The sequence below is a fragment of the Herbiconiux sp. VKM Ac-2851 genome, assembly GCF_013205105.1.
Taxonomy (GTDB): domain Bacteria; phylum Actinomycetota; class Actinomycetes; order Actinomycetales; family Microbacteriaceae; genus Herbiconiux; species Herbiconiux flava.
The window spans coordinates 170,665-281,661 of sequence record NZ_JABMLJ010000004.1; the positions used below are offsets into that span (position 1 = coordinate 170,665).

A 110,997-nucleotide genomic window follows, 5' to 3' on the forward strand; every position below is an offset into this window, starting at 1 on the left:
CACCCGGATGGCGCTCACCGCGGCAGCTCCACCGTGAAGCGCGAGCCGTCGACCGCGATGCGGCCGCCGAGGCGCGCGACCGACTGCCGCACCAGGGCGAGTCCGATGCCGCGGCCGGTGGGGCGGGCATCCGTCGCCGTCTTCGTCGTGGCGCCGAACTCGAACAGGCCGTCGGCCGCCGCCGGATCGGGGCCGGCGCCGCTGTCGGAGACCTCGATCAGGAGCAGCGCGGGATCGTCGCCGTCGATGTCGACCGAGACCACGGGATCGGGGGTGCCGGCGACGGCGTCGAAGGCGTTGTCGATCAGGTTGCCGACGATGGTGATCAGCTCCTGCGGGGGGAAGGACCCGCCGCCGATGCGGGACGGGATGCCGACCTCGAAGCCGATGCCCCGCTCGGCGGCCTGCGCCGACTTGCCGAGCAGGAGGGCGAGCAGGACGGGCTCCTCGACGGCGGTCAGCAGCCGGTCGGCGAGCTGCTGGCTGATCGCCAGCTCGCCCGTGGCCAGCTCGGCCGCCTCAGCCGGCCGGTCGAGCTCGATCAGCGCGATGATCGTGTGCAGCCTGTTGGCGAACTCGTGCGCCTGCGAGCGCAGCGCGTCGGAGAGGGTCGTCATGGTCGCCAGCTCACCGGTGAGCTCCTGCAGGCGGGTGTGGTCGCGCAGGGTCGTGACGGTGCCGATGAAGCGGGCGGATGCTCCGCCGTCCGGCCCCGACACGATGCGGTCGCGGTCGACCACGAGCACGTGCGTCGGCGTGATCACGATCTCGTCGACCGCCACGTCGTCGGCCGCCAGCACCGCCCGCATCGGCTCGGGAAGGGTGAGGCGGGCGAGCGGCTGCGGCCGCGCATCCGGAGCCTGGCGGCGGGGGAGCGTCGGCAGGCCTAGCAGCTCGGCCGCGCGGTCGTTGTAGAGCACCACGTCGCGGTTCGCGTTCTGCAGCACCAGTCCCTCGCCGATGGAGTGCAGCACGCCCTCGTAGTAGGCGAACATGCGGCTCATCTCCTCGGCGCCGCGGCCCCAGGTGACGCGGCGGAGGTAGCGGCTGAGCGCCCAGGATGCCAGGGCGCCGATCACGAGCGCCGCCCCGGCGGCCAGCAGCACGGTCGCGATGCGGGTGCCGAGCACGACCTGGGTGGCCGAGACCGTGATGCCGGCCGAGACGAGCGCGACGACCTCGCCGGTGTCGTCCTCGCCCGCATCGCCGTCGCTCATGATGGGCACGACGGCGCGCACCGAGGGGCCGAGGGTGCCCGTGTAGGTCTCGGTGAACGCCTCGCCGGCGAGCGCCCGGTCGATGTTGCCGAGGAACGGCTTGCCGATCTCGGCGGGGTCGCGGTGGGTGAAGCGGATTCGGTCGGGCCCCATGATGGTGACGAAGTCGATGCCGGCCGCCCGCATGACGTCGACGGCGTAGGGCTGCAGGGCGGCGGTGGGGTCGGCGCTCTGCACCCCGTCCTGCACGAACGGGTCCTGCGCCAGGGTCTCGGCGACGGCGAGCGAGCGGGCGGCGGCGTCGCGCTCGACGTCGGCGCGCGCATCCGCCCAGCTGAGCAGCACGGCTGCGGCGGTGAGCGCGAGGATGACGACGAGCTGCAGGGCGAACAGCTTCGCCGCGATGCTCCATCGTCGGGTCATGTCGCCCTCGCCTCGCCTCTCTGCCCGGCCGGTCCTGGCCCGTCTGCGTGACCAGTATGAACACAATGCCAGGCGGGGGCGGCCTCGCGCGCATCCTGGGTCGACCGGGCACCCGACGTGACCCGGACGGATCTCGAGGAAGAGGAAGCAATGGCGCTCCATACCGGCACCGCACCGCGCACCAAGCGGCGGCGCATCGACTCGTCGCACTACCTGTACATCGCCGTCATCGTCGCCGTGATCGCCGGCGCCACGCTCGGCCTGCTCGCCCCGGAGTTCGCGGTCGGCCTGAAGCCGATCGGCGAGGCCTTCGTGGGGCTGATCAAGATGATGATCGCGCCGATCATCTTCTGCACGATCGTGCTCGGGGTCGGCTCGATCGCCAAGGCCGCCACGGTGGGCAAGGTCGGCGGGCTCGCGCTCGGCTACTTCATCGTGATGTCGACCTTCGCGCTCGGCATCGGCCTCCTGGTGGGCAACATCATCCACCCGGGTGAGGGCCTGATGATCGGCGCGACGACGTACGAGGCGCCCGCCTCGGCCGAGTCGAGCGACCCGACAGCGTTCGTGCTGGGGATCATCCCGACCTCGCTGCTGTCGTCGTTGACGGCGGGCAACATCCTGCAGGTGCTGTTCGTGGCGCTGCTCGTCGGGTTCGCGCTGCAGAAGATGGGGGCGAAGGGCGCTCCGATCCTCGGGGCGATCCGGCAGATCCAGGCGCTGGTGTTCCGCATCCTCGGCATGATCATGTGGGTCGCACCGGTCGGGGCCTTCGGCGCCATCGCGGCGGTCGTCGGCGCCACCGGGTTCCAGGCCATCATCAGCCTCGGCACCCTGATGATCGCGTTCTACATCACCTGCGCGCTGTTTATCGTGGTCGTGCTCGGCTCGCTGCTCTGGGCGGTCGCCCGGGTGAACATCTTCAAGCTGATGAAGTACCTCGGCCGGGAGTACCTGCTGATCGTCTCGACCTCCTCGAGCGAGGTCGTGCTGCCCCGCCTGATCGCCAAGATGGAGCACGTCGGTGTCTCGAAGCCCGTCGCCGGCATCACGGTGCCGACCGGCTACTCGTTCAACCTCGACGGCACGGCGATCTACCTGACGATGGCGTCGTTGTTCATCGCCAGCGCGATGGGCACCCCGCTGGCGCTCGGCGAGCAGATCTCGCTGCTGCTGTTCATGATGCTGGCCTCCAAGGGCGCGGCGGGCGTCACCGGAGCCGGGCTCGCCACCCTCGCCGGCGGCCTGCAGGCGCACCGGCCCGACCTGGTCGACGGCGTCGGCGTGATCGTCGGCATCGACCGATTCATGTCGGAGGCCCGCGCGCTGACGAACTTCACCGGCAACGCCGTCGCCACCCTGCTCGTCGGCACCTGGACGAAGGAGCTCGACCGCGAGCAGCTCACCGCCGTGCTGGCCGGCGAGCGCCCCTTCGACGAGACGACGATGAGCGCCGATGACCACCTCGGCGCCGACGAGCAGGCCGAGGTCGCCCGCGAGCACGCCGCCCCGGCCGCGGCCGCCGCCGCTCGCGACGAGCGCCCCTCGACGGCCTCGATCGCGGCCATCGTCGGCCCCCTCGAGGAGCCCACCGCCCCCACCCGCCGCTAGCGGTTCACTCGATCGCGATGGCCCGGTGCTCGTTCGGCACCGGGCCATCCGGCGTCAGCTGGCCCGGTGATTGGCGATGTACTCCTCCAGGGCCTGACGGGCGATCGCCGAGACCCGGCGACCTTCGCGTCGGGCGACCTCCTCGGCCTCGGCCCGCAGTTCGGCGGTGAGACGGAACGCCACGCTGGGGGACGATCCTCCGCTGTCACCGAGCGATGGGCGCCCGGCGCCTCGGCGCTGGGCGGTGTACTGCTCGGTGGCGTCCTCGGTGAGACGCTCACCGTCGGGGCCGCGGTAGTCGTGGGCCTCGAGGTCGGCCTCCTCGTCGTGGAACACCGTCGATTCGGTCACGACGAAGTTCTTCGGGTCAGTCATCGGTCACTCCTGTCTGGAACGTGGTGGGCATCACATAAATGATGAGGACGAGATCCTCGGCCTCGATCGGGACTCCGACGATCTCCAGTTCTCGGTCGCGCTCGTCAGTGCCGACCCATTTCAGTTTGCCGTCGTCCAGGAGTTCCGGGGTGCCCGCCGCCACCAGCGCGGCCTTCGCCGACCCGCGACCAATGCGGTGCTTGCGGGATGAACGGGTGAACTGGAACTCCATGGCCGGAGTTTAGTTCGACAGAATTGTTTCGTCAAACAGAATTCAGCGGTAGCGGAGGCTGCGGCGGAGGGAGCCGTGGGCCAGGGAGAGGACGTCGCGGAAGTAGTCCTGGTGCACGCGCCAGGGGCCGCGACGTCCTCGGCGTGGGAGGAGATGGGTGCCGCGGCGGAAGTAGCCGGAGGCGAAGCCGAGCATGGGCTCGGCCTCGGCCGGCACGGGGGCGGGCGCGCCTTCGGGGGTGGCGCTCGCGGGGGCGCGCGCCTCCGGGGGCGGTTGCGGGGTGACGGAGGCGGCGCCGGTGCGGGCGAGGCGGGTGAGCAGGCGCGTGACGTAGCGGGCGACGAGGTCGGTCTTCAGGGTCCACGAAGCGTTGACGTAGCCGATGGTGAAAGCCAGGTTCGGCACCCCAGACAGCATCATGCCGCGATAGGCATATCTCGTCGAGACGTCCACGGGGTCGCCGTCGACGGTGAGGCGGATGCCGCCGAGCGGCTGCAGCACGAGCCCCGTCGCGGTCACCAGCACGTCGGCCCCGAGCATCCGCCCCGAGGCCAGCTCGACCCCGTCGGGCACCACCCGCACGATGCGGTCGGTGACCACCTCGGCCCGCCCGCCCGAGAGTGCGGTGAAGAGGTCGCCGTCGGGCACGGCGCACAGGCGCTCGTCCCACGGGTCGTAGCGCGGGCTGAAGTGCCCGAGGTCGAATCCGGCGGGCAGCGCCGCAGCCGCCCGCCGCAGCAGGATCGACCGCATCGAGGCCGGGCGCAGCCGCGCGAAGCGGTAGATCGCGGTCGAGACGGCCACGTTCTTCGCCCGAACGATGCGGTGCGCGGCGGGCGGCGGGAGCATCCGCCCCACCCGCCGGGCGAAGGCGTCGCGCGACGGCACGGCGCTCACGTAGCTCGGTGAGCGCTGCAGCATCGTCACCCGGGCACCCGCCTCGGCGAGCGCCGGCACCAGGGTGACCGCCGTGGCCCCGCTGCCGACCACGACGACCTGCCGGCCCGAGACGTCGAGGCCCTCGGGCCAGTGCTGCGGATGCACGACGCGGCCCGCGAAGTCGTCGAGCCCCGGGAGCTCGGGCGTGTACCCGGCCTCGTACCGGTAGTACCCCGTGCACAGCACGAGGAAGCGGCACTCGAGGGGTTCGCCGCCGGAGACCTCGACCCGCCACCGTCCGGCAGTGCTGCTCCAGGCGGCTCCCGTCACGCGCTGCCCGAATCGCACGAGCGGCAGCACACCCTCCTCCTCGGCGGTGTCCCGCACGTAGTCGCGGATGACCCCCGCCGGCGCGATCGAGCGCTCGTCCGTCCACGGCCGGAACGGGTAGCCGAGCGTGTGCATGTCCGAGTCGGAGCGCACGCCCGGGTACCGGAACAGGTCCCACGTGCCGCCGATGGCCGAGCGCCCCTCCAGCACGACGAGATCGAGCTCCGGATGCGCACGCCGCAGCCGCGCGGCCATCCCGACGCCCGCGAGCCCGGCGCCGACCACCACCACGTCCACGGTGCGCACGACGGCCTCCTCCTGCACGGCGCACGCCCACCCTGGACGCCGCTTGTCAACGCCCCGGGGATTCCCCCGATCGCGCCACCATCACGCTACGGTGACCGCATCCAGACAGAAAGGCCGCACCATGCCCGTCTTCGAATCGGTCACCGTGCTCGGTGCCGGCGTGCTCGGCGCGCAGATCGCGTTCCAGACCGCCAACCACGGCGTCCCCGTCGTCAGCTATGACGTGAGCGACGACGCGATCCAGGCGGCGCGGCGTCGCCTCGACGCCATCGTCGACCAGTACGTGGCCGACAGCGGGCGCGAGAAGCGGGCGGGGGCCGAGGAGGCGCTGACGCGCATCCGCTTCTCGACCGACCTCGCCGACGCCGTCTCGCACGCCGGCCTGGTCATCGAGGCCGTGCCCGAGAACGTCGAGCTGAAGCGCTCGGTGTACGCGCAGATCGCCGCCGCGGCGCCCGAGTCGACGGTGTTCGCGACGAACTCCTCGACGCTGCTGCCGAGCGCGATCGCCGACGCGACGGGCCGGGCCGACCGCTTCCTCGCCCTGCACTTCGCCAACCACATCTGGCGCCAGAACACCGCCGAGATCATGGGCACGCCCCAGACCGACCCGGCCGTCTACCAGCGGGTCGTCGCGTTCGCGGTCGAGATCGGCATGGTGCCGATCCAGCTGCACAAGGAGCAGCCGGGCTACGTGCTCAACTCGCTGCTCGTGCCCCTGCTGAACGCCGGCGCCGAGCTCGTGCTGAAGGGCGTGGCCGAGCCCGAGACGGTCGACGCGACCTGGCGCATCGGTACGGGCGCCCCGCTCGGGCCGTTCCAGATCTTCGACGTCGTCGGCCTCCGCACCGCCTACGCGATCGCCTCGGCGAGGCCCGACGCGGGCTCCCAGGCCTGGGCCGCGTACCTCAAGGAGCACTACCTCGACCAGGGCAAGCTCGGCGTCGAGTCGGGTGAGGGGTTCTACCGGTACCGCTGAGCCCGGGCTGCGGCGCCTACCATTCCGGTATGGCTCTTCCCTCCCTCGACACCCTGATCGGCTACCCCGACGGCGAGACCCGCGGCACGGGCACGGTTCTGCACCGTGAACTGCTTCCGGATGGCCGTGCCGCCGTGCTGCTCGACGCCACCCCGTTCCATCCGCTCGACCCCACCTGGCCTGACCAGGGCCCCGACCTCGGCGTGCTCGTCACCGGGGCTGGGGCTGGGGCTGAGGCAGGGCCCATAGCGGTGCTCGACTGCCGCATCGCGGCGAGCGACGGGGCCGAGCTGCACCTGGGGGAGAAGCTGCCCGTGCGGCTCGGCACCGAGGGCTGGGCCTTCGTCGTCGCCCACCTCGTCGACGCCGACGCCCCGATCGCCGAGGGCGACACGGTGACCGCCGAGGTCGACGAGGAGCACCGCCGCGCCCTCTCGCTCGGCCACACCTCCTGCCACCTCGCCTCGCTGGCACTGAACCGGGCGCTCGCCGGCTTCTGGAGCAAGGAGGTCGCGCCCGACGCGCTCGGCAGCCCCGACTTCGACCAGACGGCGATCGCGAGCTCGCGCATCCGCCCGCACGGCTCGGTCGACGAGTACCGCCTGGGCAAGTCGCTGCGGAAGCGCGGCTTCGACTCGGCGCGCCTCGCGGCCGAGCTCGACGCCGTCGCTGCGGCGGTGAACGGCACGCTGGCCGAGTGGGTGACGGGTGACGCGGCGGTGCGCATCCGCCGGGACGACCGCTCGCTCTCGACCCGCCGGTTCTGGGAGTGCGAGCTGCCCGACGGCCTCGCCTCGATCGCCTGCGGCGGCACCCACGCGACGCATCTCGGGGAGCTCGGCACTCTGACGGTGACGCTCGAGCTCGACGACGACGGAGCCGCTATGCGAATGATCACCATGCAGAGTGCCTAGAAGGACTAACTACTAGGCGTACTGAATTCTTTCGTGCCAAGCTGTCGGTGCAGCCGGTCATACCCGCCGGCTGCAGACGCTCGGCCGCCCGGCCGGCGCGCCGGGAACTTTTCTGCGAACCGGCGTGACGATCTGCGAGTTCGACCCGTCTTAGTCATGAAGCGAACAGGCCCGACCCACGGGCCCCACGACAAGGAGCAGAACATGGCCACCACCACGCCGGCCGGAATCCCCGCCACCACCGCCACCTCGACCGACACCGGTCTCGGCAAGACCGTCATCAACGACAACGTCGTGTCGAAGGTCGCCGGGATCGCCGCTCGTGAGTCCCGCGGCGTGCACGCCCTCGGTGGCGGCGCCGCCCGGGCCTTCGGTGCCATCCGAGACGCCATCTCGAACACCGACCTCGGTCAGGGCATCGCCGTCGAGGTCGGCGAGAAGCAGGTCGCCGTCGACGTGACCATCGTCGCCGAGTACCCGGCGCCCCTCCAGGACGTCGCCGACGGCGTGCGCCAGAACATCATCCAGGCCGTCGAGTCGATCGTCGGGCTGCAGGTCACCGAGGTCAACGTGACCGTCAACGACGTGCACCTGCCCTCCGACGACGCCGCCGACGACGCAGCCGAGGCGCGAGTCCTGTGACCGCGACCCGTACCGGCATCCTCGTCGGGGCGGTGCTCGCCCTGACCTGGGTCGTCATCGGCTTCTGGGCCTTCTTCTTCGTCGCGATCGCCATGGCGGTCGGGGCGGCGGTCGGCCGGGTCGTCTCGGGTGACCTCGACGTCTCGCGCGTCGTCGACGCGTTCCGCGGAAAGCGCACCTCGTCATGACGATCACCGCTGAACGTCCGGCCGCGCCGGCCGGCTCGGCGGCGCCCCTCCCCGCGACGACCGGTGCCGCCCGCCTCGGACGAAACCGCATCGCGTCGAAGGCCCTGAACCGGGTCGTCGCCGCGGTGACGGCGGAGGCCCTCGGGGTCTCCGCGTCCACGGTGGGCGTCGACCTGGCCGACAGCCGGGGTCTTCTCGCCCTCACCGTGTCCACGCCCATCCGGGTCGTGGCGCTCGGCAGGGTCGAGCGTGAGCCGTCGTCGGTCATCCGGTCAGGGGGCCCGATCCTCGACCGGGTGGCCGCGGCGCAGGAGACCATCCGCACCCGCGTCCAGCAGCTGACCGGGTCGTCCATCGCCCGCGTGACCGTTAGGGTCACGGGAATCGACATCCGCAGCGAGGAGAGGGTCGCATGAGCGCCGAGTCCGTGCGCCGCCGCATCACGCGGCGTGAGCTGCACTCGCCCCGGTCGACGGCGGCCATCGTCGTCGCCGTACTGATCGTCGTCGCCCTCGCCTGGGTCGGCACCGAGATCGTGATCGCGCTGCTCGGCCTCCCGGCCCTGCTCGTGGCGCCCGCCGACATGTTCGCCTCCGCGGTGTCCCTGCCCGAGGCGCCCGCCGCGATCGTCGTCGCCGCCGGAGTCGTCGCCGTCGTGATCGGCCTCGTGCTGATCGTGCTGGCGCTCGCCCCCGGCCGCCGGCCGCGGCACGTGCTCGAGACCGAGCGCGCCGCCACGATCGTCGACAGCGAGGTGGTGGCCTCGGCCCTCGCCCGCCACGCCTCGCTCGCCGCCGACGTCGACCCCGACCACACCACGGTCTCGGTCTCCCGTCGTCAGGCCGTCGTCGACCTGGTGCCCACCTCGGGCATCCCGGTCGACCGGTCCTCCGTCTCCGCGGCCGTCGACCGCGAACTGGCCGGCTACGGCCTCCGCCGGTCGGTGTCGAGCCGCGTGAGAGTGCGCGAGAACGGGAAGGTCGGAGCATGAACAGCACCAACCGCGCCCTGAACCGCCTGCTCCTGTTCGTCGTCGGGCTGCTCGTCGTCGCCGTCGGAGCCGCCGCGGCCACCGCCGTGCTTCTCCCTTCGGTGCGGGACGGCTGGAAGGCCTCGGCCGACCCGATCCGCGACCAGGTCGGCACCTGGCTGCAGTCCACCCCGCTCGGCGACACCGGCGTCAGCTGGATCATGCCGGCCGTGCTGGTCGTCATCGTGCTGGCGGTCGTGCTGCTCGTGGTGTTCGCACTGCGGCAGGGTCACGGCCGCACGGGCACCGTCGTCGACGAGACCGTGGGCGAGCACGGGCAGACCGTGGTCTCGTCCAAGGTCGCCGAAGAGGCGATCCAGGATGCCCTGTCCGCCCGCCCCGAGTTCGTCACCTCCCACGTGTCGACCTACCGGGTCAAGCGCACCCCCACGCTGAAGGTCTCCGTGACCTGCCGCCGCGGGGTGTCGCCCGCCGACGCCTCCGCGATCGTGGAGTCGACCCTCCGGGCGCTCGACCAGCTGCTCGGTCGGGAGCTGCCCGCTCTCGTGCAGATCAGCGGCGGCTTCCGGGCCCGGGTCAGCGGCTCGACCCGGCTGCAGTAGCCGCACCCGTCCCCGCCGGCCATCGGCAGGCGCCCCTCGGGGCAGGAAGGAACAGACATGTCGAAGCCGATCCACTGGGTCATCGTCGTCGCCGTGGGCATCACCGCCTACATCGCGGGCACCAGGGCCGAAGCCGCCAAGCACGCGGCCAAGAAGCTGACCCGCCGCTAGCCACACCCCCACCGGGCCGGGCATCCGCCTGGCCCCACATCACCGAACAGAAGGAGAACCCATCATGAGCGCAGCAGACAAGATCAAGAACGCCGCCGAGGACCTGGCCGGCAAGGCCAAGGAGGCCGTCGGCAAGGTCACCAACAACGACGAACTCGTCGCCGAGGGCAAGGCCGACCAGACCAAGTCCGACGTCAAGCAGGCCGGCGAGAACGTCAAGGACGCCTTCAAGAACTAGTCGTCCCGTCGCGAACGCGCCGTTCCCTCCTCGGAGGGGCGGCGCGTTCGTGCGTTCGGGGCAGGTGGTGCTTCTGCTACTTCTTCTTCGCCTTCTTCAGCGGGTCGTGGCCCCAGTTCATCAGCGACCAGCGCCACGGGGTGTCGGTGACGTCGCCGTCGGGGCGCTGGGCGAGGTGGCGGTGCACGTAGCCGACGACCTTCTTCATGTGGGCGACGTCGTCGTCGCCGAGGTCGGCCTTCTTCGTGTGCAGGATCTCGATGACGCGGCGGCCGGAGTGGTGGCCGACGGACTCGCCGCCGCCGTCCTTCCCCTGGCCCCCTTCCTTCTGGCCCACCGACTTCGACTCGTCGGTGTCCAGCCATTTCTCGAGCTCGCCCGCGGTCATCGTGACCGCCTCGTCGAACTCCTTCCGCACGTCGTCGCGTTCGGTCTCGTCGTTCTCAGCCATGCTCCACTCTCCCTCCGTCGCGCGCATCCGGCATCCCCGGGCCAGGATTGGGGGATGAGCACCGCACCCAGCACCGCGTCCACCTCGAAGCCCGACGCGCGGGAGGTGCTCGTGGTCGGAGCCGGCATCTCGGGGCTCGCCTGCGCCCGGGCGCTGCATGAGGCGGGCGTGCCGGTGCGGGTCGTCGACCGCGGGCGGGTGCCCGGTGGACGCCTCGCCACCAAGCGGGTCGAGGGCCGGCCGGCCGACATCGGCGCCCGGTACTTCACCGTGCCAGAGGGGTCGTCGTTCGAGGCGCTCGTGACGTCGTGGCGCCGCCGGGGCCTCGTGCGCGAGTGGACCGACACGTTCTCGGCGCTCACCGTCGACGACTCCGGCGCGGTGACCGCCCGCGAGCTCAAGTCGGGCCCGATGCGCTACGCGGCCACCGCCGGCCTGCGCTCGCTCGCGGCCGACCTGGCCGCCGCGCTCGAGTCCGACGGCGTCGCGATCGAGCAGTCGCACGAGGTGGGTGCGGTCGAGGTGGCCGAGGCGGCTGACTCGACTGGTGCGACCGATGCGACTGCCGCGGTCGGAAAGGCCGGTGCGGCCGAGGCGGCCGGCCGCGGGGTCGTGGTCGACGGGGCGGGGTTCGTGGCCGTCGTGCTCGCCATGCCCGATCCGCAGGCCGGGCGGATGCTCGCGCCGGGGTCGCCCGCGCGCGAGGAGCTCTCGGGTGCCGACGCGTGGGAGCCCACGCTGTCCGTGGTGCTGAGCTACGACGAGCGGCGCTGGCCGTCGGATCTCCACGGTGCCTTCGTCGACGGCTCGCCCGTGCTGGCGTTCGTCGCCGACGACGGCGATCGGCAGGGCGACGGGGCGCCGGTGCTCGTGGCGCACACGACGGGGGACTTCGCGCGGGAGCACCTCGCGCATCCGGAGACCGCCGCCGGCGCCGTGACCGAGGCCGTGCGCGCGCTGCTGGAGCTGGACGTCCCGCCCGTGTCGGCCGTCGTGCACCGGTGGACGTTCGCGAACCCCACCCGCCAGCACGACGAGCCGTTCGGGCTGTCCGTGGCGGTCGGCGTGTGCGGGGACGCCTGGGGCGAGCGCTCCTCGGTGTCGACCGCGTGGGCCTCGGGCGATGCGCTCGGGCGGGAGCTCGCCCGCCGCCTCGGAGCCGGTGGCGGGCGGCCCGGTTCGGCGTAGGTTGCTCGGCATGGACACCGATGAGCAGAACACTCGTATCACCGACTCCGGCGACGGGCACCATGAGGAGTTGCCCTCCACCGAGGAGCTGAGCAGCGCGGGCATCGCCCCCGGCGTCGGTCAGGGCGGGTCGCCGGAGCTCCCCGACGAGCAGGGCTACAGCATCCACGACCAGGATCCAGGGGAGCTCTCCGAGCCCCGCTCGCCGCAGCAGGTCGCGGACGAGCTCGCGGGCGACGGGCCGGAGGAGGTCGTCGCGCCGGGCGCCGACGCGTCCGAACGCCAGGCCGGCACCCGCAGCGCTGCCGGTGGAGACGACGCGGTCGCGGGCGACACCGTCTGACGGGACCGCCGGCGGGATCGCCGACGGGATCGACGCGCCCGCGTGCCGCACGGGAGGATGAAGCATGCGTGCAGTCGAGAACGGTGACCCCGGGGCGTGGATCGTGCTGCGGCTCGGCGGCTGGGGCAGCGTCGGCGGTGTCGCCGGGCGGGGGTTCGAGGCGTACGCGCGGGTGCTGCATCCGGTGCAGGTCGACGACGGCGCCCACGCCATGAGGCCGGGAAGCTGGGCGGAGGTCGCGGCGCGCACGGGGCGGGTCGTGCATCCGCTCGCTCAGTGGCACCGGGTCGCGGGGGTCGACGAGCTGCGCGGTGACGTCGAGGTCGACGGGCGGCGTGTGACCGCACCGCCAACCGGGTGGCTCGACCCCCGGCTGCTGGCCGCGCTGGTGCCGGCGCTCGCCGCGGCCACGACCACGGATGCCGTCACGCTCGCGGTGTGGGAGGGCTGGGGCACCGGTGTCGTCTTCGCGGGTCCCCGGTTCGAGCTGCCCGGGCGCGCGTACGGGCTGTTCGAGGGGCGGATCGGGGAGCTGGCCGACCCGGAGTGGCCGTGGGATGCGGAGATCGGGTGGAGGCCGCCGTTCGAGGGTCCGATGCCGCAGTTGATCTGGCCGGGGGACCACGCGTGGGTGCTGGCCTCGGAGATCGACTGGGACTCCACGATCGTGGCCGGCAGCCGCGCCCTGGTCGACGACGTGCTCGCGGTCGAGGCGGTGGAGGCGTTCGCCGTGAACGCGCACGACAGCCTGATGAGCCACGCCGACCTGATCAACCCGGCCTGACGAACCCGGCCTGACCGCCCCGACCCGGCTGGCCCGACCGACCCGATCAGACCTGCCCGCGCTGCGGCTGCTCGGTGTCGACCCGCGCGTCAGCCCTGGCGGAGCGGCCCGCGCACGATCGAGTCGCCCGAGTGGGCCGGGTCGCCGTTGTCGGGCTCGGCCGAGACGTCGACCTGCGAGTAGACCGCGAGATCGAGGCCGTCCGGCACCGCGAAGCGTCCTGAGGTGCCGTCGAGGAAGCCGATGCTGACGAGTCCCGAGGCGTCTCCGGCGATCAGCCAGACCTCGCGCAACGGGTCGGCGTCGGACACCGTCGTCACCGCCCGATCCACGTCGACCACGACCTGGCGGCTGCCGTCGGGCAGCTCCTCGACCACGGCGCTGCCCCGCGCATCCGGCCACCCGGGGAAGGGGTCGAGCACCGCACGCGCGATCACCGCGCCCGAGGGGGTCGACGTCGTGCCGAGCCAGGCGCCGATGCCGAGGCCGCCGACGAGCCCCACGATGGCCGCCGCGGCGACCACGGGCAGCCAGCGCCGCCCGCCCCGCCGCCGCCCGCGCTCGGCGTGCAGCTCGACCGGCTCGCGCAGCTCCACGGGCTCCCGCAGCTCGGCCGGCAGCGACGACTCGGCCGCCGGTGCAGCAACGAGGGGAGCACCCGCCCGCACGACCGGGGCGGAGGGAACGGTGTCGTTCGCCTCGGCCCCGCCGTCGAGCCCGAGCTCGGCCCGGATCCGCTGCCACAGCTCGGGCGACGGCGCCACCGACGACATCCCCGCCGAGGCGCGCCCCACCGACGCCGTGCGGGCGAGCGAGGCGAGCTCAGAGGCGCACTCGTCGCACTCCATCAGGTGCCGGCGCTCGGCCGGGTTCGGCTGCAGCTCCGACATCGCCAGCAGTGCCAGCGTGTCAGGATCGATATGGCTCATCACTCACCTCCAAACGTGTTCGTAGCCGAACCAGGGAACGACGGATGTGGCTCTTCACCGTTCCGAGCGGCAGACCGAGGGTATCGGCGATCTGCGTGTGCGTGAGGTCGTCGAAGAAGGCCAGTCGCATCACCCGCTGCGGCACCGGCTCGAGGCGCTCGAGCTCCTCGGCGATCATCAGCCGCTCGGCGACCGCCGCCGTCTCGTCGTCGCGCTCGCGCACGAGTGCGGTGAGCACGGCTCCGCCGACGAGGGCCTCCTCGGTGCGCAGCCGACGCGAGCGGGCCTCGTGGGCGTCGGCGATGCAGTGCCGGGTGATGCCGACGAGCCACGCGGCGAGCCCCGAGCGCCCGGCATCGAAGCCCGAGCGACCGCGCCAGGCGGCGACGAAGACCTTCTGGGCGACGTCCTCGGCCTCGGCGTGGTCGCCGAGCGAGCGCAGCGCGAGGGTGAAGACGAGCCGCGACCAGCGCGTGTAGACCTCGGCCAGGGCATCCTCGTCGCCACCGGCGAAGCGCTCGGCCAACCGGTCGTCGTCGGTGGGGGCATCCGGATGCTCGGCAGCACCTGAAGGAACGACCCCACCCGTGGGCACCGCCCCGCCCGTGGGCACCACCCCACCGATCGGCACTGCCCCACCGATCGGCACTGCCCCACCCGACGGCGCCGCCCCGCCCGAGGGCACCGCGGAGAGCCGGGCGGGTGCCCGGCCGTCGGGGTGCTTCTCACTCACGTCAGAGGATCGCCTTCGTCGTCGCGGTGCCTCGTCGCGCCGCTCGGGTACGGCCAGGGTCTGCCCGTGCGGTGGGGGCACGGGGAGCGCGACGGCCGTCGTGTGTCCGAGCATAGTGTCGCCGCTCCCTCACGTGACCGGTGCCGCCGTGACGATGACGTTGCTGAGGTAGTGACCGGTGCTGTAGTCGAACTCGCCACCGCAGGTGATCAGGGTCAGCCGGGGTGCTCCGGTGCGCTCGAACACGGTGGCCCAGGGCACGCCGGTCTTGTCGGCCGTCTCGACCGAGACCACGGCGAAGGTGCTGGTCGAGCCGTCGGCGGCGCTCACCACGACCTCGGTGCCCGGTGCCGCACCGGCCAGCGAGGCGAAGTCGCCGAGCCCGTACTCGAGCGAGTCGACGTGCGCCGCGATCACCGCTGATCCTGCGTCGCCGAACGGCGACGGACCGTAGCGGTACCACGACGCCAGCCCCGGGTCCTCGGGCAGGGCCAGGGCCCCGGCGTCGTCGATGCCTTCGGGCAGCACCGACACGTCGATGCCGAGCGCCTGCACCTCGACCCGCGCCGGTTCGGGTACGGCGGGGATCGAGGCAGGGAGGGCGGCGTCGGTGCGGGGCACCTCGGGCACGGCCGGAGCCGCGGCGGCGGTCGAGGGGGCCGGTGAGGGGGTGGCGGCCGGTGCGACCGTTGCCGCGGAGCCGTCGGGGGAGGTCGCCGGGGCGGTGACGGCTGTGGACGCCGGTGCAGAGCATCCGGTCACCACCCCGGCGACGAGGGCCGCGGCGAGGGCGAGGGGTGCACCCGCCCGCGCCACGGCCCGTCGGGTGCTCGACCGCGTCAGCGCGCTGCCTTCGCGACGCTGCGGCGGCGGAGCGCGACACCCGCGCCGGCGGCGAGCACCAGCAGAGCGGATGCGCCGATCACCAGCCCGGTCGGGTCGGCCGGGCGGTTGCTGGCCACGAGACCGGCCGATCCGGCGGGCACGCCGCTCGGGTCGGAGTGCAGGCCGTCGATGGTCTGCACCGCGAGGGCGAGGTTGCCGTCGTCGAGGCTGCCCCAGGCGTAGACGATCGTGTTGACGCCCTCGGCGACGTTCACGTCGGCCGGGCCGATCACGGGCGTGGTGGTGCCGGTCGCGGCGACCGAGGCCGAGACGGTGCCGGCGGGGAGGTTCAGCACCTTCTCGTCGGGGTTCGACAGGTTGCTCACCACGGCGGCTCCGCCCGCGAGCACGTCGACCGCGGGGGCCGCGGCGTCGTGCCTCACGGTCAGCCGGCCCTCGCCGGCGGCCAGTGTGGAGGTGTCGTTGGTGTACAGCGTCGCCGTCGGCTCGCCGGCCGGGGTGAGGTGCGCGACGGCGGTGTAGTTGCCGTTCGCCGCGAGCTGCAGGTCGATCGGGCCGATGGCGGGGGCGGAGGCGTCGGCCGCGTCCGCCGCCGTGATGGCCACCGAGTAGGTTCCGGCCGGCAGGTCGAGGGGGCCGGCGAGGCTGCCCGGGGTGAAGTCGTCGAGCGTCAGCGCGTTGTTGACGTAGACGTCGACGGTGAGGCCGGGAACCGCGTGCAGCACCGAGAGCTTCGCGTCTCCGTCGGCGGCCGAGGCCGGCAGGGCGCCGGCGACCGATCCGCCGAGGGCGATGAGAGCGCCGGCGGCGATGGCGGCGGGGATCTTCTTCTTGTGCATGAGTACCTCCTGGTCGAGCCCCGGGGGGCCGAGAGAAAACTGCTTACGGAAGGCTCTTCCCGCGGTCGCCGCGATTCGGATGCACCCGCCGGTGATTTTTCTGAGACCGCACCCGCGCTGCCCGCTCCGGCCCTCGCAATAGGCTGGGCGGATGGACGAGAACCGCCGCCGGCGACGCATCGCCGAACCCGTCGACCGCTTCGCCACCGGCGAGGAGTTCCCGGAGTACCGGGTCGATCTCGAGCGCATCCGCTTCTCGCCCTACTTCGCCCGGTTGTCGGCCGTGACCCAGGTGATCTCGCCGTCGGGCGTCGGCCAGGTCGTGCACAACCGGCTCACCCACTCGATCAAGGTCACCGCGGTCGCCCGCGCCATCGCGATGCAGCTGACCACGACGGATGCCGCCCAGCGGGAGCTCGTCGACCGGCTCGGCGGCTGCGACCCGGTCGTTGTGCAGGCTGCCGCCAGCGCCCACGACCTCGGCCACCCGCCGTTCGGGCACCTCGGCGAGCAGGTGCTCGACCGCCTCGCCCGCGACCGACTGGGCCTCGCCGAGGGCTTCGAGGGCAACGCGCAGTCGTTCCGCATCCTCTCGGTGCTCGACGTCTGCGAGACCGTCGAGGAGGGGCTGAACCTCACCGCCGCCTCCCGCGCCGCCGTGCTGAAGTACCCGTGGGGCCGCACCCTCTGCCGCCCCGAGATCGACTCCGACGACCCCACCCGCCTGCCGCGCGGCTCCACCGCCAGCCGCTGGGAGACCGCCCCGCCGAAGTTCTCGGCCTACAGCCTCGACCTCGCCGACCTGCTCGACGCCCGCCGCGGCTTCGACGCGATCGCCCCCTGGCAGCAGACGGTCGAGTGCTCGGTGATGGACGTCGCGGACGACATCGCCTACTCCCTGCACGACCTCGACGACTTCTACCGCGCGGGCGTGCTGCAGCAGGCCGCGGTGGCGGTGGAGTTCCGCACCTTCCTGCGCGAGCAGACGGCGCTCGCCGCGCTCGACGCCGACGAGCTGTGGAACCGGATGCCCGGGCACTCCCTCGAGCTCCTGCGCCGCCGCATCGTCTCCCGCGACCCGTGGATCGCCAGCGACGAGACCTTCCGCGCCTCGGTGCAGCGCGTCTCGACCGAGCTCGTGGAGGGCCTGCTCGCCGTGCCCTTCGACGGCTCGAGCCAGACCGAGCGGGCGATCGAGTCGTTCGTGTCGTCGTGGATCGGCCGCCTGCAGCGCTCGGTGCTCGTGCTCGCCGACCCGAACGTGCGCTCGGGCCACGTGTCGCTCCTGCCCGACGCCTGGCACGACGTGACCGTGCTGAAGTTCGTGCACACCCGCTTCGTGATCGACCGCCCCGACTTCGCCACCTACCAACGCGGCCAGGCCCGGGTGCTCGACACCCTCGTCACCGAGCTCGACTCCTGGCTCGACGACCCGCGGGACGGCGCCCGGGCGCCGCAGAAGCTGCTCGACTTCGTGGAGCTCGCGACCGACGGGTACTTCCGGCTGCGGGCTGATGCACCCGAGTGGCTGCCCGAGGACGCCGACGCCCCGGGCTCCGGCCGCCCGACCACCGACCCCGTCGCCCTGGCGCGCTTCGGCCGGGCCCGCGGCATCCTGGACTACGTCGCCTCGCTCACCGACGAGCAGGCGACCGCCCTCGCCTCGCGCCTCCGCGGCGACCGCGAACCCTGGGCCTTCGGCAGCTGACGGTGCCCTGTTCACCGATCGTCTCCTGCTGTTCACCTGAGGTCGCCACCATGGGCGCATGACCACCGCGCAGCCCACGCTCGACCGGAGCGCGCTGGCCGCTCCGGCCCGCACGCTCGTCGACATCCTGCGGGAGACCGTCGCCGCGCATCCGGAGGCCTCGGCCCTCGACGACGGCGACGGCGCCCTGAGCTACCGCGAGCTGATGGCGCGGGTGATCGCCGTCGCGGCCGAGCTGCACGCCGCGGGTGTGCGCCGGGGCGACCGGGTGGGCGTGCGGATGGCGTCGGGCCACCGCGAGCTGTACGTCGGCATCCTCGCGGTGCTCGCGGCGGGGGCGGCCTACGTGCCGGTCGACGTCGACGACCCCGAGGAGCGCGCCGAGCTCGTCTTCGGCGAGGCCGACGTCGTGGGAGTGCTGACCGGCTCGCTGCGCTACCGCGCCCGCACGACGCCCGCCGCCGAGGTCGCGCTCGTCGACGCGGATGCCCGTGATCCCCACCCGAGCACGGCGGCGCTGCCCGTCGTCTCGCCGCCCCGCCCCGAGGACGACGCCTGGATCATCTTCACCTCGGGATCGACCGGCACCCCGAAGGGCGTCGCCGTCAGCCACCGCTCGGCCGCGGCCTTCGTCGACGCCGAGTCGCGGCTGTTCGTCGTCGACGAGCCGCTCGGCCCGGGCGACCGGGTGCTGGCCGGGCTCTCCGTGGCCTTCGACGCCTCGTGCGAGGAGATGTGGCTCGCCTGGGCGCACGGGGCCTGCCTCGTGCCCGCCCCGCGCTCGCTCGTACGCAGCGGCATGGACCTGGGGCCCTGGCTCACCGCCCGCGGCATCTCCGTCGTCTCGACCGTGCCGACGCTCGCCGCGCTCTGGCCGGCGGAGTCGCTCGAGAACGTGCGCCTGCTGATCTTCGGCGGCGAGGCGGTGCCGGCCGAGCTCGGCCAGCGGCTCGCCACCCCGGGCCGCGAGGTCTGGAACACCTACGGCCCGACCGAGGCCACCGTCGTCGCCTGCGCCGCCCCGCTCGGCGGCGACGGCCCCGTGCGCATCGGGCTGCCGCTGGACGGCTGGGAGCTGGCGGTGGTCGACGAGAACGGCGAGCCGGTCGCGCCCGGAGCATCCGGAGAGCTGATCATCGGGGGAGTGGGGCTCGCCCGCTACCTCGACCCCGCGAAGGACGCCGAGAAGTACGCGCCGATGCCGTCGCTCGGCTGGGAGCGCGCCTACCGCTCGGGCGACCTCGTGCGCTACGACCCCGAGGGGCTGGTGTTCCAGGGCCGCGCCGACGACCAGGTGAAGGTCGGAGGCCGGCGGATCGAGCTCGGCGAGATCGAGGCCGCGCTGCAGGCGCTGCCGGGGGTTGCGGGCGCCGCCGTCACCGTGCAGCAGACCGCGGCCGGCACCGCGATGCTCGTCGGCTACGTCGTGGCGCCCGGATTCGACCGCGAGGCCGCCGTCGCGCGCCTGCGTGAAGAGCTGCCCGCCGCGCTCGTGCCGCTGATCGCCGTGCTCGACGAGCTGCCCGTGCGGGTGTCGGGCAAGGTCGACAAGAAGGCGCTGCCGTGGCCCCTCCCGGGCGCGGCGCCCATCGGCGAGGGCGACGCCCCCGCGATCGACGACCCCTTCACCGCGCGCCTCGCCGCCCTCTGGACGGGGGTGCTCGGGGCCTCCGTCACCGACGACCGCTCGAACTTCTTCGACCTCGGCGGCGGCTCGCTGGCGGCGGCCCAGCTGGTCGCCGGCGTGCGCGAGATCGATCCCGAGTTCACCGTCGCCGACGTCTACGCGCACCCGCGGCTCGGCGCGATGGCCGACGAGCTGCGCTCCCGCTCCGATGAGGCGGATGCCGCGGGCACCCCGGCCGGGCCGGGTCGCGAGCCGGTCGCGCCCACCCCGCGACGCATGCAGGTGCTGCAGACGGTGCTCGGCATCCCGCTGTTCGTGCTCGCCGGGCTGCGCTGGCTGGTCTACCTCTTCACCGCCTCCGCGATCCTCGTGCCGTTCGGCGGCTTCGACTGGCTGCCGACCGTGCCGCTCTGGGCGTTGATCGTCGGGCTCGTGCTGTTCGCCACCCCGTTCGGGCGGATGGGCATCTCGGTCGTGGCGTCACGGCTGCTGCTGCGCGGGCTGCAGCCGGGCGATCATCCTCGCGGCGGCTCGTGGCACCTGCGGCTCTGGCTCGCCGAGCAGATCGCGCACCAGGTGGGGGCCGTCAGTCTCGCCGGAGCACCGTGGATCGCCCTCTACGCCCGCGCGCTCGGCGCCCGCATCGCCGACGACGTCGACCTGCACGCGCTGCCGCCCGTCACCGGATTCCTCACGATCGGGCGCGGCGCCGCCGTCGAGCCGGAGGTCGACCTCTCGGGGTACTGGGTCGACGGCGACGTGCTGAGGGTCGGCGCGGTGCGCATCGGGGCGGGATCCAGCATCGGTGCCCGCAGCACGCTGCTGCCCGGCACCCGCATCGGCAAGCGGGCCGAGATCGACCCGGGCTCCTCGGTGTTCGGCCGGGTGCCGTCGGGTCAGCGCTGGGCCGGCTCGCCCGCCGCCCGGGTCGGGAAGGCCCGCGGCTGGTGGCCCGAGGAGCGGCCGGCCCGCCGGCCCGCCTGGCTGATCGCCTACGGCGTCTCGTCGCTGGTGCTCGCGCTGGTGCCCGTCGTCGCCTTCGCGGCCGGGGCCCTCGTGGTGCTGGCGGCCGCTCGGGGAGCCGGTGATCTCGGCGACGCGGCCATCCGGAGCCTCGCCGCGGTGGTGCCCGGCACCCTCGTCGCCGGCGTCGTGCTGGCCGTGCTCGTCGTCGTGATCACACGGCTGCTCGGGCTCGGCGTGAGCGAGGGCGTTCACGCGGTGCGGGGGCGGGTGGGCTGGCAGATCTGGTCGACCGAGCGGCTGCTCGACCAGGCCCGCACACTGCTCTTCCCGCTGTACTCCGGGCTGTTCACGCCCGTCTGGCTGCGGCTGCTCGGTGCCCGCATCGGGCGCGACGTCGAGGCCTCGACGGTGCTGCTGATCCCGGCCATGACGACGGTGCGCGACGGGGCCTTCCTCGCCGACGACACCCTCGTGGCCTCCTACGAGCTCGGCGGGGGCTGGATGCACGTGGCCCGCGCCGAGATCGGCGAACGCGCCTTCCTCGGCAACTCCGGCATGGCCGCGCCCGGGCACCGGGTGCCCCGCGACGGCCTCGTCGCCGTGCTCTCGTCGGCGCCCCGGAAGGCCAAGAACGGCTCGTCGTGGCTCGGCTCGCCGCCGGTGCGCCTGCGCCGCACGGCCGCCGAGGGCGACCTCAGCCGCACGTTCGCGCCGCCCGCGCGGCTGCGGGTCGCGCGCATCCTGTGGGAGCTGCTGCGCGTGGTTCCCGTGATCGTCACCTGCGCGATCGGGCTGGCGGTCGTGTTCGCGCTCGCGGCGCTCGCCTCCGTGGGGCTGTGGCTCGCGGTGGTGCTGAGCGGGGTCGTGCTGCTTATCGCCGGAGCGGTGGCCGCGGGGGTCAGCACGGCGGCGAAATGGGTGCTGATCGGGCGGATCCGGCGGGCCGAGCATCCGCTCTGGTCGAGCTTCGTCTGGCGGAGCGAGGTCGCCGACACCTTCACCGAGATGGTCGCGGCGCCCTGGTTCGCGCAGGCCGCGACGGGCACCCCGGCGCTCATCTGGTGGCTGCGGAGCCTCGGCGCGAAGATCGGGACGGGCGTCTGGTGCGAGACCTACTGGCTGCCCGAGGCCGACCTCGTGACCCTCGCCGACGCGTCGACCGTGAACCGGGGATGTGTGGTTCAGACGCATCTGTTCCATGATCGGATCATGAGCCTCGACACCGTTGACCTCGACCGGGGGGCGACCCTCGGCCCGCACAGCGTCATCCTGCCGGCGGCGCGGATCGCCGCCGACGGCACCGTGGGGCCGGCGTCGCTCGTGATGCGGGGCGACACGGTGCCCGCGGGGAGCCGCTGGAGCGGGAACCCGATCGGGCCGTGGCGCGAGGTCCGGACGGCCGAGTACCGGTGGGCGGCGCTGGCGGGGCGGGGTGCCGGCGCGGCGTCTGACGCGTCGGCTGCGCCTGGGCCTGGTGCGCCTGATGCCTTGGCTGAGCAGGGCGGCTCGTGACCGGGCGCGGCGTCGCCTTCTCGGGAGACCCCTACACGCCGGGCGTCGGCACCTGGTCGTACCGGGTCGAGCACTACGACCTCGACCTCGACTACCGGGTCGAGACGAACCGGCTCGACGGGGTCGCCGTGATCACGGCGGTGGCGGTGGTCGACCTCGACCGCATCGACCTCGGTCTCTCGAAGCTCAAGGCCTCGAAGGTGAAGGTCGACGGCGCCCGGCCGGCGCGCGTCTCGCAGGCCTCGCACGTGCTCTCGGTGCGGCCGTCCGCGGTCATCCCGGCCGGGCAGCGCTTCACGGTGCGGGTCGAGTACGGCGGGCGGCCGGGTCCCCGGCGCAGCACCTGGGGGCCGCTCGGCTGGGAGGAACTCGCCGACGGCGTGCTCACGGCGTCGCAGCCGATCGGCTCGTCGACGTGGTTCCCGTGCAACGACCGGCCCGAGGACAAGGCGGCCTACCGCATCCGGGTCGCCGTCGAAGAGGGCTACACCGTGGCCGCGAGCGGGCGGCTCATCGAGCGCACGAGCCGCAGCGGGCGCAGCAGCTGGCTCTACGAACAGGATGCTCCGACCTCGGCGTATCTCGCGACCGTGCAGATCGGGCACTACACGGTGCGGTCGAGCCGAGGCCCCGTGCCCGTCGACCGCTACCACCCGGCGGAGCTCAGGGCGCGAGTCGACGAGGACTTCGCCCGGCTCCCCGACATGATCGCCTTCTTCGAGCGGGTGTTCGGGCCGTACCCGTTCTCGCGCTACGCCGTGGTCGTCACCGAGGACGAGCTCGAGATCCCGCTCGAGGCGCAGGCGATGGCGATCTTCGGGGCGAACCACGTCGACGGCCGGCACGGCAGCGACCGGCTGATCGCCCACGAGCTCGCGCACCAGTGGTTCGGCAACAGCGTCGGCGTGAAGGCCTGGCGCGACATCTGGCTGAACGAGGGCTTCGCCTGCTATGCCGAGTGGTTGTGGTCCCAGGAGCGGGGCGGGCCATCGGCGGATGCGCTGGCCCGCGAGCACCACCGGATGCTCGCCGCCGCCCCGCAGGACCTCGTGGTCGCCGACCCCGGACCGGTGGCGATGTTCGACGACCGCGTCTACAAGCGCGGGGCGCTGACGCTGCACGCGCTGCGCCTGACGATCGGCGACGCGGCGTTCTTCGAGGTGCTGCGCTCCTGGACGGCGGCGCACCGCCACGGCAGCGCCGACACCGCGGCGTTCACGGCGCACGCGGCCGCGGTCGCGGGGCGCCCCCTGGCGCCGCTCTTCGCGGCGTGGCTGCACGCCACGCCCCTCCCGCCCCTGCCTTCCTCGCCCTGACGCCCGGCGAGCGCCGCTGAGTCGCGGCAGAGTGTCGCGAATCGGCTTGAGTCGCGGCACAAGGTCGCACTTCGCCGCGACTCACCCGACGGGGCACGCGGGATAGGCGGGTCAGGCGGGGAGGGGGGCCGCGAGCGGCAGCGGGCGCCAGGTGACCACGGGCACCGTGGGCTTGGCCGACGGCTTGCGGGGGAGGATGGCGACGGAGGCCCGTACCGCGTCGTCCAGGCGCAGGTCGGCCACGGCGTAGACCGGCGCGGCCTCGCCGTCGGGGCGCGGAGGGTCTCCGGCGACGGTGGCCGTGAGGGCGCCCGCGTCGCGGCGGAGCAGCACGGCCGAGGGGTCGACGCGGAGGGCGCGGCCGTCGGCCTTGAGCACCGCCTCGATGCGCGTCCAGTGCTGCACCGGGTCCCAGGAGCGGCCCGAGGGTCGGGCGGCCGGCGGCACGAGCGCCGCGATCGCAGCCATCGCCTCGACCGGCGAATCGGCGAGCTCGACGTCGATGCCGACGGCGCCTGACCAGCTCGCCGCGACCGCCACACCCGCCGCGCAGTGGGCGATGCTGATGCTGAGCGGGCGGCCCTTGGGCTTCCGCACGTCGACGTGGGGGCGTCCGTGCGGTCCGCCGCAGTCGGGGCAGAGCGCCCAGACGGTCACCTCGTCCGGCGTCGGCGCCTCGGCACCCGGGGCGGGGCGCGCGAGCTCGGCCGCGAGGTGCCGCACGGCGACGCGCCCGAGCACGAATCGCGCCGCGACGTCGGGGTCGTGGGTGGTGGCGGCGCGCATCCGCTCTTCGTCGCTGAGCAGGGGCAGCAGGGCGGCCACGTCGGGCACCTCGGCATCGGATGCCGGCAGCGGCACCCAGCGCACGTGCACCTGCGGGGTCACCACGACGGCCCGCCGGGAGTCGCAGTCGCCCCGTCGCCCGGCGGCGCCGCCTCGTTCTCACCGCGCTCGTACACGTCGGCCGCCGAACCCACGATCAGCGGATCGGGCAGCCCGACGATCGACTCGTCCTTGCCGTCGTAGTCGTACAGGCTCAGCACGTGCCGCATCGCCTCGAGCCTGGCCCGCTTCTTGTCGTTGCTCTTGACCACGGTCCAGGGCGCGTCGGCGGTGTCGGTGGCGGCGAACATCGCCTCCTTGGCGGCGGTGTAGCGCTGCCACTTGTCGAGCGACTCGAGGTCCATCGGCGAGAGCTTCCACTGCCGAACCGGGTCGACCATGCGGATGGCGAAGCGGGTGCGCTGCTCATCGGCCGAGACCGAGAACCAGAGCTTCACGAGGTCGATGCCGTCACCCGTGAGCATGCTCTCGAACAGCGGGGCCTGCCGCATGAACTCGTCGTACTGCTCGTCGGTGCAGAAGCCCATCACACGCTCGACGCCCGCCCGGTTGTACCAGGAGCGGTCGAACAGCACCATCTCGCCCGCAGCCGGCAGATGCTGCACGTAGCGCTGGAAGTACCACTGCGACGACTCGCGCTCGGTCGGCTTCTCCAGCGCCACCACCCGGGCGCCGCGCGGGTTCAGGTGCTCGGTGAAGCGCTTGATCGTGCCGCCCTTGCCGGCGGCGTCGCGGCCCTCGAACACGATCACGAGGCGGCGTCCGTGCAGCTTGATCCAGTTCTGCAGCTTCAGCAGCTCGATCTGCAGCAGGCGCTTGCCCGCCTCGTAGTCGGCGCGGTCGAGGCGCTCGTCGTAGGGGTAGCCCTCGCGCCAGGTGTCGACGGGGGCGCCGTCGGTGCCGAGGAGCACCGGGTCGTCGTCATCGTCGTCGAGCACCGAGTGCTTGAGCAGGTCGTCGAGGTCGGCGGGAACGGCCCAGCCGTTGAACAGCGTCACGTCGGCACCGTAGCGGGCGTCGGCGAACAGCGGATGAACGGCGGGGGTCGTGGCCGCTACGACCCGTCGCGCAGCTCGCCGAGCGTCCCGGGCACGAACGCGATCTCGTCGAAGACCGCCGTGCAGCTGTCGCCCATCGGCGCCTGGGCCATGAAGCCGACGTGCACCGGCGCGTCGCTCGCCAGCCGGAACACCCGGACGAAGCGCCACAGGACCCCGTCGGCCGAGGAGTGGAACGCCCACGCCGGACCCACGCGCGACACCCGGAGGAACACGGCGTCGCCGTCGACGTCGGTGGAGTTCACGTCGTCGGAGAACTCGTTCGTGACGACGCTGACGACCATTGCGGTGCCCTGGGGGGACCACTCGAAGCAGACCTTGGCCCAGTGCGTCTCGTCGACCCAGATCGCGAGCACGCCGGCGTCGAAGGTGGTGCGCTCGCCCTCGACGCGCACGCGGGCCGAGAGCCGGAAGTCGCCCTCGGGCACGAAGCCGAGGCTCGTCGAGCGGTGCTGGGGCTCGGCGCCGCCGGCGTCGTTGGTCCAGTCGGTGCCGGCCGCGGCGGTCAGCGTGAGGGCGCCGCCGTCGATCACCGCCTCCCCCTCTCCGCGGCTCCATTCGAGATCGGTCAGGGCTGGCATCGTCGTCGACATGCCCCCATCCAACCGCATCCCGCCGCCCGCGCGCCGTCGTGTGAGCGGCGCGTGAGGATACCCGGGCGCGGCGTCAGGATCGCGTGAGGAGCGCCGGCACGGGCATCCGCCCGGCGTAGACCTGTCGCATGACCCTCACGTCGATCCTCCCCACGCTCCGCCTCAGCATCCCCGACCCGCTCGCGATCGACCGGTGGCCCGAGTGGGCGGTGCCGACGGTGTGCGACGTCGTGGTGTCCGGCGTCTCGCTGCGCCGGCTCGTCGAGGTCTGCGGCAGCCCGTGCGTGCACGTGGCGGCCGCGGTGGTGCCGGGCACGCACGGACGTCCATCCGATCTGGCGCAGAGCTCGGTCGTGGTGGCCACCGTGCTGACGGTCGCGGGCGGGCGGCTCGAGCTCGACGCCGACCTCGAGCGGGTGCCGGCGGTGCTGGCTGAGGCACGCCTGGTCGGCCGGGCCTCGGCGTGCCGCACCCGCGACCTCGCGCTGCCTGACGGCGCCGTGCTGGCGCTCCCCACCGACCTCGCGGCGGGCGACCTCGTCGCCGTCCCCTGCCCGGGTGCCCTCGCCCGTCGCGACGTGCTACCGGTCTGAGCTACCGCTCGCGGGTCCACACTCCGTCGGCGAGCTCCGTCCAGCCCTCGTCGTCGGGCATCCTCCGCGAGAGCGCGTATTCGGCGCCTCCGGGAACACCCATCGTCAGCGGCATTCCCCCTGAGCAGCCGGCGACCGGGTCGTCGCTTGCCACGACGAGACAGGCGGACGTGCCGCTCATCGGTTCGGCCTCGTTGGCCGCGGACGCGGCGTAGAGGGTGACGCGGTCATCCTCGAACAGCAGCCGGGTGGACTCGGGATCGATCGAGTCGGCGAAGAGGGTCACCAGATCATCGGGCAGCGCGTCGGCATCGACACGGTCACGCTGGTAGGCCTCGAGCGCGGCCAGCGAGTTCGCTGCCGGCGTGCATCCGGCCAGCGTCACCGCCGCGACGGCCAGGGCGAGCCCGAGGAGCAGGCGGCGGGGCAGGGTCGGCACGGGCGCCTCCTTCGGTCGTGCGGCCATCTTCGCACAGGTGTCGAATTGTGGGGCGGATGCTCGTGTCGGGGGTTCGCGCTAGCCTCCCTCCATGGTCATCACCTCTCGCGCCGACGTGCTCGATGCCTGTGCCGCGCTGCCCGCGACCACCGACGAGCGTCCGTTCGGGCCCGAGACCGCGGTCGCGAAGGTCGTGGGCAAGGTGTTCGCGCTCACCGACCTCGACTCCGAGGTCGAGACCGTCACGCTCAAGGCGGCCCCGGCGCACGCCGAGGCGCTCGTGCGCGACCACCCGTACATCCGGCCGGGGTACCACATGAACAAGCGCCACTGGGTGACGGTCACGCTCGGCCCCGAGACCGACGGCGAGCTCGTGTTCGACCTGATCGTGAACTCCTACGATCTCGTGGTGGCGGGCCTCCCGCGCGCGCAGCGTCCCTGAGGGCGCCCGGGTCGCGCAGAAGTCCCTCGGGCGCGCCACGAAGGGCCATCGCCGCTACCCGGAAGGGGGGGCGGGTCAGACGCGCCAGTGGCGGAGGGCACCCGGCACCGCGCCCGCGGCGGCGAGGCGGCCGTGCGCGAAGTCGCCCCACACCCGCCGCACCTCGCGGCCGGCCGCGGCCAGAGAGGCCGGCGTCGCGCCCGCCACGAGAGCCGCCCGCGACCACGTGTCCCCGGTGCCGAAGAGCAGCGGGAGGTCGATCGTGTGGCAGGCGCCGTACGGGTTTCCGGGGGCCGCCCACGAGATCACGTAGCGGTGGGCGACGCCGCCCGCCCGTGCGTGCCGCCGCGCGAACACCGCCGCCGGGCGACCGTAGACGATGCGGGTGACGAGGGCGACGAGCATCCGCTGCACGGCCCCGCCCACCACCGGCAGGGAGGCCAACCGCTTCACCGCCGGAACCCGTGCCACGAACAGCCGCGCCTCCTCGGCGGTGTTGCCGACGAGCACCTCGATCGACGGCGCCACCGCCCGCCATGCCGCCTCGACCAGCGGCTCGGGCGGCAGCGGATCGTGCCCGTACTGCGTGCCGAACGGCATCCCGGCGAGCAGCCCGTAGCGCTTGGCGGGGGCGGCGACCCGCTCCTGCAGGGCGACCACGTCGTCGGCGTCCATCGTGGGCGTGACCGCGGACGCCACCTGCCCCATCGCCTCGCTCATCCGCGCCCGGCCGCGCGCGATGCCGAGCGGGGCGCTCTGGATGATGGCCCGCGCGAAGAGCCGGGGCGCCTCCGGGAGCGTCATCAGGTGCGCGACCGCGTCGCCGCCCGCCGACTCACCGAAGGCCGTCACCCGGCGCGGGTCGCCCCCGAAGGCGGCGATGTTGCGCTGCACCCAGCGGAACGCCTCGAGCTGGTCAAGGAGGCCGAGGTTCGCCGGACGGTCGCCGGAGGCGAGGTAGCCGAAGAGGCCGAGGCGGTAGGTCACGGCCACCACGATCACGCGCTGCTCGCGCACGAGCGGCGCCGGATCCATGATCGCCAGGTCGCCGGCGCCCGAGGTGTACGAGCCGCCGTGGATCCAGACCATCACCGGCACCCGCTCACCCTCGGCGAGGTCGCCGGGCAGCGTGATCGTCAGCCGCTGGCAGTGCTCGTCGGCCGCCAGCTCGCCCCAGCGGGTGCCGAGCACCTCGTCGAGGAACGCGTTCGGCGGCTGCGGGCAGGCGGGCGCGGGCTCGACGGCGACCCGCACATCCGTCCATGCCTCCACCGGCATAGGCCGCTCGAACCTCTCGGCGTGCGCGTACGGCACACCCTGCACCCGCACGACGTCGCCGTCACGCCGCCCCTCGAGGGGCCCGCACGGCGGGTGGAAGACGCTCACCTCTCCATGATCCCGGATGCGCGCTGAGAGCATCCCGCACGCCGCACCCCCCCCGGCCACCCCAGACCTCGCGCGCCCGCCCACCCCAGCCTGCGCGCGCCCGCGCTGCCCCCCCCCACCCCCGTCTGGGCGGTTTTCCAGCCGCCCCCGCTACGCTGGAGCGCATGGACGACCCTCCCCATCACAGACCCGTGCCCCTTGCCGACCAGAACCACGGCGCTCACCCGTTAGGTGCAGCCCGCGCGCTCACTCGCAGGGGGCCCACCCTTGTCTGAGCTGATCATGCTCGCGATCGGCCTCGTGCTGACCGTCGGCACCGGGCTCTTCGTCGCCAGCGAGTTCGCCCTCGTCAACCTCGACCGTCACGACCTCGAGCAGCGCCAGGCGCGCGGCGAGAAGCGGCTCGGCTCCACCATCTCCGCCCTGCGCATCACCTCGACCCACCTCTCGGGCGCGCAGCTCGGCATCACCCTCACCACCCTCCTCACGGGCTACACCTTCGAGCCGGCCATCTCCTCGCTCCTCCGCGAGCCGCTGATCGGCGTCGGCATCCCCGAGACGGTGGTCCCCGGCATCGGGGCGGTGCTGGGCATCCTGATCGCCACCCTGTTCTCGATGGTCATCGGCGAGCTCGTGCCGAAGAACTTCGCGCTGGCGCTGCCCCGGCAGACCGCGAAGATCGTGGTGCCGTTCCAGGTGCTCTTCACGACGATCTTCAAGCCGGTCATCCTGCTGTTCAACAACACGGCCAATGCGCTCATCCGCGCGATGGGCATCGAGCCGAAGGAGGAGCTCTCGGGCGCCCGCTCGGCCGAGGAGCTCGGCTCGCTCGTGCGCCGCTCCGCCCTCGAGGGCATGCTCGACACCGACCACGCGACGCTGCTCGGCCGCACCCTCACCTTCTCCGAGCGCGAGACCGCCGACGTCATGACGCCCCGCGTGCGCATGGCGAGCGTCACCCCCGCCGACACCGCGGCCGACGTCGTGGCACTCGCGCAGCGCACCGGTTTCTCGCGCTTCCCGGTCACGGGCACGAGCGTCGACGACATCGTCGGCGTCGTGCACGTCAAGCAGGGCTTCGGCATCGATCCGGATGCCCGGCCGGCCGTCACCGTCGCCGAGCTCATGGTCGACCCGCTCTTCGTGCCCGAATCGATGGGCATCGACACGCTGCTCGGCCTCCTCCGCCGCAACGGCTTCCAGATCGCGATCGCGACCGACGAGCACGGCGGAACGGCCGGCATCGTCACCCTGGAGGACCTGGTGGAGGAGCTCGTCGGCGAGCTCGAGGACGAGCACGACCGCCTCCGTGCGGGCATAGTGCGCACGGGACGCTCGATCACGTTCGACGCGAGCCTCCGGCCCGACGAGCTGCAGGCCCGCACGGGCATCCGCGTGCCCACCGAGGACGACCACGAGACAGTCGCCGGCTACGTGATCGACGAGCTCGACCGCCTGCCCGAGCTCGGCGACGAGATCGGCATCGACGGCGGCGTGCTGCGGGTCGAGCGGGTCGACGGGCTGCGGCTCGACCGGCTGCGCTTCATCCCCGAGGAGCTGCCCGCCGACGCCGCGACCGCGAGCCCGGCCGACGGCACGCCGGCCGACGGCACGCCCGCCGATGGCACCCCCGCCGAAGGCACCCCTGCCACCCTTCTCGACGCCCGACTGGAGGAGCAGCGATGAACGACATCGTTCCCGGAATCGTGTGGCTCGTCGTGCTGCTCGTCGTCAACGCCTTCTTCGTCGGCGCCGAGTTCGCCGTGATCTCGGCCCGCCGCTCGCAGATCGAGCCGCGCGCCGAGGCCGGCAGCAAGGCCGCGAAGACGACGCTCTGGGCCATGGAGCACGCCACGCTCATGCTGGCCACCAGCCAGCTCGGCATCACCGTGTGCTCGCTGGTCATCCTGAACGTCTCGGAGCCGGCCATCCACCACCTGCTCGAGTACCCGCTCGCGCTCACCCCGCTCAGCCCCGAGCTGATCGGCGGGGTCGCGTTCGTGATCGCGCTCGTGCTGGTGACATTCCTGCACGTGGTCTTCGGCGAGATGGTGCCGAAGAACCTCAGCTTCTCGGTGCCCGACCGCGCCGCGCTCATCCTCGCGCCGCCATTGGTCTTCGTGTCGAAGGTCGTGCGCCCGGTGATCTGGACGCTGAACGGGCTGGCGAACCTCATCCTGCGCGCCTTCACGGTGACGCCGAAAGACGAGGCGACCAGCTCGTACACCCTCGACGAGGTCGCGTCGATCGTCGAGCAGTCGACCCGCGAGGGGGTGCTGACGGATGCGTCGGGCACCCTCACCGCCGCGTTCGAGTTCACGACGAAGAAGGTGCGCGACGTCGAGGTGCCGATCGCCGAGATGGTGCTGCTGCCCGCCGGGGCGACCCCGCGGGACATCCAGCGGGCGGTCGCGTCGCACGGCTTCTCGCGCTACATCCTCACGGACGCGGCGGGGGAGCCCGAGGGGTACCTGCACCTGAAGGACGTGATGGATCTGGCGGGCGACGCCTTCGACGCGCCCGTGCCCGGGAAGCGCATCCGTCGCCTGACCTCGGTGGCGCGTGACGCCGATCTCGAGGACGCCCTCGAGGGCATGCGCCGCCGTGGATCGCACGTGGCCCGCTCGCTGACGGCCGAGGGCGAGGTCACGGGCGTGCTCTTCCTCGAGGACATCATCGAGGAGCTCGTCGGCGAGGTCTCCGACGCGACGAGCGCCTGACGCAGAAATCGACTTGGCCCTAGCCGTTCGAAAACCCGAGGGTTGACGACGGCTAGGGCCAAGTCGATCGGATGCCCGTGCGGGCCCGAGGGTCAGTGCACGGGCAGCGCGGCCGACGAGGGGTCGGCGGCCTGGGGGAGCAGCTCGTCCTTCGAGCCGCGGATGAGCGTCGCCGCGATGATCGACGCCAGCACGAGGCCGACGGCCGAGGCGAGGAACGCCGCCGAGTAGCCGCTCGTGAAGGCCTGCAGCTGCGCGACCCCGGCCGCGGTGCCCGCGGCGGGGTCGAACCCGGATACGGCCGAGGCGTAGATCGCGGTGAAGACCGACAGACCGATCGACCCGCCGATCTGCATCGCCGAGTTCGCGGTGGCCGAGGCGGCGCCCGCGTCGTGCGGGGCGACACCCGAGAGCGCGAGGTTCTGCAGCGGCACGAAGACCATCGCCATGCCGACGCCGATCACGATCAGCGCGGGCAGCACCTGCACGAGATACGAGCCGTCCGCCGTGATGAAGCTGAGGTACACCAGGCCGGCGGCGGCGATCAGCGGCCCGCCGATCATCAGCGGGCGCGGTCCGATCGCGGGCAGCAGCTTCGTGGCGATGGGCGCGACGACCATGATCACCGCGGTCATCGGCAGGCTGGCGAGCCCGGCGGGCAGCGGGTCGAGCCCGAGCACGATCTGCAGGTGGAACGCCAGATACAGCATCGCGCCGATCATCACGCTGCCGACGAGCGCCTGCACGAGGAAGGCGCCGCCGCGCACGCGGTTGGTGACGATCCGGAGCGGCAGCAGGGGCTGCGCCACGCGGCGCTCGATCACGACGAAGAGCACGAGGAGGCCGACGCCCAGCGCGAGGAAGCCGATCGTGTCGAGTTCGCCCCAGCCGCCCTCGGCCAGGCTGAAGCCGTAGACCAGCGAGCCGAGCCCGAGGGTGACCGTGATGGCGCCGAGCACGTCGTAGCGGTTGTCGCCCTCGGCCTTGGACTCCTTGACCAGCAGCATTCCGCCGATCAGCCCGATGATCACGAAGAAGACGTTGACGAGCAGGCACCAGCGCCAGTCGGCGAACTCGGTGAGCACGCCGCCCAGCACGAGGCCGACGGCGGCACCCGCACCCGCGACCGTGCCGAACACGGCGAAGGCGGTGTTGCGCTCGCGGCCGCCGGGGAAGGTGACGGTCAGCAGCGCCAGGGCGGCGGGGGCGAGCAGGGCGGCGAAGACGCCCTGCAGCCCGCGGGCGAGGATCAGCTCGGTGCCGTTCTGCGCCAGGCCGCCGAAGGCGGAGGCGACGCCGAAGCCGAGCATGCCGACGAGGTAGGTGCGCTTACGGCCCCAGTAGTCGGCGATGCGCCCGCCGAGCAGCAGCAGCGCGCCGAAGGCGAGCGCGTAGGCGGTGACGACCCACTGGCGCTCGATGTCGCTCAGGCCGAGCTGCTCCTGCGCCTGGGGCAGGGCGATGTTGACGATGGTGCCGTCGAGCACGACCACGAGCTGGGTGAGCGCGAGCACGACGAGGGCCCACCACCGGTTCGGGGTGCGGCGGGCGGATGAGACGGCTTGAGACATAGAGATGACCTCCGGGCTTCGATGCGGATGCGGGGATGCCGGAGGTTTTCAGCCTCGGATCGGCCACGCCCTGCCGCGCACCTGGCGCGGGGCCCGCGGGCGCTGAAGGCAGCCCGGGGGCACGAGGGAAGGGGACCGACCACACCAACGGGGGTTGGTCAGACCGACAGCCTACCCCGCCGGAGACCAGGCTCGTAAGTAGGCCTCCCGGATCGCGGGCTCGAGCGACTCCTGCAGCCGCCGCCACGTCGGCAGCTGCGCCTCGAGATACGCCGACGCTTCCGCACGGAACTCCGCCAGCAGGGCGTCCTCGTCGACCAGCGTGCTGCGGCCGTCCCGCAGCACGCACCGTCCGTCGACCCAGACCTCGGCGATCGAGGCACCGTTCTCGGCGAACACGAGCTGCTGCGCGGCGTCGTTCAGCGGCGTGAAGGCGGTGGTCGCCGCGAGGTCGTAGACCACGAGGTCGGCGGCGAGCCCCGGGGTGAGCGATCCGGTGCGGTCGCCCCAGCCGCCGGCGCGGGCGCCGGCGACCGTTCCGGCGTGCAGCACCTCGGAGACGAGCGGCCACCGCCGGTAGTCGGGTTCGCCCAGGGTGTGGGCGAGCGCGGTCTGCTTCAGCACGTCGAGCATCCGCATCGTGTCGTTGCTCGAGGCCCCGTCGGAGCCGAGCGCCACCCGCACGCCCGCGTCGTGCATCGCCCGCCAGGGCAGCGTGCCCGAGCCGAGCTTGAGGTTCGAGATCGGGTTGTGGGCCACGGTCGCGCCCGAGGCCGCCAGCAGCTCGAGGTCGTGCGGGGTGAGCCAGATGCCGTGCGCGGCGGTGAGGTTCGGCCCGAGCACGCCGAGTGCGTCGAGGTGCTCGACGATGGTGCGGCCGGGATAGCGGCTGAGTGCCAGGGTCTGCTGCAGCTTCGTCTCGAGCAGGTGCGTGTGCAGCACCTCGCCGTGCTCGCGGGCCTGGTCCGCCGCCCGCACCAGGAACTCGTCGGTGACGCGCTGCGGGGCGCTCGGCGAGAGGGCGTAGCGGATGCGGGGGTACTGCCGGGCGAGCATCCGCGCCTCGGCCGAGAACGCGAAGAACGCCTCCTGCACCACGGCGCTCGGCGGCATCGAATCGCGGCTCGCGGCCAGCACCTCGGCGGGCAGCACCTCGTCGGCGAAGGGCAGGCGGTCGACGATGGGCACGTCGATGCCGGTTCCGGTGCAGGTGGCGCGGATGCCCGTGGTGTCGTACGCCCGGAAGACCTCCGCGATGCCGGCCGGAGTCTGGCCGGGCAGCTCGCCGGTGTCGTCGAGCAGCGTGGTGGCACCGCCCCGCAGCGACTCGAGCGCGGCGACCACCGTGCGGAGGTGGGCCAGTCGGTCGGGCACAGGCGCGACCCCGGTGGGCGGGTAGCTGAGCAGCGTCCACACCTCGAGCGGCAGCGGCGCGCTCGTGCCCCGCAGCAGGATCTCCCACGAGTGCGTGTGCGCGTTCACCAGCCCGGGCGTCAGCAGCAGCCCGCTCGCGTCGATCACGGTGGTGCCGGGCGAGGGCTCCGGTCGGCCGGGCAGCGACACGTCGGCGACCGCCCGGATGTCGGTGCCCTCGACGAGCACGTCGGCCCGGAAGGGGGTCGCGCCGTGCGCCTCGTCGAGGGCGATCACGAGGGCGTTCTGCCACAGCGTCCGCGGGGGTGGGGGTGTGCGCATGGGTTCGACCGTAGCCCGCGCCACTACGGCAGCCGCGCGATCCGGGCGGTGAGCTCGGCGTAGAACGGCTCGGCGTCGACGTCGCGGGCGTAGAACACGTTCGCCGGGAGGTCGGTGACGCCCCACCAGTCGGCGACGAGCATCCCCATCGTCAGCTCGCTGCCCGTCTCGACCCGCGCGTTGATCGAACGCCCGTGGAAGATCTCGGGCCGCAGCAGGTACAGCGGCACGACCGGGCCGTGCAGCGGGGCGCCGTCCCAGCCGTACTTCTCGAGGTCGAACGCCTCCGAGAACGTCAGCAGCGCGTCGACCGCCCTCCCGCAGCGGGTGCCGAGGGCCGAGAACGCGTCGAGGCGATCGCGGGTGTTCCGCAGCTGGTGGGTGACGTCGAGCGGCAGCATGACCAGACGGATGCCCGACCCGAGCACGATGGCCGCGGCGTGCGGGTCGACGAAGATGTTGAACTCCGCGGCGGGGGTGATGTTGCCCACCTCGAAGTAGGCGCCCGCCATCATCACGACCTCGGCGATGTGCTCCGCGATGTCGGGCGCCTCCGTCAGGGCGACGGCGAGCGTCGTCATGCTGCAGAACTGCGCGATCGTGATGCCGCCCGGGGGAGCGGCGCGGCAGAGGCGGATGATCGCGGCGACGCCCGGCTCCTCCGACGCCCGGCCCTCGACGGGCGGGAAGTCGTAGCCGTCGAGTCCGGTCTCGCCGTGCACGTGCGCCGCCGTGACGAGGGGGCGGAGGAGCGGCCGGGCGACGCCGCGGTGCACGGGGATCTGCGGTGCATCCGTCGACGGCCCCGCCAGCTCGAGCACCTTGAACACGTTCTCGACGGTGTTCTCGAGGGTCGTGTTGCCCGCGCCGGCGACGATCGCCTGCACGTGGAAGTCCTCGGGCGAGGCGAGGATCGCGAGCAGCGCCACGGCCTGCTCCTGCCCCGGGTCGGTGATGCAGATCAACTCGCGCACGAGCATCCTCCTGGCTGATTGCACTCCTCCTCCCTCGCGAGTGGTCACTTCTGGCGAGAAACACGCGGTCTTGGCGCCGAAAGTGACCACTCGCGAAGGGGTGGGAGGGGTGGGTGAGGGTGTGGGGTCGGGTTACGGGGCCGAGGGGGTGTCGATGGGGATGTCGCCCGCGACGATGCCCGCCTCGATGGTGTCGAGCTCGCCCTGCAGGGTCGGCGCGACCTTCGACTCGAAGTCGTGGAACGGGCTCATCAGCACGCCACCGTTCTCGAGCGTGCCCACGTACGGCTCGTTCGAGAAGTCACCGGTCGCCGACGCCTGGATGACCTCGGAGATCGACTTCGGCATGTCCCGGGCGATCGACGAGAACCAGATGTCGTCGTACTCGGGGTCGCTGAGGTACATGTCGGTGTCGACGCCCACGAGCGCCACCGGCGTCGTCGACTCGCGGATGGCCTGCGCCGCCCCCTGGTAGATCGGCCCGCCGACCGGCACGATCACGTCGACACCCTGCTCGAGGATGCCCTGCGAGAGCACCTTCGCCGCGTTGATGTCGCTGAAGTTGCCGGTGAACTGGCCCTCCTGGGTGTCGGGGTTCCAGCCGACGACCTGCACGTCGGTGCCCTTCTGGGCGTTGTGGTACTCGACGCCGCGCGCGAAGCCGTCCATGTAGAGCGTCACGGGCGGGATCTGCGCCCCGCCGTAGGTGCCGACCTTGCCGGTCGTCGTGTAGTCGGCCGCGGCGTAGCCGACGAGGAAGCCGGCCTGCGAGGTGTCCCACACCACGCCCTTGACGTTGTCGGCAGTGATGGTGTTGTCGTCGACCATGATGAAGTGCACGTCGGGGTTGGCCGTCGCGGCCTCCTCGGTCGCCGCCGCGAGCAGGTAGCCCATCGTGACGATCGTGGTGCAGCCCTGGTCGACGAGGCTGGCGATGTTCGGCGCGTAGTCGCTCTCGGTCTCCGACTGGACGTCGATGTGCTCGGTGCCGAGCGCCTCGGCCGCCATGGTGACGCCCTCCAGGCCCAGCTGGTTGAACGACTGGTCGTCGAAGCCGCCCTGGTCACTGACGATGCAGGGCAGGGCTTCGGTCTCGCCCGACGAGGCGGTTCCGGATGCGCTGCCCGCGTCGCTCGGAGCAGAGGCGCAGCCCGCCAGAACGAGGGCGGCCGAGGCGGTGAGGGCGCCGAGGGCGCCGAGCCGGGCAAAAGGGAATGGGGTGGAACGGATCATGGAAGTGCTCCTTGGGTGTGGTGGTGCAAGAAGGACGTGCGGTGGTGCGGGGAATCAGCGCGGGGTCTCGACCCAGGCGTAGATCTCCCAGATGTACCCGTCGGGGTCGACGAAGTACGTCGACCGGGCGCCCCACTCGTAGACGGCAGGGGGCCCGGAGGCGGCGAGGCCGCGCGCGATGAGCGATTCGTAGAGGGCGTCGACCTGCTCGCCGGTGTCCAGCTCGACGGCGAGCATCACGTGCCCGCCGTTCTGCGCGAACTCCGCGAGCCGGAGAGATCCGGCGAGCGAGGTGGCCGCGGCGAGCGAGGCGGCCGCGACGAGGGCGATGACGGTGCCGTCGCCTCCGTCATAGCGCAGCGGGTCACCGGATGCCCGGGAGAACCCGAGGGTCTCGAGGAACTCGCCGGTCACCGCCGGATCCGAGACCGCGAGCTCCACCTCGGCGAGACGGCTGCTGCTGCCCGAACCGGAGGGCGCGAGCGTCAGCACGAACCCGTCGGGGTCGGCGACCGGGCCGGGCCGAGCATCCGGGACCTCGAGGACCACGCGGAACGGCAGCCCCGCCCGCGACGGATAGGCCGGGCCCACCGTCTCGGCGATGCTCGGCCGCAGCCACATGGCCAGCCGCGGCCCGCTGTCGAACACGAAGTCGGCGAAGCGCACGTTGCGCATCCGCCGCTTCAGGCCGAGCGTGTCGCGGTAGAAGTCGTCGGAGGCGGTCACATCGCTGTTCACGATGCAGACGTCGTCGAGTCGCATGGGTGTACCCCGTCTGGAGGAATCGTTCACTGGGCGCGCGAATGCCCGCGGAGGATCAGCCGCCCGATGGGCGGACCGGTGCCTCGACGCGGGGCGCGGTCAGGAATTGAACGAGTAGACAGCGGTGTTGTGGTGACCGCTCTGCCGGCGCAGGCAGAACCACTGGCAGAACCCCAGTGACTCGTGCGACGACCTCATGGCTCGAATCTAGGGCGCGTGTGTGACGGCCGTGTTTCGGCGCCCGAACGAGTGCGTTACGGCAGCCGGTGGGCCGGCACGAGCGCTCGGCCGAGCAGGGCAGGCGCTAGTTGTACCAGACCCGCACGCGCCCGATCACGGCGTACAGCGCCGAGAACAGGGCCAGCAGGGGCACCAGGATGCGCAGCGTGTAGCTGATCACGAGGATCTCGCCGAGGTCGCCCAGCGCGAACAGCGCGATGGCTGCGACGCCCGCGATGAGCGTGTTGCGGAGCGGCGTGGAGTACGTCAGCGTCGGAGCGGCGAAGCCGACCGAGGCCAGCACGATGCCGATGTCGATGAGGAACGCGCCCCAGCGCGGGTCGGTCATGTTCGGGGCGATGACCCAGAGGGCGATCGCGATGACCCAGAGCACCACGGCGACGATGCCCTTCACAGGGGCGGCCAGCAGCGTTCGCGGCTTCGGCGGCAGGACCACGGTCGTCACGTTCGATCTCCTCATTCCGATCGCGGCGTCCGACGGCCGCGTTCCCCCTCGACTCTACCGGGTCGACCGACCCGGCCGGGCCGATCGACACCGCCGGCCGGTCAGCCCAACGAGATCGCCGTCCACGACACGGGGGGCAGGGTGACCGTGAGGCCGCCGTCCCGCACCTCGATGCCCTCGGTCACCGACAGGCCGACGCGCTCCGGGTCACCCAGCACGTTCTTCGCCGAGGTGTCGGCATCGCTGAGCGTCTGCGCCTCGCGTACCGTCACCGCACCGAGGGCGGCGGTGTCGATCGTCACGGTCGCCTCCTCGCTCTGGCTGCGGTTCACCAGGAACACCGAGGTCGTGCCGGTCGCTGCGTCGTGCGTCGCCACGGCGTCGACGAGCGGCACGGTGCCGTACACCTCGGTGTCGTAGCTGTCGGCCTCGAGCTTGACGTCGAGCGCGTCGCCCGTGGCGAGGCGCGAGGTGAGGGCGAACGGGAAGTAGGTGGTCTGCTTCCAGGCGGGCCCGCCCGGCTCGGTCATGATCGGGGCGATCACGTTCACGAGCTGCGCGAGCGATGCGCTCGTGACCCGGTCGGCGTGGCGCAGCAGCGAGATCAGCAGGTTGCCGAACACGACCGCGTCGGCCACCGAGTAGGCGTCCTCCAGCAGGCGCGGGGCGACCGGCCAGTTGTCGAGGCCCTCGATCTTGTCGACGTTCTCGTAGCGGTCGAGGTACCAGACGTTCCACTCGTCGAAGGAGATGTTCACGGTCTTCGCCGAGCCGAGCACGGCCTTGACGTGGTCGGCGGTGGCGACGACCGAGTCGATGAAGTGGTCCATGTCGACCGCCGAGGCGAGGAAGCTACCGAGGTCGCCGTTCTTCTCCTGGTAGTAGGCGTGGCAGGAGATGTAATCGACGTCGTCGTAGGTGTGGGTCAGGACGACCCGCTCCCACTCTCCGAACGTCGGCATGTGGGCGCTCGAGGAACCGCAGGCCACGAGCTCGACCGAGGGGTCGAGCTGCCGCATCGCCTTCGCGGTCTGCGAGGCGAGCTTGCCGTAGTCCTCCGCCGAGCGGTGGCCGAGCTGCCACGGGCCGTCCATCTCGTTGCCGAGGCACCACATCGTCACGCCGAACGCGTCGGTGCGCCCGTTGTCGATGCGCTGCTGGCTGAGGGCGGTGCCGCCCGGGATGTTGGAGTACTCGAGCAGGTCGAGCGCCTCGAGCGTGCCGCGGGTGCCGAGGTTGACGGCCAGCATCAGCTCGCTGCCGACCTTGTCGAGCCAGCTCGAGAACTCGTGCAGGCCCACCTCGTTGGTCTCGGTCGAGTGCCAGGCGAGGTCGAGGCGGCGCGGGCGCTCCTCGACCGGTCCGACGCTGTCCTCCCAGCGGAAGCCGGAGACGAAGTTGCCGCCCGGGTACCGGATGGTCGAGACGCCGAGCTCCTTGACGAGCTCGATCACGTCCTGGCGGAAGCCCTCCGCGTCGGCCGTGGGGTGACCGGGCTCGTAGAGGCCTTCGTACACGCAGCGCCCGAGGTGCTCGACGAACGAGCCGAAGAGGCGGCGGTTGATGGGGCCGACGGTGAAGTGGGGGTCGATGGTGAGGCGTGCGGTGACCATGGCTGTCCTTCGGAAGACGGGGTGGAGAGGTGGAGAAGAGGGTGGGTGCTACTTCAGTGCGCCGAGCGAGAGCCCGCCCTGCCAGTACTTCTGCAGTGACAGGAACGCGATGATCAGCGGGATGATCGACACCAGCGAGCCCACCACGATCAGCGTGTAGAGCGAGGTGCCGCCGCCGTTGTTCGAGGCGGCGAGGGCCTGCCAGCCGCCGAGGCCGACGGTGACCGGGTAGAGGTTCTGATCGCTCAGCACCGCGAGGGGCAGGAAGTAGTTGTTCCAGGTGCCGACCACCGAGAGCAGCAGCACGGTCACGACGGCCGGCCGCATCAGCGGCAGCGCCACCCGGAGGAACGTGCGGAACTCGCCCGACCCGTCGACGCGCGCGGCGTCGAGCAGCTCGTCGGGGATCGCGTCGGCCGCGTAGACCCGCATCAGGTAGACGCCGAACGGGCTGAGCAGCGAGGGCAGGATGACCGCCCAGATCGTGTTCGTCAGGTGCAGCTGCGACATCAGCATGAAGGTCGGGATGACGAGCGCCGTCAGCGGCACCATCACCGAGCCGAGCAGGATGGCGAACGAGAGGTCGCGCCCCTTGAAGCGGTACTTCGCGAAGCCGTAGCCGGCGAGAACGGCCAGCACCGTGGCACCGACCCCGCCGACGAGCGAGTAGAGCGCCGAGTTGCCGAGCCACTTCAGGTAGATGCCGCCCTTGTAGGTGAACAGCTCCTGCAGGTTGGCGATCAGGTTGAAGTTCTTGTCGAACCAGAGCGCGCCGCCGGTGCCGGTGAACAGCCCCTGCGGGTCCTTGGTGCTCGCCACCACCAGCCACCACAGCGGCAGCAGGAAGTAGACGATGAGCGCCACCAGGAAGATGTGCGCGGTGATGTTGCGACGGGCCTTCGGCCGGCGCATCGTGCGGGCCGGGATCGATGCTGCGGCGGTCATGACGAGAACCCTCCCCGGCGCTTGCGGGTGCTGAACAGGAAGATGTACACCGCGATGAAGACGACGATGCCGAGCGCGAACGAGATGGTCGACGCGTAGTTGAACTGCGAGAACTGGAACGCCAGGTTGTACGCGTAGATGTTCGGCGTGAAGCTCGCGGTGATGGCGCCGTTGGCGATCGGCTTCAGCACCTGCGGCTCGGTGAAGAACTGCAGCGTGCCGATCAGGGCGAACACCAGGATGAGCACCATGGCGCTCGAGATCATCGGGATCTTCACGCGGAACGCGATCTGCCGCGGGGTGGCGCCGTCGATACGGGCCGCCTCGTAGATGCTCGGATCGATGCCCTGGAGGGCCGCGTAGATGATGATCATGTAGTACCCGGCCCACTGCCACACCACGACGTTCAGCAGCCCGCCGAAGATGTTGTCGGCGCTCAGGATGTCGGGCGCCGACTGGTTGATGGCCCCGAAGATGCCGGTCAGCGGCCCGAACACGGGGCTGTAGAGGAAGCCCCACATCAGAGTGCCGATGACCGCCGGGATGGCGTACGGCACGAAGATCGCCAGTCTCGAGAAGCGCGAGAGCCGCGTGGTGAGCGAGTCGAGCACCAGCGCTGCCGCGAGTGACACCGCCATCTGCAGCGGGATGAGCACCACGGCGAAGCGGAGCACGAACCAGAGACCGCTGAGGAACTCCGGATCGGTGAACGCCTTGACGTAGTTGCCCGCCCCGCTGAAGACGGTGCCGGTGGCCAGCCCCTTGGAGAAGAGGCTGAGGTAGAACGCGTAGGCCAGGGGCGCGACGAGGAACACCAGGAAGACGATGCCAAAGGGGGCGACGAACAGCCACCCGATCCAGCCTCTCCTGATCGATCGCCGGCGACGGGGCCTCGCGGCAGCGGAGACGCTCATCACTCGACCGTGAAGCCCTGCGCCTTGGCGTAGTCGGTCATGGTGCCCTGCAGGTCGTCCAGGGCCTGCTCGCCGGTCTTGCTGCCGTCGATCATGGTCACCATGGCCTTGGTCAGCTCGGAGTAGTAGTACGTGGTGAACGGGCTGTAGGTGTAGCCCGGGTACTCGTTCTCGGCCGGGATGTAGACCTCTCCGTTGGCCTTCTGACCGTTGAAGAACTCGATCGGGGCGTCGGCGAAGGCCTGGGAGGCGAGCACCTGCTGGTTCAGCGGGAAGATCGTCTGCGTGTCGATGCCGTCCTGCAGCTCCTCGGGCGAGGCGTAGAGCTCCTTGGCCACGGTGGCGGCGAGGTCCTTGTCGGAGGCCTGGGTGGTGACCGCGAAGGTCGAGCCGCCCCAGTTCACCGAGACGGGGTTCGAGGCGTCCCACTGGGGGAGCGGGGCGACCTGCCACTCGGCACCGTCACCGGTCGCGGCGCCGCCGGCGCCGGTCAGGTAGCCGGGAGCCCAGGCGGCCGAGACGTAGGTGGCGTAGGAGCCGTTCGCGAGGCCGGCCACGTAGTCGGTCGTGAACTGGTCCTGCGTGTCGACGAGGCCCTTGGAGACGAGCTCCTGCCAGTAGGTGGCGACCTGCTTGCTGCCGTCGTCGTTCAGGTCGATGCCGATCGACTGGGGGCTGGCCGAGTCGTAGTCCCAGGCGGTCTGGCCGTTCTGGGTCATCAGCGCGGTGAACCAGGCCGGCACGTTGCTGCCGAAGTCGCCCATGAACGGGCCGCCCGCATCCTTCAGCTTCTGGGCGGCGGCGGCGTACTCGTCCCAGGTGGTGGGGATCGCGATGCCGTACTTCTCGAAGATGTCGGAGCGGTAGATCATGGCCATCGGGCCGCCGTCGACCGGGATGGCGTAGACGGAGGACCCGCTCGAGACGTCCTTCCAGGCGCCCTCGCTGAAGTTCGCCTTGACGTCGTCGGCGCCGTGCTCGGAGAGGTCGACGAGCGCGTCCTGGATGATGAAGCCGGGCAGCACCTCGGCCTCCAGCATGATGACGTCGGGGGCGCCGGTGCCGGCCGCGATCGCGGTGGAGAACTTGGCGTACTCGTCGCCGCCCTGTCCGGCGTTCGACCAGCACACCTGCACGTCGTCGTGGGTCTTGTTGAACATGTCGACGACGGTGTTGATGTTCGGGTACCAGGCCCAGACCGAGACCTGAGGTGCATCGGGGTTCACGATCTCGTTGCTGCAGGAGCCGGCGTCGCCGCCCGCCGCATCGGTGCTGCCGGCGCCGCCGCCGACGTCGGGGGTGCAGGCTGCCAGGCCGAGCAGCAGGACCCCGGCACTCGTCGCGGCCAGCAGGTGTGACATTCTCGGAGCCATCCGAATCCTCCTTGATTCATGGTCTTTACAACGTTGTACGGTAAACGTTGTAGAGACATGATGCGGGAGCCCCTCGGCCGAAGTCAAGACCCGTTATCGAAGCGTCATCGCTCCGGCGCTCTGCGGCCTAGGCGAGCGTGGTCGACTCGCGCGGCACCAGCCGGATCGCGGTCTCGTGCTCCCGGGGCGCGATGCTCCCGCGGGGTGCCCCGATGCGCTCGAGCAGCCAGCCGACCGCGATCTCGGCGATCTCCTCGCGGCTCGGATCGATGGTCGACAGCGTCGGCAGCGAGTACCGCGTCTCGTCGATGTCGTCGAAGCCGATGAAGGCGACGTCGTCGGGCACCCGCAGCCCGGCCTCCTGCACGACCCGCATCGCACCGAGCGCCAGCGAGTCGTTGAAGGCCACCACGCCGTCGAAGCGGATGCCCGACGCGATCACCGCGCGCATGGCCTCCGCTCCGTCGAACCGGTGCCAGTTCTGCACGTTGACGACGAGCTCGGGGTCGAACGGGATGCCGGCCGCCTCCAGGGCGTCCTGGTAGCCGCGGAGCCGCAGCCCCGCCGAGCCGATGATCTCGTCCTCGTGCGCACCGAGCGCGAGCAGGCGGCGCCGGCCGAGGCCGATCAGGTGCTCGGTCGCGACCCGCGAGCCCTCGACGTTAGGCATGGTCACGTGGTCGGTGGGCCCGTTGTAGATGCGGTCGCCGAGCAGCACCAGCGGGGTCGGGATGTCGAGCAGCGCGGCGTCCTCCTGCCCGAGGGTGAGCACGCTGTACAGGATGCCGTCGACCATCTGCATGCGCGGCCCGCGCAGGATGGCGAGCTCGGACTCCTTGTCGTAGCCGCCCATCTGCTCGATCAGCACGTACAGCCCGCGCTTGTGCGCCGCGGTCATCACGGCGTCGGCCAGCTCGGCGAAGTAGGCGTTGCGGAGGTCGGGGATGATCAGGCCGATGGCCCCCGTGCGCCCCGAGCGCAGCCCCCGCGCCGAGAGGTTCGGCCGGTAGTCGAGCTCCTCGATCGCCGCGAGCACCCGCGAGCGGGTGTCGGGGCGGATGTGGGGGTAGTCGTTGATCACGTTCGACACCGTCTTGATCGACACCCCGGCGAGGCGGGCGACGTCGTGCAGCGTGATCGACATCGTCGAAGACTACAACCCCGGTGCGCGGTTTATAACGTTGCAGACCGCTGCAGGCGACGGATGCGCGACAGCGCGGCCTCCTCCGACGACGATTCGCTGCCCATCACCCGCCGCACCACCGCGAGCACGCGGCCGGTGGCCCAGACCACCGGCAGGGGCGAGCGGCGGAGGCCGAGCATCCGCCGGTACTCCTTGGGCAGCGACGCCACGGCGCCGGCGAACATGATGCGGTAGGCGGGCAGGAAGCCCTTCGCGAGCGGCGGACGGCGGATGAACCGCACCGCCTCGCGCACCCGCTCGTCGCTCTTCAGCACCCCGGACGCCCGGAACGCCTCGAGCTGGGCGCGGAGCTCGCCCTCGCTCCGCGGAGCATCCTGAACAGCGATCAGCTCGCCCGCCTTCGACCACTCGCGCACGTACTGGTCGGCACCGCCGGGGATCGGGGCGTCCCAGAGGGTGTGGCTGGCGAGGAAGGCGTCGGTGAAGACCACGTGCACCCACGACAGCAGTTCGGGGTCGCCCGCCGTGTAGGGCACCGTCACGCCGTGGTTGTCGACGTACTCGCCGCGCACCCGCTCGTGAAAGTGGGCGACCCGGCCCGACTCGCGGTCGGCCACGACCGAGTCGGCGAAGGTCACGGTGACGAGCCAGCGGATGGTGCCGGTGAGGCGGCCGAGCGGGTCCTCCTTGTAGCGCGACCAGTCGTGCACCCCGGCCATCGCGCCCGGGTGCAGCGTCTGCATGAGCAGGGCCCGGATGCCCGCCACCATCGTCGCCATGCCGCCGTGCACCGCCCAGGAGGCGGATCCGGGGCCGAAGTAGCCGATGTCGTCACCCTCGGCGATGGCCTGCACCCAGGCCGGCCGGCCGTCGCTCTGGCCCGAGAGGGTGGAGAGCAGGTGCGAGCGCCAGCGGTCCCGGCGGTCGGAGCGGCGCGGTGCTGACATCTTCCGAGCGTATGCCGCCTCTGGGCGTGGGCATTTGTCGCAGCCTGCGAGTTCGGCCAGAGTTGAGCTACCAACACGACATCGGGGGGATGCCTTGTCCGATCCATCAGCACCGGCGCTGCAGCTGAACAACCTCAGCAAGCGCTTCGGCGACAAGCTCGCCGTCGACGATCTGAGCCTCACGGTCCCGACCGGCTCGTTCTACGGCCTCGTCGGCCCGAACGGCGCCGGCAAGACCACGACGCTCTCGATGGCCACGGGCCTCCTCCGGCCGGATGCGGGGCAGTCGCTCGTGCACGGCGTCGACCTGTGGCGCGAACCGCTGAAGGCCAAGGCCCTGATCGGCAACCTCAGCGATGGCGTCAAGCTCTTCGACCGGCTCACCGGCGAGCAGCTCGTCACCTACAACGGACTGCTCTTCGGCCTCGAGCGCGCCGAGGTGGCGGAGCGCGTCGCCGACCTGCTGAAGCTGCTCGACCTCGAGCAGGCGGCCGGCACCCTCGTGGTCGACTACTCGGCCGGCATGACGAAGAAGATCGCGCTCGCCTGCGCGCTCGTGCACGCCCCGCGCCTGCTGGTGCTCGACGAGCCGTTCGAGTCGGTCGACCCGGTGTCGGCGGCGAACATCCGCGACATCCTGGCCGGCTACGTGCAGAACGGCGGCACGGTCATCGTCTCCAGCCACGTGATGGACCTCGTGCAGCGCATGTGCGACCACGTCGCCGTCGTAGCGAACGGCAGGGTGCTCGTCGCGGGCACCGTCGACGAGGTGCGCGGCGACTCGACCCTGGAGGACCGGTTCGTCGAGCTCGTCGGCGGCCGCACGCACGCGGAGGGCCCGGAATGGTTGCGACGCTCGTAAGACTGCGGCTGCTCGTCCTCCGCAACTCGCTGAAGCGCAGCCCCTGGCAGCTCGTCGCCGTGATCATCGGCGGCCTCTACGGGCTCGGGCTGCTGCTCGGTGTGATCGCCGGGCTGATCGCGCTCGCCTTCGCCCCGGTGGAGCTCACCTCGACCGTGCTCGTGCTGGTCGGCGCCGTCGTCGTGCTCGGCTGGATCGTCGTCCCGCTGTTCGCGTTCGGCATCGACCAGACCCTCGACCCGGCGCGGCTCTCGGTGTTCCCGGTGCCGCTGAACACCCTGCTGGCGGGGCTCACACTCTCCGGGGTGCTGGGCGTGCCCGGCATCGTGACCGCCATCGCCGCGGTCGCGACGGCCGCGAGCTGGATCCGCTCCCCGCTCGCCGCGGTCGCTGCCGTGATCGGCGGCCTGATCGCGGTGCTGATCTGCGTGGTCGGCTCGAGGGCCGTGGCCGCGCTGTCGACGACGCTGCAGTCCAAGCGGCGGTTCCGCGAGCTCGGCGGCGTGCTGGTGTTCATCCCGATCATCCTGCTCGGGCCCATCATCATCGGACTCGGCCGCACCCTCGCCGTCTCGGCCGAGCAGCTGCCCGAGATCGCCCGCGTGGTCGGCTGGACGCCGTTCGGCGCCCCCTGGGCGATCGCTGCCGACGTCGCGATCGGCGACTGGGGGCCCGCCCTGGTGAAGCTCGTGATCGCCGTGGCGACCCTGGCCGTGCTGCTCGTCGTCTGGAGGGCCGCGCTCGCCGCGGCCCTCGTGACCCCGCCCGCGTCCGCGGCCAAGCGCGTCGCCAAGGGGAAGACCGGGATGTTCGGTCTGCTCCCCGCGACGCCGGCCGGTGCCGTGGCGGCCCGCGCCCTCACCTACTGGCGCCGCGACCCCCGGTACGCCCGGCAGCTCATCACCGTGCCGCTCGTGCCGGTGCTGCTCTGGTTCTACTCGGCGAACGGCTCGGGGGAGTGGGTCTTCACCCTCACCGGCCCGATCATCGCCTTCTTCCTCGGCATCGCCCTCTACGCGGACATCTCCTTCGACGGCACGGCCTTCGCCACCCACGTCGCCGACGGCGTGCGCGGCATCGACGACCGGCTCGGCCGGATCGGAGCGCTCGCGATCATCTCGGTGCCGCTGGTACTGCTCGGCACGATCGTGCCCGTCGCCGTGATCGATGCCTGGGACCGGCTGCCGATGCTGCTGGGGCTCTCGGCCGCCGCGCTGCTCAGCGGTTTCGCCGTCGTCAGTGTCTCCTCGGCGCGCATCGTGATCCCGGTACCGCAGGCGGGGGACAACCCCTTCAAGTCGGCACCGGGAGCGGGCTTCACGACCGCCCTCTCGGGCTTCGCGACCTGGGGGATCGTGATGCTGCTGACGATCCCCGCGGTCGTGCTGGCGGTGCTCAGCCTCGCGATGGACTCGGCCCTGTTCGGCTGGCTCACGCTCGCGGTGGGCCTCGGCCTCGGCGGCGGGATGCTCGTGCTGGGGCTGCGACTCGGTGGGGCGCTGCTCGACCGCTCGGCTCCCGAGGTGCTCGCGCGGCTCAAGTCGCTGCGGTCGGCGGCGTAGCCCACGCCTCCTGGCCGAGGCCGCGCATCCGTCAGAGCTTCGCGAGCCTCGCCCGGGCGATCAGGAACAGGCCGTAGGCGAGGAAGCCGACGCCGACCGCGACGAGCAGCACGACGCCGAACGGCAGCTCGGCCAGCACCTTGAGCGCTCCGTCGAGACCCGAGGCGGCGGCCGAGTCGGAGCTGACCGCCGCGACCACGAAGAGCACCCCGACCACCACGAGGGCGACGCCCTGCGAGGCGTAGCCGGCGACGCCGAGGCCGAGCACCACCCGCCCGGCCGCGCCGCCTGGCACGACGATCAGCTTGCGGAAGCCGCGGCGCACGGCGATCGCCACGAAGCCGATGCCGAAGCCGCCCACCGTGAGACCCACGGCGACGAGGAGGAAGACCCCGCCCGGGGTCGCGATCAGCCGGGCGCTGAGGGTCTGGCTGGTGTCGGAGCCGCTGGTCGAGCCGCCCAGCGCGAAGATCAGCGCCGTGGCGCCCAGCACGAAGTAGACGACCGACTTGGCGGCCTCGTTGAACCGGCGGCCCCAGGTCTTGGCGGTGCCTCCTGCGCGCACGAGCGGCAGCGACACGATCTGGAACAGCCCCAGGGTGAACAGCGCGACGACCGACGCCCAGAGCACGAAGAGCCCACCGGGGGTCTCGGCCAGCTGGCGGAGCGCCCCCGACTGGTCGGCCTCGCCGCCTCCCACACCGGGCAGCGCGACGCCGATCGCGATCAGCCCGATCAGGATGTGCAGCATGCCGTTCACGGCGAAGCCGCTTCGCGCCACCACGCGGAACACCGGGTTGCGGCTGACGTCGCGGGCGGCGCTCTTCGCGGTGGGGGACATCCCTCCAGCCTGCCACCCTCCCGCCCGCCACGATCCCGGGCGCGTGGCCACCCCCCCCGCCCGGCCACAGCGGCCACACCGGCCACCGCGGCTGTCGGGCCGCCCCGATAGAATCGGCGGGTCATGAGCGCATCGTCACCAGCACAGTCGTCCGAGCATCCGTTCTCCACCGCCACGGGCGCCGACGTGCGCGTGCGGTTCTGCCCGAGCCCCACCGGCACGCCCCACGTGGGCCTCGTGCGCACCGCCCTGTTCAACTGGGCCTACGCGCGCCACACAGGCGGGAAGATGATCTTCCGCATCGAGGACACCGACGCCAACCGCGACTCGGAGGAGAGCTACGAGCAGCTCATCGACGCCCTCACCTGGCTCGGCCTGAACTGGGACGAGGGGCCCGGCATCGGCGGGCCGCACGCCCCCTACCGCCAGTCGGAGCGCTACGACATCTACCGCGACGTCATCGCGCGGCTGCTCGAGTCGGGCCACGTCTACGAGAGCTACTCGAACGCCGAGGAGATCGACGCCCGCAACGAGGCCGCCGGCCGCGCGAAGCAGCTCGGCTACGACAACTTCGACCGCACGCTCAGCGACGAGCAGAAGGCGGCCTTCCGGGCCGAGGGCCGCGAGCCGGCGCTGCGCCTGCGGGTGCCCGACACCGAGCTGTCGTTCGACGACCTCGTGCGCGGCGAGATCACGTTCCCGGCGGGATCGTTCACCGACTTCGTGATCGTGCGGCCCAACGGGCATCCGCTCTACACGCTCGTGAACCCGCTCGACGACGCTCTGATGGGCGTCACCCACGTGCTGCGCGGCGAGGACCTGCTCTCCTCGACGCCCCGCCAGATCGCGCTGTACCACGCGCTGATCGACATCGGCGTCACCACCTTCGTGCCGCGCTTCGGCCACCTGCCCTACGTGATGGGCGACGGCAACAAGAAGCTCTCCAAGCGCGACCCCGAGTCGAACCTGTTCCTGCACCGCGAGCGCGGCTTCATCCCCGAGGGCCTCGTGAACTACCTGGCGCTGCTCGGCTGGTCGCTCGCGCCCGACCGCGACGTCTTCTCGCTCGAGGAGATGGTGGCGGCGTTCGACGTGGTCGACGTGCTGCCGAATCCGGCCCGCTTCGACCTGAAGAAGGCCGAGTCGATCGACGGCGACCACATCCGGCTGCTGGCCGCCGACGACTTCGCGGCGCGTCTCGTGCCCTATCTCGAGGCGGCCGACATCGTGTCGGTTCCGTTGACGGATGCGCAGCAGCACGTCCTCGACCAGGTCGCCCCGCTCGTGCAGACGCGCATGCAGCTGCTCGGCGAGGCGCCCGCGCTGATGGCGTCGTTCTTCGTGCCGGCGGCGTCGCTCTCCTACGACCAGGATGCGCGCAAGTCGCTGCCCGAGAACGCCGGGCTCGTGCTGAACGCGGCCATCGCCGGGCTGCTCGACGTGCCGGAGTCGGAGTGGGAGCACGAGGCCATCCAGTCCGCGCTAGCCGCGGCGCTGATCGACGGGCTGGGGCTCAAGCCCCGCGTGGCCTACGGGCCGCTGCGGGTGGCGCTGTCTGGGCGGCGCATCTCGCCGCCGCTGTTCGAGTCGATGCAGATCTTCGGCAAGGCCGAGACGATCGCGCGGCTCGAGGCGCTGGTGGCGGCGCTGTGACCAGGGCGCCTGCGGCCGGCGCGGCCGGTGCGCCTGCGGGTGTGTCGTCCGTGACGGCGTCGGGTGCGGGTGTGTCGTCCGCCACCGCGGCCGCCGCGGGACCGGCCGAGGCCGTGCGCGGCTTCGACGGCGACCGCTACGAGGTCATCGTGATCGGCGGCGGCCCCGCCGGCCTGTCCGTCGGCCTCAACCTCGTCCGCGCCCGGCGCCGCGTGCTGATCCTCGACAGCAACCGGCCCCGCCACTCGGCCACCCTCATCTCGCACGGCTTCATCACCCGTGACGGTGTCTCGCCGCTCGAGCTGCGGGCGCTCGGCCGCGAGGAGTTCGCGGCGTATCCGACGGCCGAGTTCCACCAGGGCCTCGTCGGCACGATCACGCCGGGGGAGGGTGAGTTCACCGTCACGTCCCGAGGAGTGCGCGGCTCGGCCGACCGGGTCGTCACAGCGCCGGTCGTGGTGCTGACCCACGGGCTGGCCGAGACGCTTCCGGCCCTGCCGAGCATCCGGGCCTACTACGGCACCGCCCTGCACAGCTGCCTCGCCTGCGACCTGTTCGAGAAGAGCGACCAGCCGCTGGCCCTGATCGGCACCGCGTCCGACCTCGCCGAGCGCGCGCTGATCGTCTCGCAGGTCACCGACGACCTGATCGTCTTCACCAACGACGCCCCCGACGCCGTCACCGACGCCGAGGAGACGGCCCTCGCGGCCCGCGGCATCGCCGTGGAGCGCCGCCCGATCGACGACCTCGAGGGCGACCGCTCGGGCCTCACCGGGGTGCGCCTCGCCGACGGCACGGTCATCCCGCGCACCGGCGGCTTCGTGCGCCCCACCTGGACCGTCCCCGACGCGCACCTCACCGAGCTCACCGGCCTCGAGCGCGACCCCGACGGACACCTCGTGGTCGACGCCCTGGGCGCCACCTCGGTGCCGGGCCTCTACGCGGCCGGCGACCTCACACCCCCAGGCCCGCAGCAGCTCATCGTCGCCGCCGGAGCCGGCGCCCGCACGGCCGCGGCAGTCGCCCGCCACCTCCTCGGCCCCCTCTAGGCCCGCAGCCCCTCCCGCCACGTCGGCACGGGAGGAGAATCGGCCCGACGGCGCCGTGGACGGCCCGACGGCCGCATTCTCCTCCCGTACCGACCCGAGCCGAGTCAGGTCGGGTCGGGCCGAGCCGGGCCGAGCCGAGCCGAAACTGCTCTAGGCGCCGCCGAGCATCCGACGCATCAGGAAGCGGTCGAGCGTGATCGCCCCGCGCGCGACCGTCTCTCGATGCACCACCTCGAAGCCCGCACGCTCGAACACCGGCCGCGCCACGAGGCTCGCGTGCGTCGTCAGCTCGCCCAGCCCGTCGGCGACGCCGATCGCCACGACCGCGTCCAGCAGCCGACCCGCGACACCGCGGCGGGCGAACGAGGGATGCACGAACAGCCGATCCACGTAGCCACCGACCCCCAGGTCACTGAACCCCGCGACCGCGCCGTCGATCTCGTCCACCACCGTGCGCGTCGCGAGGCGCTCGACGTTCCACGCGGCGAGCTCGCGCGGGCCGCCTGCCCACGCCCGAACCTGCTCCTCGCTGTACTCCGAGCGGGCCGTCTCCAGGATTGCCCGCTCGAACACCTCGAGCGTCGCCGCCGCGTCGCGCTCGTCGTACCCCCTGATCACGCGACGAGCCTAGCGAGCCGGCCCGCGCATCCGCTCGCCACCGAGGCCCGTCGGCGAGGCGCCACGCGCTGGCTGCGGACAGCCGGAGTGCAGACGCCCGGGACAGCCGCAGGGCGGCCGCGCGGGAGCCGCTAGGGTCGAGCCATGCTGGTCAGAGACATCTTCGGGTTCCAGGACGCGATCGAAGGCGCCGGGCTGTGGGGCCTGCTGCTGGTGTGCGTGATCGTGTTCGCCGAGACCGGGCTGCTGATCGGCTTCTTCCTGCCGGGCGACACCCTGCTGTTCTTCGCCGGGCTGCTGACCTTCACGGGTACGATCCCGCTGCCCCTCCCCGTCGTCATCCTCGCGGTCTTCGCGGCGGCCTTCCTCGGCGACCAGCTCGGCTACACCATCGGCAAGCGCGCCGGCCCCGGCATCTTCGAGCGGCGCGACTCGGGCTTCTTCAGCCGCAAGAACGTCGACCGCACCCAGGCCTTCTTCGACCGCTTCGGCGGCTGGGCCGTCACGATCGCCCGGTTCATCGGGGTCGTGCGCACCTTCGCGCCGGTCGCCGCCGGGGTCGGCCGGATGAAGCGCTCGCACTTCTCGGCCTACAACGCGCTCGGCGCCCTGATCTGGTCGTCCGCGATCATCGGGCTCGGCTACGCGCTCGGCGGCATCCCCGAGGTGGCCGAGGTCGTGCAGCAGTACATGGAGTGGGTGCTGATCGGCATCGTCGTGCTCACCGTCGGCTCGGCGCTGATCGCCTACCTCCGCCAGCGCCGCGCGGCGCGCGCAGCGGCGACGGGCCCGGCGAGCGGACCGGCGGGGGAGTAGGTTCGAGCGCGAGGAGGTCCGTCGTGCACATCGTCACCCGCTCCCTCGCCTGGGTACCGGCAGCCAGGCCGGGCTTCGAGGGACTCACCCTCACCCTGACCCCCACGGGTGCCACCGCGGTCGGCCACATCACCGCCGAACCCTCCGAGAGCGACCCCCGAGGCTTCGACGTGTTCTACCGCGTCGAGTGCGACGAGGCCTGGCGCACGCGCTACGTCACGGTCGCGGACACCGCGACGAGCCGCTCGCTCGAACTGTGGTCGACGGGCGACGGTCACTGGCAGGGCGACGACGGGCGGATGCTCGTGCAGCTCGTCGACGCCGTCGACGTCGATCTGAGCGCCACCCCCTTCAGCAACACCCTGCCGATCCGCCGGCTCGGGCTGGCCCTCGGCCAGAGCGCCGAGATCACCACGGCGTACATCGACATCCCGGCGCTGCACGTCTCGGCCGACCGCCAGCGCTACACGCGCATCGCTCCCTCGACCTACCGCTACGAGTCCCTCGACGGCAGCTTCGTGCGCGACGTCGAGGTCGACGACGAGGGCTTCGTCACCGACTACCCGGGCCTCTTCACGCGCGTCGGTCGGTGAGCCCGGCGGCCCGCCGCGCCCGCTCCTTGATGGCGACGATGACCTCCGTCTTCGCGTCGGAGTAGGCGTTCATGTCGGCCCAGCTCCGCGCCATCAGAGCGCGCTTGGTGCTCTCGTAGAGGGCGCGGTCGGCGGCGTCGGCGCGCAGGTGGTCGCGGAGGAGCAGGTACTCCGCGATCGCGGGGTCGCCGCGCCGGTAGAGGTGCACGTGCACATCGCGCTCGGGCGTGCGCACGAGGCGGTGGCCCGGCTCCCGCACGCGGAGCACGTAGCCGGCCGCGAGGAGCGCGTCGAGATAGTCCTCCTCGTCGGTGATGTCGTCGACCGCGACCACGATGTCGACGATCTGCTTCGCCGCGAGCCCCGGCACCGAGGTCGAGCCGATGTGCTCGATGCCGATGTGCTCGATCACGACGGGCTCACTGCCGGCGCGGGCGTCGGCGAGAGCATCCTGAATTCGACGCCGGTGGGTCTCGAAGACGGTCGCCCACGCGGGGTCGTACTCGTGCAGCCCCACCGTCAGCCGCTCGGGCCCGCCCACGAGCTCGACCGCCGTCACGTCGGGCCGCCGGGGCGCCTCGCTCTGCTGCACCCGTCCATTCTCGCAGACTGAGGTGCGCCCGAACGCAGAAGAGGTGCACCCCGGGCGAACCGTGGGTGCACCTCTTCGAAGGGCCGAGCTGCTACGACTTGATGAAGGCGAGCAGGTCGGGGTTGATCACGTCGGCGTGGGTCGTCAGCATGCCGTGCGGGTAGCCCTCGTAGATCTTCAGGGTCGAGTTCTGCAGGAGCTCGTGCTGCTTCAGAGAGGCGTCCTTGTAGGGCACGACCTGGTCGTCGTCGCCCTGGGTGACGAGCACGGGCACCGAGATGGCCTTGAGGTCGTCGGTCTGGTCGGTCTCGGAGAAGGCCTTGATGCCCTCGTAGTGGGCGATCGCGCTCCCCGTCATTCCCTGGCGCCACCAGTTGGCGACGACGGGCTCGGACAGGGTCGCGCCCGGCCGGTTGAAGCCGTAGAACGGGCCGGAGGCGACGGCCTGGTAGAACTCGGCGCGGTTCGCGGCCAGAGCGCTGCGGAACCCGTCGAAGACCGAGATCGGGGTGCCCTCGGGGTTGGCGTCGGTCTGCACCATCAGCGGCGGAACCGAGGAGACGAGGACGGCCTTCGCCACGCGGCCCTGAGGCTCGCCGTACTTCGCGACGTAGCGCGCGACCTGGCCGCCACCGGTCGAGTGACCGATGTGGATGGCGTTCCGCAGGTCGAGGTGCTCGACGACGGCCGAGGCGTCGCTGGCGTAGTGGTCCATGTCGTGGCCGGTGCCGATCTGGCTGCTCCGGCCGTGGCCGCGGCGGTCGCTCGCGATCACGCGGTAGCCCTGGGCCAGGAAGAAGAGCATCTGGGCGTCCCAGTCGTCCGACGACAGGGGCCAGCCGTGGTGGAACATGATGGGCTGGGCGTCGGGGTCGCCCCAGTCCTTGTAGTAGATTTCTGCGCCATCGTCCGTGGTCACAAACGGCATGATCGACCTCCGCGTTCAGTGTTCCCGCTCTTCGGGGGGTGAAGAGTGGCTCCACCATAACGCCGCGAAATGGCCGCTGAGAGCGCGATCCCGGATGTTTCGACAGCTGTTCAGTCGAGCGGTCGCCGCTTACGACGCCCGTCGCATCCGGGCAGCCCGAGCGCGCCCGCACGGTCGCCGAGCGGGGCCCGATACGCGAGCTGGTGGGGCCGGATGCTCGGCCGGGCTCACCCGGATCGGGTGACGTCCGCCGGTGCGACCCCGCCTAGCGTGGAACTGTTGCAGTCCGGCCGCCGCGGCTCGGGCGGGAGAGGACGATCGCGATGACGTCGACCGACGAGCAGGACTTCGCGTACGGGCCCGTCGAGCTCTGCCTCGTCGGATTCGCGGGCGAGCGACCGGGGAGCGCGATCGTGGAGGCCATCCTCGACCTCGTCCGGAGCGACACCGTGCGACTGCTCGACCTGCTGTTCGTGTCGCGGTCACTCGACGGAGAGCTGACCGTACTCGAGGTGGAGGAGGTCGCCGAGGCCTACGGTCTGCCCGACTTCGAGCTCGTCGAGCTCGGTCTCACCGGCGACGAGGACATCGCCGAGCTGGCGGAGGCCGTCGGGCCGGGCTCGTCGGCGGCCGCCCTGGTGATCGAGCACCGCTGGGCGCGCACTTTCGCGCGGGCGCTGTTCGAGGCGGACGGCGCGGTGCTCCGCACCGAGCGCATCCCGGCCACGGTCGTCAACGATCTCGTCAGCGCCGTCGACGCCGCCGGCTGAGGCGGCGCGGCGAGGCGAAGCACGGCTAGGCGCGGCCAGGCGCGAGCGACAGGACACGGCCCGAGAACACGACGAGAAGGAGACGACCATGCTGGGACGACGGATCGGACGCGGGGGACTGCTCGGAGCGGCTGCCAGGACGGCGGTGATCGCCGGGACGGCGACCGCCGTGTCGGGAGGGATGCGGTCGAGGGGTGCCGCGCGCGATCAGCAGGCCGCCGAGGCGGCCGCGTACGAGCAGCAGCAACAGCAGGCGCAGATCGACTTCGCGGCGCAGCAGGCGGCGGCGCAGCAGGCGGCACAGCAGCAGGCCGCAACTCAGCAGGCCGCGCAGCAGCAGGCGCCCGCGCCCACCGCGGCGCCCGGCCCGGGTGGCGACCTCATGGCCCAGCTGCAGCAGCTGGCGCAGCTGCACGCGCAGGGCATCCTCTCCGACGACGAGTTCACCGCCGCCAAGTCGAAGCTCCTCGCGTAGCGTCACTCCTCGGGGAACACCGCGCCCCAGTCCGCGCCCACGCTGACCACCGTGAATCCGGATGCGGCGGCCGACGACAGGGCGAGTTCCGCCCCCTTGTCGTACGGCAGATCGCCCCTGTCGGCGTGGTCGTCGTGGTGCACGAGCAGGCTGAGCGACCGCGGATGCCCCTGCACGAAGCGCAGCATCGGGATGTCCCCGTTCGAGTTGCCGGCCGCCAGGATGGGGCGGCGCCCGATGCGGCTCCAGATGCGGATCGGCTTCTCGGGCCCGTCGTCGAAGAACGAGAGCTCCGCGGCGTAGGTCACCTCGTTGCTCCCGGCGTCGTAACGGAGCCCGACGGCCGAGCCGATCACCCGTTCCGGCGAGATGCCGTAGTAGTCCTCGGAGATCGGCCGCATGAAGTCCCGGTCGCCGCCCGAGACGATGTAGCAGCTGAAGCCGTGCTCCTCGAGGTAGCGCAGGAGCTCGATCATCGGCTGGTAGACCGTCGTCGAGTAGGCGCGACCGAGGGTGAGGTGCTTCGCGACCCGGTAGAACTCCGTGACCGCGCTCTGGTAGTCCTCGACGCTCATCCCGACGGTCGTCTCCAGCAGGGCTGCGATGATGACCTGCAGCTCGGAGTCGTCGCCCGCGTAGTGCTTGTCGAACGCGCCGCCGATCCAGGCGAAGTCGCCGGTGGCCGCCGCACGATACGGCTGCCGATCGGCGAGCGCCGGATCGGCACGGGCCGCGGCGGCCCACTGCTGCACGATGTAGTGCAGCTGGGTCGGCATGGGCTTCTCGGTCCACAGCGTGCCGTCGTTGTCGAAGACGGCGATCCGCTCCGCCGGGGGCACGGCGTCCGCCCCCGTGGTCACGGCCTCGACGAAGCCGAGGATCGCGTCCCGGGTCGGGGTGCTCCGCCACGAGGGCAGCGGATCCCGTTCGGCGCTCATCGCACGACCCGGAAGCCGAGGTGGCTCATGCCGGTGTCGACCATCTGCGGCCGGCGGGCGGCGGGCCGGTAACGCCGGCAGTAGCTGTCCGCGCAGAGGAACGACCCGCCCTTGACCACGCGCCGGGGCACCTCGAAGGGCTGCGAGCGGTCGATGCTCGCCTCCCGATCGCCCCCGCGCGGGTTCTCCGGGGCGCAGCAGTGCGTCTCCGCGTCGTGCGCCCGGTACCAGTCCGAGGTCCACTCCCACACGTTGCCGGCCATGTCGTACAGCCCGAAGCCGTTCGGCGGGTACGAGCCGACCGGGGTGGTCGACCCCGAGCCGGGTGCGGCGCGCCACGGGAACTCGCCCCGCCAGTGGTTCGCGCGCGGCAGCTCGCTCTCCGCTTCGTCGCCCCAGGTGTACCGGGCTCCGTCGAGCCCGCCCCGGGCGGCGAACTCCCACTCGGCCTCCGTCGGCAGTCGGCCTCCCTCCCACTGCGCGTAGCTCTCCGCGTCCTCGTAGGCGATGTGAACGACCGGATGCTCGGGCAGCCGCCCGATCGTCGACCCGGGGCCGTGGGGGCGGCGCCAGTTCGCGCCCGGCGTCCAGGCCCACCACTGGCTGAGGTGCCGGAGGTCGACGGGGCCCGACGTTCCGGTGAAAACCATCGACCCCGGAGCGAGGTTCTCGGGCGGAGCATCCGGGAACTCGGCCGGATCGAGCGCCCGTTCGGCCACCGTCCGATAGCCGGTCGCCGTGGTGAAGCGGGCGAAGTCGCGGTTGGTCACCGGCGTGGCGCCGATCTCGAAGCCGTCGACGCGCACCCGGTGCGCCGGGGCCTCCTCGGGGTAGTGCGAGTCCGAGCCCATGGTGAACTCGCCGCCGTCGACGGGAACCAATTCGGTCACTGCGGTGGTCGCGAATGCCGGCGCGACCACGTCAGTCCCCTCCGGCCAGGAACATCTGCAGCTTCTCGACGGCCTGCCCGATGGTGAACGTGGCCGCGTGCTGGCGGGGTGGGAACTCCTTGAAGGTGGCCAGGAACTGCGCCACTAGCGCCTGCGACGCGAGCACCAGGTAGCTGTTCTGGAAGAGCCAGTCGTAGTAGATGTTCGAGGTGATGTCGGCGCGTTCGAACGGGTCGGTCCTGAGGTTGAACATCTTCGGCACCCGCAGCACGACGAACGGGTCGAACCAGACCTGGAGGGTCCCCGGCACGCGCTGCTCCATGAACACGACCTTCCAGTTGTCGTAGCGGAGCGCCAGGACGTCGCCGTCGTCGGAGAAGTAGACGAGGCCGGGCCGCGGACCCTTCTCGACCTCACCGGTGAGGTAGGGCAGGAAGTCGTAGCCGTCGATGTGCACCTTGTAGCTGGTGTCGCCGATCGTCTTCGACGTCTTCAGCTCCTCGACGGTGGTCGTGTCGCCCGCCGCGGCCAGGAAGGTCGGCAGCCAGTCGTGGTGCTGGATGATCTCGTTCGACACGACACCGGCCGCGATGTGCCCGGGCCAGCGGATCAGCTCCGGGATGCGGAACGCGCCCTCCCAGTTGGTGTTCTTCTCGCTGCGGAACGGGGTCATCCCGCCGTCGGGCCAGGTGTTCATGTGCGGGCCGTTGTCGGTCGAGTAGATGACGATGGTGTCGTCGGCGATGCCGAGCTCGTCGAGCTGGTCCAGCAGCGAGCCGACGACCCGGTCGTGATCGATCATGGTGTCGTGGTACTCCGACTGCCATCGGCCGGCCTGACCGATGCTCTCCGGCTTGGGGTGGGTGCGGAAGTGCATGTGCGTGGTGTTCATCCAGACGAAGAACGGAGTCTCGCTGTCGGCGGCGCGGCCGATGAAGTCCTGGGCGGCTTCGGCGAAGACCTCGTCGATGGTCTCCATCCGCTTCTTCGTCAGCGGGCCGGTGTCCTCGATGCGCTGCCGGCCGCGACGGCCGTACCGCTCGTCGACCGTGTCGTCGTCCTCCTCGCTCGCCCAGGAGTGGATGACCCCGCGCGGCCGGGCCCGCTCGTTGAAGGTCGGGAACTCCTCCGGCGACGGCCAGTTCGCCGACTCGGGCTCCTCCTCGGCGTTCAGGTGGTAGAGGTTCCCGTAGAACTCGTCGAAGCCGTGCACCGTGGGCAGGAACTCGTTCTTGTCGCCGAGGTGGTTCTTGCCGAACTGCCCGGTCGCATACCCGTGGGGCTTCAGCAGTTCGGCGATCGTCGGGTCCTCCGGCTGCAGCCCGATGTCGGCACCCGGCATGCCCACCTTGCTGAGGCCCGTGCGGAAGACGCTCTGTCCGGTGATGAACGAGGACCGTCCCGCCGTGCAGCTCTGCTCGCCGTAGGAGTCGGTGAAGCGCATCCCCTCGTCGGCGATGCGATCGATGTTCGGCGTGCGGTACCCCATCAGACCGTCGCTGTAGCAGCTCAGGTTCGTGATGCCGATATCGTCTCCCCAGATGACGAGGATGTTGGGTTTGCCACCAGGCATGGGAACTCTCCTTGCGCTCGGTCACTGCGTCGTGCGTGCCGCGTCGACGCGTGCATCGCCGCGGACATCGCCTCCGCGAGAAGCTTCGACCACCGCGGCCGCCGGTTCCTCACCCGGACCGGGTGAGTTTGCCGGCCGTCGTCACGCTGAGGTCGTCTCCGCCGTCACGCACCAGCCGCGGTGAAGGGGCGGTGGTGGTAGCCCGAGGCGTCGACCACCGCCACCGTCGACTCCGGCACCTCGAGGAACACCCCGGGGAGGTCGTTCAACGGTTCGGAGACGATGAGGTGCGCGTGCCGCCCGAACAGGGCCAGGCGCTCTGCGTCGGGGTACATCTCGCGCAGGATGTCGACATCGGCCGAGTGGAAGAGGGATCGCGTCCGGCCCTGGGACGAGTAGCGGAACGCCCACACCGTGACCCCGTCCGAGACGGCGACGGTGCCCTGCATCGCGAACGGCACGCCGTGCGCGCGGCCGACCTCCTCGACCAGGCGGATCGCCGCCCCGAGCGCGGCGATCGGGTCGTCCTCGAGACCGAGGGTGAGCGCCAGATGGAACAGCACCTCCGAATCGGTGGTGCCCAGGATCTCGGGGTAGAGCGAGGGGTCGACGGCGAAGGTGAGATCGCGCTTCATGGCGGCGAATCCGGCCAGGAAGCCGTTGTGCATGAACATCCACCGGCCATGACGGAACGGGTGGCAGTTGCTCTGCTGGATGGGCGGGCCCGCGGCCGCCCGCACGTGGCTGAAGAAGAGCCGGCTCCGGATGCTCTGCGTCAGCTCCCGCAGGTTCTGGTCGTTCCAGGCGGGTTCGATGCTGTGGAAGAACGCCGGCGCCGAACCCGGGTCGCCGTCCTCGGGGTACCAGCCGAAGCCGAAGCCGTCGCCGTTGACCGTCTCGGCCCCGAGCGGCGAGTTCAGCGACTGCGCCACCAGCGAGTGCTGTGCGTCGAGGATCACGGTGGAGGGTCGGAGTGCTTCGCCTGTGTAGGCCAGCCAACGGCACATGTCACGTCACCTTTCGCTACTCGAGGGCCGAGGTGAGGCGGGCCAGGCCGTCGAGCGCGGTCGAGGATCGCGGCTCCCGCGACCACTCCTCGCGGGTCAACTCGCTGCCGGCGGCGCGGTAGCCCTCCTCGACCTCGCGCATCCGGTTCACGAACTCACGGCCGCGGACGAGCAGCGACACCTCGAGGTCGAGGCTGAACGAGCGGATGTCCATGTTGCTCGACCCGATCACGGCGATGTCGTCGTCGATCGAGAGGTGCTTCGCGTGCAGGATGAACGGGGCCGGGTAGCGGAAGATCCGAACCCCCGCGTCGAGCAGGGCCGTGTAGTAGGAGCGCTGGGCGTGGAACACGGGCCCCTGGTCGCCGATCTCGGAGACGAACAGCTGCACCTCGAGGCCCCGCTGGCACGCCGAGGTGATGGCGTACATCATCGCCTCGTCCGGCACAAAGTAGGGGCTCGTGATGATCGCCCGCTTCTCGGCGGCGTAGAGCAGCGACAGGAACAGGCGCAGGTTGTTCTCGGTGTCGTAGCCGGGACCGCTCGGCACGACCTGGCACTCCAGCGCCGCGGGCGAGGAATCGAATCGCACCTCCGGCCCCGGGACGTTGACCGTCGGATCGGTGACGTCCAGGAACACACCCGTCTCCGCGAGCCAGTCGGAGAGGAACACCGTGTTGATGCTCGCCACGACCGGGCCCTCCACGCGGGTCATCAGCTCCTGCCACTGCAGGCCCCTGGCGATGTTCTTCGCGGAGTCGTAGCTGCGGTCGATCAGGTTCTGCGAGCCCATGAAGGCCACCCGCCCGTCGACCACCACGAGCTTGCGGTGATTGCGCAGATCGGGCCTCTGATAGCGGCCCTTGAGCGGTATCACCGGGAGCATCCAGCTCCAGGCCACGCCGATGCGGTCGAGCTCCGCGAACGTCTCCGTGCTGTGGGCGACCTTCTTCGAGGAGACGTGGTCGGCCAGGAGCCGCACCGTCACACCCCGCTTCACGGCCGCCTCCATCGCCTCGAAGAAGCCCCGCGTCGTCACGTCGAGCGACACGATGAAGAACTCGACGTGCACGAAGTGGCGGGCCGTGCCGATCTCGCGCGCCATGGCGTCGATCGAGCCCTGGTAGTCCCCGCAGAGGGTCGCGGTGTTTCCGCCCACGACGGGCAGGCCGCCGAGAAGCTGGTTCTGCCGGGTCACGTTCTCGAACCAGGTCGGCCAGGTCGCCCGGCCCGGAGCGAGATCGACGCGACCGGCCTGCTCGGCGATCAGCGCGGTGGTGCGCGCCTGCTCCTCCCGGCGTCGCCGGGGGAGCTTGGCCGTGCCGATGACGAGGTAGAGGACGACGCCGATGTAGGGGAGGAACACGATGGCGAGCAGCCAGGCCATCGCCGCGGTCGGCTTGCGCTGCTTCGGGACGACGATGAGCGCGGCGATGCAGATGGCGGCGTGCACGAGCACGGCGATGCCCCACGCCAAATTCGTGCCGAGTACGCGGTCCATCGGCATCCCTTCGAACGGCGCCCTCCGGCCGGGAGCGTTGCAGCGAAACTAGCGCCGCGCTCCCTCCGCGGCATCATCCACAACGGGTGACGCCACCGGCCACCTGCGCTTCGGCGCCTGCCTCTGCACGGGTTCAGCGGATGCGCAGCCAGCCCTCGAGCGCCGACGAGAGTCCCGGCTCCAGCACGCTCACCGCGGTGCCGGGCGGCACCGTGATCACCCCGCGGATGTCGGACAGCCACCGCACCAGCCCCGTCTCGTCGAACAGCCCCGTCTCGTCGACCATCACCGGCGGCGCGTTCCGCACCTCGGCCCGCGCGGTGTCGAAGTGCAGGACGAGCTGCACCGCCCCCGCCTTGTTCCGCACGTTCATCGTGATGCGGTCGATGCCGTCGTGCACGTAGCTGGGGGAGTTCCACTTGATGTGCTCGTCGAGCTCGACCGGCAGGGCCAGGATGACGCGGCGCAGCTCGACCACCTGCTCGCGCTGCCCGGGGTCGAGCGCGGCGATGAACTCCTCGATGGTCTTCACCGTGTCGCTCGGGCTGCGGCGACGAAGCGCTCGATCAGCGCGTGGTCCTTCACGCCGGGAGCCGACTCGACACCGCTCGAGACGTCTACCCCGCTCGGCGCGGCCTGCGCGATCGCCTGGCCCACGTTCGACGGGTCCAGCCCGCCCGCGAGCAGCCACGCCCCCTCGGGCCTCCGCACCTGAAGCGCGCCGAGGTCCCAGCGCTCACCCGATCCGGGTCGCGGCGAATCGATCAGCAGCAGCTCCTCGCCCCACGACCCCAGGTGGTCCGCGTCGAGCGACGACGTCGCCCGCCACACGCGGGGGAACAGAGCGGATGCCCGTTCCACCTCCCCGCGATCGAATCCGTGCACCTGCAGAACATCGACGCCCGCCGCGCGAGCCGCCGCCGCGGCGTCCTCCGGCGTCAGCCCCTTCGTCACCAGCACCGTGGTGACGCGCCCGCCGGTGTGCTCGACCAGCCGTCGCGCGGTGGCGGCATCGACGAACCGGGGGCTCCCAACGGCGACGACGAACCCCACCGCATCCGCCCCGGCGGCCACCGCGGCGTCGATCGCGGCCTCGGTGCGGAGCCCGCAGACCTTCACGAGCAGCGGCGCAGCATCCATGGCGCCGAGCCTACCGTCCGCACCACGACGGCGTCCGGTGCCGCAGAGCGACGATCGCCGGGTTCCCGGTCGATACGGATGCATCGAGTTCGGCGTCATGTCACAGTGGAGCGTGACCCCGCACCAGGTAGGCCTCCCGAGCATCCCGTCGCTGGATGGGCTGCTGGTGCGCACGGCGAGCGGGGACGCGGACGCATTCGCCGACCTCTACGATCGCGTTGCCCCGCGCCTGCTCGGATTCATCCGCCGGTTCGTCGCCGACCCGCAGGAGGCCGAGGACGTGGCCTTCGACGTCTTCCTCGACGTGTGGCGCCGGGCGGCACGGTTCGACCCGCGTCACGGGTCGGCGCTGGCCTGGATCCTGCAGAGCGCCCACGGCCGCGCTGTCAGCGGCGAGACCGGCACCGGCGCCGAGATCGCGCTCAGCGCCTAGCGCTCGGGACGGGCATCCACCGGGCTCAGAGGAGCTTGAGCTTCTTCACGATGCGATCGACGGTCGCACGCGGCCCCACGATGCTGAGCGCCAGTGACTGCAGCTGCTCGGGCGCGGTGCGCGCGAGCTCGGCGAGGTACTCGTCGTAGACGCGGGTCGTCTGCGCCGCGAGCGGCATGTCCGCGATCCAGACGGCATCGTCATCCGTCTCCGCCGCGGAGGCCGCCGCCACGGCCTTGGCCCGCACGGTCGCGAGCTGCTCGGCCCCGGCTCCGAGCACCGTGCAGCCGGCCCAGGCGAGTCCCGGATGCTCGGCCCCGCTCGCGTCAGGACCGCCCGGCCCCTGCAGCCCCCGCACCGCCTCCCCGGTGGCCGCGGCGACGCAGGCCACGGCGTTGGCGAGGCGTCCGGGTTCGAGGGCCGTGTCGACCACCACCACCCACTTCAGTCGCGCCGACCGGGTCGACTCGTGGGTGAGGATCTCCTCGGGGCGGTAGGCGGGGGTCGCGGGCATCCGTCGTTCTCTCCGTGCTCTCAGTGCTCGATGTGCGGCCGACCTGCGCGGCCGACTGCGGCGATAGTATTCACCTGCACGACGCTTGCGCAAACAAGCCGTACATCATACGGAGAAGGGGGCCGAATGGCTTCGCTGGACGCACTCGACACGGCCATCCTGCGCGAATTGCAGACGGATGCACGGCGCACCAATCGCGACCTCGCCGCCTCGGTCGGGGTGGCGCCGACCACCGCACTCGACCGTGTGCGGGCCCTGCGCGACCGCGGTGTCATCACCGGATCGACCGTCGCCGTCGACCTCGCCGCGCTCGGACGCGGGGTGCAGGCGATGATCGCGGTGCGCATCCGGCCGCCGTCCCGGAAGAACATCGAGGGGTTCCGGTCGTGGGTGAGCGCGCTGCCGGAGACGATCGGGGTGTTCGTGACCTCGGGCAGCGAGGACTTCCTGGTGCACGTGGCGGTGCCCGACAACGAGGCCCTCTACGGGTTCGTGATCGACCGGCTGACCGAGCGGCCGGAGGTGGCCGACGTGCGCACCTCGGTGGTCTACGAGCACGTGCGGAACGCGGTGATCGCGCCGCTCTGAGCCCGGTGCGCGGGGCACTCTGAGCGCGATGCGCGGGACGCTCGCGGTGCTTTTGGCACGGGGCCGCGGATAGGCTAGGGTAGACGACGGCCCGAACTCCGGTGAAGGCCATTGGGGTATGGTGTAATTGGCAACACGGCTGATTCTGGTTCAGTTGTTCTTGGTTCGAGTCCAGGTACCCCAGCAAGACACGGCCCCTCCCGAGGGGCCTTTTTTGCGCCCCGGCGGCATCCATCCGTCCGTCTGACCCCCTTCCCCCAGTACGGGGCACATTCGCGATTCGGCGCGGGAAGTGCCCGTCGCGCGGCTCGGCGGATGCCCTATGCTCGCCTCAGCGACAGCTGTCGCGGGGGCGACAGGGGTTGTGATGCGGGGGAGTGCCATGTCTGGCAGGCGGATTTCGATGGTGGCGGCAGCGACGGTCGTCGCGGTGATGGCGGTGCTCGGTGGAGCGCTTCCCGCGGGCGCCGAGGTGCAGCCCGACGGTGCCGGAAGCGGGCTCGGCGGGCACTCCGGTGCGGCCGGATCGTGGGCCACTGCTCCCGAGGGTGCAGAGCTCGGTGCGCCGGGGATGGGCGCCGAATCCGTTCCTGCTCCTGCTCCTGCTCCTGCTCCCGCTGTGCAGGACGCCGCAACGGGCTCGATCATCGGCGGCGTCACCTTCGACGAGACGGACGAGCCCGCGTACGGCGTCACCGTCGACATCGCGCGCCTCGTGCCCGAGACCGGTGCGTTCACCCCGGTCGCCAGTGCCGACGGCCCGTCCTTCGCCTTCACCGGCCTCGAGCCCGGCCAGTACCGACTGCACTTCGTCGCCCAGCCCAGCCAGGATGCCCGCAGCGAGTACTGGGACGACCAGCTCTACGAGTCGGAGGCCGACCTCATCACCATCGTCGCGGGCCAGCCCGCCGTCGAGGTGAACGCCGGCCTGGACCGCTGGGGCGTGTACACCTACCGCTACGGCGGAGCGACCCGCTACGACGTCGCCGCGCTGATCTCGACCCTCGCCTTCGCGCCGGGGCTGCCGGTCGTCTACATCGCCAACGGCGAGCGGTTCCCCGATGCGCTGAGCGCCGGCCCGGCCGCCGCGCACCAGGAGGGCGCCCTGCTGCTCGTCACGTCGACCTCGGTTCCCGACGCCACGGTCAAGGCGCTCGGCGCCCTGAAGCCGCAGAAGATCGTCGTGGTCGGCGGCGAGGCGGCGATCTCGGCCGGCGTGTACACGCAGCTCGCGAAGCTGCAGCCGAACATCGCCCGCATCGGCGGCGCCGACCGCTACGAGGTCTCGCGCAACGTGATCGACTACGCGTTCTGCGGTCAGGCCGAGGGTGACTGCGCCGACGGTGCCGCGACGATCTTCGCCGCCACGGGCGCCAACTTCCCCGACGCGCTCTCAGCTGGCCCCGCGGTCGCGCACCTCGGTGGCGCCGTGCTGCTCGTCCCCGGGCAGGACAGCCGGCTCGACGCCTCGACCGCGAAGCTGCTCGAGCGTCTCGGCACGAACCGCATCTGGGTCGCCGGTGGGCCGAACTCCGTCAGCGTCGGCATGGAGGACGCGCTCCTCGCGACCCTGCCGATGGGCGGCGAGATCTCCCGCGTCAGCGGAGCCGACCGGTTCGAGACCTCGGCGGCTATCAACACGGCCGTCTTCGGCACGGGCGAGACCGCGCTGCTCGCCACCGGCGCCGGGTTCGCCGACGCCCTCGCGGGTGGGCCGGTGGCCGCCACGATCGACGCCCCGCTCTTCCTGGTGCAGCGCGACTGCTACCCGGAGCCGATCTGGAACGCGATCCGCAGCTACGACACGATCGACCTGCTCCTGCTCGGCGGTGAGAACGCGCTCAGCGACTCGATCTACAAGGTCGAGTACCTCTGCGGCTGACCCCCGCCCGCCCTCAGGCCCGCGCCCAGATCGCGGCCTGAGGGCGCTCACCCGCGCTGACGCGCACGTGCGTCTCACGCACCGCGAACCCGGCGAGCTCGAGTTCGGCCGTGAGGCGGTCGACGGGCCAGCGGTGGGCCGTCACGACGGCGTGGTCGAAGGGCTCGAGCACAGCGCTCTCGAAGAAGCCGATCAGGAGGGCGCCGCCCGGCTTCAGCACACGGTGGAACTCCCGCAGAGCATCCTGAATCGTCGACGGCTCGCGGTGGATGAGCGAGTACCACGCGAGCACACCCCCGATCGACCCCGTGGCCCCGTCGAGCGCGTCGAGGCTGCCGAGCGCGAAGGGCACGCCGGGGTAGCTGCGGCGCGCGCGGGCGACGAACTCGGGCACCCGGTCGACGCCGCGGGCTGACAGGCCTCGTTCGGTGAGATAGGCCGTCCACTGGCCGGGCCCGCAGCCGGCATCGATGACCGGGCCGTCGATGCTCGCGGCCCAGGTGGTGACGAGGGCGAGGTCTGACGGATGCACGTGCCGCATCGATCCGAAGAGCTCTGTGTATTCGGCCGATCTCTGGGAGTAAGCCGTGGTGACCTGGTGGACCATGGGCGTGAGTTTATCGGGGAGGCGACCCGATCATCTGGTGGGCAAGCGCGGAGCGCGCGGCAGTCTGTCGGGTGCTGCCGCGCGCTTCGCGCTTGCCCTCGAGGGGTGTGGTCGGGATAGTCGCAAGTCGAGCTTGGTCTGGGGATTCGCTTGCTCACCGGCCGTGTTTTCGTTAGAATTGAAACAAGCTCATGAAACCATCTTTCGCCTCTGCATCCGCCCTCGCCGAAGGGTCTGTCGTCGCCGGCGCGTCGGTGTTGGAGACGCGGGAGTCGCTGCTGCGAGGGATCGGGGCTGACGCCGATGCGGTGGCCGAGATCCGGGCTCGGCAGGCCGTCCTCGAGGCTGAGGCGGTGGTGCTGCTCGCGGCCGCCGCGCGCAAGGCGCACTGGCTCGCGGGGCTGGAAGGCGGGTCGCTCGAGCACGCGCGGCGGTCGCTGGTGGCCGAGATCGCGACGACGCTGCGCCTGCCCGAGGCGACCGCGGCGCAGCGCATCGACGAGGCCGAGACGCTCGAGGAGTTCCTGCCGCACACGCTCGACGCGTTGGCCCGCGGTGTCATCGGCTACCAGCACGCGCAAGCGGTGGTACGGCAGGCGCGAACGCTGCCCGAGGCGGCGCGGGGCGAGTTCGAGGTGGCGGCGACCGCGAAGGCCTCGACGCAGACTCCCACCCAGCTGGCCACCCATGCGCGGGCCGTGCGAGAGCGGATGCACCCCGAGTCGATCGACGTGCGCCACCGCGAAGCGCGAGACGAGCGGGCGGTGTGGGTGGAAAAGGAGCGCGACGGCATGGCGACGGTGGTCTGTCATCTGCCGGCCGTCGCGGCCTTCGCCATCGACGACACGCTCGACCACCTCGGGCGCGCCCTGCGCTCGCCCGACGAGACGCGCACGCATGCCCAGCTGCGGGCCGACGGTCTCGTCGAACTGCTTCTGCACCGCGATGGCGACACCGCCGCGCGTGCTCGCGGGATCACCGCGAACGTCGTCGTGACCGTGCCGGCCCTGTCGTTGCTGGGTCGCTCCGACGAGGGCGGCGAGCTGCAGGGCTACGGGCCGATCCCGCTCGAGACCGCGCGTCAGCTCGCTGCGGGGGCGCCGTCGTTCCTGCGCATCCTGACCGACCCTGTCACCGGGCAGCGGCTCTCGGTCGGGCGCGATCGGTACAAGGTGCCGGCCGACCTGCGGGCCGCCGTCGTGCTCGACGACGAGACCTGCCGCTTCCCGGGCTGCGCCCGCCGAGCCGACCGCTGCGACCTCGACCACACCACCGACTGGGCCCACGGCGGCGAGACCAGCCTCGACAACCTCGCCGCCCTCTGCCGCCGGCACCACACCGTGAAGCACCAGACGGGGTGGGAGGTTAAGTCGGGCGAGGCCCGGGCGCTGCACTGGACATCCCCTTCGGGCGCTCGGCACACGACCCGCCCGCCCGACCACGCGGCACCCGCCCCGCAACCCCGAGCGCACCAGCGCCCGCGCTCGGCGGGCAGCGGCCCGATCAACCTCCCAGACACCCCGCCGTTCTAGGCGCCCGCCCCCGCTCCGCTCGGCGGCCCCTTCGTCACTCCACCGGTGGGCCCCGCCCGCGCGGTCAGGCCTATCGTCGTGACTTCGCGCCAGGCGCAGCCCTCGTCGACCCCTTCGCCGCTGGGCCCGCGCCCCCGCGCGCCCGCGCCCTCGGCGGCGCGTCAGACCGCCGCGGTGCGGATGCGCACCTCGCGCTCCATGCGCTTCTCGTGGCGCTCGCGGCCCTTGATCGCCTGGTCCTCGCGGTTCTTCGGCGGCGCGTTCGTGACGAGCTCGTCGAGCATTCGGCGGGTGGCGGCCGCGATCTCGTCGATGGCCCGGTCGAAGGCAGCCGTGTTCGCCCGCGACGGATGCGTCGAGCCGCTCACCTTGCGCACGAACTGCAGGGCCGCCTCCCGCACCTCGTCATCGGTCGTCGGCGGCTGGAAGTTGTGGAGCACGCGGATGTTCCTGCACATGCGGGCGAGGTTACTCCGGCACCCGAGCCGAGTCCACGGCCTTGCGGATCGGTGCAGCTACGTCATCCGCAGCGCATCCGGGCCCGGCCATCCCTCCAACTGGGGTCAGGCGAGCTCCAATCGCCCGTGGCGGCCGTGCCGAATCATGCGTACGTATTGACCGAGTGTCCGGAGCCCGCATGTCACCCAGAAGCAGTGCCCTCAGCGTCGTCAGCCCTTCGCGGGTCGCGCCGCCGAGTCCGCTCGACGACCTCTCGTGGGACTCGGATCGGGTGCTCGTCGTGCGGGCGGCCTCCGGCGACGACCGGGCGTTCGCGCAGATCGTCCGGCGCTACTCGGGACTGCTCCGTCAGGTCGCGCACCGCACCCTCGGAAGCACAGATGACATCGATGACGTGGTGCAGGAGACCTTTCTCGCCGCCTGGACGCACGCCGACAGCGTCATCGACGGCGAGTCCATCGCCGGCTGGCTCGTCACGACCGCCCGCCGCCGCAGCTACGACCGCCTCCGCTCGGCAGCGGTTCGCACCCGAGACGGCGAACCCCTCGACCACCGGATGCTCGCCGCCGACCAGCCCGACCCCGACGACTCCGCGCGCCGCTCCTTGCTCGCGGCCGAAGTCCAGCGGGTGCTCGACACCATGCCGGACGCGCAACGGCGCTGCTGGCACCTCCGCCAACTCGACGACCTCAGCTACGACGAGATCGCCCGCCGCCTCGCCCTCCCCGTCTCGACGGTCCGCGGCATGATCGCGCGTGCCCGCGCCCTCCTGGCGACCGAACTCGCCCCCTGGCGCTGACCGCGGCACCCGTCAGTGCGCTCCGGACGAATAATCGGGGGTACCGCCGCCACTATGGTCGCCGTACCCCCGATTATTCGTCCGGAGTGTGCGCGGCGGCCGGGCCGGGCTGTGCCACAATCACTCAGGCGCGGGGCGATGGCGTCAGCGGAGGAGGCCGACGATGACGGATCAGACCGAGGGCGTGCTGCCCCCACCCGGCTGGTACGCCGACCCGCAAGACCCGGCGCGCGAGCGCTGGTGGTCGGGCGCGAGCTGGACGGAGTTCGACCACCGCGCGGCCAAGCCCGGCATGTTCGGCGAGGCGTATGCGCGGGCGTTCTGGCCGGGAGCGAATGCCCTGGCCAGACGGGCACTGCTCCTGCTGCGCATCGGGTTCGTGCTGCTGCTCGTCGTCCTGGCCGCGTCGTACTGGGCGTCGGCGGCGGGGGCGACGTTGACCGGCACGGTCGTGGGCGGCTTCGTGTCGATGCTGCTGTGCTGCGTCGGGTTCGGTGTCGCCGGGATGGTGTTCGGGGTGAGGGCGATCCGAGCATCCGGGGCTCTGGGTGGTGGGGGAGTGGCGGTTCAGAGCACGGTCGCCTCGGCGGTGCTCGTGCTGTGGGCACTCACCGTGCTGGCGTTCGCGCTCGTCGTCTGACGGGCCGGGTCCGCTCACCAGCCGCTCCGGACAAGAGTGTCCGGAAGGACTAGGTTGGGGACGCGAGCGAGAGGAGCGGCGATGGACGTCGAGCGGGTGCTGCCCGAGCTGCGGGAACCGATGAAGCGGGCGCAGGTGTCCGCGCCACGGTGGCTCGTGCGCGCTGCCGTGCGGCTGATGCCGGTGCCCAAGTCCGAGGCGGTGCAGGTCGAGCGAGCGCGCGCCGGAGGCGTGCGGCTGCGGGTGTACCGGCCGCAGGCGGAGCTGAGCGGGGCGGGGCTGCTGTGGATCCACGGCGGCGGCCTCCTCTTCGGCGACGCCCGGCAGGACGAGGCGCTCTGCCTCTCGACCGCCGAACGACTCGGCATGGTGATCGTCTCGGCGAACTACCGCTTCGCTCCCGAGCATCCGTTCCCCGCGGCCCACGACGACGTGCGGGCCGCCTGGGGGTGGATGCTCGACCACGCCGCCTCGCTCGGCATCGACCCGAGGCGCCTCGCTGTGGGCGGCGAGAGCGCCGGGGCGGGCCTCGCCGCCGCCCTCGTGCAGCGCCTCGCCGACGACGGGGGAGTGCAGCCGTGCGCGCAGTGGCTCTTCGCCCCGATGCTCGACGACCGCACCGCCGCCCGCCCCGAGCTGGACGCCGAGCAGCACTTCGTCTGGGACAACGCCGCAAACCGGGAGGGCTGGTCGGGCTACCTCGGCGGCCCGGCCGGTGCCGAGACGGTGCCTCCGTACGCGGCACCCGGACGTCGTACCGAACTCGTGGGGCTGCCGCCGGCGTTCCTCGCCTGGGGTGACATCGAGCTGTTCGCCGCCGAGGACCGCGCCTACGCCGAGGCGCTCGCGCGTGCCGGAGTGCCCGTGACCACCGACATCGTCGAGGGGGCGCCGCACGGCTTCGAGAACTGGGCGAAGGAGACGCCGGTGGCGCAGGCCCTGATCGGGCGGGCCCAGGACTGGCTGCACGAGGCCGTCGAAGCGCGCTGATCCCAGCCGCGTGATCGCAGCAGCCTGACAGCAGCAGCAGCAGCAGCTGCCCGCCCGGCGCCCTGCAGGCCTTCCGCGAGCTGGCTGCCGACCCCCTCGTCGACCAGTCGAGCGGATGCCCGTGCCGGCCGCCTGGCGGGCCGCCGTCGTTCGGGCCACTATCGTCTGGTGGTGCATTCTCACGCGAACGGGGGCCGGACGACTGTCCAAGCGTTGCCCACACCCATCGACACGACCGCACTCACCGAACCGGTGCATCGCCGCGACGTGCGCCGCTCGTGGCGCGCGCTCGTCGCTGCGCACCCGGAGGCGCGCGACCTGGCGGGCGTGTTCCGGCGGGTGATCCTCGGGTTCGCCACGTTCACCGCCCCGATCGGGCTGCTGGCCTTCGTGCTCATCGTGCTCGCGACGATCGGCGAGGGCGGGCCCGAGGTCGTGCAGGCGGTGATGGTGCAGAGCGTCATCGGTGCGCTCATGCTCTTCGCCGGGGTGATCTGCGGATGGGCATGGGCCCGGCTGCGGCGACGTCGGCCCCGGCCGCGCGTGCACCACAGGCTGATGGGCTTCGCCGCGGCGAACGGCATGACGTACAGCCCCGGGCCCACGAAGGCCGCCCTCGGGTCGCCGTTCCGGCGGCGGGGCGTGCTGAACCTCTACCGGGTGCTGCGCACACCGGGCGAGCGCGGGGTGGAGTTCGCGAACTACGAACTGGTCAACGCGACCATGGAGAACACGGCGCCGCAGTTCGGCGGGTACTGCGCGTTGCGGCTGCCGGTGGCGCTGCCGAACATCCTGCTGCGTGCCGAGGAGGGGCCGAGGAGGCCGCTGCACACCTCGGCGGTGCTGCGGGAGACGCAGGTGCTGTCGCTCGAGGGGGACTTCGACCGGTACTTCCGGCTGTACTGCCCCGAGGGGTACGAGCGGGATGCGCTGTACCTGTTCACGCCCGACGTGATGGCCCGGCTCGTCGACCACCTGCGCGGGCTCGACGTGGAGATCGTGGGGGACTGGATGTTCCTGATCAGCGCCCGCGACCTCGTCACCGACCGGGCCGAGCGGTGGGAGGCGCTCGCCGCGGCCGTCGACGCGCTCGACGACCGGATCGAGCGCTGGGGGCGGTGGCGCGACGAGCGGGTCGCGCGAGGCGAGCCGGGTATCGGCGCGGCGGTCGCCGACGGCGGGGCGCGGCACGTCGACTCGGGGAGGGGGAGGCTGCGCACCTCGTGGAGCGCGGGCACGATCCTCGTCGTGGGGTTCGTGACGCTGTGCTTCGTGGGGCTCGTCGTCGCGATCAACCTGGGCTGAGCCGGGCTCGTCCGTCCCCCGCGGGGCTCGACCGGATGCGCGGGGTGCCGGTGATGGGACCGGTGCTGGCGCTCGGGTGCTGGGGCTCGGGCCCTGGGGCTCGGGCCCTAGCGCTCGGGCGCTGGGGCTCGTAGCGTGGGGCCATGGCGATCAGGCTCGAGAACGTGGGCATCGCGGTGCGGGACATCGACGAGGCCGTAGCGTTCTTCACCGACCTCGGCCTCACCGTGGCCGGCCGCGACACCGTCAGCGGCGAGTGGGCCGACACGGCCGTGGGACTCGACGGCAACCACGCGAAGATCGCGATCCTCGTCACTCCCGACGGCGGCGGCCAGCTCGAGCTCTTCGAGTACCTGCACCCCGACGCGATCGAGACCTCGCCCACCCTCCCCAACGAGATCGGGATGCACCGGGTCGCGTTCTCGGTCGACGACATCGACGAGGCGCTGGCCGTCGCCGCCCGCCATGGCTGCCTCCCGCTCCGCGGCGTCGCCACCTACCTCGACCAGTACCGGCTGACCTACCTCCGCGGCCCCAGCGGCATCATCGTCATGCTCGCCCAGGCGCTGCAGCCGCGGGAGTGACGGCCCCGTGAACGGCGGCTCCCGAAGGAGCGGCGGCTTCGATCGGGCGGTGCCAAATCTGCCGTCGCGGGACTTCGCGCGCACCGAGGCGTTCTACGGGGCCTTCGGGTTCGGGCGGGTGTTCCGGGACGAGGGGTGGATGATCCTGGCCCGCGGCGGGGTGCAGCTCGAGTTCTTCCCCGCGCCGGGTCTCGATCCGTACTCGAGCAGCGCCATGTGCACCGTTCGGGTGGGCGACGTCGACGAGCTCTATTCGGCGATCCGGGCATCCGGTGTGCTTGAGGCGACGCACGGGATGCCGCGGGCGCACCCCGTGCGGCGGCAGGACTGGGGGCTGCGGGCCGGGTTCCTGATCGACCCCGACGGCAGGCAGCTGACGCTGATCGAGCAGCCGCCGGAGGAGTGACTCCGTCGCGCGGGGGATGCGCGGGCTGGGAGGATCTTCGTAGCGTGGAGGCATGAGCGGATCGTCGGACAGCACCTCGCAGCAGCACGTCGCGACCGGGATCGTGTTCTTCGTCCTCGCCGCGGCTCTGTGGCTCACGATGGACAACTGGCTGGTCGGGGTGCCGTTCGCGATTCTGGCCGTGGCGATGATCTTCTGGGGCACGCGGCACGCCTGGCGGCAGACGCCCGACGACGACCCGGGCCATGGGGGGCCGGCGGGGCCGGAGCAGAACTAGGCGACTGGCCCACCTCGTCGACCCACGGATCTCGTCGCCGGTCAGGCGAGTTCGGTGACGAAGCCGATCGTGTTGCCGTCGGGGTCGGTCAGGGCGAAGAACTCGACGACGCCCTCGAAGCGCTGCAGCACGGAGACCTCGAGCCCCTTGCCGGCGAGGTCGTCGCGGAGGCCGCCCGCGTCCGCCACGCTGATGTTGACCGTCAGGCCCTCGCGACCCGCGCGTTCGGGCGCGGCGGCCAGCTGCAGCCAGAACGCGCCGAGGTCGTACTCGGCGAGACCCTCCATCGGCACCAGGTCGGGCTCGCCCAGCCCGAATGCCGCCCGGTACCACTCGGTCGCCCGCTCGAGGTCTCGCACGGGAACGCCGACGGTGACTGCTTTCGCTTCCATGCGGCCCACGCTATCGGCCGGTGGTCCCGGTGGCTCAGCTCGGCTCGGGAGTGCGTGGCGCGTCGGCGCTGTCGATCGGCGACGGATGGCGGAGGCGGCGATAGGCTCGCGCCATGTCCGGAGCCGCCGCCCTGTTGTTCGTCGTGCCGGTCGTGCTGCTGGTGGCGGGCGCGGCGACGGTGTGGATGGGTGTACGCGGAGGGCGGCGGCGGCGGACGGCGGGGTCGACCGGGCCCGCGGGGGTAGTGGCGGTGGTGGCGCGGCTGGTCGCGGGGGTCGGGACGATCGGGTTCGCCGTGCTCGCGCTGTCGGTGCTGTGGAGCGAGCAGCAGTACGGGATCGTCATCCTGCCGATCGCCGCGCTCGTCGGGGCGGCCCTGTGGAACGGGGTGCTGCTCGCGGTGGCCGCGATCGCCGACGCGGTCGCCCGCCGTCCTCGGCGGGAGCCGACGCTCGACCGTTGACCTCCCCCAAAGGGGGGTGATAGTTTGGCCCGCAATCGGGAAAGGGCTTTCCGGTGATTGGGGTTCAATGATGAATCGATTCAAACGTGCGGGACGGGCGGGACTGGTCGGAGTGACCGCCGCCGCTCTCGCTCTGACGGCCGCGCCGGCCGCGTTCGCCGCGGCACCGGCCGAAACGGGAACGGCGACCGGAACGCCGGCCGGGACGGCACCAGCAGCCGCAGCACCAGCAGCAGCAGCAGCAGCCTCCAGCACCCCGAAGCTCGAGGCGCTCGACCGCGGCCTCGTCGCCGCCCCCACGAGCGACGGCGTCTTCCTCAGCTGGCGCCTGCTGAAGAGCGAGGCCTCCGGCGCGAACGACACAGGTCTCACCGGCGCCGACTTCGCCGTCTACCGCGACGGCGCGAAGATCGCCGACGTCACCGACAGCACGAACTTCCGCGACCCCGACGGCACGGCGGCGAGCAGTTACACCGTCGCCCCCGTGCTCGGCGGACAGGTGGGCGCCCAGAGCGCCCCGGCGACCGCACTGACGGGCAGCGCCGGCGGCACGAGCGACGCCGTCGCGAGCATCCCGCTCACCAAGCCCGCCGACGGCGTCACCCCCGCCGGCGAGGCCTACACCTACTCCGCGAGCGACACCTCGGTGGCCGACGTCGACGGCGACGGCGCCTACGAGTTCATCGTCAAGTGGGACCCGTCCAACGCCAAGGACGTCTCCCAGGTCGGCTACACCGGCACCGTCTTCCTCGACACCTACGAGCTCGACGGCACGCTGCTGAACCGCATCGACCTCGGCGTGAACATCCGCGCCGGTGCCCACTACACCGAGTTCATGGTCTACGACTTCGACGGCGACGGCCGCGCCGAGCTCATGACGAAGACCGCGCCCGGCACGAAGTCCACGGGCTACGCGGGCGGCGCCGTCACGAACGACGCCTTCGTCACCCTCCCCGAGGCCGACGTGGCGGCCGGCTTCGGCAACGACGACGACTACCGCCTCAGCGCCGCCGACTACGCCGACCACCTCGTCGAGGTCTTCCAGGGCTGGTCGACCCGCCCCGAGGTCGTCGACGGCACCTGGCCGGCCACGCTCGAGGAGGCCTTCGGCATCCCGGTCACCCACGACTACCCCCTCAGCGAAGCGGATGCGCGCGAGCTCGTCGATCATTTCATCGACGTCTACGCTCCCTCCCGCAGCGCCCGCAACGCCCTGCGGAACTTCGAGGGCTTCATCCTCGACGGCCCCGAATACCTCACGGTCTTCGACGGAGCCACCGGTGCCGAGCTGCAGACCGTGCCGTACACCCCCGGACGCACCGACGACGGACTGCTCTGGGGCGACTACGCCATGTCGCGGATCGAGCCCGGCAATCGGGTGGACCGCTTCCTGGCGGGTGTCGCGTATCTCGACGGCGAGCATCCGTCTGCCGTGTTCGCCCGGGGCTACTACACCCGCGCGACCGTCGCGGCCTGGGACTGGGACGGCGAGAACCTCGCCCAGCGCTTCCTCGTCGACAGCGGCTTCGTACCGATGTCGAACCCGTTCAACGACTCGCCGCACGGCCGCGAGGGCACGAGCCCGGAGTGGGGCCGGCTGACGACGCAGGGCTTCCACTCGCTGAGCGCGGCGGATGTCGACGGCGACGGCAAGCAGGAGATCGTCTACGGCTCGGCGACGCTGGACGATGACGGCAGCCTGCTCTACAGCTCCTACGACACGCTGCCCGAGGGCAGTGCGGCGCCCGGCACCGAGGCGAAGCTCGGACACGGCGACGCCATGCACGTGGCCGACATCGACCCGGCGCGACCGGGCCTGGAGATCTTCACCGTGCACGAGGGAGCCGCCTATGCGCCCTACGGCTACGCCCTGCGCGATGCCGCCACCGGTGAACTGATCTACGGCGAGTACAGCGGCAAGGACACCGGTCGCGGCATGGTCGGCGACGTCGATCCCACCGTGCCCGGGCTCGAGACCTGGGCCACGCGCCTCCGCTCGGCGTCGGGCGAGAGCCTCGGCACGGCGATCCCGGGCACGAACCAGTCCATCCGCTGGGCGGGCGACCTCACCACGCAGCTCGTGAACGGCAGCGGTGACGCGAGCCCGACGATCGACGACTGGACCCGCGGCCGCCTCCTCACCGCCACCGGCGAGCGTACGAACAACGGCACCAAGGGCACGGCGAACCTCGTGGCCGACGTGTTCGGCGACTGGCGCGAGGAGCTGATCCTGCGCTCGGCCGACTCGAGCGCGCTGAACATCCACGTCAGCACCGAGGTGACCCCGCACAAGCTGTACACGCTGATGCACGACCCGCAGTACCGGGTCGAGGTCGCGCGGCAGAACACCACCTACAACCAGCCGAGCTACACCTCGTTCTACCTCGCCTCCGACATGGCGTTCGCGAACGTGCCGCTCTCGGCGCCGCCCATGCCGGTCGCGGCGCCGGGCGTCGGCGTCGACAGTGCCGGGGTGAACGTGACCTGGAAGGCCCCGGCCTCGCCCGGCACCTCAACGCTCACGGGCTACCGGGTGACGTTGACGCGCGCTGACGGTTCCGGTTCGCCCCTCGAGACCACGGTGAGGGCGGATGCTCTGCGAGCCTCCTTCGCATCCGCCTCGGTGCCGGCCGGCTCCTACACGGCTACCGTCGTGGCGCTCAGCGACCTCGGCCCGTCGGCGGTCTCGGCGCCGTCGGCGACCGCGGTCGTCACCGGATCCCAGCCGGTGCGCCTCGGTGTCAACGCCAAGTCGCAGTGCGTCAACGGCACGGCCCACGTGGCCGTCTACGCGTACAACGACTCGGGCCGGCCCGCCGACGTGCGGCTGTCGGTGCTCGGCACCGACAAGAAAGTGACCGCGGTGGCGGCCGGCAAGGCGGCGTACTCGCTGGTCGGCTCGGGCGCGGTGACGGTCGCGGCCGGAACGGCGAGCGTCACGGCGTACTCGTTCGTCGACGGGGTCGGGTACCACTCGAGCTACTCGGTGCCGTACGCGGCGCTGAGCTGCAAGTAGCGGCGGCCTTCACGCACGGATTCCCGCCGCCGACGCCTCCACGGGCTCGGCGGCGGGAATCCGTGCGTTTACCGGGGGTGCGGCGATGGGCCGCCGGATGGGAGGATGAGGCCATGGCCAAGAAAGCGCTTACCGAGCAGGGCATCGACGGGATCGTCGACGGCACCCACCCGGGCCGCACGGTGCTGCGCCTGCTCGGGATGCACCGCCGCCGCGTGACCGTCGCCGTGCTGTTCTTCGTGCTGAAGGACATCCCGCTCTGGCTCCTGCCCGTCATCACGGGCGCCGTGATCGACATCGTGGTCGACGGCGGGCCGATGAGCTCGCTAGCGATTTGGACGGCCGTCGCCCTCGTGGCGCTGCTGCAGAACTACCCGAACCACGTCATGTACACGAAGCTGTTCATGACCGCGGTGCGCCAGATCGGCGCCGATCTCCGCAACGGGCTCGCCTCGCGGCTGCAGAACCTGTCGATCGGGTTCCACTCGCGGGCCAGCTCGTCGGTGGTGCAGACCAAGGTGGTGCGGGACGTCGAGAACGTCGAACTGATGCTGCAGCAGACCGCGCATCCGCTGCTCTCGTCGACGATGGTGCTCGCGGGCGCCGTGACGATGACGGCGATCAACGTGCCGGCATTTCTGCCGGTGTACGCGCTGACCATCCCGATCGCGGTGATGCTGCGGTACGTGCTCGGCAAGCGGTCGGCGCGGCGCAACGAGACGTTCCGGCGGGAGATGGAGACCTTCTCGTCGCGGGTCGGCGAGATGGCGACGCTGATGCCGATCACCCGGGCGCACGGCGTCGAGGGCACCGCGGTGCGGCGGGTCGCCGACGGGGCCGAAGGGGTGCGCACCGCGGGGTTCAGCCTCGACCTGCTGAACGGGCGGTTCGCGTCGCTGTCGTGGGTGAGCCTGCAGCTGCTCGGGGTGGGTTGCCTGGTGCTCGCGGCGTGGGTGTCGATCAGCGGCTGGCTGCCGATCACGGCGGGGCAGGTCGTGCTGCTGAGCTCGTACTTCGCGCTGCTGACGAGCAGCATGACGAACCTGCTGATGCTGCTGCCGATCGTGGCGCGGGGCACGGAGTCGATCCGGTCGATGGCGGAGGTGCTGCAGGATCCGGATCTCGAGCACAACGAGGGGAAGGTCGCCGTCGGTCGGGTCGCGGGCGACCTGGAGCTCGACGACGTGTCGTTCCGGCACCCCGGCGCCGAGACGGATTCGCTGAGCGGGATCCGGCTGCACGTGCATCCGGGGGAGACCATCGCCTTCGTCGGGTCGAGCGGGTCGGGCAAGTCGACGATGCTGAACCTGGTGCTGGGGTTCCTCCGGCCGGCGTCGGGGCGGGTGCTGCTCGACGGGGTCGACATGGAGACGCTCGACCTCAGGTCGTTCCGGCGGTTCGTATCGGTGGTGCCGCAGGAGTCGGTGCTGTTCGAGGGGTCGATCCGGGAGAACGTGGCGTACGGGCTGGGGCCGGTGTCCGACGAGACGGTGCGGGCGGCGCTCCGTGACGCGAACGCGCTGGAGATCGTGGCGTCGCAGCCCGAGGGGTGGGACACGGTCGTCGGCGAGCGCGGCGCCCGGCTCTCGGGCGGGCAGCGGCAGCGCATCGCCATCGCGCGGGCGCTCGTACGCGACCCGCGGGTGCTGCTGCTCGACGAGGCGACGAGCGCGCTCGACCCCGAGTCGGAGGCGGCCGTGAAGGAGGCGCTGGCGCGGCTGATGCGGGGGCGCACGACGCTGGTGGTGGCGCACCGGCTGTCGACGATCCGCTCGGCCGACCGCATCGTGGTGCTCGAGCGGGGGCGGATCGTGGAGGTCGGCTCGCACGACGAGCTGCTCGCGGCCGGGGGCCGCTACGCGGAGCTGCACCGCGTGCAGTCGGCGTAGGGGCGCGTCAGGGGCGCTGCGGCGTCGATGGGCGGATGCGCGGTCGCGTAGCCGGCGCGTCAGGCGCGGTGCGGCGTGCTGTCGCGCACCACGACCGAGGTGGCGACGGGGGAGGCGGACGACACGGCGGCCGCGTCCGCGTCCTCCAGCGCCAGCCGGAGCGCCGCGCGCCCCACCTCGACGAGCGGCACGCGCACCGTAGTCAAGGTGGGCCAGACGTCCTGCACCGTGGGGATGTCGTCGAACCCCGCGACCGCGACGTCGGCGCCCGGCGTGAGTCCCGCATCCCGCAGCGCCGACAGCGCGCCGACCGCCATCACGTCGTTCACCGCGAACACCGCCTCGTCGGGCTGCACTCCGGCCGCGATCAGCGTCTGCATGCCCTCGTAGCCGCCGTCGCGCGTGAACGCGCTCTGCACCACGCGGTCGGCTTCGACCCGGATGCCCGCCCGCTCCAGCCCGGCCGTGAACCCGTCGAGCCGGTCGGCGGCCGTCTTCAGCTCGCGATTGCCGGTCAGCACCGAGAAGCGGCGGTAGCCGAGCTCCACCAGCGACGCGGCGAGAGCGGACGCTCCCGAGGCGTTGTCGATCTGCACCGTGCGGAAGCCGAGCTCGTTGCGGCTGATCAGCACGACCCGCCCGCCGGCGCGCTCGTAGTCCTCGAGCTCGCTCTTCAGTGCGGCCTGAGACGGGTCGCCCTCGCGCCGCGACCCGGCCAGGATGATCACCTTCGGACGCTGCCCGCGCAGGGTGCGCACGATCTCGAGCTCGCGCTCGGAGTCGCGCTCGGTCGCGGCCATGGTGACGATCAGGCGCCCCTGGTCGGCCTCGGCCACCACCCCGGCCGCGATCGAGGAGAAGTAGGGGTCGGTGATGTCGGCGACCACGAGCGCCACGGTCATCGTGCTGCCGCGGGCCACGGCCTGCGCCGAGAGGTTGGGGGAGTAGTTCAGCCGCGCCGCCGCGTCGAGCACCTTGCTGCGGTAGGCGGCGTTCACCGTGCGGCTGCTGCCGTTCAGCGAGCGGGACGCGGTGGCCAGCGAGACTCCGGCCGCCCGCGCGACGTCTTCGAGCGTCGCGGGCGAGCTGCGGCGCGCGCCCGCGTCGAGCGGGGGTGCCGTGGGGCCGTCGGGGGTGTTCCCGGTCATGCGTTCCTCCGGTGCCGGATGGCCCGGGCGGGTCGTTGCCCGAGCGTTCCCGATGCTATCGCCCCCTGGTGTCGCCGAGGGGGACGTTTGCCGTCTCAGCGTGCCCCTGGTACAAATTGGGATAGCGCTTTCTCGCAATACTGAAGCTCTGACCGCGGTCGGGCGACGGATGCTCGGCAAGCGCTTTCTCGAACGCGACGGCGCGCAGGCGCCAGAACCAGGAAGAGCGCCATGGCCCAGACCGAACGATACGCACTCATCGGCACCGGCGGCCGGGCCGACCTCTACGTGCGGGGCCTCACCGGCCCGCACGCCGACGTCGCCGAGCTCGTCGCGTGGAGCGATGTGAACCCCGGCCGCCTCGACGTCTACGAGCGCCAGGTGACGGCGGCGGGCATCCGGGCACCGAAGCGCTACACGCCCGACCAGCTCGAGCGGATGATCGTGGACGAGCGCATCGACCGCGTGATCATCACCACGCCCGACTTCACCCACGCCGACTACGTGGTGCGGGCGCTCCAGGCGGGCGCCGACGTGGTCGTGGAGAAGCCGCTCACGATCGACGTCGAGAGCGTGCGCCGCATCGCGGCCGCCATCGAGACGACGGGCCGCGAGGTCATCACGACCTTCAACTACCGCTACTCGCCGCGCAACAGCGCGCTGCGCTCGGTGATCGCCGACGGCACCATCGGGCAGGTCACCGCGGTGCACTTCGAGTGGGCGCTCGACACGGTGCACGGGGCCGACTACTTCCGCCGCTGGCACCGCGACAAGAAGAACTCGGGCGGGCTGTTCGTGCACAAGGCCTCGCACCACTTCGACCTGGTGAACTGGTGGATCGCGGCGACCCCCGTGCGCGTGTTCGCGAGCGGCGGCCTGCGCTTCTACGGTGCCTCCAACGCCGCCGAGCGGGGGCTCGGCGAGCGTCCGGCCCGCGGCACGGGGGTGACCGGCGACCCGTTCGCCCTCGACCTCACGGCCGACGCCCGCATGAAGGAGCTCTACCTCGACAACGAGCACCACGACGGCTACCTGCGCGACCGCGACGTCTTCGACCCGGGCATCACCATCGAGGACAACCTCGCCGCCCTCGTCGACTACGACTCCGGCACCACCCTGAGCTACTCGCTGAACGCGCACTCGCCCTGGGAGGGCTATCGCGTCTCGGTCAGCGGCACCGAGGGCCGGGCCGAGCTCGAGGTCGTCGAACGCGGCGCGGTGCTGATCGGGGAGGACGGCCGCGTCGTCGTCGACCCGAGCGCGAACCCGGGCTACTCGCCCGAGGACGACGTGCGCCCCGACTCGGAGCGCCTCGTCGTGCAGCGGCATTGGGAGGGCGCGCGGGTCGTCGACATCCCCGAGGGCATCGGCGGGCACGGCGGCGGCGACGCCTACCTGCTCGACCACCTCTTCCACCGGGTCGCGGTCGACGAGCCGCTCGGCCGCGTCGCCGGCTTCGCCGACGGCGTCAAGGCGGTCTCGGTCGGCATCGCGGGCAACCTCTCGCTCGCCACGGGCGAGCCCGTCCGCATCCCCGACCTCCGCCTCCTCGGCTGACCGGCGCCGACCTTCCCGGCTGACCCGCGCCGACCTTCCCCACCGCTGGATCGCTTAGCCTCGCCAACGTTGAAGTGCTCGGGAATCGGTGTTTGAGTGAGCGCATGGGCGTGGCCGGCCTCGTCGGGGGCGCGATCTCGATGGCGCTGGGGGAGTAGGTCTCGGTCAGCAGCCAGAGCGACAGCGAGAAGGCCCTCATCGCGAAGGAGCGCGCCGAGCTGCGCGACATGCCCGCCGAGGAGCTCGACGAGCTCACCGCCCTGTACCGGGAGAAGGGGCTGAGCGAGACGACGGCCCGGCAGGTGGCCGTCGAACTCACCGAGCACGACGCCCTGGCGGCGCACCTCGCAATCGAACTCAACATCGACCAGGACGACGTCGTGAGCCCCTGGCATGCGGCCGCAGCATCGGCGGCCGCGTTCACGACCGGCGCCATCCTGCCGATGCTCGCCATCCTGCTGCCCCCGGCGGACTGGCGCATCCCGGTGACCTTCGTCGCCGTCCTGGTGGCCCTGGCGATCACCGGAACCCTATCGGCGACGATCGGGGGCAGCTCGCGGCTGCGAGCCACACTGCGCGTCGTCATCGGCGGAGCCCGCGCGCTGGCTGCGACCTACGGCATCGGCGCGCTCCTCGGAACATCAGGCGTCGTCTGACCTCGCAGGCTCCGACGAGGCTGACACGGCGGTCGCTGCCCGTCCTCGCCCCGGATGGGTGCCGATCGTGCTGATCGTCCTGGCGCTCGTGGTCGCGGGCGGCACCACCGGAGGTGTCCGTCTCAGCGCGGTGGGAGACGACCGCGAGTCGGTGTCGCATCGGGGTCCACGACGGGCAGTGCGACAGTGATCACCAGCCCTCGTGGGGCGGCGTTGACGAGTCGGGCCGTGCCGCCGGCAGCGGCGGCGGCGGCGGCCACGATCGCGAGACCCAGTCCGCTGCCCTGCCTGGTCGTTCGCGAGTGGTCTTCCTGGGAGAAGCGATCGAAGGCTTGGGGCAGGAACTCCGGTGACAACCCGGGTCCGGTGTCGATGACGGTCGTGACGAGGTGGTGGGCCTCGACGGACAATGTGACGGCGATCCGTCCCTCGCCGTCCAGGGCGTTGAGCGAGTTGGTCAACAGGTTGTCGAGCACCCGGCCGTAGAGAAGCGGTGCCATCGCGACCCGGCCGCGAGGCAAGGCCGTCGCGGGCAGGTCGAGGTCGATCACGACCTGATCGCCTGCCGCTGCCAGCCGCGCACGGTCGAGGGCTTCTCCGGCCTCCTCGACGAGCTCACCCACCGCGGCCGACGTCGGGGTTCGTCCGCTGTCGAGGCGGGAGAGTTCGAGGAGGCTGTCGACGAGCTGGTTGAGACGCACGGTGGCGTGCTCGGCTGCGAGCAGGTCGGTGTCGAGCCGGGTACGGTCGCCGGTTCGGAGGAGTTCGAGTTGGGCCTGAAGGACGGCCAACGGTGTCCGCAGTTCGTGGCTGGCGTCGGAGACCATCTGACGTTCACGGGCGGCGGATGCGCGCAGCTTCGTGATCAGCGCATTGAGTGTTGCGGCCAGCTCCGCGATCTCGTCGTCGGCCGGGCCGACCGGGAGCAGTGTGTCGGAGTCGGTGGCCACGATGGTGTCGGCGCTGCGGCGGAGGTGGGTGACAGGGCGGAGGGCTGCGCCGGTGAGTGCCCAGGAGACGATCCCGAAGAGGAAAGTCAGTGCGCCCAGGCCGATGACGAGGCCCGCAGTGAGGTCGGTGAGCACCCGGTGAGACGCGTTCTCGTTGCGGGCGGAGATGATGGTCCAGTTGCCCGTGGGGGAGGCGACCTTCTCGACGGCGACCAGGTAGGCGGTGGAGTCGATGGCGAGATGCTGGGGGCCTGTCCGGTCGCGGTCGATCGAGTCGAGCTGGGCGATGAGCGGGGCGGGCAGCGTCGAGGTGCGGGTGGCGCCGGTGGGGTCGATGACGGCGATGAGTTGTCCTTCGCCGGGGTTGTCGACGGGGTCGTCGGGTTCTTGCTGGATGGCGGTCTCGAAGGGGGTGGCATCGCTGGTGAGCACGTCGTAGGTGGCGTTCTGGAGGATGGTGTCGACCTGCTGGCGGACGACGATGGCGACACCGGTGAAGAAGAGGGCCGCGATCAGGAGGGTGCCGATCGTGATGCGCGCTCGGATCGACAGCCGGCCGAGGGCTCGCATCATGGTCGTTCCAGGCGGAACCCGATTCCGCGGACGGTGCGGAGGGTCACCCCGGTGTCGATGGGGTCGAGCTTGCGGCGGAGATAGCTGACGTACTGGTCGACGATGTTCGGGTCGGTGTGCTGCACAGTGCCCCAGATCTCGAGCAGGATCTGGTCCCGCGGGAGGGTCGTGGCTAGGTTCCGGGCCAGCAGCCGCAGCAGCGCGAACTCCTTGGGGCTGAGCGCCACCGGGATACCGTGTGCGGTGACGGTGTGGTCGTGGCTGTCGATCAGCAGCCCGGCGACCTCGAGCCGAGGGCTGGTGGTGAGGCTCTCTCGTCGCCGCAACGCGCGCAGTCGCGCCGCGAGCTCGGTGAAGGCGAACGGTTTGACCAGGTAGTCGTCTGCTCCGGAGTCCAGGCCTCTGACCCGGTCGTCGACGTCGTCGCGCGCGGTGAGCATCAGGATGATCAGGGCCGGGTGGTCGATCCGCAGTCGGCGACAGAGCTCGAACCCCGACATACCGGGCAGCATCACATCGAGCACGGCCACCGAGAAGTTGACCCCCTGCGACTCGATCAGAGCTGCGGTGCCGTCTTGGAGCCAGGTCGCGTCGTAGCCCTCATCGGCCAAGCCCCGCACCAGAAGGGGGCCCAGCTGGGCGTCGTCCTCGACGACCAGCACGGGCACGGGTCGATCGGGGAGAACGCTCATGGTGGCCATTCTCCCCGCTGATGCCGGGTTCACCCGTCTGAGAGTTCTTTCAGGAACGCGGCCCCTGCATCCGGCCTCTTCTCGCACCTGCGGTGCTTAGTCTGCGAGCACCAGCCATCGACATCGAAAGGGCGCGCGTGCTGATCCAATCCGGAGGCCTCCTCGACCCGACCGCACTCCTGGAGGGCTCAGGGCCGTGGGTGCTGCCCGTGATCATGGGGATTATCTTCATCGAGACGGGCCTGCTGTTCCCCTTCCTCCCGGGTGACTCGCTGATCTTCACCGCAGCGCTGCTCACCGGGTCGCTCGGGCTCCCGCTCCCCGTGCTCGTCGCGGGCGTGGCCGTGGCCGCGATCGTGGGTGACACGGTCGGGTACGCGATCGGCCGCCGCTTCGGCCGGCGCCTGTTCAAGCCGGATGCGCGCATTCTGAAAGCCCGCTACCTCGAGAAAGCGGATGCGTTCTTCGCAAAGTACGGGGCGCACTCGCTGGTGCTCGCCCGGTTCGTGCCAGTCGTCCGCACCTTCGTGCCGCCGGTGGTGGGCATGTCGAGCATGCCTTACCGCCGCTTCCTGCTCTGGAACGGCATCGGCGGACTGGCCTGGGCGCTGCTGCTGGCCGTGGCCGGCTTCTTCCTCGGGAAGATCCCCGTCGTCGCCGACAACGTCGAGCTGATCGCCGTCGGGATCGTCGTGCTGTCGGTCATCCCGATCGCCATCGCCGTCGTGCGAGAGCGTCGCGCCGACAAGCGCGAACGAGAACGCGATGTCGTCGCCGAGGCCGACCGTGGGTGAGCGTGTGAAGCGTGTCGACCTGAGCCGCAGCAAGGTACCGGAGATCACCGTGCTGTTCTGGGTGACGAAGGTGCTCACCACCGGGATGGGGGAGACGACCTCCGATTTCGTCGTGACGAGCATCGAACCCGTCATCGGGGTCGCCGTCGCGTTCGTGCTGCTCGTCGGGGCGCTGGTGCTGCAGTTCCGTACCCGGCGGTACGTGCCGTGGGTCTACTGGCTCGCCGTGGTGCTGGTGAGCGTGTTCGGCACGATGGCCGCGGATGTCGTGCACGTGCAGTTCGGGGTGCCTTACGAGGTTTCGACCGCCGGTTTCGCGATCGCCCTCGCCGTGGTGTTCCTCCTCTGGTACCGCACCGAGCGCACCCTCTCGATCCACGCGATCGACACACCCCGCCGGGAAGCGTTCTACTGGGCGGCCGTGCTGACCACCTTCGCACTCGGCACCGCGACCGGAGACTGGACCGCCCACGTGCTCGGCCTCGGCTACCTCGGATCGGGGCTACTGTTCCTCGTGGCGATCGGCATCCCCGCCGTCGCCTACGCCTTCTTCCGCGTCAATTCGATCGTCGCGTTCTGGGTGGCATACATCCTCACCCGACCGCTCGGCGCGTCCTTCGCCGACTGGCTCGGCGTCGGCCCAGACCGCGGCGGCATCGGAATCGGCACCGGCCTAGTCAGTCTCGTCCTCGCCGCCGCGATCGCCGTGTGCGTCGTGGTGCTCAGCCGCCAGAGGTCCCGTTCTGCGGTGGTGAGCCCGATCGTGTGAGAAGTCTCAGAGGTTGAGGGCTCCGTTCGCAGGATGCCTGAAACCCCGGTTGGGAACGTCAGAGCATGAGCGCACACGCCACCACTCCCATGACTCGGCAGCTGCTGAGCAAAGTCCCCGAGATCACCATTTGGTTCTGGATCATCAAGATCCTCTGCACCACCGTCGGGGAGAGCTTCGCCGACTACATCAACATGGCCCTCGGCGTGGGACTGGTGGCCACCGCGATCATCTTCAGCGTCGTCACCGTCGTCGTCCTCGCCGTGCAACTGCGTCTCACCCGCTACCGGCCCGCGGCGTACTGGCTCACCGTCGTGGTGCTGAGCATCACCGGAACCCTCTACACCGACATCCTCACCGACCAGGCCGGCGTGCCTCTCGCGGTCAGCTCGGCCGTGTTCGCCGTCGCCCTCGCGGTGGTGTTCGGCATCTGGTTCGCTCGCGAACGCACACTCTCGATCCACAGCATCGTCACCCGCCCGCGCGAAGCGTTCTACTGGCTCGCCGTGCTCGTCACCTTCGCCCTCGGCACCGCCCTCGGCGACTGGACCCTTGAGCTCACCGGCTGGGGTCCGGGCCTGTCCATCCTGCTGCCCCTGGTGCTCATCGGCATCGTCACCGCCCTCTGGCGGTACGGCGCCAACCCCGTGCTGACGTTCTGGATCGCCTACATCCTCACCCGCCCCCTCGGCGCCAACATCGGCGACTGGCTCGGCCTCACCCCCGCGGAAGGCGGCATCGGCCTCGGCACCTTCACCACCAGCCTGATCTTCCTCGCCGCCATCCTCGCCACCGTGATCCACCTCACCGTCAGCAAAACCGACGTCGTCGAACGCGACCGAAACGCACCCGAACCCGCGACATCACCCCAACGCCGACGGGCGACGCTCGGCATCCTGGCCGCCGTCGCGATCGCCACCGTCGCGCTGCTGACCTACACGAACAGCCAGCCCCACGCGAGCGCACTGGCAGACGAGGGCCCCGGCCCCAGCTGCAGCGACACCTCGACACTCACCCAGGATCAGGCCGCGACCGCGGCCGCCACGCACTTCCCTGCAACCGCAATGGACGACTTCCGCACCATCACGACCGACATCCTGACTCTGGTGAAAAGCGGCGACCAGGCCGACGCAAGCAAGCGCGCCACCGACCTCGAGACCGCCTGGGACGACAACCAGGACACCCTCAACGCGGCAGACTGCAGCACCTGGACCTACATCGATCAGCAGATCGACCCCGTCCTATCCTCGGTCCGATCGAGAACCCCGGACCCGGCCGCCGAACAGAAGGCGCTGCAGGCCTTGCTGACCGCCCTCGGCGCCTGAGTCGGAACGGGGTGCGGGTGTCGCGGGGCTAAGGGGCAGGGCGCGAAGGATGCCCGCGCCGACGGTGTCACGGCCGTCCCAAGCGGTAGCGACCCGGGCAGGGTGGGGTGGGGCGCTGAGTGGTAATGGCAGGGACAGGCGCCGGGGGCCGGAGCGATCGTAGGGTCGGTGCGACGGCCGGGCGTCGACGCGCCGGCCGGATCCCACCGGACCAGCACCACGGGACCCGTCGCCCCTGCGGCGGCGCGCCCGCGTGCTCCGAGAGAAGGCAGAACCATGACCAGCGAACCCACCATCGTCCTCATCCACGGCGCCTTCGCCGACGCCGCCAGCTGGGCCCCCGTGACCCGGCGGCTGCTCGACAAGGGCCGCGCGGTGCTCGTGCCCGCCGTGCCGAACCGCAGCCTGATCGGCGACTCGGAGTACATCCGCGCCTTCGTCGAGCAGATCGACGGGCCGGTGCTGCTCGTCGGCCACTCCTACGGCGGAGCCGTGATCACCGTCGCCGGCGCGGCCGAGAACGTCGTCGGTCTCGTCTACGTGGCGGGCTACGCGCTCGACGAGGGCGAGAGCCTCGGCGAGCTGCAGGGGCGCTTCCCCGACTCCGACCTCGCCGCGAACCTCGTGTACACGCCGTTCCCGAGCGGTGCGGCCGATCCGGGCACCGACGTCTCGGTGAAGATCGACGCCTTCCCGGCCGTGTTCGCCGGGGGCATCCCGCTCGAGACCGCGCAGGTGCTCGCCGTCTCGCAGCGGCCGCTCGCCGCCGCGGCCTTCGGTGACGCGGCTCCGGTCGCGGCGTGGAAGACGACGCCCGCGTGGGGCATCGTCTCGGCCGACGACCACACCATCAACCCCGACGTGGAGCGCTTCGGCTACGAGCGCGCCGGGATGCGCGCGGTGACCGAGCTCGCCGCACCGCACCTCGCGATGATCGCGAAGCCCGACGAGGTCGTCGAGGTCATCGAGACGGCCTTCGCGGCGGTGAGCTGACCGGGCCGGAGGGGAGCGCGGGCTGATGGCGGCGCGGGCGGGCGGCGCTGCGGGGGCGGCGGGCGGCGTGGTGGCGACGGGCGACGTGGCAGCGCAGGCGGCGGGCGGCGCAGCGCGGGTGGGGGCGCTCGCGCCGCTCGGCGTGCGCATCTTCCGCTGGCTGTGGATCGCCGGCCTGATCAGCAACATCGGCGGCTGGATGCAGACAGTGGGCGCCCAGTGGTTCCTGGTCGAGCAGCACGCCTCGCCCGCGGTCATCGCGCTGGTGTCGACGGCGTCGGCGGCCCCGGTGCTGCTGTTCGGCATCCCCGCCGGGGTGCTGGGTGAGTTCGCGAACCGTCGGCTGCTGCTGATCGGGGTGCAGAGCATCCAGGCCCTGACCGCCCTCGCGCTGGCGCTGCTCACCGCCGCCGGCGCGATGACCCCCGTGCTGCTGCTCGCGCTCACCTTCGCACTCGGCACCGCCTCGGCCGTGCAGCTGCCGGCCTACCAGGCGATCGTGCCCGAGATCGTGCCGACCAAGCTCATCGCGAACGCCGCCTCGCTGTCATCGATCGGCGTGAACGTGGCGCGGGCGATCGGGCCGGCGCTGGCGGGACTGACGATCGCGTCGCTCGGCATCCCGTTCGTGTTCGCGCTGAACGCCACGAGCTTCGCCGGACTGCTGCTGGTGCTCGTGCTGTGGCGCGGCTACCGGCCGCCGAAGGCCGATCGCGAGCCGTTCCTCTCGGCCACCCGGGCGGGCCTCCGCTACGTCGCGCACGCCGGCGTGGTGCGCCGCCTCTACCTGCAGCTGCTGCTGTTCATCGTGCCGGCCAACGCGCTCTGGGCCCTCCTTCCGGTGCTAGCGGATGCTCGGCTGAACCTCGACTCGAACGGCTACGGCCTCCTGCTCGCCGCCCTCGGCGTCGGGTCGATCGGCGGGGCGTTCCTCATCCCGAAGCTGCGGGACGCGTGGGGCACCAGCCGGCTGATCGCCGCGACGAGCGCCCTCTACGGCCTCGGCATCGCCGGGGTCGCGCTGTCGAACACGCTGCTGATCACCCTGCCGGTGCTCGTGCTGGTGGGCCTCGCCTGGATCGGCGTGATCGCCACACTGAACGGCACCGTGCAGTCGTTCCTGCCGGCCTGGGTGCGCACGCGGGGGCTGTCGGTGTACCAGCTCGTGCTGTTCGGCGGCACCGCGCTCGGGGCGACCGTCGCCGGGGCGCTCGGAACGTCGATCGGGGTCGTCGTGACCGTCGCCGGGGCGGGCGGGGTGGTGGTGCTGACCGCGGTGTGGCTGCTGTTCCGGCCGCTGCTGCCGACCACCGGCAAGAGCCGGGTGCTCGCGCCGATGCCGCTGACCGACGTGCCGCCGGTCGAGCTGACGGCCGGCCCTGACGACGGGCCGGTCACCGGGGCGGTAACCGGGGCGGGCGACAGAGCGGATGCCCGCGCGAGCGCCGATGGCACGGCTGCGCCGCACGGCCGCCCGCCGCTCGATCCCGACGGCAGCACGCTCGTGATCGTGCGCTACGAGATCGCCGACGCCGACCGGGTGCGCTTCCTGGAGCTGATGCGCCGTGTCGAGCAGAGCCGGCGGCGCACCGGGGCGCGCACCTGGACGCTGTACGACGACCGCGAGCATCCGGGATTCATCGTGGAGGCCTTCACGGTCGGCTCGTGGCGGGAGCATCTCAGCCAGCACCGCTCGCGCACCACCGGATACGACACCGAGATCAGCGACGCCGCCCGGGCGCTGTCGCGGTCGGGGCCCGTGGTCGACCACCTCGTCTCGATCGCCGTGCCCCGGCACGCGCATCCTTCCGACACCGATCCACCGACACCGACACCGACTCCGACACCGACACTTCAACCGAAAGCAGAGGAGAAGCCATGACCGACACCGCCTTCGACCCGCTCGACTTCGCCATCGTGCCGCCCCGCACCTTCGAGCAGCTGGAGGTCGGCGAGGTGTTCCGGGCGCCGAGCCGCACCCTCACCGACGCCCACGCCTCGGCCTTCCAGGCGGTCTCGGCCGACAATCACCCCGTGCACTACGACGAGGTCTGGGCGAAGGCCCACGGGCACTCGGCCCCCGTCGTGCACGGGCTGCAGGTGCTGGCGTTCACCGCGCCCGGGGCGACGCTGTTCCCGCACGTGATCGGTGAGGTGTTCATCGCCTTCACGGGGGTGTCGGCGCAGTTCCTCGGCGAGGTGCACGCGGGCGACACGCTCTACTCGCAGCTGGAGATCACGGCGCTCACGCCGGACGGCCCGAACGGAGTGGTCACGGCGCGGGTGACGGTGCACAACCAGCGGTCGGAGGTCGTGCTGGCGGGGGAGCACACCTACCTGCTGCGGCGGAGCAGCTGATGAACGCGGCCGCGATGACCGTGACCACCGACGTGAGCTACGGCGAGGCAGGCGGCACACCGCTGCTGCTCGACCTCTACCAGCGCGACACCGACGGGCCGGCCGACGACGAGCGGGCGGCGATCGTGCTGATCCACGGAGGCGGGTGGTTCCGCGGTGACAAGGCCAAGGAGCCACCGCTCGCCGCGGCCCTGGTGGAGGCCGGCTACCTCGTCGCGGTGCCCGACTACCGAGAGGCGCCGCAGCACACCTTCCCGGCGAGCCGCGACGACGTGCTGACGGCGTACCGCTGGCTGCTGGCGTCGGAGCAGCGCTTCGATCGCGGGCGGGTCGCGTTCTTCGGCGGCTCGGCGGGCGGCAACCTCTCGGTCGAGGCCGGGCTCGCGACCGGGCGCCCGGCGGTCAGCTGGTCGGGCATCTTCGACTTCGCGGCGATCGTCGCGGCCACCGACGGCACCATCGCCGAGCCCACCCAGCAGGATCTCGACGCGATGAAGAGCGCGGACATCAACCAGACCGGGCCCGACGACGCGTTCCTGCGGTTCACCGTGCTGCAGGAGGTCGGGGGCGACCGCTCCCTGCTGGCGTCGGCCTCCACGACGGGTCACGCGACCGCGGCCGCCGGCCCGGTCTACCTCGCCAACTCGCTGAACGAGTTCGTGCCGGTGCGCGACCCGCAGGCGATGCAGCAGGCGCTCTCGGCCGTCGGGGTGGCGAGCACGCTGCAGCTCGTGCCGGGCACCCACCACGCCGAGGGTTACACCGCGGCGGCGATCGGCCAGACGCTCGCGTTCCTGGCCGACGTGCTGGCGCCCGCCCCGGCGGGGTGAGCGGATGCGCGGCGGCGCGCCCGCGCGGGCCGTCGCGCTCTGCGCTCTGTTCGACGTGTGTACGGTAGGGATGACAGCACCGGGGGGAGCGCCATGAAGGCAGGCAGCAGGGTCACGGCGATCGTGATGGCGGGGGCAGTGGCGGGGGCGATCGCGCTCAGCGCGGCGGGTTGCGTCGGGTCGACCCCCGCGCCCGGCCCGACTCCCGCGACGAGCGCGCCGAGCCCCGCGACTGGGCAGACGGCGACGCCGACCACGACGCCCGCCCCCACGTCGAGTGCCACGCCGACGCCCACTCCGACGCCGGCCGCCGAGGACGTGTACGACACCGCCGACTCGTCGACCTGGCTGATCTCGTACTCGGGCATCGGCCCCGTGAAGCTCGGCCGCAGCGTGACCGACGTGCTCGCCGAGGTCGGGACGGGCGAGCAGCCCTGCGGCCCGAGCGTCGCCGCGTTCTTCGACAGCGCCGTGGTGGCGGTCGGTGACGGTTCCGACCCGTCGGTCGTGGTCGCGGCGTCCACCGGCGTGAAGCCGAGCGTCGATCCCGACGACCGCCCGCACACCGACGCGGGCATCGTGGCCGGCTCGAGCTTCGACGAGCTCCTCACGGCCTACCCCGACGCCGAGCCCTACACCGACACCCAGGGCCGCCCCGGCTACCGTCTCACCGACGGAACAAGCTTCATCTTCTTCACCAGCGTCGACGAAGCCACGATCAACATCATCGACGTCAGCACGCTCCCGGTCGACGTCAAGGAGTACTGCGGCTGAGGCGCAGCGGAGCCCTCGGCGTCGTCGGCGTCGTCGGCGTCGTCAGCACCGAGGGCTGCGTCGGGGCGGGCGTCAGCGGAGCGTGCGGCCCGGGGAGGGGTGGCGCGGCCGGTTGCGCGGCACCCGCTCGCGGATGTCGGCCGCCACGAGCGACAAGTCGGCGCCGAGCTGGTGGCCGCCGGTCGTGGTGCGGGTGACGGCGCGGGGGAGCGCCGCCGCGTAGAGGTCGCGGTGGGCGAAGGGCACGACCTCGTCGTCCTCGCTCGCGTAGAGCAGCAGCGGGGCTTCGGCCGGGAGTCGCGCGGCGAGGTCGGCGGGCAGGTCGAAGCCGTCGAAGGTCCAGTCGGGGTCGCCGCCCGGGTAGGGGGCCGCTATCACGGCGACGAGCGCGACGGTGGCGGTTGCGCGGGGCTCGACGGCGGCGGGTGCGCGGGGCTCGACGGCGCCGGGTGCGCCAGGGTCGACGGCGGTGGGGGCCCGCAAGGCCAGCGCCTTGAGCAGCAGGTAGCCGCCCGCCGAGTGGCCGACGAGCACCACGGGCGGGTGCGCCGCGTCGATCGCCTCGCCGATCATCCGGAGCCAGCCGCTGTCGCCCGAGTCGTCGTCGGTGGGCAGCCGGGGCATCGTGACCGAGTAGCCGGCGCCGAGGTGGCGGGCCAGGCTGTCGGCGAGCAGCGAGTCGGCCTCGAAGGCCCCCTCGCCGGCGCCGTGGAAGAACACCACGTCGATCGGCCGCGCATCCATGCCGACACCCTAGGCGCGGGGGCGACGAAGCGGAAGGCGCCACCCGAAGGTGCCGGCGGCACGCGCGCCGAGCCCGACCTGATGACCACGCCCGACGGGCCGACGCCGGCGCGAGCGCGGGCGCGGGCGCCACCAGCCCAGCTCAGGGGAGCGTCAGGATCCCGTCGACCCGGCGGGGGATGCCGACCGGGTTCGATTCGCGCAGCTCGGGCGGCAGCAGGGAGTCGGGGGCGTCCTGGTACGCGACCGGACGCAGGAAGCGCCGCAGCGCCGTCACCCCCACTGAGGTGTGAAGAGACGTCGTCGCCGGCCACGGCCCGCCGTGCTGCTGCGACCACGTCACCGCGACCCCCGTCGGCCAGCCGGCGAACAGCACGCGCCCGGCGATCGCGGTCATCGCGGCCACGAGCTCGTCGACCGGTTCGCCGGACTCGGCGTGCAGGGTCGCCGTGAGGCTTCCGCCGATCGCGGCGAGCAGGGCGAGCGCCTCGTCGCGGCCGTCGTACTCGATCACGAGCGTGGCCGGCCCGAAGCACTCGACCAGCAGCGACTCCGGGTCGGCGAGCACGGTCGCGGCCGTCGTCTCGAACACGGCGACGGATGCGCGGCCGCTCTCCGCCGCGGCCACCGACGCCGCTTCACCGCCCGCGACGACCCGCACCGAGGGGTGGGCAGCGAGGGCCCGCACACCGTCGCTGAAGCCTGTGGCGATGGCGGCCGAGAGCATCCGGGGGCCTTCGCCGGCGCCTTCACCCACGACTTCGGCCACGCGGTCGGCGAACCCCGAGCCGCGGGGCACGAGCACGACGCCCGGTTTGGTGCAGAACTGGCCGGCGCCGAGCGTGAACGACCCGTCGAGGCCCTCGGCGAGCTCGGTGGCGCGGGCCTCGAGCGCGGCGGCCGTGATGAGCACGGGGTTGAGGGCGCTGAGCTCGCCGTAGAACGGGATCGGGTCGGGGCGCGCCGCCGCCAGGTCGAACAGCGCGCGGCCGCCGTGCAGCGAACCGGTGAAGCCGATCGCCTGCACCGCCGGATGGGTCACGAGCGCGGTGCCGGCGTCCCGGCCCTCGATCAGCGCGAACGTGCCCTCGGGTGCACCGGCGGCGGTGAGGGCGGCGTCGACGATCTCGGCCGTGCGATGCGAGAGCAGCGGATGCGCGGGGTGCGCCTTCACGATCACCGGGCAGCCGGCGGCCAGTGCCGACGCGGTGTCGCCTCCGGCGATCGAGAAGGCGAAGGGGAAGTTCGAGGCGCCGAAGACGCCCACCGGGCCGAGGGGGCGGAGCATCCGGCGGAGGTCGCCGTGCGGCGGCACCGCGGCGGGGTTCGCGTGGTCGATCGTGGCCTCGAGGTAGGAGCCCTCGACGATCGCGTCGGCGAACAGGCGCAGCTGCGCGGTGGTGCGGTCGAGCTCGCCCGGCAGGCGGGGGCGGCCGAGGGCGGTCTCGCGGTCGGCGAGCTCGATCAGCTCGTCGGCGGCGGCGTCGAGGGCGTCGGCGGCGGCGCGGAGCCAGCGGGCGCGGTCGGCGGCCGGGGTGGTGACGAGGGCGACGGATGCGCGGCGGGCCCGCTCGGCAATCGCGTCGAGCTCGGCGCGGGAGGTCTCGGCCGCGGCGGCCGAGGCGGCGGTGGGTTCGTCTGTGGGGGTCATAAGGTGTCCGTTCGCGGGATGGAGGCGGAAGTCGTCGCGGGTTCGGCGGTGAAGCGGAGGCCGAGGCCTGGGTGGTCGGTCACGTGCATCCGGTCGCCGTCGACGACGACGGGGGAGGGCTCGGCGAGGATGCCGAGGTGTTCGAAGCCGGCGTCCTCGACCGCCTCGACGAGGGGGCGGGAGGCGGTGCGCGGGAAGGCGGCGGCGAGCTGGCCCGAGAGCTCGAGCAGGAGGTGCGGGGCGACCTCGACGCCGTGGGTCCGGGCGAGGGCGGCGATCTGCCGGAACGGGGTCACGCCGCCGACCCGCACCGCGTTGGGCTGCAGCACGTCGACGACGCCGGCGCGCAGGAACTCCTCGACGCGGTAGCGCGTGTGCACGTTCTCGCCCAGCGCGATGGGCACCGCGGTGCGGGCGCGGAGGGCCTCGTGGGCGGGGAGGTCGTCGGCGCGGAGGGGCTCCTCGATCCAGCGGAGGTCGAACTCGGCGAGGGCGTCGAGGGCGCGGACGGCCCGCTCGAGGTCCCAGCGCTGGTTCGCGTCGATCATCAGGCGGCGGTCGGGGCCGATCACCTCGCGCACGGCGCGCACCCGGGCGATGTCGTCGGCGAGCTCGGGGCTGCCGACCTTCATCTTCACGGCGCCGAAGCCCGCGGCGACCCAGCGCTCGGCCTGGGCGACGAGCTCGGCGAGCGGGTAGTGCAGGTTGACGCCGCTGCCGTAGACCTCGGGGTCGATGGGAGGTTCGTCATCGCCGGGCGCGTCGCGCAGCAGCGCGGTGAGCGAGCGGCCGGCGCGGCGGCCCGCGAGGTCCCAGAGCGCGAGGTCGAGGCCGGCCAGGGCGATCGTGGTGAGCCCGCCGGATCCGGCCTCGTGCAGGTGCGCCCAGAGCTCGGGCCAGAGCGCCTCGGGGTCGGTGTCGCGGCCGACGGCGAAGCGGGCGATGTCGTTGTCGAGGAGGGCCTGGGCGGCTTCGGCGCCGATGGACGGTGTCCACGAGAATCCGAAGCCCTGGGCGCCGTCGGTGTCGCGCACGACGGTCTCGACGATCGAGATCGAGGTCACGCCGGGGCCCCACGGCCGCTGCAGGGGCACGCGGATGAGCCGCGTGGCCAGGCTCTCGATGCGAGCGGTCATCGCGGGGTGTCGGCGGACGCGGTGGCGACGGGGGCAGCCGCGGCGGTCGTGGCACCCCCGGCCGGGGCGAGCTCGGCCGCGAGAGCGAGGCCCGCGTCGAGGAGGGCCGCCAGCCGCGCCTCCTGCTCGGCGGTCGGGTCGACGAGCGGCGGCCGCACCGAGCCGACCGCCAGCCCCCGGAGGCGCAGCCCCGCCTTGATCAGCGACACCCCGAACCCGGGCGTCTCGTCGCGCAGCCGCACGAGCGGCACGTAGAACTCCTCCAGCAACCGCAGTCGCGTCTCCTCGTCGCCCGCGGTGTAGGCGGCGTAGTGCAGCGCCGCCAGCTCGGGGATCATCGCGAACGCCGCCGACGAGTACAGCGGCACGCCGATCCCGCGGAACGCCCCCTGCGTCAGCTCCGCTGTCAGCAGCCCGTTGAAGAACTGCAGCTCGCGGCCGGTGGCGCGGGCGGCCAGCACGATCTCCTGGGTCGCGCCGATGTCGCCCGTGCCGTCCTTGAAGCCGATGACCTGAGGATGCGCGGCCAGGCGCCGCACGGCGTCCGGCGTGTAGCGGGCGGTGCCCCGGTGGTAGAGCACGACGGGCAGCGAGGTCGCGGCGAGCACCGCCTCGACGTAGGCGACGAGACCCTCGGTGGTGCCCGAGACGAGGTAGGGAGGCAGGAGCAGCAGGCCGTCGGCTCCCGCGGCCTCGGCGCTCCGTGCGTTGTCGATCGCGTGGCCGAGGGGTCCCCCGGCGCCCGAGAGCACGGGCACCCGCCCGGCGACGGCGGCGACGGTGGTGCGCACGACGTCCTCGACCTCGCGAGCGCCGAGGGCGTGGAACTCGCCCGTGCCGCACGCCGGGAAGACCGCGCCGGGCCCGAAGGGCAGGCGGCTCGCGACGTGCTCGGCGAGCATCCCGTGGTCGATGCCGCCGTCGGGGCCGAACGGGGTGACGGGGAAGAACAGCACGCCGTCGAAGGCGAGCGCGGGTGCGGGTGCTGCCGGCGTCGTGCCGGCGCCGGTGTCGGCGGTGGTGGGGGCGTCGGCGTCGCTCATTATCGCGCTGCTCTCTCTTCGGTGCTCGGGCTGGGGGCTTCGGTGCTCGGAGTGGGGGCTTCGGTGCCCGGGGTGGGGGCTTCGGTGGTCGACGGATGCGCGGCGAGGGCGGCCTGGGCGTTCGGGAGCTCGGTGCGCCAGGTGCGCCTCGGGCGCCAGCCGAGCATCCGCTCTGCTTTGGCGACGGAGAAGACGGGGGCGCCCGGGCCGAGCGCGTCGGCCGCCTCGCCGAGGGCCGGGGCGTGCTCGCGCCAGAGGGACGCGACCGGTTCGACCGCGAGGGCGTCGGACGCGCCCACGAAGAAGCACTCGCCGTCGATCGCGGCGGGGGCGGCGCGGAGCCACACGTCGACGAAGTCCGCGGCGTCGCGGGCGTCGACGTAGTTGAACAGGCTCACGGCGGCCAGGGCCGGGTCGCGCAGCCGTTCGAGCACGGTGTGTCCCTGCTGGGTGGGGGCGCCGGCCCACTCCTCGGGCGAGATGACGTAGCAGGGGCGGAACGAGCCGAAGACGTGCGGGGAGGTGCGGGCGAACATCCGCACCTCTTCTTCGAGGACGGCCTTCGACAGGGCGTAGGCGTGGGCCGGTTCGACCGGGCTGCTCTCGTCGAGCGGGAGGGTGCGGGGGTGCCAGGTGGGGAGGGTGTAGCCGAGCACGGTCGGGCTGCTGGCGACCAGGGTGCGGGCGATGCCGGCGCCGTCGGCGGCGGCGCAGACGGTGTAGGCGAGGGTCGTGTTGGTGCTGAGGATCTCGAGCTCGGGGGCGCTGAACGGCACCGCGATGGCGGCGAGGTGCACGACGGCGTCGGGGCGCAGCTCGGCGAAGAGGGCGTCGAGGGCTTCGGCGTCGCGGAGGTCGAGGTGGTGCTCGGCGTAGAGCGCGGGGGCGGGCTGCGCGCTCGCCGCGGTGGTGGTGTCGGGTGCGGCGGCGGCCGGGGCGGTGGTGTCGGGCGTGGGGGCGGCCGGGGCGGTGGTGTCGGGTGCGGCGGCGGTTCGCGAGGCGTCGAGCGCGGCGCTCGCCGGGCATGCGGCGGGTGGCTCGGCCGGGGCGCGGTCGAGGCCGGTCACGCGGTGGCCGTGGGCGAGCAGGCCCGCGACGACGCTGCGGCCGAGGCGGCCCGACGATCCGGTGACGACCACGTGCATCCGCTGCTCCTCCTGCTTCGACGGTGAGGCGGCGGCTCGACCCGATCGACTCGCCTGGCATGGTGACCGGCCGGCTCGGGAAACCGCTTTCTCACCCGAGCCTAAGCGAGCACTGGCCACCGCGGCAACCGCGCCGCTACAGTGAGTAAGCGATTTCCGAGCACGACGGCGACTCGAGACGGAGGAGAGATGGCCGACAGAACCAGAGCCACCACCATCGCCGACGTCGCCCAGCGCGCCGGAGTCTCGCAGGCTTCCGTCTCGCGGGTGCTGAACGGCAAGCAGAACGTCGACCCGGCCATCGCGACCCGCGTGCACGACGCCGTCGCCGCCCTCCGCTACACCCCGAGCATCGCCGCCCGCAGCCTCGTGCACGGACGCAACGACACGGTCGCCATGGTGGTGCCCGACCTCGAGAATCCGCTGTTCCAGGGCATCCTGAAGGGCCTCAGCCTCGCCGCCGCGGCCGACGGCTACCGGGTGCTCGTCGCCGACACCGCCGAGCAGTCCGGCGAGGAGGCCGCGATCGCCCGCGAGGCCCGCCACCGCTGCGACGCCATCGTGCTCTGCGCCCCACGGATGCCCGCTGCCCAGCTGCGCGCCCTCGCCCCCCTGCTGGCGCCGGCCGTCGTCGTCAACCGCAGTCTCGACGACCTCGCGGTGCCCACCGTCGGCGTCGACTACGCGCGCGGCATGCGCGACCTCGTCGAGCACCTGGCCGCCCTGGGTCACCGGCGCCTGGTCTTCCTCGCGGGCCCCGACGCGAGCTCGTCGCAGGCCGAGCGGATGCGCGGCCTCCGCGACGCCGTCACCGCCCTCCCCGGGGTGAGCGTCGACACGCTCGCGTGCGGATCCCGCCTGGACGACGGCCACCGCTCCGGCGAGGCGGTCGCCGCCGCGGTGCGCGCCGGAGCCTCCGCGGTCATCGCCTTCAACGACCTCGTGGCGCTCGGTCTGATGCCGCGGCTTGTGGAGCTCGGGCTGCGCATCCCCGAGGACGTCTCGGTCGCGGGCTTCGACGACGTCCCGCTCGCACGGTACGCGACGCCGCCGCTGACGAGCATGTCGGTGCCGCGGAGCGAGCTCGGCGCGCAGGTCTGGTCGCGGCTGCGGGCGCTGATCGCAGGGGAGCCCTCGGAGCACGCGCTGCTCTTCCGCCCCCGCCTCGAGCACCGCGCGAGCACGGCGCCGCCGTCACGGGCCCGGCGTCCGGCTGGCGTGCGCGAGGCCCTCCTCGCCGAGTCGGAGGTGCCGGCGTGAGTGCCGTGGCACGCGCGGCCGACCGCGCCGCGTGGCGTGAGTGGGAGGTGCCGGCGTGAGCGTCGTGGCGAGTGCGGCAGACGTGGCCGTGACGCGTGAGCTGGTGGTGCGAGCGTGAGCGTCTTGGCATGCGCGGCCGACCGCGCCGCGAAGCGGGAGCGGGTGCTCGCGCTGCTCGAGGGGCAGGGCGCCGAGGGGCTGGTGCTGAGCTCGCACGCGGCCGTCACGTGGTACCTCGACGGCGCGCGCACCCACGTGTCGCTGATGGGCGACCCGGTTGCGGCGGTGGTGGTGCGGCCGGGTGGCGACGAGATCCGGGTGTTCGAGAACGAGGCCGAGCGGATGCTCGCGGAGGAGCTCCATCCCGACGACGCCGCCCTCGTGACACGGGTGCCCTGGCACGAGCCGCTGGTGCCCGCCGCCGGCCATGCTCCCGGCCGCCTTTCCGGGCGCGCCGCCGGTCGCGGGCTGTTGCGGGAGAGTGACGTCGCCGGCGAGCTGCGGGCCGCGCGGGCGTCGCTGCTGCCGGGCGAGCTGGGCCGGTATCGGCGGCTGGGCGCCGAGGTCGCGGAGGTGCTGACCGACGTGGCGGAGGCGGTGACGCCGGCGAGCAGCGAACGGGACGCGGCCGCGATGCTCGCGGGCGCCCTCGTGGTGCGGGGCATCGACCCGGTGGTGGTGCTGGTGAGCGGGGCCGCGCGGGTGCGGCACCGGCATCCGCTGCCCACCGACGGGCCGCTGGGGGAGCGGGCGATGCTCGTCGTGTGCGGGCGGCGGCACGGGCTGATCGCGAACGCGACGCGGTGGGTGGAGTGGGAGCCGGCAGTCATCGGGAGTGGCGGGCGCGCCAGGGCGGGCGTGGCGTCGCGCAGCCGGCGGTCGGGGCCGGGTGCGACGCGTGCGGGTTCGGGCGGGGAGGCGGATCGGGGGGTGCTCGAGGTCGAGGCGGCGTTCTTCGACGCGACCGTGCCGGGCGCGAGGGTGGGGGAGGTGTTCGCCGCGGGGGCCGCCGCCTACGCGAGCGTGGGCTTCGACGCGGAGGAGTGGCGGCGGCACCATCAGGGCGGCCCCACAGGCTACGCCGGCCGCGACCCCCGTGCCTCGTTCGACGTCGAGGACGTCGTTCAGACGAACCACGCGTTCGCCTGGAACCCGAGCGTCCCGGGTGCCAAGGTGGAGGACACGGTGCTCGTCACCGCCACGGGCATCGAGCCCCTCACGGTCGATGCGCGGTGGCCGGTCGTCGAGGTCGCCGGCCGGTGGCGACCGGTACCGCTCCGCCGTTGATCGTGTACATTCGAACGCGGATAGCGCTTTCCAGGGGGCGCGACGACACCTGACCGACGACGACAGGAGACGCGGTGGCCGACATCACGATCACCGAGGCCGCCGACCGCCTCCTCCTGACCGTCGCTGCAGCGCCACGCGCCTCGACCGCTGCCGCGGGCGCGCCCGCCGCCGCTTCAACCGCCGCCGCCGCCTCGACCGCGCCCGCCGCGGGCGGAACGGTCGTGCTCGCCGAGTATGTGATGCGGCCCGCCGACCCGCAGCTCGAGTCGCCGCGCCCCTACTTCGCCCCGCTCCGCACCCGCGGAGGCGACGTCGTCACCGACCTCCGCCCCGCCGATCACGTCTGGCACAAGGGACTGTCCTGGTCGCTGCCCGTCGTCGGCGACGAGAACTTCTGGGGCGGCCCGAGCTTCCGCCGCGGCGAGGGCTACGTGCAGCTGCCGAACAACGGCCGCCAGCGCCACCTCGCCTTCGACCGCCTCGACAGCGGACCGCGCGCCCACGTCACCGAACGCCTCGACTGGCTCACCGAAGGCGGCGAGACCCTCTTCGACGAGACCCGCCGCCTCACCGCCGAGACGATCGACGACACCGCCTGGCTGCTCGTGTTCGACACGGTCATGACCAACCGCACCGCCGCACCCGTCACCCTCGGCTCGCCCACCACCGAGGGCCGCCCGAACGCCGGCTACGGCGGCCTGTTCTGGCGCGGCCCGGCCTCCTTCACGGGCGGCCGCATCCTCGCCCCGAGCACGCCCACCGCGCCGAACGCACCCACCACACCGAACGCACCCACCGCACCGAACGCACCCGGCGCGACGAGCGGCGGCGACGAGCTCCGCGGCACGAGGTCGCCGTGGCTCGGCTTCGTGGGCGAGCATCCGGATGCCCGTTCCTCGACGATCGTGATGATCGACCTGCCCGGCAACCCGAGGCATCCGACCCTCTGGTTCGCGCGCAGCGAGGAGTACGCCGGGCTCTGCCCCGCCCCGTTCTTCGACGAGGAGTGGGAGGTCGCGGCCGGCGCCGAGTTCCGCGCGCGCTACGCCGTCGTCATCGCCGACGGCGCCCTCGACCCGGAGGGCGCCGCCCGCCTCGCCGCCCACGCCCTCACCCTCACCCTCGCGACGAAGGAGTCCCCGTGACCCACCCCATCCCCGCCGCCGGCGGCAGCGACGAGCCCGCCCGCCCGCTCCGCGCCGGCATCGTCGGCACCGGCGGAATCTCCGAGCTGCACGCCCAGGCCCTCGCCGCCGTCGACGGTGCCGAGCTCGTGGGCGTCGCCGACCTCGACCCCGAGCGGGCGCGGGCCTTCGCCGAGCGGTGGAGCCGCGCATCCGGACCCCTCGTCGAACCGGTCGCCGACCTCGACGCCCTGCTCGCCCTCGACCTCGACGTGCTGCACGTCTGCACGCCGCCCGCGGTGCACGCCGAGCAGGCCCTCGCCGCGTTCGCCGCCGGGGTGCACGTGGTCTGCGAGAAGCCCGCCGCCCTCTCGCTCGCCGAGCTCAAGACGATGACGGATGCGGCGGCAGCGGCCGGACGGCAGCTCGCGATCGTCTTCCAGCAGCGCACGGGCACCGCCGCCGCGCATGTGCGCGCCCTGCTCGCCGACGGCGCGCTCGGCCGCCCCCTCGTGGCCACCTGCCAGACCCTCTGGTACCGCCCGCAGAGCTACTTCGACGTGCCCTGGCGCGGAACCTGGGCGAGCGAGGGCGGCGGGCCGACGCTGGGTCACGGCATCCATCAGATCGACCTGCTCGCGCACCTGCTCGGCGACTGGGCGAGCGTGTCGGGGCAGCTCTGGCGGCTGGGGCGCGAGACCGAGACCGAGGACGTCTCGACCGCCGTGCTGACGTTCGCGAACGGGGTCGTGGCGTCGGTGGTCACGAGCGCGCTGTCGCCGCGCGAGGTCAGCTCGGTGCGCATCGACACCGAGCTCGCCACGGTCACGGTCGACCACCTCTACGGGCACGGCCACGAGAACTGGCGCATCACGCCGGCGCCCGGGGTCGAGCAGCGACCGGAGTGGGAGCTGCCGGCCGTGGAGGAGGGGAGCGGGCACGTGCCGCTCGTGCGGGAGGTCTACGAGGCGCTCCGCTCGGGCGCGCCGCTGCCGGCGGTGGCCGCGGCTCCGGCGCGGTCGCTCGAGATCGTGACGGCGCTGTACTCGTCGGCGGCGACCGGCCGCACCGTGACGCCGGCGACCCTGCGCGACGACCCGGCGCGCCTCCGCTCACTCGAGAGCCCCGTCACCGACCTGCGCCGATGAGCGGTGCGCCGGGCCCTGTGAGCGGATGGCCGTCCCCGATGTTCCGCGACCCGGTGACCGACGGGGCGGCCGACCCGACGGTCATCCGCCACCACGAGACGGGGGAGTGGTGGATGTTCTACACCCGCCGCCGCCCGGCCGACACCGGCCCCGGGGTGACGTGGGTGCACGGCTCGCGCATCGGTGTGGCGCGCTCCGACGACGGTCGGCACTGGCGCGCGGCGGGGGTGGTCGAGGGCCTCGACCCGGCTGTCGGCGCGCCCACCCTCGGCGCGCCCGTGCCGAGCCCCGACCCGGCTGTCGGTGCGCTCACCCTCGGCGCACCCGCCCTCGTCGGTGCCGTGACGGAGGTCGACCCGACGGCCGGGCCGAACACGCACTGGGCCCCGGAGGTCATCCACGACGGCACCCGCTACCGCCTGTACCTGTCGTTCATCGAGGGCGTACCCGATCGCTGGGACGGGCACGCGCGGCACATCGTCGAGTACCAGAGCCCCGACCTGGAGCGCTGGACGCGCATCCGCTCGCTGCCCCTCTCGTCCAACCGCGTCATCGACGCCTGCGTCGCCCGCTGCCCCGACGGCCTCTGGCGGCTCTGGTACAAGGACGAGGCGCACGACTCGACCACTTGGGTCGCCTCGAGCCCCGACCTCGGCGACGAGCACGAGTGGCGCGTCGAGGGCGAGGCCATCGGCGGCCGCCCGCACGAGGGCCCCAACGTCTTCGAGCTCGGCGGGTGGTGGTGGATGCTCGTGGACGAGTGGCGCGGATTCGCGGCCTACCGCTCCGCCGACGCCGTCGCCTGGACGCGCCAGGGCGGCCCCGACGCGGTGCTCCTCGGTGCGGGTGCCGGTGCCGGTGCTGGTGCTGGCGGTCCCGGGCCGGTCGGCCGGCACGGTGACGTGGTCGTCGAGGGCGACGCCGCCACCCTCTACTACTTCACCCATCCGCACTGGACGGGATCCGAGATCGACGCCGCCTCCACCCGCGCCTCCCGCATCACCTGGCTCGAGGCGGCGCCGCTCACCGTCCGCGCCGGCACCCTTCTCGTCGGGGCTGCGCGCGCTCTATCGTGAGGGGGTGGAGATCGCGGTGCGGGGCGAGGTGTGGTGGTGGCGCGGGCCGGCGCCGTTCCACTTCGTGACGGTGCCCGCCGAGGCGAGCGAGCTGATCGCCGAGCTGGCGCCCGGGGTCAGCTACGGGTGGGGCATGATCCCGGTGACTGTGAGCCTCGGGCGCACGACGCTGCCGACCGCGCTCTGGCCGAAGGACGGCCTCTACGTGGTGCCGCTGAAGAAGGCGCTGCGCGACCGCGAGGGCGTCGAGCTCGGCGACGTCGTCGACCTCACGCTCACCATCGGCGCGTAGAGCTCGATTCCCGGCGACTTCTCGACGGTCGAGCGCCCCGGCCCACCCCCATCGGCGCGCCGGGCTGCTCCGAATACCGGATGCACGCACGGCCCACCGGGAGGTTCAGGATGAGCGACAGAGACAGCACGCCGATCGACGAGGTCACGTGGTACCTCGAGTACGGCTTCGTCGACCCCGAGAGCGCCCCCTCGCCAGCCTGACTCCGACGTCCTCGATCGGTCGGCGGCCGACCGCGATCTGCCCGCTTCGGAGTGACCCCAGATTGAAGCTATTCGTAGCGGCGGGACGGGCCGGATTGATATCACCGTCTGCGCCTGAGAACACGCCTGAACCGGTAGAGAAAGCGCTGGTCAGAGCTAGTGTCGAGCTCACTCACATCGTGTGAATCGTGCCCCGGAGCATTCGGGGATTCTGGGGGGGCTTCATGCGAAGCCACAACGTCCATCGCCGACCGTCTATGCCCACTACGGGCTCGAGCCGGAGGTCGGCCGTTCTCGGCGTGGTCCTCGTGGCGGGGGTGGTGTCGGTCGCCGTCCTCGGGGCTCAATCGGCCAGCGCCGTGGCCACGAAGCCGGATCTCGGCACAGCCGGCGCCTACTCGGTGCTCGCCGCCTCGGCGGTGACCAACACCGGGCCGTCCGTGCTGTCGGACAGCCTGGGTGTCAGCCCGAAAGAGGCGATCAGCGGATTCCCGCCCGGCCTCGTGGGCGGACAGACTCACGCCGGTGACGCCGCAGCCGCCGAGGCGCAGAGCGACCTCGGCATCGCCTACGAATCGGCCGCCGGCCAGGCCAGCGACGGGGACGTCGGCGGCGAGCTCGGCGGGCAGACGTTCAAACCGGGCGTGTACACCACGAGCAGCTCGGTCGGGCTGACCGGGCCGGTGACCCTCGACGCGGAGGGCGACCCGGGCGCGGTCTTCATCTTCCAGATCGGGACGACCCTGACGACCGCGACGGCGTCGAGCGTCGTCCCGATCAACGGGGCCCAGGCCTGCAACGTGTTCTGGCAGGTGGGGAGCTCGGCCACGCTGGGCACGAGCACCGTCTTCGTCGGGAACATCATGGCACTCGTGTCGATCGGCACCCAGTCGGGCACCACGATCGACGGCCGGGCGCTCGCCCGTACCGGCGCGGTGACGCTGATCAACACGGTCTTCACCCGCAGCGACTGCGACACGGCGACCCCGACGTCGAATCCGCCGACGTCGAACCCGCCGGTGACGAATCCGCCGGTGACGAATCCGCCGGTGACGAATCCGCCGGTGACGAACCCGCCGGTGACCAATCCGCCGGTGACCAATCCGCCCGTGACGAACCCGCCGGTGACCAATCCGCCTGTCACGAACCCGCCGGTGACCAATCCGCCGGTGACGAATCCCCCGGTTACCAACCCGCCGGTGACGAATCCGCCGGTGACGAATCCGCCGGTGACGAATCCGCCGGTGACGAATCCGCCTGTCACGAATCCGCCGGTGACCAATCCGCCCGTGACGAACCCGCCGGTGACCAATCCGCCCGTGACGAACCCGCCGGTGACCAATCCGCCTGTCACGAACCCGCCGGTCACCAATCCGCCGGTGACGAATCCTCCGGTGACCAATCCGCCTGTCACGAATCCGCCGGTGACCAATCCACCGGTGACGAATCCGCCGGTGACCAATCCGCCGGTGACGAATCCGCCGGTGACGAATCCTCCGGTGACCAATCCGCCCGTCACCAACCCGCCGGAGAGCAATACGCCCGTGGTACCCGTGACCCCGCTGCCGTCGAACACGGCGAGTGCGACACCGGTCGCGCCGTCCGGGCCATCAGGGCCCGATGACTCCGCGGGCGGCGGCTCGCTGGCGCTGACCGGAGCCGGCAGCCTGCCGGTGATGGTAGCCGTGAGTGCCGGGGTCGTCCTCGTGCTCGGAGCCGGCATCCTGGTCGTCGCCGCGACCCTGCGCCGCCGCCGCAGCGCGTAGCGGCTGATCGCCCGGGGTCACCGCACCCCGGGCGCAACCATCCTGAGCCCGGCCGTCCCCTCGGCCGGGCTCACGTCGTCATCCGGCGACGAGCGCGACTCAGAACAGGGTGGGCGGGATGCCCGCCAGCGGCCGCAGCCCCGTCAGGCTCGCCTTCACCGAGCCGGCGTCCGCGACAGCGTGCTCCGGCAGCGCGGCGAGTTCTGCCCGGGCGAGCCGCATCCAGAGCGACGGGTCGTCGGCCGGCGTCGGAGTCGGCACCACCGCCTTCACCGTCGCGAGCACCACCGCCCTCCCTGTCGCCTGAACCGTCGCGAGCTCCGCGGTCTCGCCGCGCAGCACGATCGTCAGCCCGGTCGCCGCCAGCCCCGCCCGCATCGCCCGTTTGCACACCCGGCGGATGCACGTCTCCACCAGCTCGTCCACCGTCCAGTCGCGGCGCGCGTACCCCGCGATCGCCCCTTCCGAGCTGAGCAGGGTGCGGCCCGACACCGGGCGCACCGTGGCATCGTCGCCGCCGTCGCGGATGCCGAGCAGCCGCCGCGTCATCATCGTGCCGCAGGCGTCGAGCAGCCGCTCCGGCAGCACCCCGTCGAGGTCGCCGAGCCGGCGCACGCCGAGCGCCTCGAGCCGCTCGAGCGTCTGCCGGCCCACACCCCAGACCTTCGCGACCGGCAGCGTCGACCGCAGCCCACGCTCCGTCTCCGCATCGATCACGTGCAGCCCGTCGGGCTTCGCGGCCCGCGAGGCGAGCTTCGCCATCAGCTTCGTGCGGCCCACCCCCACGCTCACGGGGATGCGCAGCTCCTGCCAGGCGCGCCGGCGCAGCTCGGTCGCCGCGCGCACCGCCGCCCGGTCGTCGGGTGCCCCGACCTCGAGGAACGCCTCCTCCATCGAGCCGGGCTCGACCGCCGCGGCGGACGCCGCGAACAGGTCGAACAGCGCGTCGGCGGTCTCCTCCACCTCGCCCTGCGGGACGTCGAACAGGGCCAGCTCGGGGCAGCGCCGCAGCGCATCCGTCACCAGCATGCCGCCCGTGACACCGCGGGCGCGCGCCGGATAGTTCGAGCTGGCCACGAAGCCGTGCACCACCACCGCCAGGGGCTCCGATCGCAGGGCGGGGTGCGAGCGCAGCACCACCGACGCGAAGAACGAGTCGGCGTCGGCGTGCAGGATCGGCGGCACACCCCCTCCTCCCGGTCGGTCTCCCGATCCTCCCGCACACCACCGACACGCGCCGTCGGGACCCGCTAGATTTCTTCACGGGGCCGGTTCCGGATTCCTGCAGCGAGCCGGGATCCCGCGCGCGCGACGACCACGATGGGGCGGTAGACGATGAGCGTTCGCGCGACGACGAACGAGACGACCGGGGCGGACGGGGCGCCGACGACCGGGGGCCTGAGCCGCCGCAACCTCCTCGGGCTGGCGGCGCTCGGCGTCGGTGGCGGTGCGGTGCTGGCGTCGCAGGCGACGACCGCGGCCTCGGCCGGGACGACCGTGACCACTGCTTCGGCCGTGCAGGCCGGGGCGTTCGGCGCAGCGGCGCCCGCCGCCGTCGCGCCGGCCCCGACGGAGATCTCGGGTCTCACCCCGTTCCCGCAGCAGCCCGACCTGAACTTCCAGGCCCAGTTCAACTACGGCGAGGCCGCGTACGGGGCGGCCGAGGTCGGCGAGGTCGCCGCCGGCGTCTTCGACGTCAACGCCGCGATGGCCGCCCTCGACGGGCAGCCCGTCCCGGTCTACGAGCCCTACAACGCGACCTTCGAGGCGCTCGCCGCGCGGCTGGCGGGCGAGGCGGATGCCGACAAGGCGGCGGGCCGGTACGTCAGCGCCCGGTCGAAGTACCTGCGCGCATCCGGCTACTACACCGGGGTTCTCTTCTTCGTGCTCGGCACCGACACCCCCACCCGCGAACCGGAGATCTACGCGGCCATGCAGCGCTGCTGGGCGGAGGCCGCCGCCCTGCTCGAGCCGGTCTGGACGCGCGTCGAGATCCCGATGACCGTGCGCTTCCCCGACGCAACGGGCGCCCCGGTGGCCCGCACCGTCACCGTGCCCGCCTACTGGGCCCGCGCGGCCGGCGACGGGCCGAAGCCCACCGTGATCGTCAACAACGGCAGCGATGCCCAACTCGTCGACACCTACGCCTTCGGCGGGGCCGCCGCGCTGGAGCACGGCTACAACGCGCTGATGTTCGAGGGCCCAGGCCAGGGGTCGCTGCTGTTCGAGCAGGACATCCCGTTCACCCCGTACTGGGAGGATGTCATCACCCCGCTGGTCGACTTCGTGCTGGTCCAGCCCGAGACCGATCCCGAGGCGATCGCGCTGACCGGGTGGAGCTTCGGCGGCCTGCTCGTCATGCGGGCGGCCGCCTATGAGCACCGGATCAAGGCCGTGGTCGCCGACCCGGTGTTCTACGACCCGACGACCCCCTACGAAGCTCTGAAGCAGGTGCCGAGCAACGAGGACTGGGGCTACTACTACGGCAGCCTCCCGGCCTACGGCCTCGAGCCTCCGGTGATGAGTCAGGCCTACTTCCGCTTCCTGCTCAACAAGCGCGGCGAGATCTTCGGGGAGGCATTCCACGCGCAGGCGCTCTCGGGCGTCGTCATCCAGGACATCATCGGCCTGCTGGCGGCCATCGGCAGCTACACCGGTGACGAAGCCCTGTTCGGCAGGATCACCGCGCATTCCCTGCTGCTCAGCTACGAGTACGACACCTTCTTCACCGGTCAGGATGCGACGGTGAAGGGCTGGATGACCGGGGCCGCCTCGGTCGGCACCCACTTCTTCAGCGAAGCCGAGGGCGCGCAGTTCCACTGCGCCCCGATGGCCCCGCAGGTGCGCAACGAGGTCGTCTACGCCTGGCTCGATCAGGTCTTCGCCCACACGCCCACGCCTCCGGCACCCCCGGCGCCCCCCGTCCCTCCGCTCCCTCCGGTGCCCGCGCCGGTGCCGGCGCCCGCCCCGGGAAGCGGTGGCGCCAACGGTGCCCTCGCCGCCACCGGCCTCGACGTGGGCCCGGTCGCCGCGATCGCCGGCGGCCTCGCGACGGCGGGTGCGGGTGCGGCAGCGCTGGCCGCGAAGCTGAAGGCGTCGGGCCACCGCAGCTAGCGAGGTCGGGGTCTTGAAACGTTTTTCCGTTCCGTGTTGACCGACGCCGGGTGCTCCGTTACAGTTGCGGAAAGCGCTTTCTAGGGAAGCTTCCGACAGGGCGCAGCACCGGGTAGACACAGACGTTTCCAGGAGGACAAAGATGTTCGAAATTCGCAAGCGCCGAACGGCGGTCGCCGCGGCGGCGATCGGTGTCAGCGCCGCACTCGCGCTCACGGGCTGCGCCGGCGGGGGCTCCGAGCCGGCCGCGACCTACGACCCGAACGAGAAGGTCACGCTCAACTTCGCCTTCTGGGGCAACGACGTGCGCGCCGACCTCTACGACCAGGCGTTCGCCGCCTTCAACGAGGAGTACCCGAACATCACGGTGAACAGCTCCTTCCTCGGCTTCCCCGAGTTCTGGGAGAAGCGTCAGACCGAGGCGGCCGGCGGCGGCCTGCCCGACGTCATGCAGTTCGACTACTCCTACCTCCGCCAGTACTCCGAGAACGGGCTGCTGCTCGACCTCGACCCCTACCTCGGGTCGACGATCGAGACCGACGCGATCGCCGACAACATCCTCGGCATCGGGGTCGTCGACGGCACCACCACCGGCATCGCGACCTCCACCAACGCCTGGGGCCTCTACACGAACCCGAAGCTGCTGGAGCAGGTCGGCGTGGCCGGCTACGAGGGCGGCGGCAGCTGGGACGACTACGCCGAGTGGATGAAGGAGGTCACGACCGCGG

The 110,997-nt window shown here is 72.1% G+C and carries 110 protein-coding genes, 1 tRNA gene and 1 pseudogene (2 of these 112 cut by a window edge); 61 read left to right on the forward strand and 51 right to left on the reverse strand.

Going from position 1 to position 110,997, the window contains the following annotated elements; translation table 11 throughout:
• Together HQQ85_RS18980 and HQQ85_RS18985 are read right to left on the reverse strand one after the other, a co-directional pair.
• Positions 1-18 carry the beginning of a response regulator gene (locus HQQ85_RS18980; protein ID WP_173184115.1) on the reverse strand. 684 nt of this gene lie to the left of the window's left edge, so only the first 18 of its 702 coding nucleotides appear in the window; its start codon is at positions 16-18; its stop codon lies off the left edge, out of view.
• Positions 15-1,640 (reverse strand): sensor histidine kinase, encoded by a 1,626-nt coding sequence (locus HQQ85_RS18985; protein ID WP_173184116.1) that lies wholly within the window; start codon positions 1,638-1,640, stop codon positions 15-17. The genes HQQ85_RS18980 and HQQ85_RS18985 overlap by 4 nt, the downstream gene beginning before the upstream one ends.
• A 150-nt stretch (positions 1,641-1,790) precedes the next feature.
• Here HQQ85_RS18985 and HQQ85_RS18990 point away from each other — a divergent pair, with 150 nt between their 5' ends.
• Entirely contained in the window at positions 1,791-3,251 is a 1,461-nt protein-coding gene (locus HQQ85_RS18990) for a cation:dicarboxylate symporter family transporter (RefSeq protein ID WP_173184117.1), read from the forward strand.
• Between the two features lie 54 nt (positions 3,252-3,305).
• On the opposite strand, the gene HQQ85_RS18995 is transcribed toward HQQ85_RS18990, so the two are convergent.
• The 3 genes from HQQ85_RS18995 to HQQ85_RS19005 are packed head-to-tail and all read right to left on the reverse strand — an operon-like array spanning position 3,306 to position 5,373.
• Positions 3,306-3,626, reverse strand: a complete 321-nt coding sequence (locus tag HQQ85_RS18995) for a hypothetical protein (RefSeq protein ID WP_173184118.1) — start codon at positions 3,624-3,626, stop codon at positions 3,306-3,308.
• Complete coding sequence (locus tag HQQ85_RS19000) at positions 3,619-3,858, reverse strand: hypothetical protein (RefSeq protein WP_173184119.1); 240 nt, start codon at positions 3,856-3,858, stop codon at positions 3,619-3,621. Before HQQ85_RS19000 ends, HQQ85_RS18995 begins: the two co-directional genes overlap by 8 nt.
• Positions 3,859-3,900: 42 nt before the next feature.
• A complete protein-coding gene (locus HQQ85_RS19005) occupies positions 3,901-5,373 on the reverse strand; it encodes a flavin-containing monooxygenase (protein WP_371741967.1) in 1,473 nt (490 codons plus the stop codon).
• Positions 5,374-5,494: 121 nt separating this feature from the next.
• Here HQQ85_RS19005 and HQQ85_RS19010 point away from each other — a divergent pair, with 121 nt between their 5' ends.
• The 8 genes from HQQ85_RS19010 (at position 5,495) to HQQ85_RS19045 (ending at position 10,098) form a co-directional block, all read left to right on the forward strand.
• On the forward strand, positions 5,495-6,352 hold the full coding sequence (locus tag HQQ85_RS19010; RefSeq protein ID WP_173184120.1) for a 3-hydroxyacyl-CoA dehydrogenase: 858 nt from the start codon (positions 5,495-5,497) through the stop codon (positions 6,350-6,352).
• A gap of 29 nt (positions 6,353-6,381) precedes the next feature.
• Positions 6,382-7,266, forward strand: coding sequence for a metal-dependent hydrolase (locus tag HQQ85_RS19015; protein ID WP_173184121.1), 885 nt, complete (start codon positions 6,382-6,384; stop codon positions 7,264-7,266).
• 204 nt (positions 7,267-7,470) lie between these two features.
• A complete protein-coding gene (locus HQQ85_RS19020; RefSeq protein WP_173184122.1) occupies positions 7,471-7,908 on the forward strand; it encodes an Asp23/Gls24 family envelope stress response protein in 438 nt (145 codons plus the stop codon).
• Positions 7,905-8,096: a DUF2273 domain-containing protein gene (locus HQQ85_RS19025; RefSeq protein ID WP_173184123.1), complete on the forward strand. Its 192-nt coding sequence runs from the start codon at positions 7,905-7,907 to the stop codon at positions 8,094-8,096. Before HQQ85_RS19020 ends, HQQ85_RS19025 begins: the two co-directional genes overlap by 4 nt.
• A complete protein-coding gene (locus HQQ85_RS19030; protein ID WP_173184124.1) occupies positions 8,093-8,512 on the forward strand; it encodes a hypothetical protein in 420 nt (139 codons plus the stop codon). The genes HQQ85_RS19025 and HQQ85_RS19030 overlap by 4 nt, the downstream gene beginning before the upstream one ends.
• Positions 8,509-9,087: a DUF6286 domain-containing protein gene (locus tag HQQ85_RS19035; protein ID WP_173184125.1), complete on the forward strand. Its 579-nt coding sequence runs from the start codon at positions 8,509-8,511 to the stop codon at positions 9,085-9,087. Before HQQ85_RS19030 ends, HQQ85_RS19035 begins: the two co-directional genes overlap by 4 nt.
• A complete protein-coding gene (locus tag HQQ85_RS19040) occupies positions 9,084-9,689 on the forward strand; it encodes a hypothetical protein (protein ID WP_173184126.1) in 606 nt (201 codons plus the stop codon). Before HQQ85_RS19035 ends, HQQ85_RS19040 begins: the two co-directional genes overlap by 4 nt.
• 235 nt (positions 9,690-9,924) lie before the next feature.
• The gene (locus HQQ85_RS19045; protein ID WP_173184127.1) at positions 9,925-10,098 is read left to right on the forward strand and encodes a CsbD family protein; all 174 of its coding nucleotides are present in this window, start codon (positions 9,925-9,927) and stop codon (positions 10,096-10,098) included.
• A gap of 76 nt (positions 10,099-10,174) precedes the next feature.
• On the opposite strand, the gene HQQ85_RS19050 is transcribed toward HQQ85_RS19045, so the two are convergent.
• Positions 10,175-10,549, reverse strand: coding sequence for a DUF3140 domain-containing protein (locus HQQ85_RS19050; RefSeq protein WP_173184128.1), 375 nt, complete (start codon positions 10,547-10,549; stop codon positions 10,175-10,177).
• A 54-nt stretch (positions 10,550-10,603) separates the two neighbouring features.
• Here HQQ85_RS19050 and HQQ85_RS19055 point away from each other — a divergent pair, with 54 nt between their 5' ends.
• The 3 genes from HQQ85_RS19055 (at position 10,604) to HQQ85_RS19065 (ending at position 12,864) form a co-directional block, all read left to right on the forward strand.
• Complete coding sequence (locus HQQ85_RS19055) at positions 10,604-11,737, forward strand: NAD(P)/FAD-dependent oxidoreductase (RefSeq protein ID WP_173184129.1); 1,134 nt, start codon at positions 10,604-10,606, stop codon at positions 11,735-11,737.
• A 10-nt stretch (positions 11,738-11,747) separates the two neighbouring features.
• The gene (locus tag HQQ85_RS19060; protein WP_173184130.1) at positions 11,748-12,080 is read left to right on the forward strand and encodes a hypothetical protein; all 333 of its coding nucleotides are present in this window, start codon (positions 11,748-11,750) and stop codon (positions 12,078-12,080) included.
• A gap of 64 nt (positions 12,081-12,144) precedes the next feature.
• The gene (locus HQQ85_RS19065) at positions 12,145-12,864 is read left to right on the forward strand and encodes a hypothetical protein (protein WP_173184131.1); all 720 of its coding nucleotides are present in this window, start codon (positions 12,145-12,147) and stop codon (positions 12,862-12,864) included.
• A gap of 89 nt (positions 12,865-12,953) precedes the next feature.
• Here the strand turns inward: HQQ85_RS19065 and HQQ85_RS19070 are convergent, their stop codons facing one another.
• The 4 genes from HQQ85_RS19070 to HQQ85_RS19085 form a co-directional block, all read right to left on the reverse strand.
• Positions 12,954-13,793, reverse strand: coding sequence for an anti-sigma factor (locus tag HQQ85_RS19070; RefSeq protein WP_173184132.1), 840 nt, complete (start codon positions 13,791-13,793; stop codon positions 12,954-12,956).
• Positions 13,774-14,526 carry an RNA polymerase sigma factor gene (locus tag HQQ85_RS21215; protein WP_371741968.1) on the reverse strand — a complete coding sequence of 251 codons (753 nt, stop codon included), beginning with the start codon at positions 14,524-14,526 and terminating at the stop codon, positions 13,774-13,776. Before HQQ85_RS21215 ends, HQQ85_RS19070 begins: the two co-directional genes overlap by 20 nt.
• 129 nt (positions 14,527-14,655) lie before the next feature.
• Positions 14,656-15,342 carry a class F sortase gene (locus HQQ85_RS21400; RefSeq protein ID WP_173184134.1) on the reverse strand — a complete coding sequence of 229 codons (687 nt, stop codon included), beginning with the start codon at positions 15,340-15,342 and terminating at the stop codon, positions 14,656-14,658.
• A 23-nt stretch (positions 15,343-15,365) separates the two neighbouring features.
• Positions 15,366-16,211, reverse strand: coding sequence for a DUF4397 domain-containing protein (locus HQQ85_RS19085; RefSeq protein WP_173184135.1), 846 nt, complete (start codon positions 16,209-16,211; stop codon positions 15,366-15,368).
• 151 nt (positions 16,212-16,362) lie between these two features.
• Here HQQ85_RS19085 and HQQ85_RS19090 point away from each other — a divergent pair, with 151 nt between their 5' ends.
• The 3 genes from HQQ85_RS19090 to HQQ85_RS21730 are packed head-to-tail and all read left to right on the forward strand — an operon-like array spanning position 16,363 to position 23,340.
• Entirely contained in the window at positions 16,363-17,919 is a 1,557-nt protein-coding gene (locus tag HQQ85_RS19090; RefSeq protein WP_173184136.1) for a deoxyguanosinetriphosphate triphosphohydrolase family protein, read from the forward strand.
• 58 nt (positions 17,920-17,977) lie between these two features.
• Entirely contained in the window at positions 17,978-22,024 is a 4,047-nt protein-coding gene (locus HQQ85_RS19095) for a Pls/PosA family non-ribosomal peptide synthetase (protein WP_173184137.1), read from the forward strand.
• On the forward strand, positions 22,021-23,340 hold the full coding sequence (locus tag HQQ85_RS21730) for a M1 family metallopeptidase (RefSeq protein ID WP_173184138.1): 1,320 nt from the start codon (positions 22,021-22,023) through the stop codon (positions 23,338-23,340). Before HQQ85_RS19095 ends, HQQ85_RS21730 begins: the two co-directional genes overlap by 4 nt.
• Before the next feature lie 111 nt (positions 23,341-23,451).
• On the opposite strand, the gene HQQ85_RS19105 is transcribed toward HQQ85_RS21730, so the two are convergent.
• The 3 genes from HQQ85_RS19105 to HQQ85_RS19115 form a co-directional block, all read right to left on the reverse strand.
• On the reverse strand, positions 23,452-24,231 hold the full coding sequence (locus HQQ85_RS19105; protein ID WP_173184139.1) for a 4'-phosphopantetheinyl transferase superfamily protein: 780 nt from the start codon (positions 24,229-24,231) through the stop codon (positions 23,452-23,454).
• On the reverse strand, positions 24,225-25,124 hold the full coding sequence (gene ppk2 / locus HQQ85_RS19110) for a polyphosphate kinase 2 (RefSeq protein WP_371741980.1): 900 nt from the start codon (positions 25,122-25,124) through the stop codon (positions 24,225-24,227). The genes HQQ85_RS19105 and ppk2 overlap by 7 nt, the downstream gene beginning before the upstream one ends.
• 116 nt (positions 25,125-25,240) lie before the next feature.
• Complete coding sequence (locus HQQ85_RS19115; RefSeq protein ID WP_173184140.1) at positions 25,241-25,837, reverse strand: DUF1349 domain-containing protein; 597 nt, start codon at positions 25,835-25,837, stop codon at positions 25,241-25,243.
• A 128-nt stretch (positions 25,838-25,965) separates the two neighbouring features.
• Here HQQ85_RS19115 and HQQ85_RS19120 point away from each other — a divergent pair, with 128 nt between their 5' ends.
• Positions 25,966-26,430, forward strand: a complete 465-nt coding sequence (locus HQQ85_RS19120) for a hypothetical protein (RefSeq protein ID WP_173184142.1) — start codon at positions 25,966-25,968, stop codon at positions 26,428-26,430.
• Position 26,431: 1 nt separating this feature from the next.
• Here the strand turns inward: HQQ85_RS19120 and HQQ85_RS19125 are convergent, their stop codons facing one another.
• Positions 26,432-26,869 (reverse strand): hypothetical protein, encoded by a 438-nt coding sequence (locus tag HQQ85_RS19125; RefSeq protein WP_173184144.1) that lies wholly within the window; start codon positions 26,867-26,869, stop codon positions 26,432-26,434.
• A gap of 91 nt (positions 26,870-26,960) precedes the next feature.
• Between HQQ85_RS19125 and HQQ85_RS19130 the strand changes: the two genes are divergently transcribed.
• Positions 26,961-27,311 carry an MmcQ/YjbR family DNA-binding protein gene (locus HQQ85_RS19130; RefSeq protein WP_173184146.1) on the forward strand — a complete coding sequence of 117 codons (351 nt, stop codon included), beginning with the start codon at positions 26,961-26,963 and terminating at the stop codon, positions 27,309-27,311.
• Positions 27,312-27,386: 75 nt separating this feature from the next.
• On the opposite strand, the gene HQQ85_RS19135 is transcribed toward HQQ85_RS19130, so the two are convergent.
• Positions 27,387-28,730, reverse strand: coding sequence for a carboxylesterase family protein (locus HQQ85_RS19135; protein ID WP_173184148.1), 1,344 nt, complete (start codon positions 28,728-28,730; stop codon positions 27,387-27,389).
• A 234-nt stretch (positions 28,731-28,964) separates the two neighbouring features.
• Here HQQ85_RS19135 and HQQ85_RS19140 point away from each other — a divergent pair, with 234 nt between their 5' ends.
• Complete coding sequence (locus tag HQQ85_RS19140; RefSeq protein WP_173184150.1) at positions 28,965-30,383, forward strand: hemolysin family protein; 1,419 nt, start codon at positions 28,965-28,967, stop codon at positions 30,381-30,383.
• On the forward strand, positions 30,380-31,417 hold the full coding sequence (locus HQQ85_RS19145) for a hemolysin family protein (protein WP_173184152.1): 1,038 nt from the start codon (positions 30,380-30,382) through the stop codon (positions 31,415-31,417). Before HQQ85_RS19140 ends, HQQ85_RS19145 begins: the two co-directional genes overlap by 4 nt.
• A gap of 92 nt (positions 31,418-31,509) precedes the next feature.
• Here HQQ85_RS19145 and HQQ85_RS19150 read toward each other — a convergent pair whose 3' ends face one another.
• The 12 genes from HQQ85_RS19150 to HQQ85_RS19205 form a co-directional block, all read right to left on the reverse strand.
• Complete coding sequence (locus tag HQQ85_RS19150; RefSeq protein WP_173184154.1) at positions 31,510-32,988, reverse strand: MFS transporter; 1,479 nt, start codon at positions 32,986-32,988, stop codon at positions 31,510-31,512.
• A gap of 171 nt (positions 32,989-33,159) precedes the next feature.
• Positions 33,160-34,683: an amidohydrolase family protein gene (locus tag HQQ85_RS19155; RefSeq protein ID WP_173184162.1), complete on the reverse strand. Its 1,524-nt coding sequence runs from the start codon at positions 34,681-34,683 to the stop codon at positions 33,160-33,162.
• A 23-nt stretch (positions 34,684-34,706) separates the two neighbouring features.
• Positions 34,707-35,657 carry a nucleoside hydrolase gene (locus HQQ85_RS19160; RefSeq protein ID WP_216851896.1) on the reverse strand — a complete coding sequence of 317 codons (951 nt, stop codon included), beginning with the start codon at positions 35,655-35,657 and terminating at the stop codon, positions 34,707-34,709.
• A 132-nt stretch (positions 35,658-35,789) separates the two neighbouring features.
• Positions 35,790-36,890: a BMP family protein gene (locus tag HQQ85_RS19165; protein WP_173184164.1), complete on the reverse strand. Its 1,101-nt coding sequence runs from the start codon at positions 36,888-36,890 to the stop codon at positions 35,790-35,792.
• Between the two features lie 54 nt (positions 36,891-36,944).
• Positions 36,945-37,652, reverse strand: coding sequence for a VOC family protein (locus tag HQQ85_RS19170; protein ID WP_173184166.1), 708 nt, complete (start codon positions 37,650-37,652; stop codon positions 36,945-36,947).
• A gap of 304 nt (positions 37,653-37,956) precedes the next feature.
• Positions 37,957-38,337 (reverse strand): hypothetical protein, encoded by a 381-nt coding sequence (locus HQQ85_RS19175; RefSeq protein ID WP_173184168.1) that lies wholly within the window; start codon positions 38,335-38,337, stop codon positions 37,957-37,959.
• 101 nt (positions 38,338-38,438) lie between these two features.
• Positions 38,439-39,950 carry an alpha-N-arabinofuranosidase gene (locus HQQ85_RS19180; protein ID WP_173184170.1) on the reverse strand — a complete coding sequence of 504 codons (1,512 nt, stop codon included), beginning with the start codon at positions 39,948-39,950 and terminating at the stop codon, positions 38,439-38,441.
• Between the two features lie 48 nt (positions 39,951-39,998).
• Complete coding sequence (locus HQQ85_RS19185; protein ID WP_173184172.1) at positions 39,999-40,895, reverse strand: carbohydrate ABC transporter permease; 897 nt, start codon at positions 40,893-40,895, stop codon at positions 39,999-40,001.
• On the reverse strand, positions 40,892-41,809 hold the full coding sequence (locus HQQ85_RS19190) for a carbohydrate ABC transporter permease (protein WP_173184174.1): 918 nt from the start codon (positions 41,807-41,809) through the stop codon (positions 40,892-40,894). Before HQQ85_RS19190 ends, HQQ85_RS19185 begins: the two co-directional genes overlap by 4 nt.
• Positions 41,809-43,182, reverse strand: coding sequence for an ABC transporter substrate-binding protein (locus tag HQQ85_RS19195; RefSeq protein WP_254069588.1), 1,374 nt, complete (start codon positions 43,180-43,182; stop codon positions 41,809-41,811). The genes HQQ85_RS19190 and HQQ85_RS19195 overlap by 1 nt, the downstream gene beginning before the upstream one ends.
• 127 nt (positions 43,183-43,309) lie before the next feature.
• Complete coding sequence (locus HQQ85_RS19200) at positions 43,310-44,326, reverse strand: LacI family DNA-binding transcriptional regulator (protein WP_173184176.1); 1,017 nt, start codon at positions 44,324-44,326, stop codon at positions 43,310-43,312.
• 29 nt (positions 44,327-44,355) lie between these two features.
• Positions 44,356-45,273: an oxygenase MpaB family protein gene (locus HQQ85_RS19205; RefSeq protein WP_173184178.1), complete on the reverse strand. Its 918-nt coding sequence runs from the start codon at positions 45,271-45,273 to the stop codon at positions 44,356-44,358.
• Between the two features lie 94 nt (positions 45,274-45,367).
• Here HQQ85_RS19205 and HQQ85_RS19210 point away from each other — a divergent pair, with 94 nt between their 5' ends.
• On the forward strand, positions 45,368-46,135 hold the full coding sequence (locus HQQ85_RS19210) for an ABC transporter ATP-binding protein (protein ID WP_173184180.1): 768 nt from the start codon (positions 45,368-45,370) through the stop codon (positions 46,133-46,135).
• On the forward strand, positions 46,117-47,697 hold the full coding sequence (locus HQQ85_RS19215) for a transporter (protein WP_173184182.1): 1,581 nt from the start codon (positions 46,117-46,119) through the stop codon (positions 47,695-47,697). Before HQQ85_RS19210 ends, HQQ85_RS19215 begins: the two co-directional genes overlap by 19 nt.
• A 31-nt stretch (positions 47,698-47,728) precedes the next feature.
• Here the strand turns inward: HQQ85_RS19215 and HQQ85_RS19220 are convergent, their stop codons facing one another.
• Positions 47,729-48,538 carry a DUF1206 domain-containing protein gene (locus HQQ85_RS19220; protein ID WP_173184184.1) on the reverse strand — a complete coding sequence of 270 codons (810 nt, stop codon included), beginning with the start codon at positions 48,536-48,538 and terminating at the stop codon, positions 47,729-47,731.
• A 123-nt stretch (positions 48,539-48,661) separates the two neighbouring features.
• On the opposite strand from HQQ85_RS19220, the gene gltX reads away from it, so the two are divergent.
• Positions 48,662-50,191, forward strand: coding sequence for a glutamate--tRNA ligase (gene gltX / locus HQQ85_RS19225; RefSeq protein ID WP_173184186.1), 1,530 nt, complete (start codon positions 48,662-48,664; stop codon positions 50,189-50,191).
• A 113-nt stretch (positions 50,192-50,304) separates the two neighbouring features.
• Positions 50,305-51,240: an NAD(P)/FAD-dependent oxidoreductase gene (locus tag HQQ85_RS19230; protein ID WP_173184436.1), complete on the forward strand. Its 936-nt coding sequence runs from the start codon at positions 50,305-50,307 to the stop codon at positions 51,238-51,240.
• Positions 51,241-51,390: 150 nt separating this feature from the next.
• Here HQQ85_RS19230 and HQQ85_RS19235 read toward each other — a convergent pair whose 3' ends face one another.
• On the reverse strand, positions 51,391-51,858 hold the full coding sequence (locus HQQ85_RS19235; RefSeq protein WP_173184188.1) for a GNAT family N-acetyltransferase: 468 nt from the start codon (positions 51,856-51,858) through the stop codon (positions 51,391-51,393).
• 144 nt (positions 51,859-52,002) lie between these two features.
• Here HQQ85_RS19235 and HQQ85_RS19240 point away from each other — a divergent pair, with 144 nt between their 5' ends.
• Together HQQ85_RS19240 and HQQ85_RS19245 are read left to right on the forward strand one after the other, a co-directional pair.
• Complete coding sequence (locus tag HQQ85_RS19240) at positions 52,003-52,674, forward strand: DedA family protein (protein WP_173184190.1); 672 nt, start codon at positions 52,003-52,005, stop codon at positions 52,672-52,674.
• Positions 52,675-52,697: 23 nt separating this feature from the next.
• Positions 52,698-53,267 (forward strand): putative glycolipid-binding domain-containing protein, encoded by a 570-nt coding sequence (locus tag HQQ85_RS19245; RefSeq protein WP_173184192.1) that lies wholly within the window; start codon positions 52,698-52,700, stop codon positions 53,265-53,267.
• Here the strand turns inward: HQQ85_RS19245 and HQQ85_RS19250 are convergent.
• Positions 53,248-53,859 (reverse strand): GrpB family protein, encoded by a 612-nt coding sequence (locus HQQ85_RS19250; RefSeq protein ID WP_173184194.1) that lies wholly within the window; start codon positions 53,857-53,859, stop codon positions 53,248-53,250. The genes HQQ85_RS19245 and HQQ85_RS19250 overlap by 20 nt on opposite strands.
• A gap of 91 nt (positions 53,860-53,950) precedes the next feature.
• Positions 53,951-54,787, reverse strand: a complete 837-nt coding sequence (locus tag HQQ85_RS19255) for an alpha/beta fold hydrolase (RefSeq protein WP_173184196.1) — start codon at positions 54,785-54,787, stop codon at positions 53,951-53,953.
• 323 nt (positions 54,788-55,110) lie between these two features.
• Here HQQ85_RS19255 and HQQ85_RS19260 point away from each other — a divergent pair, with 323 nt between their 5' ends.
• Together HQQ85_RS19260 and HQQ85_RS19265 are read left to right on the forward strand one after the other, a co-directional pair.
• On the forward strand, positions 55,111-55,557 hold the full coding sequence (locus HQQ85_RS19260) for a DUF6325 family protein (RefSeq protein WP_173184198.1): 447 nt from the start codon (positions 55,111-55,113) through the stop codon (positions 55,555-55,557).
• 88 nt (positions 55,558-55,645) lie between these two features.
• Entirely contained in the window at positions 55,646-56,032 is a 387-nt protein-coding gene (locus tag HQQ85_RS19265; RefSeq protein WP_173184200.1) for an SHOCT domain-containing protein, read from the forward strand.
• Between the two features lie 2 nt (positions 56,033-56,034).
• Here the strand turns inward: HQQ85_RS19265 and HQQ85_RS19270 are convergent, their stop codons facing one another.
• From HQQ85_RS19270 to HQQ85_RS19300, 7 genes are all read right to left on the reverse strand, one after another.
• Positions 56,035-56,970, reverse strand: coding sequence for an HAD family phosphatase (locus HQQ85_RS19270; protein WP_173184202.1), 936 nt, complete (start codon positions 56,968-56,970; stop codon positions 56,035-56,037).
• Entirely contained in the window at positions 56,967-57,821 is an 855-nt protein-coding gene (locus tag HQQ85_RS19275; protein WP_173184438.1) for a formylglycine-generating enzyme family protein, read from the reverse strand. The genes HQQ85_RS19270 and HQQ85_RS19275 overlap by 4 nt, the downstream gene beginning before the upstream one ends.
• Before the next feature lie 70 nt (positions 57,822-57,891).
• The gene (locus HQQ85_RS19280; RefSeq protein WP_173184204.1) at positions 57,892-59,433 is read right to left on the reverse strand and encodes an arylsulfatase; all 1,542 of its coding nucleotides are present in this window, start codon (positions 59,431-59,433) and stop codon (positions 57,892-57,894) included.
• Positions 59,434-59,597: 164 nt separating this feature from the next.
• Positions 59,598-60,440: a class II glutamine amidotransferase gene (locus HQQ85_RS19285; protein ID WP_173184205.1), complete on the reverse strand. Its 843-nt coding sequence runs from the start codon at positions 60,438-60,440 to the stop codon at positions 59,598-59,600.
• Between the two features lie 16 nt (positions 60,441-60,456).
• Positions 60,457-61,941, reverse strand: coding sequence for a cardiolipin synthase (gene cls / locus HQQ85_RS19290; RefSeq protein WP_173184207.1), 1,485 nt, complete (start codon positions 61,939-61,941; stop codon positions 60,457-60,459).
• 133 nt (positions 61,942-62,074) lie between these two features.
• Positions 62,075-62,473 (reverse strand): DUF1801 domain-containing protein, encoded by a 399-nt coding sequence (locus HQQ85_RS19295; protein WP_173184209.1) that lies wholly within the window; start codon positions 62,471-62,473, stop codon positions 62,075-62,077.
• Positions 62,470-63,081: a phosphoribosylanthranilate isomerase gene (locus HQQ85_RS19300; protein WP_254069589.1), complete on the reverse strand. Its 612-nt coding sequence runs from the start codon at positions 63,079-63,081 to the stop codon at positions 62,470-62,472. The genes HQQ85_RS19295 and HQQ85_RS19300 overlap by 4 nt, the downstream gene beginning before the upstream one ends.
• Before the next feature lie 97 nt (positions 63,082-63,178).
• On the opposite strand from HQQ85_RS19300, the gene HQQ85_RS19305 reads away from it, so the two are divergent.
• Positions 63,179-63,514 (forward strand): sigma factor, encoded by a 336-nt coding sequence (locus HQQ85_RS19305; protein ID WP_173184211.1) that lies wholly within the window; start codon positions 63,179-63,181, stop codon positions 63,512-63,514.
• A gap of 25 nt (positions 63,515-63,539) precedes the next feature.
• Here the strand turns inward: HQQ85_RS19305 and HQQ85_RS19310 are convergent, their stop codons facing one another.
• Entirely contained in the window at positions 63,540-64,028 is a 489-nt protein-coding gene (locus HQQ85_RS19310; RefSeq protein ID WP_173184213.1) for a DUF2000 domain-containing protein, read from the reverse strand.
• Positions 64,029-64,154: 126 nt separating this feature from the next.
• Here HQQ85_RS19310 and HQQ85_RS19315 point away from each other — a divergent pair, with 126 nt between their 5' ends.
• From HQQ85_RS19315 to HQQ85_RS19325, 3 genes are all read left to right on the forward strand, one after another.
• Positions 64,155-64,616, forward strand: coding sequence for an Lrp/AsnC family transcriptional regulator (locus HQQ85_RS19315; protein ID WP_173184215.1), 462 nt, complete (start codon positions 64,155-64,157; stop codon positions 64,614-64,616).
• 112 nt (positions 64,617-64,728) lie between these two features.
• Positions 64,729-64,800 (forward strand) — tRNA-Gln (locus tag HQQ85_RS19320).
• Positions 64,801-65,019: 219 nt separating this feature from the next.
• Complete coding sequence (locus HQQ85_RS19325) at positions 65,020-66,498, forward strand: cell wall-binding repeat-containing protein (RefSeq protein ID WP_173184217.1); 1,479 nt, start codon at positions 65,020-65,022, stop codon at positions 66,496-66,498.
• A gap of 13 nt (positions 66,499-66,511) precedes the next feature.
• Here the strand turns inward: HQQ85_RS19325 and HQQ85_RS19330 are convergent, their stop codons facing one another.
• Positions 66,512-67,105, reverse strand: coding sequence for a class I SAM-dependent methyltransferase (locus HQQ85_RS19330; RefSeq protein ID WP_173184219.1), 594 nt, complete (start codon positions 67,103-67,105; stop codon positions 66,512-66,514).
• 191 nt (positions 67,106-67,296) lie between these two features.
• Between HQQ85_RS19330 and HQQ85_RS19335 the strand changes: the two genes are divergently transcribed.
• Positions 67,297-68,637, forward strand: coding sequence for an HNH endonuclease signature motif containing protein (locus tag HQQ85_RS19335; RefSeq protein WP_173184221.1), 1,341 nt, complete (start codon positions 67,297-67,299; stop codon positions 68,635-68,637).
• A 161-nt stretch (positions 68,638-68,798) separates the two neighbouring features.
• Here the strand turns inward: HQQ85_RS19335 and HQQ85_RS19340 are convergent, their stop codons facing one another.
• A complete protein-coding gene (locus HQQ85_RS19340; protein WP_173184223.1) occupies positions 68,799-69,095 on the reverse strand; it encodes a DUF2277 domain-containing protein in 297 nt (98 codons plus the stop codon).
• Between the two features lie 179 nt (positions 69,096-69,274).
• Between HQQ85_RS19340 and HQQ85_RS19345 the strand changes: the two genes are divergently transcribed.
• The 7 genes from HQQ85_RS19345 to HQQ85_RS19375 all read left to right on the forward strand — a co-directional run bounded on the left by HQQ85_RS19345 (position 69,275) and on the right by HQQ85_RS19375 (position 74,097).
• Complete coding sequence (locus tag HQQ85_RS19345; RefSeq protein WP_173184224.1) at positions 69,275-69,895, forward strand: RNA polymerase sigma factor; 621 nt, start codon at positions 69,275-69,277, stop codon at positions 69,893-69,895.
• Positions 69,896-70,058: 163 nt separating this feature from the next.
• Entirely contained in the window at positions 70,059-70,535 is a 477-nt protein-coding gene (locus HQQ85_RS19350) for a DUF2510 domain-containing protein (protein ID WP_216851897.1), read from the forward strand.
• Positions 70,536-70,616: 81 nt separating this feature from the next.
• Entirely contained in the window at positions 70,617-71,525 is a 909-nt protein-coding gene (locus tag HQQ85_RS19355; protein ID WP_173184226.1) for an alpha/beta hydrolase, read from the forward strand.
• Between the two features lie 213 nt (positions 71,526-71,738).
• The gene (locus HQQ85_RS19360; RefSeq protein WP_173184228.1) at positions 71,739-72,830 is read left to right on the forward strand and encodes a hypothetical protein; all 1,092 of its coding nucleotides are present in this window, start codon (positions 71,739-71,741) and stop codon (positions 72,828-72,830) included.
• Between the two features lie 143 nt (positions 72,831-72,973).
• The gene (locus HQQ85_RS19365) at positions 72,974-73,414 is read left to right on the forward strand and encodes a VOC family protein (RefSeq protein WP_173184230.1); all 441 of its coding nucleotides are present in this window, start codon (positions 72,974-72,976) and stop codon (positions 73,412-73,414) included.
• Positions 73,415-73,421: 7 nt separating this feature from the next.
• Positions 73,422-73,820 (forward strand): bleomycin resistance protein, encoded by a 399-nt coding sequence (locus tag HQQ85_RS19370; protein WP_173184232.1) that lies wholly within the window; start codon positions 73,422-73,424, stop codon positions 73,818-73,820.
• A gap of 52 nt (positions 73,821-73,872) precedes the next feature.
• Positions 73,873-74,097, forward strand: a complete 225-nt coding sequence (locus HQQ85_RS19375) for a hypothetical protein (RefSeq protein ID WP_173184234.1) — start codon at positions 73,873-73,875, stop codon at positions 74,095-74,097.
• 41 nt (positions 74,098-74,138) lie between these two features.
• Here HQQ85_RS19375 and HQQ85_RS19380 read toward each other — a convergent pair whose 3' ends face one another.
• A complete protein-coding gene (locus HQQ85_RS19380) occupies positions 74,139-74,489 on the reverse strand; it encodes a VOC family protein (protein WP_173184236.1) in 351 nt (116 codons plus the stop codon).
• Between the two features lie 113 nt (positions 74,490-74,602).
• Between HQQ85_RS19380 and HQQ85_RS19385 the strand changes: the two genes are divergently transcribed.
• The 3 genes from HQQ85_RS19385 (at position 74,603) to HQQ85_RS19395 (ending at position 79,858) form a co-directional block, all read left to right on the forward strand.
• The gene (locus HQQ85_RS19385) at positions 74,603-74,953 is read left to right on the forward strand and encodes a hypothetical protein (RefSeq protein ID WP_173184238.1); all 351 of its coding nucleotides are present in this window, start codon (positions 74,603-74,605) and stop codon (positions 74,951-74,953) included.
• A 70-nt stretch (positions 74,954-75,023) separates the two neighbouring features.
• On the forward strand, positions 75,024-77,969 hold the full coding sequence (locus HQQ85_RS19390; protein WP_173184240.1) for a rhamnogalacturonan lyase: 2,946 nt from the start codon (positions 75,024-75,026) through the stop codon (positions 77,967-77,969).
• Between the two features lie 113 nt (positions 77,970-78,082).
• Positions 78,083-79,858 carry an ABC transporter ATP-binding protein gene (locus tag HQQ85_RS19395; protein WP_173184242.1) on the forward strand — a complete coding sequence of 592 codons (1,776 nt, stop codon included), beginning with the start codon at positions 78,083-78,085 and terminating at the stop codon, positions 79,856-79,858.
• Positions 79,859-79,917: 59 nt separating this feature from the next.
• On the opposite strand, the gene HQQ85_RS19400 is transcribed toward HQQ85_RS19395, so the two are convergent.
• Positions 79,918-81,006 carry a LacI family DNA-binding transcriptional regulator gene (locus tag HQQ85_RS19400; RefSeq protein ID WP_173184244.1) on the reverse strand — a complete coding sequence of 363 codons (1,089 nt, stop codon included), beginning with the start codon at positions 81,004-81,006 and terminating at the stop codon, positions 79,918-79,920.
• A 231-nt stretch (positions 81,007-81,237) separates the two neighbouring features.
• Between HQQ85_RS19400 and HQQ85_RS19405 the strand changes: the two genes are divergently transcribed.
• Entirely contained in the window at positions 81,238-82,563 is a 1,326-nt protein-coding gene (locus HQQ85_RS19405) for a Gfo/Idh/MocA family protein (RefSeq protein WP_173184246.1), read from the forward strand.
• Positions 82,564-82,670: 107 nt separating this feature from the next.
• Positions 82,671-83,219: pseudogene (locus HQQ85_RS19410) on the forward strand (VIT1/CCC1 transporter family protein); the annotation flags it as partial.
• Positions 83,220-83,341: 122 nt separating this feature from the next.
• Here the strand turns inward: HQQ85_RS19410 and HQQ85_RS19415 are convergent.
• Together HQQ85_RS19415 and HQQ85_RS19420 are read right to left on the reverse strand one after the other, a co-directional pair.
• Complete coding sequence (locus HQQ85_RS19415; protein ID WP_173184248.1) at positions 83,342-84,742, reverse strand: cell wall metabolism sensor histidine kinase WalK; 1,401 nt, start codon at positions 84,740-84,742, stop codon at positions 83,342-83,344.
• On the reverse strand, positions 84,739-85,434 hold the full coding sequence (locus HQQ85_RS19420; RefSeq protein WP_216851898.1) for a response regulator transcription factor: 696 nt from the start codon (positions 85,432-85,434) through the stop codon (positions 84,739-84,741). Before HQQ85_RS19420 ends, HQQ85_RS19415 begins: the two co-directional genes overlap by 4 nt.
• Before the next feature lie 137 nt (positions 85,435-85,571).
• On the opposite strand from HQQ85_RS19420, the gene HQQ85_RS19425 reads away from it, so the two are divergent.
• From HQQ85_RS19425 to HQQ85_RS19460, 8 genes are all read left to right on the forward strand, one after another.
• The gene (locus tag HQQ85_RS19425) at positions 85,572-86,228 is read left to right on the forward strand and encodes a VTT domain-containing protein (protein ID WP_371741969.1); all 657 of its coding nucleotides are present in this window, start codon (positions 85,572-85,574) and stop codon (positions 86,226-86,228) included.
• A gap of 4 nt (positions 86,229-86,232) precedes the next feature.
• Positions 86,233-86,997 (forward strand): hypothetical protein, encoded by a 765-nt coding sequence (locus HQQ85_RS19430; RefSeq protein WP_371741970.1) that lies wholly within the window; start codon positions 86,233-86,235, stop codon positions 86,995-86,997.
• A 65-nt stretch (positions 86,998-87,062) separates the two neighbouring features.
• On the forward strand, positions 87,063-88,322 hold the full coding sequence (locus HQQ85_RS19435) for a hypothetical protein (protein WP_173184252.1): 1,260 nt from the start codon (positions 87,063-87,065) through the stop codon (positions 88,320-88,322).
• Between the two features lie 276 nt (positions 88,323-88,598).
• On the forward strand, positions 88,599-89,315 hold the full coding sequence (locus HQQ85_RS19440) for an alpha/beta hydrolase (RefSeq protein WP_173184254.1): 717 nt from the start codon (positions 88,599-88,601) through the stop codon (positions 89,313-89,315).
• 25 nt (positions 89,316-89,340) lie between these two features.
• Positions 89,341-91,197 carry an MFS transporter gene (locus HQQ85_RS19445; protein WP_173184256.1) on the forward strand — a complete coding sequence of 619 codons (1,857 nt, stop codon included), beginning with the start codon at positions 89,341-89,343 and terminating at the stop codon, positions 91,195-91,197.
• Positions 91,194-91,673 carry a MaoC family dehydratase gene (locus tag HQQ85_RS19450; protein ID WP_173184258.1) on the forward strand — a complete coding sequence of 160 codons (480 nt, stop codon included), beginning with the start codon at positions 91,194-91,196 and terminating at the stop codon, positions 91,671-91,673. Before HQQ85_RS19445 ends, HQQ85_RS19450 begins: the two co-directional genes overlap by 4 nt.
• Before the next feature lie 14 nt (positions 91,674-91,687).
• The gene (locus tag HQQ85_RS19455) at positions 91,688-92,503 is read left to right on the forward strand and encodes an alpha/beta hydrolase (protein ID WP_173184260.1); all 816 of its coding nucleotides are present in this window, start codon (positions 91,688-91,690) and stop codon (positions 92,501-92,503) included.
• Positions 92,504-92,596: 93 nt separating this feature from the next.
• Positions 92,597-93,277, forward strand: a complete 681-nt coding sequence (locus HQQ85_RS19460) for a hypothetical protein (protein ID WP_173183988.1) — start codon at positions 92,597-92,599, stop codon at positions 93,275-93,277.
• A gap of 72 nt (positions 93,278-93,349) precedes the next feature.
• On the opposite strand, the gene HQQ85_RS19465 is transcribed toward HQQ85_RS19460, so the two are convergent.
• The 5 genes from HQQ85_RS19465 to HQQ85_RS20850 all read right to left on the reverse strand — a co-directional run bounded on the left by HQQ85_RS19465 (position 93,350) and on the right by HQQ85_RS20850 (position 98,996).
• A complete protein-coding gene (locus HQQ85_RS19465) occupies positions 93,350-94,021 on the reverse strand; it encodes an alpha/beta fold hydrolase (RefSeq protein WP_173184262.1) in 672 nt (223 codons plus the stop codon).
• A gap of 142 nt (positions 94,022-94,163) precedes the next feature.
• Complete coding sequence (locus HQQ85_RS19470; RefSeq protein WP_173184264.1) at positions 94,164-95,672, reverse strand: aldehyde dehydrogenase (NADP(+)); 1,509 nt, start codon at positions 95,670-95,672, stop codon at positions 94,164-94,166.
• Positions 95,669-96,808, reverse strand: a complete 1,140-nt coding sequence (locus tag HQQ85_RS19475) for a mandelate racemase/muconate lactonizing enzyme family protein (protein ID WP_173184266.1) — start codon at positions 96,806-96,808, stop codon at positions 95,669-95,671. Before HQQ85_RS19475 ends, HQQ85_RS19470 begins: the two co-directional genes overlap by 4 nt.
• Entirely contained in the window at positions 96,805-97,851 is a 1,047-nt protein-coding gene (locus tag HQQ85_RS19480; RefSeq protein WP_173184268.1) for a 5-dehydro-4-deoxyglucarate dehydratase, read from the reverse strand. The genes HQQ85_RS19475 and HQQ85_RS19480 overlap by 4 nt, the downstream gene beginning before the upstream one ends.
• Entirely contained in the window at positions 97,851-98,996 is a 1,146-nt protein-coding gene (locus HQQ85_RS20850; protein WP_216851899.1) for an NAD(P)-dependent oxidoreductase, read from the reverse strand. Before HQQ85_RS20850 ends, HQQ85_RS19480 begins: the two co-directional genes overlap by 1 nt.
• Positions 98,997-99,185: 189 nt before the next feature.
• Between HQQ85_RS20850 and HQQ85_RS19490 the strand changes: the two genes are divergently transcribed.
• The 7 genes from HQQ85_RS19490 (at position 99,186) to HQQ85_RS20855 (ending at position 107,155) form a co-directional block, all read left to right on the forward strand.
• Positions 99,186-100,256 carry a LacI family DNA-binding transcriptional regulator gene (locus tag HQQ85_RS19490; protein ID WP_173184270.1) on the forward strand — a complete coding sequence of 357 codons (1,071 nt, stop codon included), beginning with the start codon at positions 99,186-99,188 and terminating at the stop codon, positions 100,254-100,256.
• A 114-nt stretch (positions 100,257-100,370) separates the two neighbouring features.
• Entirely contained in the window at positions 100,371-101,543 is a 1,173-nt protein-coding gene (locus HQQ85_RS19495) for a M24 family metallopeptidase (RefSeq protein ID WP_371741971.1), read from the forward strand.
• Between the two features lie 74 nt (positions 101,544-101,617).
• Positions 101,618-102,691, forward strand: a complete 1,074-nt coding sequence (locus HQQ85_RS19500; RefSeq protein ID WP_173184272.1) for a PmoA family protein — start codon at positions 101,618-101,620, stop codon at positions 102,689-102,691.
• Positions 102,688-103,818 carry a Gfo/Idh/MocA family protein gene (locus HQQ85_RS21735; protein ID WP_216851937.1) on the forward strand — a complete coding sequence of 377 codons (1,131 nt, stop codon included), beginning with the start codon at positions 102,688-102,690 and terminating at the stop codon, positions 103,816-103,818. Before HQQ85_RS19500 ends, HQQ85_RS21735 begins: the two co-directional genes overlap by 4 nt.
• A gap of 38 nt (positions 103,819-103,856) precedes the next feature.
• Entirely contained in the window at positions 103,857-104,894 is a 1,038-nt protein-coding gene (locus HQQ85_RS19510) for a hypothetical protein (protein WP_254069590.1), read from the forward strand.
• A 4-nt stretch (positions 104,895-104,898) separates the two neighbouring features.
• Complete coding sequence (locus HQQ85_RS19515) at positions 104,899-105,186, forward strand: DUF1905 domain-containing protein (RefSeq protein WP_173184276.1); 288 nt, start codon at positions 104,899-104,901, stop codon at positions 105,184-105,186.
• A 562-nt stretch (positions 105,187-105,748) separates the two neighbouring features.
• Complete coding sequence (locus tag HQQ85_RS20855; protein WP_371741972.1) at positions 105,749-107,155, forward strand: ice-binding family protein; 1,407 nt, start codon at positions 105,749-105,751, stop codon at positions 107,153-107,155.
• Between the two features lie 99 nt (positions 107,156-107,254).
• Here HQQ85_RS20855 and HQQ85_RS19535 read toward each other — a convergent pair whose 3' ends face one another.
• Positions 107,255-108,340, reverse strand: coding sequence for a DNA polymerase IV (locus tag HQQ85_RS19535; RefSeq protein ID WP_173184278.1), 1,086 nt, complete (start codon positions 108,338-108,340; stop codon positions 107,255-107,257).
• A gap of 150 nt (positions 108,341-108,490) precedes the next feature.
• Between HQQ85_RS19535 and HQQ85_RS19540 the strand changes: the two genes are divergently transcribed.
• Together HQQ85_RS19540 and HQQ85_RS19545 are read left to right on the forward strand one after the other, a co-directional pair.
• Positions 108,491-110,269 (forward strand): S9 family peptidase, encoded by a 1,779-nt coding sequence (locus HQQ85_RS19540; protein ID WP_173184280.1) that lies wholly within the window; start codon positions 108,491-108,493, stop codon positions 110,267-110,269.
• 142 nt (positions 110,270-110,411) lie between these two features.
• Positions 110,412-110,997 carry the 5' end (the start) of an ABC transporter substrate-binding protein gene (locus HQQ85_RS19545; RefSeq protein WP_173184282.1) on the forward strand. The gene runs 725 nt beyond the window's last position, so only the first 586 of its 1,311 coding nucleotides appear in the window; its start codon is at positions 110,412-110,414; the stop codon falls past the right edge of the window.

Excerpts from the sequence above, each read along its gene's own strand:
- HQQ85_RS19395 (WP_173184242.1), top strand. The coding sequence starts at position 78,083 with ATGGCCAAGAAAGCGCTTACCGAGCAGGGCATCGACGGGATCGTCGAC.
- HQQ85_RS19065 (WP_173184131.1), top strand. The coding sequence starts at position 12,145 with ATGCGTGCAGTCGAGAACGGTGACCCCGGGGCGTGGATCGTGCTGCGG.
- HQQ85_RS19095 (WP_173184137.1), top strand. The coding sequence starts at position 17,978 with ATGACCACCGCGCAGCCCACGCTCGACCGGAGCGCGCTGGCCGCTCCG.
- HQQ85_RS19200 (WP_173184176.1), bottom strand. The coding sequence starts at position 44,326 with ATGTCGATCACGCTGCACGACGTCGCCCGCCTCGCCGGGGTGTCGATC.
- HQQ85_RS19380 (WP_173184236.1), bottom strand. The coding sequence starts at position 74,489 with ATGGAAGCGAAAGCAGTCACCGTCGGCGTTCCCGTGCGAGACCTCGAG.
- HQQ85_RS19045 (WP_173184127.1), top strand. The coding sequence starts at position 9,925 with ATGAGCGCAGCAGACAAGATCAAGAACGCCGCCGAGGACCTGGCCGGC.
- HQQ85_RS19315 (WP_173184215.1), top strand. The coding sequence starts at position 64,155 with ATGGCTTCGCTGGACGCACTCGACACGGCCATCCTGCGCGAATTGCAG.
- HQQ85_RS19180 (WP_173184170.1), bottom strand. The coding sequence starts at position 39,950 with ATGGTCACCGCACGCCTCACCATCGACCCCCACTTCACCGTCGGCCCC.
- HQQ85_RS19435 (WP_173184252.1), top strand. The coding sequence starts at position 87,063 with ATGAGCGCACACGCCACCACTCCCATGACTCGGCAGCTGCTGAGCAAA.
- HQQ85_RS19050 (WP_173184128.1), bottom strand. The coding sequence starts at position 10,549 with ATGGCTGAGAACGACGAGACCGAACGCGACGACGTGCGGAAGGAGTTC.
- HQQ85_RS19460 (WP_173183988.1), top strand. The coding sequence starts at position 92,597 with ATGAAGGCAGGCAGCAGGGTCACGGCGATCGTGATGGCGGGGGCAGTG.
- HQQ85_RS19325 (WP_173184217.1), top strand. The coding sequence starts at position 65,020 with ATGGTGGCGGCAGCGACGGTCGTCGCGGTGATGGCGGTGCTCGGTGGA.
- HQQ85_RS19450 (WP_173184258.1), top strand. The coding sequence starts at position 91,194 with ATGACCGACACCGCCTTCGACCCGCTCGACTTCGCCATCGTGCCGCCC.
- HQQ85_RS19390 (WP_173184240.1), top strand. The coding sequence starts at position 75,024 with ATGAATCGATTCAAACGTGCGGGACGGGCGGGACTGGTCGGAGTGACC.
- HQQ85_RS19475 (WP_173184266.1), bottom strand. The coding sequence starts at position 96,808 with ATGACCGCTCGCATCGAGAGCCTGGCCACGCGGCTCATCCGCGTGCCC.
- HQQ85_RS19085 (WP_173184135.1), bottom strand. The coding sequence starts at position 16,211 with ATGCACAAGAAGAAGATCCCCGCCGCCATCGCCGCCGGCGCTCTCATC.
- HQQ85_RS19375 (WP_173184234.1), top strand. The coding sequence starts at position 73,873 with ATGAGCGGATCGTCGGACAGCACCTCGCAGCAGCACGTCGCGACCGGG.
- HQQ85_RS19420 (WP_216851898.1), bottom strand. The coding sequence starts at position 85,434 with ATGAGCGTTCTCCCCGATCGACCCGTGCCCGTGCTGGTCGTCGAGGAC.
- HQQ85_RS19205 (WP_173184178.1), bottom strand. The coding sequence starts at position 45,273 with ATGTCAGCACCGCGCCGCTCCGACCGCCGGGACCGCTGGCGCTCGCAC.
- HQQ85_RS19215 (WP_173184182.1), top strand. The coding sequence starts at position 46,117 with ATGGTTGCGACGCTCGTAAGACTGCGGCTGCTCGTCCTCCGCAACTCG.
- HQQ85_RS19440 (WP_173184254.1), top strand. The coding sequence starts at position 88,599 with ATGACCAGCGAACCCACCATCGTCCTCATCCACGGCGCCTTCGCCGAC.
- HQQ85_RS19305 (WP_173184211.1), top strand. The coding sequence starts at position 63,179 with ATGTCACAGTGGAGCGTGACCCCGCACCAGGTAGGCCTCCCGAGCATC.
- HQQ85_RS19035 (WP_173184125.1), top strand. The coding sequence starts at position 8,509 with ATGAGCGCCGAGTCCGTGCGCCGCCGCATCACGCGGCGTGAGCTGCAC.
- HQQ85_RS19055 (WP_173184129.1), top strand. The coding sequence starts at position 10,604 with ATGAGCACCGCACCCAGCACCGCGTCCACCTCGAAGCCCGACGCGCGG.
- HQQ85_RS20850 (WP_216851899.1), bottom strand. The coding sequence starts at position 98,996 with ATGCACGTGGTCGTCACCGGATCGTCGGGCCGCCTCGGCCGCAGCGTC.
- HQQ85_RS19300 (WP_254069589.1), bottom strand. The coding sequence starts at position 63,081 with ATGGATGCTGCGCCGCTGCTCGTGAAGGTCTGCGGGCTCCGCACCGAG.
- HQQ85_RS19155 (WP_173184162.1), bottom strand. The coding sequence starts at position 34,683 with ATGCGCACACCCCCACCCCCGCGGACGCTGTGGCAGAACGCCCTCGTG.
- HQQ85_RS19310 (WP_173184213.1), bottom strand. The coding sequence starts at position 64,028 with ATGCCCGCGACCCCCGCCTACCGCCCCGAGGAGATCCTCACCCACGAG.
- HQQ85_RS19115 (WP_173184140.1), bottom strand. The coding sequence starts at position 25,837 with ATGTCGACGACGATGCCAGCCCTGACCGATCTCGAATGGAGCCGCGGA.
- HQQ85_RS19090 (WP_173184136.1), top strand. The coding sequence starts at position 16,363 with ATGGACGAGAACCGCCGCCGGCGACGCATCGCCGAACCCGTCGACCGC.
- HQQ85_RS19480 (WP_173184268.1), bottom strand. The coding sequence starts at position 97,851 with ATGAGCGACGCCGACGCCCCCACCACCGCCGACACCGGCGCCGGCACG.
- HQQ85_RS19285 (WP_173184205.1), bottom strand. The coding sequence starts at position 60,440 with ATGTGCCGTTGGCTGGCCTACACAGGCGAAGCACTCCGACCCTCCACC.
- HQQ85_RS19150 (WP_173184154.1), bottom strand. The coding sequence starts at position 32,988 with ATGTCTCAAGCCGTCTCATCCGCCCGCCGCACCCCGAACCGGTGGTGG.
- HQQ85_RS19280 (WP_173184204.1), bottom strand. The coding sequence starts at position 59,433 with ATGCCTGGTGGCAAACCCAACATCCTCGTCATCTGGGGAGACGATATC.
- HQQ85_RS19365 (WP_173184230.1), top strand. The coding sequence starts at position 72,974 with ATGGCGATCAGGCTCGAGAACGTGGGCATCGCGGTGCGGGACATCGAC.
- HQQ85_RS19170 (WP_173184166.1), bottom strand. The coding sequence starts at position 37,652 with ATGCGACTCGACGACGTCTGCATCGTGAACAGCGATGTGACCGCCTCC.
- HQQ85_RS19255 (WP_173184196.1), bottom strand. The coding sequence starts at position 54,787 with ATGCCGTTTGTGACCACGGACGATGGCGCAGAAATCTACTACAAGGAC.
- HQQ85_RS19195 (WP_254069588.1), bottom strand. The coding sequence starts at position 43,182 with ATGGCTCCGAGAATGTCACACCTGCTGGCCGCGACGAGTGCCGGGGTC.
- HQQ85_RS18990 (WP_173184117.1), top strand. The coding sequence starts at position 1,791 with ATGGCGCTCCATACCGGCACCGCACCGCGCACCAAGCGGCGGCGCATC.
- HQQ85_RS19190 (WP_173184174.1), bottom strand. The coding sequence starts at position 41,809 with ATGAGCGTCTCCGCTGCCGCGAGGCCCCGTCGCCGGCGATCGATCAGG.
- HQQ85_RS19490 (WP_173184270.1), top strand. The coding sequence starts at position 99,186 with ATGGCCGACAGAACCAGAGCCACCACCATCGCCGACGTCGCCCAGCGC.
- gltX (WP_173184186.1), top strand. The coding sequence starts at position 48,662 with ATGAGCGCATCGTCACCAGCACAGTCGTCCGAGCATCCGTTCTCCACC.
- HQQ85_RS19340 (WP_173184223.1), bottom strand. The coding sequence starts at position 69,095 with ATGTGCAGGAACATCCGCGTGCTCCACAACTTCCAGCCGCCGACGACC.
- HQQ85_RS19020 (WP_173184122.1), top strand. The coding sequence starts at position 7,471 with ATGGCCACCACCACGCCGGCCGGAATCCCCGCCACCACCGCCACCTCG.
- HQQ85_RS19415 (WP_173184248.1), bottom strand. The coding sequence starts at position 84,742 with ATGATGCGAGCCCTCGGCCGGCTGTCGATCCGAGCGCGCATCACGATC.
- HQQ85_RS19455 (WP_173184260.1), top strand. The coding sequence starts at position 91,688 with ATGACCGTGACCACCGACGTGAGCTACGGCGAGGCAGGCGGCACACCG.
- HQQ85_RS19240 (WP_173184190.1), top strand. The coding sequence starts at position 52,003 with ATGCTGGTCAGAGACATCTTCGGGTTCCAGGACGCGATCGAAGGCGCC.
- HQQ85_RS19185 (WP_173184172.1), bottom strand. The coding sequence starts at position 40,895 with ATGACCGCCGCAGCATCGATCCCGGCCCGCACGATGCGCCGGCCGAAG.
- HQQ85_RS19265 (WP_173184200.1), top strand. The coding sequence starts at position 55,646 with ATGCTGGGACGACGGATCGGACGCGGGGGACTGCTCGGAGCGGCTGCC.
- HQQ85_RS19335 (WP_173184221.1), top strand. The coding sequence starts at position 67,297 with ATGAAACCATCTTTCGCCTCTGCATCCGCCCTCGCCGAAGGGTCTGTC.
- HQQ85_RS19540 (WP_173184280.1), top strand. The coding sequence starts at position 108,491 with ATGAGCGTTCGCGCGACGACGAACGAGACGACCGGGGCGGACGGGGCG.
- HQQ85_RS19130 (WP_173184146.1), top strand. The coding sequence starts at position 26,961 with ATGGTCATCACCTCTCGCGCCGACGTGCTCGATGCCTGTGCCGCGCTG.
- HQQ85_RS19510 (WP_254069590.1), top strand. The coding sequence starts at position 103,857 with ATGTTCCGCGACCCGGTGACCGACGGGGCGGCCGACCCGACGGTCATC.
- HQQ85_RS19350 (WP_216851897.1), top strand. The coding sequence starts at position 70,059 with ATGACGGATCAGACCGAGGGCGTGCTGCCCCCACCCGGCTGGTACGCC.
- HQQ85_RS19400 (WP_173184244.1), bottom strand. The coding sequence starts at position 81,006 with ATGACCGGGAACACCCCCGACGGCCCCACGGCACCCCCGCTCGACGCG.
- HQQ85_RS19220 (WP_173184184.1), bottom strand. The coding sequence starts at position 48,538 with ATGTCCCCCACCGCGAAGAGCGCCGCCCGCGACGTCAGCCGCAACCCG.
- HQQ85_RS19270 (WP_173184202.1), bottom strand. The coding sequence starts at position 56,970 with ATGAGCGCCGAACGGGATCCGCTGCCCTCGTGGCGGAGCACCCCGACC.
- HQQ85_RS19060 (WP_173184130.1), top strand. The coding sequence starts at position 11,748 with ATGGACACCGATGAGCAGAACACTCGTATCACCGACTCCGGCGACGGG.
- HQQ85_RS19330 (WP_173184219.1), bottom strand. The coding sequence starts at position 67,105 with ATGGTCCACCAGGTCACCACGGCTTACTCCCAGAGATCGGCCGAATAC.
- HQQ85_RS19145 (WP_173184152.1), top strand. The coding sequence starts at position 30,380 with ATGAACGACATCGTTCCCGGAATCGTGTGGCTCGTCGTGCTGCTCGTC.
- HQQ85_RS19385 (WP_173184238.1), top strand. The coding sequence starts at position 74,603 with ATGTCCGGAGCCGCCGCCCTGTTGTTCGTCGTGCCGGTCGTGCTGCTG.
- HQQ85_RS19260 (WP_173184198.1), top strand. The coding sequence starts at position 55,111 with ATGACGTCGACCGACGAGCAGGACTTCGCGTACGGGCCCGTCGAGCTC.
- HQQ85_RS19470 (WP_173184264.1), bottom strand. The coding sequence starts at position 95,672 with ATGACCCCCACAGACGAACCCACCGCCGCCTCGGCCGCCGCGGCCGAG.
- HQQ85_RS19120 (WP_173184142.1), top strand. The coding sequence starts at position 25,966 with ATGACCCTCACGTCGATCCTCCCCACGCTCCGCCTCAGCATCCCCGAC.
- HQQ85_RS19355 (WP_173184226.1), top strand. The coding sequence starts at position 70,617 with ATGGACGTCGAGCGGGTGCTGCCCGAGCTGCGGGAACCGATGAAGCGG.
- HQQ85_RS19345 (WP_173184224.1), top strand. The coding sequence starts at position 69,275 with ATGTCACCCAGAAGCAGTGCCCTCAGCGTCGTCAGCCCTTCGCGGGTC.
- HQQ85_RS19275 (WP_173184438.1), bottom strand. The coding sequence starts at position 57,821 with ATGGGCTCGGACTCGCACTACCCCGAGGAGGCCCCGGCGCACCGGGTG.
- HQQ85_RS19445 (WP_173184256.1), top strand. The coding sequence starts at position 89,341 with ATGGCGGCGCGGGCGGGCGGCGCTGCGGGGGCGGCGGGCGGCGTGGTG.
- HQQ85_RS18995 (WP_173184118.1), bottom strand. The coding sequence starts at position 3,626 with ATGACTGACCCGAAGAACTTCGTCGTGACCGAATCGACGGTGTTCCAC.
- HQQ85_RS19010 (WP_173184120.1), top strand. The coding sequence starts at position 5,495 with ATGCCCGTCTTCGAATCGGTCACCGTGCTCGGTGCCGGCGTGCTCGGC.
- HQQ85_RS19135 (WP_173184148.1), bottom strand. The coding sequence starts at position 28,730 with ATGCTCTCAGCGCGCATCCGGGATCATGGAGAGGTGAGCGTCTTCCAC.
- HQQ85_RS19040 (WP_173184126.1), top strand. The coding sequence starts at position 9,084 with ATGAACAGCACCAACCGCGCCCTGAACCGCCTGCTCCTGTTCGTCGTC.
- HQQ85_RS19070 (WP_173184132.1), bottom strand. The coding sequence starts at position 13,793 with ATGAGCCATATCGATCCTGACACGCTGGCACTGCTGGCGATGTCGGAG.
- HQQ85_RS19030 (WP_173184124.1), top strand. The coding sequence starts at position 8,093 with ATGACGATCACCGCTGAACGTCCGGCCGCGCCGGCCGGCTCGGCGGCG.
- HQQ85_RS19405 (WP_173184246.1), top strand. The coding sequence starts at position 81,238 with ATGGCCCAGACCGAACGATACGCACTCATCGGCACCGGCGGCCGGGCC.
- HQQ85_RS18985 (WP_173184116.1), bottom strand. The coding sequence starts at position 1,640 with ATGACCCGACGATGGAGCATCGCGGCGAAGCTGTTCGCCCTGCAGCTC.
- cls (WP_173184207.1), bottom strand. The coding sequence starts at position 61,941 with ATGGACCGCGTACTCGGCACGAATTTGGCGTGGGGCATCGCCGTGCTC.
- HQQ85_RS19165 (WP_173184164.1), bottom strand. The coding sequence starts at position 36,890 with ATGATCCGTTCCACCCCATTCCCTTTTGCCCGGCTCGGCGCCCTCGGC.
- HQQ85_RS19465 (WP_173184262.1), bottom strand. The coding sequence starts at position 94,021 with ATGGATGCGCGGCCGATCGACGTGGTGTTCTTCCACGGCGCCGGCGAG.
- HQQ85_RS19015 (WP_173184121.1), top strand. The coding sequence starts at position 6,382 with ATGGCTCTTCCCTCCCTCGACACCCTGATCGGCTACCCCGACGGCGAG.
- HQQ85_RS19000 (WP_173184119.1), bottom strand. The coding sequence starts at position 3,858 with ATGGAGTTCCAGTTCACCCGTTCATCCCGCAAGCACCGCATTGGTCGC.